Consider the following 115,343-nt stretch of genomic DNA (forward strand, 5'->3'; position numbering starts at 1 on the left):
CCCAGACCCCCGGCCGAATGTGAGCGACCGCACCCGGCCGGTCACCGTTAGTCGCCGTTAACCTGCCTGCATGACCGTGAATCTCGAAGTCGCCGAAGGTGTCGGCACGATTCGTCTCGACCGACCGCCCATGAACGCGCTGGACGTGGCCGTCCAGGACCGGCTGAAGGAGCTCGCCGAGGAGGCGACCCGGCGCGAGGACGTGCGCGCGGTGATCGTGTACGGCGGGGAGAAGGTGTTCGCGGCCGGTGCGGACATCAAGGAGATGCAGGCCATGGACCACACCGCGATGGTCCTGCGCGCCCGCGCCCTGCAGGACTCGTTCACGGCGGTGGCCCGCATCCCCAAGCCGGTTGTCGCGGCCATCACCGGCTACGCCCTGGGCGGCGGCTGCGAGCTCGCGCTGTGCGCCGACTTCCGGATCGCCGCGGAGAACGCCAAGCTGGGGCAGCCGGAGATCCTGCTCGGCCTGATCCCCGGCGCGGGCGGCACCCAGCGCCTCGCCCGGCTGATCGGCCCGTCCAGGGCGAAGGACCTGATCTTCACGGGTCGTATGGTCAAGGCCGGCGAGGCGCTGACGCTCGGCCTCGTGGACCGGGTCGTGCCCGCCGAAGAGGTGTACGCCGAGGCCCACGCCTGGGCGGCGAAGCTCGCGAAGGGACCGGCGATCGCGCTGCGCGCCGCGAAGGAGTCGATCGACATGGGACTCGAGACCGACATCGAGACGGGCCTCGCGGTGGAACGGAACTGGTTCGCGGGTCTGTTCGCCACGGAGGACCGCGAGCGGGGCATGAAGAGCTTCGTCGAGGAGGGCCCCGGCAAGGCCAAATTCCTCTGAACCCCTTGCAATTGACGCGATGTCTGATGCGGGTCCCTCGATGGGGCGGTTTATGGGAGCCTTAACGCAACCTTAAGTCTGCCTTGTCGAGGGAGCCCGTCGATTGCCCCCCAGTGAGCCTCCGCCGCAGGCCAGAGGGGTTGTCAAAGGCGCCGAAGTGCCAATGGCATATGCCGATCACTGCCAACGGAACGAAGCATTCCGGGGGGTGTATTCGTCGGGAACGGCCCCGGAGGGCGCTATGGGCGGCCATGATGGGGGCATGGCGGGGCTGGAGGGTTTCGAACAGCCGCGGGGAGACAGCCGAACGACGGCGGCGCGCTGGTCTCCGGCGGTCGAGGACGAGCACGCACTGAAAGCGCTCGAACTGTTCGGAAATCCCACGGAGGCCGAGGTCCCGCTGCCCTCCCGGCCGGAGTCCGCGGCGGCCGCGCGGCGCTTGACCCAGGTGATCGTCCTCCGTCACTGGGGGCTCACTCCCAAGATGGCCGAGGACGCGGTGTTACTCGTGTCCGAGCTGGTCGGCAACGCGGTACGGCACACGGGTGCGAGGGTGTTCGGTCTTCGGATGCGGCGTCGGCGGGGGTGGATCCGGATAGAGGTCCGTGACCCGTCACGCGGACTGCCCTGTCTGATGCCGGTGCAGGAGACGGATCTCAGCGGGCGCGGACTGTTCCTCGTGGACAAGCTGTCGGACCGATGGGGCGTCGACCTGCTGCCTCGCGGAAAGACGACGTGGTTCGAGATGCGGGTGGCCGACAGGTAGTCGGTGGGTAGCCGGTGGGTCGATCAGCGGCAATCTCCGGCATAACCCCTTAAATGGGGCGAGTGACCGCTACCGATCGTCGGGCCGTGCTCCTCGCCACCGCTGGGCTGGCGCTGGCCGCGGGATGTGCGACCAGGAACGCCGTCGCTCACCCGGCCCACTCCGCCCACTCCGCCGGCACAGCCCCCGCCCTGCCCGCCCAGCTCACCCACGGCCCCCGCGACCGCCCCCGTGTCGCCCTCACCTTCCACGGCAACGGCGATCCCGGCACCGCCCGCGCCCTGCTCACCGAGGCCGAGAAGCATGGCGCCCGTGTCACCGTGCTCGCCGTCGGCACCTGGCTCGACGCGCATCCCGACATCGCCCGGCGCGTCCTCGACGGCGGACACGACCTCGGCAACCACACCCTCCACCACCTCGACATCAACGCCATGTCCGAGACCGAGGCCAGAGCGGAGATCGTCGGCTGCGCCGAACGGATCCGGCGGCTCACCGGGTCGGTCGGGACCTGGTTCCGCCCCTCCCGTACGCCCACCGCCTCCCCGCTCGTCACGCGGCTGGCCCGGGAGGCCGGCTACCCCCACGTCCTGTCCTACGACGTCGACTCCCTCGACTTCACCTCGCCCGGCGCCACCGCCGTCGCCCGCAAGGTACTCGCCGAGATCCGCGAAGGATCCGTGGTGAGCCTGCACTTCGGGTACGCCGACACGGTCGCCGCCCTCCCCGTCGTACTGGAAGAACTCGACCGGCGCGGCCTGGCCGCGGTGACCACCACGGAGTTGTTCAGCTGATGCCCCCCACCCTCCTGAAGCGCCGCCTCGTGCGGAGCACCCTGATCGCGGGTGCCGCGTTCGTCGCCCTCGCCGCCTGCGGTACCGGGACCGAGAGCGGGGTGCATGAGGCCGTCGGCACCAAGGCGGCCGTCCCCGCCCCCGTGAAGCCGGTGGGGCCGGTGAGGAAGCCGGTCCGCGGGCTGCCCGGGATGCCGCCCGTCCTCGACCCGAAGGACGTCTACGCGGCGGACCGGCCGAACAGGCTGTCACCGGTGGTCAAGGACTTCCCGTCGCGGGTCTACGTGCCCAACACCGAGTCCGACACCGTCTCCGTGATCGACCCGAGGACGTACGAGGTCGTCGAGACGATCCGGGTCGGGCGGCAGCCCCAGCACGTCGTGCCCTCGTGGGACATGAAGACCCTCTGGGTCAACAACGACCGCGGGAACACCCTCACCCCGATCGACCCGAGCACCGGGAAGGCGGGCAGGCCGGTCGACGTGCACGACCCGTACAACCTGTACTTCACGCCGAACGGCAAGTACGCGGTCGTGATGGCCTCCCTCGACCGCGAGCTCGTCTTCCGCGACCCGCACACCATGGAGCGCAGGAAGACCGTGCCGGTCAGCTGCTACGGCGTCAACCACGCCGACTTCTCCCTGGACGGGAGGTACTTCATCGTGTCCTGCGAGTTCAGCGGTGAGCTGCTGAAGGTCGACACCGAGAAGATGGAGGTCGTCGGACAGCAAAGGCTCCCCTTCCACGGGGCCATGCCGCAGGACGTCAAGGTCTCACCGGACGGGAAGCGCTTCTACATCGCGGACATGATGGCCGACGGGATGTGGGTCCTGGACGGCGACACCTTCGGCGAGCCGGCCCTGCTGCCCACCGGCAAGGGCGCCCACGGCCTCTACGTCAGCCGCGACTCCCGCGAGATGTACGTCTCCAACCGCGGTGAGGGGACCGTCTCCGTCTTCGACTTCACCGAGAACCGGCTCACCAGGAAGTGGCGCCTCCCCGGCGGCGGCAGCCCCGACATGGGCGGCGTCTCCGCCGACGGCAAGGTCCTGTGGCTGTCCGGCCGCTACAACTCCGAGGTCTACGCCATCGACACCCGCACCGGCGCCCAGCTCGCCCGTATCAGGGTCGGCAGCGGACCGCACGGGCTCGCGGTGTACCCCCAGCCGGGGCGGTACTCACTCGGTCACACCGGCATCTTCCGCTGAGCGGTCGAGGACCCGTGGGGCCGCGGCGAGCAGCACCGCCTCCGCGCCCACCGGACGGTAACCGGCCGCCTGGAACGCCCGCATGCTGCGGGCGTTCCCCGGGGACACCTGGGCCCACAGCGGTTCCTCGACGAGATGCCTCGCCGCGGTCACCAGGGCACGCCCCAGACCCCGGTGCCGTACGTCCTCGTCCACCTCGACCGAGACCTCCAGACGGCCGCCGACCCCGCGCCCCGTCACCAGCACGCCGCCCGGCGCCGTCCAGGCGCGAATGCCGTCACGCCGCCTGCGGGCGTAGACGACACGGGGGTGGTCGGGATCCTCGATCTCCCTCAGTGTGAGCGGCGGTTCGCCCGGGAGCGGGTCGCCGACCAGCATCGCGTCGATGGTCTCGGACCTGCGCCCGGTCCGGTCCAGGAGGGCGGTCAGGAACCGCGGGTTCATGGTCGCGGCCAGCGCGTCGCAGTCCAGGCCGCGCAGGGTGGCGTGCACCCACTCCGGGTCCTCGTCGGTGAAGACGACCGAGTGCGCCGTGAAGGACAGCACCCCCGCGTCCCGGTGGCACGCCTGCGGTACGACCGTCGTGCCGCCGTCCGCGGGCGGGAAGACCCCGCGGGCCGCCGCGTCGAGAATGTCCCGCAAGGTCTCCATCACACCGCTCCTCGAGTCGCCACCCAGTGGATGGCCCACCCTCGCAGACGCGATCGAGGACGGCACCGCGGTTTTCCCCGGTGGTCGCCGTGCTGGAGGTCCGGGCGGGCCGCTAATCTGACCTGCGGCAGCAAGCCAGCAGGACACGACAAAGGCAAGAAAAGGGGCGGACCGGTGGCGCACATCGACATCGAGGAAGCACGCAAGCAGTTCGAGCGGATCGATGCGGACGGTGACGGCTCCATCACCGCCGCCGAGTTCAAGTCCGCCCTGGCCCAGGGCGGTGACTGGAACGTGACCGAGTCGGTCGCCGCGGCGATCATCAAGAGCCGCGACCTGAACGGCGACAAGCTCCTGTCGTTCGACGAGTTCTGGGCCTACCTGAACAAGTAGAGCCGACGGTGAGGGGGGCGCCCCGACGGGCGCCCCCTTCGTCATGCCCGGCCCCGGCCCCGGATCCGTACCGTCCAGCGGCCGTCGTGGCGCTCCAGGACCAGCGGCAGGTCGAAGCACTTGGCGACCTGGTCGCCGGTGAGCACCCGCGCCGCCGGGCCCTGCGCGAGGACCCGGCCCGCACGCAGCAGCATCGCGTGGGTGGTGCCGGGCGGGCCGCCTCCGCGTCCTCCGACCCCGCCTTCGTGCCTGGTCGAGCTGCTGGCACTGACCGGCCTGCGCGACGACGACCCCAACACCGCGGACGAGGCCCACGCGGCGCTGATCCGGGCGGTGGCCGACGGGGACGCGGAGGGGGCGGCGGAGATCCTGCGGGGGGAGCTGGAGGATCCGTTCGCGGGCTAGACGATGTCCAGCGCCCGGTGCGGACCCTCGGGCAGCTCCACCCCCACGGCGTCCCCGGCCCGCACCACACCCCCGCTGACCACGACACTCATGATCCCGGACCGGAACAGCGCCCGGCCGTCGTCACTGCGGCCCACGACCTGCTTCAGCAGCCCCTTCTGGAACCCGTCGATCTGCGCACACGGATTCCGCAGCCCGGTCACCTCCACGACGGCCTCGTCGCCCAGGTGCAGCAGGGTCCCCACCGGCAGCCCCAGCAGATCGACGCCACGCGTCGTGACGTTCTCTCCGAGCTGCCCGGCGCCGACCTCGAACCCGGCTTCCCGGAGCTCCTCGAACAGCTCCTCGTGCATCAGGTGCACCTGCCGGAGGTTCGGCTGCGAGGGGTCCTTCCTCATCCGGAAACGGTGCTTGACCGTCGCCCCGCCGTGGACGTCCCCCTCCACCCCGAACCCGGCGAGCAAGGTGATGCTCTCCCGGTTCGGCTTCGTGAAGGAGTATGTTCCGTTGCTGCTGACCGCAGTGATCGTCCCACCCATACCCGAAGCCTAAGCGTGGCCCCGGCGTCAGGCGTCGGCGGCCCACTCCCGCAGGGCCGCCTTGCTCGCGAAGTCGGCGACGTTCTTGTCCACGGGGTCGTCGGTGTACTGGTGGAAGCGCCACTTGGCCTTGATGCGGGGTTTGCCGGCCGTGACGTAGTCGGCGATCCAGAGGCCGTCGCCGGCGTACGACGTGGTGTCGACCGTCAGCCAGTAGTGCCGGTTGGTGTAGAGAAGGACCCGGTTGTTCGGGCGCAGCTGCTTCACCTTGCGGATGAAGCTGTCCTTCTCCGCGTTGCTCGCGTGGGTGCCGTCGCCGGTGGTCTCCCAGTCGACCGCGAGGATGTCGCCGCCCTTCTCGGGGGCGTGTTTGACGAAGTACTCGGCCTGGGCGGTGAGGTTGCCGGGCCACAGGAAGTGGTAGAAGCCGACGACCAGCCCGGCGTCGCGGGCGTGCTTGGTCTGGGCGGAGAGCTTGGGGTTGGTGTAGGAGCGGCCCTCCGTCGCCTTGATGAAGACGAAGGAGAGGCCCTCCGTGCTGTAGGAGGAGGACTGGTAGGCGCTGACATCGATACCGCGGAGCATGTGGGGGCTCCTTGAAGTGTGGTCGGGGGGACGGAAGTTGATGATGCCCCACCTGCCCGGTGCGGGAACCCCGGTTGCGCGGGCGCCGGTCCGAGCGGTTCCGAGGAGAGGTACGGCACCCTGCGCGACCTCCGCATCCGTGGGAGCGGGGAGGAGATTGCGACGGACACGCCGTATGCGTCTGCCGTGGCGAGGATGCGGGGGATTTGTCGCGACCGCCTCTACGCCCGAACTACGACGCGGAGCCCGACCCGAGGACCGTGACCGTCAGCACTCGATGATGTTCACCGCGAGCCCGCCCCGGGCCGTCTCCTTGTACTTCACGCTCATGTCGGCCCCGGTCTCCTTCATGGTCTTGATGACCTTGTCCAGGGACACCTTGTGCGAGCCGTCGCCCCGCAGCGCCATCTTGGCCGCCGTGACCGCCTTCACCGCGGCCATGCCGTTGCGCTCGATGCAGGGGATCTGGACCAGGCCGCCGACCGGGTCGCAGGTCAGGCCCAGGTTGTGCTCCATGCCGATCTCGGCGGCGTTCTCGACCTGTTCGGGGGAGCCGCCGAGGACCTCGGCGAGGGCGCCCGCGGCCATCGAGCAGGCCGAGCCGACCTCGCCCTGGCAGCCGACCTCGGCGCCGGAGATGGAGGCGTTCTCCTTGAAGAGCATGCCGATGGCGCCGGCCGCCAGCATGAACCGGACGACACCCTCGTCGTCGGCGCCGGGCACGAAGTTCATGTAGTAGTGGAGCACCGCGGGGATGATGCCGGCGGCCCCGTTGGTCGGGGCGGTCACCACCCGTCCGCCCGCCGCGTTCTCCTCGTTCACCGCCATCGCGTACAGCGTGATCCACTCCATGGAGTGCGCCAACGGATCGCCCTCGGCGCGGAGTTGGCGGGCGGTGACGGCGGCCCTGCGGCGGACCTTGAGCCCGCCCGGCAGGATGCCCTCACGGGACATGCCCCGCGACACGCACGCCCGCATGACCTCCCAGATCTCCAGCAGCCCGGCCCGGATCTCGTCCTCGGTGCGCCAGGCCCGCTCGTTCTCCAGCATCAGGGCGGAGATCGACAGACCGGTCTCCTTCGCCAGCCGCAGCAGCTCGTCGCCGGTGCGGAAGGGGTACTTCAGGACCGTGTCGTCCAGCTTGATCCGGTCCGCGCCCATGGCGTCCTCGTCGACGACGAACCCGCCGCCCACCGAGTAGTACGTCTTCGACATGAGCTCGGCGCCCGAGGCGTCGTACGCCCACACCGTCATGCCGTTCGCGTGGTAGGGGAGGGCTTTGCGGCGGTGCAGGACCAGGTCGTCGTCGAAGGAGAACGGGATCTCGCGCTCACCGAGCAGCTTCAGGAGCCCCGTGGCCTTGATCTCCGCCACCCGGTCGTCCGCGCCCTCCACGTCCACCGTGCGCGGGGAGGCCCCCTCCAGGCCGAGCAGTACGGCCTTCGGGGTGCCGTGACCGTGGCCGGTCGCGCCCAGGGAGCCGTAGAGCTCGCAGCGCACCGAGGCGACGGAGGACACCAGGTCCTCGTTGCGCAGGCGGCGGGCGAACATGCGGGCCGCGCGCATCGGGCCGACCGTGTGGGAGCTCGACGGGCCGATGCCGATCGAGAACAGGTCGAAGACCGAGATGGCCACGGGAACTCCTTCACAAAGGGTGGGGGCACACGTCGTCGGGTGCCCCCACCGTGGAACTACTTGTTCAGGCCGGCGTACAGCGGGTGCTTGTCGGCAAGGGCCTTCACCCGGGCCTTGAGCGACTCCACGTCGTACGACGGCTTCAGTGCCGCAGCGATGACGTCCGCGACCTCGGCGAAGTCCTCGGCCGTGAAGCCGCGGGTGGCCAGGGCGGGCGTGCCGATCCGCAGCCCCGAGGTCACCATCGGCGGGCGCGGGTCGTTCGGGACGGCGTTGCGGTTGACCGTGATGCCGACCTCGTGAAGACGGTCCTCGGCCTGCCGGCCGTCCAGCTCGGACTCGCGCAGGTCGACGAGGATGAGGTGGACGTCGGTGCCGCCGGAGAGCACGTCGATCCCGGCCTCCCGGGCGTCGTCGGCCGTCAGACGCTCGGCGAGGATGCGCGCACCGTCCACCGTACGCCGCTGGCGCTCCTTGAACTCCTCCGAGGCCGCGACCTTGAAGGACACGGCCTTCGCCGCGATCACATGCTCCAGGGGGCCGCCCTGGAAGCCCGGGAAGACGGAGGAGTTCAGCTTCTTCGCGAACTCCTTCTTCGCGAGGATGATCCCGCCGCGCGGTCCGCCCAGCGTCTTGTGGGTGGTGGAGGTGACCACGTCCGCGTACTCGACGGGGTTCGGGTGCAGCCCGGCCGCCACCAGGCCGGCGAAGTGGGCCATGTCGACCCACAGGTACGCCTCGACCTCGTCGGCGATCCGGCGGAACTCCGCGAAGTCCAGCTGCCGCGGGTAGGCGGACCAGCCCGCGATGATCACCTTGGGCCGGTGCTCCTTGGCCAGCTTCTCCAGCTCGGCCATGTCGACGAGGCCCGACTCGTCCACGTGGTAGGCGACGACGTTGAACTGCTTGCCGGAGAAGTTCAGCCGCATCCCGTGGGTCAGGTGACCCCCGTGCGCCAGGTCCAGGCCCAGGATCGTGTCGCCGGGCTGGGCCAGCGCGAACAGGGCGGCCTGGTTCGCGGAGGCACCGGAGTGGGGCTGCACGTTGGCGTACTCGGCGCCGAACAGGTCCTTGACCCGGTCGATCGCGATCTGCTCGGCGACGTCGACGTGCTCGCAGCCGCCGTAGTAACGGCGGCCCGGGTAGCCCTCGGCGTACTTGTTGGTGAGGACCGAGCCCTGTGCCTCCATGACCGCGAGCGGAGCGAAGTTCTCCGAGGCGATCATCTCGAGGGTGGACTGCTGACGGTCCAGCTCGGCGTCGACCGCGGCGGCGATCTCCGGGTCGAGTTCGTGCAGGGGGGTGTTCAGTGCGGACATCGGGTGCGGACTCCTCAGCCGGCGGAAAAGGCGGTGTACTCGTCGGCGGAGAGCAGGTCGGCCGGCTCCTCCGAGACGCGTACCTTGAACAGCCAGCCGCCCTCGAAGGGGGCGGAGTTGACCAGTGCCGGGTCGCTGACGACGTCCTCGTTGACCTCGGTGACCTCACCGGAGACGGGGGAGTACAGGTCGCTGACCGACTTGGTCGACTCCAGCTCGCCGCAGGTCTCGCCCGCGGTCACCGTGTCACCGACCTCCGGGAGCTGGACGAAGACGACATCGCCGAGCGCGTTGGCCGCGTGCTCCGTGATGCCGACCGTCGAGACGCCGTCCTCGGCGCCCGACAGCCACTCGTGCTCCTTGCTGTAGCGCAGCTGCTGGGGGTTGCTCATGGCCTGGATTCTCCTGTACGCGGGGGAGTGCTGGTGAAGGGGGGACTGCGGAAGGCGTGCGTGAGCAGCGACTCTGGGCCCAGCATCACCTACGGCGGCTACTTCTGGCGCTTGTAGAACGGCAGCGCCACGACCTCGTACGGCTCGTGGCTGCCCCGGATGTCCACACCGACACCCGTCGTGCCGGGCGTCGCGTGCGCGGCGTCGACGTACGCCATCGCGATCGGTTTGCCCAGCGTGGGGGAGGGGGCGCCGGAGGTGACCTCGCCGATCACCTCGCCGCCCGCGACGACCGCGTACCCGGCCCGCGGGACGCGACGCCCCTCGGCGACGAGCCCGACCAGGACACGCGGGGGGTTCTCGGCGGCGCGGGAGGCGGCTGCCTCGAGCGCCTCGCGCCCCACGAAGTCCCCCTCCTTCTCGAACTTCACGACCCGCCCGAGCCCGGCGTCGAAGGGGGTCAGCTCCCGTGAGAGCTCGTGCCCGTACAGCGGCATGCCCGCTTCCAGGCGCAGCGTGTCCCGGCAGGACAGCCCGCAGGGGACGAGCCCGACGCCCTCGCCGGCCTTGGTCAGCGCCTGCCACAGCTCGACCGCGTGCTCCGGCTTCACGAACAGCTCGAAGCCGTCCTCGCCGGTGTACCCGGTGCGCGCGATCAGCGCCGGCACCCCGGCGACCGTGCCCGGCAGACCGGCGTAGTACTTGAGACCGTCGAGGTCGGCGTCGGTCAGGGACGCGAGGATGCCGGGGGACTCCGGCCCCTGTACGGCGATCAGCGCGTAGGCGTCCCGGTCGTCGCGCACCTCGGCGTCGAAGCCGGCCGCGCGCTCGGTCAGCGCGTCCAGCACGACCTGCGCGTTGGAGGCGTTGGCGACCACCATGTACTCGGTCTCCCCGAGCCGGTAGACGATCAGGTCGTCGAGGATGCCGCCGTCGGCCTGGCAGATCATCGTGTAGCGGGCCCGGCCGACACCGACCGAGGCGATGTTGCCGACCAGGGCGAAGTTCAGCAGCCCGGCCGCCTGCGGCCCGGTCACGGTGATCTCGCCCATGTGGGAGAGGTCGAAGAGCCCGGCTTTCGTGCGTACCGCGGTGTGCTCGTCGCGCTCGGAGCCGTACCGCAGGGGCATGTCCCAGCCGGCGAAGTCGGTCATGGTCGCACCGAGCGAGCGGTGCAGGGCATCGAGCGCGGTGAGACGGAGTTCAGAACTGCTCATCGGACGGTCGTCTCCAAGGATCCCAGGACATGGGTGTGACGGGCGAGGTATTCCTCCCCATCTGTCATCGGAACCTGAGAGGTTCGCCCCGGCCACACGAGTGGCCGGTGGCTTGCACCGTGGGTGGGGCCGCCGTCGAGTCGGCGGCCCGCTTTTCAGATGTGCCTCGCCCGCGCGGTAACGGGGCCTGAGAGATTCAAGGGAGGGACTTGCTCCTTCGGCGCCCGGGTACACGTACCCCGGGACTCTCCCGCGCGGATTCAAGCGGCCGGTATGCAGTTGGCGCCGACATCATTGCACGCATCCGACGCCCACGGCAGGGCCGCCCCGGCCCCTCCCTTCTGTAACCGGCTCGTGACGGTACGCGTACAGAAACACGAGAGATCATCCATTACCTTCTCTTTACGCTCGGTGGGGAGGGGAAGCCCGACCCCGGAGGAGGACGATGACGGTGAACAGGACCACGGCGTACGCGACGACCTCGGGGCTCGCGCTGCCCGAGCAGCCCGCGGCCCCGGCGGTCGAGACCCCGGGGGCCCGCCCGGTCGTCCGTGACCTGCGCGACCGCGCGGGCCACAGTCCCCGCGCCCTGCTCTTCGGCCCGGGGGACGTCGTCGTCATCACCGGCCTGCCCGGCAGCGGCAAGTCCACGCTGATGAGGCGTGCGGTCAGGGGCATCCGGATCGACTCCCAGGACACCCGCGACCGCTGGGACGGCCGGCTGGCCCGCTTACTGCCGTACGCCGCCTACCGCCCCCTGGTCCGGCTCGCGCACTACGCCGCACTGCGCCGCGCCCTGCGCTCCGGCGAGGGAGTGGTGGTGCACGACTGCGGGACGCAGGCCTGGGTGCGGGGCTGGCTGGCCCGCGAGGCGCGGCGCCGGGGCGGCACCCTGCACCTGCTGCTGCTCGACGTCACCGCGGACGCCGCGCTGGAGGGTCAGCGCGAGCGCGGCCGGGGGGTCTCGCGGTACGCCTTCCTGCGGCACCGGGGGGCGGCCGCCCGGCTGATCCGCTCCGTGGAGCGCGGCGACCTGCCCCAGGGCTGCGGTTCGGCGGTGCTGATCGACCGGGACGCGGCGGACGTCCTGCGGCGGATCGGGTTCACGGGCTGAGCCACACATCCTCCGCACCCGCTAGCCTTTCAGCCACATCAGCGGTTCACAGCAGGCGGTCACACAGATGGACTTCCCGGCGGATCTTCCCGCGCACTTCCCGGCACAGTCGGCACACCCCCATCCGCACGGCGGATGGCCCGGCAACGAGCTGGAGGAGGTGCTCTCGGCCTCCCTCGGCATGCCCTCGGCGGGCGCCCGGATCATCGAGGTGCTCGGCCGCAGCTTCGTCTGGATCCCCCTGCCGAACGGCGGCGGCCCGCACAGCGGCCCCCTCGACCTGCCCACCCTGGAGATCGAGGGCCAGGCGTTCGTCCCGGTCTTCAGCTCCGAGGAGCAGTTCCGCCAGGTCGTCGGCAGCCATCTGTCGTACACCATCGCCCCGGCGGTCGAGTTCGCCCGCGGTCTGCCCCCGCACGTGGGCGTCGCGGTGAACCCCGACGGCGTGGTCGGTGTCCCCCTCCCGCCCGCCGCCGTCGCCGACCTGTGCCGGGTGGGCCGCACCCCGCTGGACGGGCCCAACACCGGCGGCCGGGTCAAGCTCTACGAGCCGGACTGGCAGGACGACCCGGTCGACTTCCTGGCAGCCGCGTCCGCCGAGTTCGCGGCCACGGGAGTGGTCCTCACGGCCCGCCGCTGCCTGGCCGTCATCGAGACCGCCGACCCGGTCATGTTCGTGGGCGTGGAACTCTCCCAGTGGGAGGGCGACCTGCGCACCCTGCCGATGGACGCCCTTGGCCGGGCCCTGGGCCGGACCCTGGTGCCCTGGCCGGTCAACCTGGTCCTGCTCGACGTGGCGGACGACCCGGTGGGCCACTGGATGCGCGGGCAGGTACGGCCCTTCTACACGCAGGGCTAGCGCGACAAGCCACGGACGACCCGCACTCGCCGACGACGCACAGGTCCCGAGCTGGTGGGCGCTTAAGCTGGTTTCATACTCGGGGAACTTTCAAGAAGGGGCGATACGACGTGAGCGCCAGCGGCACCGCGACCGGCACGGTCGAGCACATGCTGCGCCAGGTGACGCCCGGGCGCTACGACGCCTACGAGGCATTGCTCAAGGCACTCGCGACCCCCGGATCCGGCCAGATCTGGATGCTCCTGTGGCACGGCCAGTCCGGCTCCCCGGACGCCCAGTACGCGAACATGGAGGTCGACGGCTACGGCTACGCCCCCTGTGTGACCTCGGCCCAGGAGCTGAGCGCCAGCGGCTGGAACCGTTCGTACGAAGTGGTCGACGGCATCGACGTGGCCCGCACGCTCTACCCCGACCACTACGGCCTCTGGCTCAACCCGCACGCCCCCGGCGGCGGGGTCGGCATCCCCTGGCTCGACCTGCGGCGCATCGCGACCGGCCTGGAGCGCCAGCCCGCGGGGCCGCTCAGGCTGTCGGAACCCGGCATCGAGATCCCCCAGTTCTACGCCCTGCTGGTGCAGAACGCCCACCGCACCCCGGCGGTCCGCTCGCTGCGCCGCGCCTGGGTGCAGCCGGCTCTCGGGGCGCCGTATCTGGCCATCGGCCTGGACGTGTACGACACCAGCCCCTCCGCCGTGGACTCGGTGCGCGCGATGATGCAGCAGTCCATCGGCGCCGTCCCGGACGGGCTGCCGGTGTCGACCGTGGCGATGTCCGACGAGTACGACCCGGTGGCGCTGTGGATGCGCGCCGGGGCCCGTCCGTTCTACGACCGTGAGGCCCACGGATCCCCGGCCCAGGCGCCGGCGGCCGGGTACGGCTACCCGCCGGCCCGTGGCGGTTACTGAGAGCGATGACAACCCGTTCGCCTCGTTTACGTAACGGCCACATTTCTTCGCGCGTAGATAGCGGCGGATCATCACGATCGTCGCCTATTGTGCCGTTCTGTCCCAACTGGCATGCGTCCGAGGGGCGTTACCCGCTGTTCGGATAACGGAATCCTTCGTACTGCATCACGGTTACGCATACTTTCTTCGTCAGGCCTGGCGGGTGATCGCAGCGAAGCTGAAGACTCCCCAGGCAGACGCAGGATCAGACGTTCCTGTGCGCTGAGCAAGTCGACAAAGCCGTAATCCACGGCAGGTGTAGGCCGGTCACCACCGGCGAGAGGGGTCGGGTCACTGTGACCGCACCGATCGAGACCACCGGGGCGCAGGCCGAGGCGCAGCCGGAGGCTGTCCTCGTCGGCGTCGACAAGGGGCAGATCGAGGGCCGTTCCCTGGGGCAGATCGCCTGGTCCCGGTTCAAGAAGGACAAGGTGGCGGTCGCCGGTGGCGTGATCGTCATCCTGCTGATCCTGCTCGCGGTGCTCTCCCGTCCCATCCAGGCCATGTTCGGCCTGGACCCGAACGCCCTGCACCAGGACCTGATCGACCCGAACACCTCGCTGCCCAAGGGCGACTTCGGCGGCATGAGCTGGTCGCACCCGCTCGGTGTGGAGCCGAAGTTCGGCCGCGACATCGCCACCCGCATCCTCGAGGGCTCCTGGGTCTCGCTGGTGGTCGCGTTCGGCGCCACGATCCTGTCCAACACGATCGGCGCCGTGCTCGGCGTGGTCGCCGGCTACTACGGCGGACGGGTCGACACGATCATCAGCCGGCTGATGGACACCTTCCTGGCGTTCCCGCTCCTGCTGTTCGCCATCGCCATCTCGGCCACGCTCCAGGGCGGCGCCTTCGGCCTCGAGGGTCTGCCGCTGCACATCAGTGTGCTGATCTTCGTCATCGGCTTCTTCAACTGGCCCTACCTGGGCCGCATCGTGCGCGGCCAGACGCTGGCCCTGCGTGAGCGGGAGTTCGTCGACGCCTCGCGCGGGATGGGGGCCAGGGGGCCGTACATCCTGTTCCGGGAGCTGCTGCCGAACCTCGTCGGCCCGATCATCGTCTACTCGACGCTGCTCATTCCGACCAACATCCTCTTCGAGGCGTCGCTGAGCTTCCTCGGCGTCGGCATCCAGCCTCCCCAGGCCTCCTGGGGCGGCATGCTCAACCAGGCCGTCGACTTCTACCAGGTCGACCCGCAGTTCATGATCGTGCCTGGTCTGGCCATCTTCGTGACCGTGCTGGCGTTCAATCTGCTCGGCGACGGTCTCCGCGACGCTCTCGACCCGCGCAGCCGCTGACCCGCGGCCGCGGTGAGAGTCCACAAGATTTCCGACAATTGAAGGGGAAGCAGACCATCATGCGAAGGTCAGCGCTGGCCGCAGTGGCGGCCATCGGCAGTGCGAGCCTGTTGCTCTCGGCTTGCAGCAAAGCCGATGACAACGGTGGAGACGGGAACAAGTCGGCTGGGGCCAACGCAGCGACCAAGGGCGTCGTCAATGCCTCCACCCAGAAGGGTGGGACGGTCACGTACGAGCTCTCGGACGTGCCGGACTCCTTCGATCCCGGCAACACGTACTACGCCTACATGTACAACCTCAGCCGGCTGTACGCCCGCCCGCTGATGACCTTCCAGCCCGGTCCGGGCGAGGAGGGCAACAAGCTGGTCCCGGACCTCGCCGAGAAGGCGGGCGAGCCGAGCGACGGCGGCAAGACCTGGACGTACAAGATCCGCTCGGGTCTGAAGTACCAGGACGGCACGCCGATCACCTCGAAGGACGTCAAGTACGCCGTCGAGCGCTCCAACTTCGCGCGTGACGTGCTCTCCCTCGGCCCGAACTACTTCCAGCAGTTCATGGAGGGCGGCAAGGCGTACAAGGGTCCCTACAAGGACAAGAGCGCCGAGGGTCTGAAGTCCATCCAGACGCCGGACGACACCACGATCGTCTTCAAGCTCAACCGTCCCTTCCAGGAGTTCGACTACCTGGTCGCGACGCCGCAGACGGCGCCGGTCCCGCAGGCCAAGGACACCGGCATCGACTACGTCAAGAGCATCGTGTCCTCGGGCTCGTACAAGTTCCAGAGCTACGACGAGGGCAAGCAGGCCGTCCTCGTCAAGAACGAGAACTGGGACGCGAAGAGCGACCCGCTGCGCAAGCAGTACCCGGACAAGATCGTCGTCAAGCTGAAGGTCAGCCCGGAGACCATCGACCAGGACGTCCAGGCCGGTGACGCGATCGACCTCGGTGGTACCGGTGTCCAGGCCGCGACCCAGGCGAAGGTCGTCAACAGCGCCGACCTGAAGTCCAACACGGACAACACCTACGGTGGCCGTCTGGTCTACATGGCGATCAACAACCAGGTCGCGCCGTTCGACAAGGTCGAGTGCCGCAAGGCCGTCGAGTACGCCATCGACAAGGTCTCCGTGCAGACCGCCGAGGGCGGCCCGATCCGCGGTGACATCGCCACCACCGTTCTGCCGCCGGACATCACCGGCTACCAGAAGACCAACGTCTACGAGACGACCGGTAACAAGGGTGACGTCGCCAAGGCCAAGGAGCAGCTGAAGGCCTGCGGCAAGACGACGATCAACACCAACCTCTCGGCGCGCAGCGACCGCCCGCAGGAGATCGACGCGGCCACCGCGATCATCGCCTCGCTGAAGAAGGTCGGCATCAACGCCAGCCTGAAGCAGTACCCGTCGGGCAAGTACTTCACCGACTACGCCGGTGTGCCGTCCTTCGACAAGAAGCAGAACATCGGTCTGCACATGATGCAGTGGGGTGCCGACTGGCCCTCCGGCTACGGCTTCCTGCAGCAGATCCTGCACGGTGACGCGATCGGTGCCTCCGGCAACACCAACCTCTCGTATCTGAACGACAAGCAGATCAACGAGATGCTGGAGAAGGCCATCGCCACCGAGGACGACACCGCCCGCAACGCCCTGTACGGGCAGGTCGACAAGCGTGCGATGGACCTGGCCGCGCTCGTTCCGCTGACCTACTTCAAGGTCCTGCTGTACCGCCCGACGGGCTTCACCAACCTGGTGTCCACGGCGGCCTTCAGCGGTCAGTACGACTACCTCAACATCGGCACGACCAAGAAGTAGCCCCGGAAGGCAGGTGAAGGCATTGGTGCCCGTGGGCCTCGCGGCCCGCGGGCACCAGCGCCGATCCCCGTGATCTCGTACATCCTCCGTCGGACGTTCGCGGCAGTGATCCTGCTGCTGGTCGTCACCGCGGTCACCTTCGCGATCTTCTTCCTGCTGCCGCGGATGGCCGGCCAGACCGCCGACCAGCTCGCGCAGCAGTACATCGGAAAGAGTCCGACGAAGGCCGACATCCTCGCGGTCAAGCAGAACCTCGGTCTGGACGAGCCCCTGTATGCCCAGTACTGGCATTTCATCAAGGGGATCGTGACCGGCGCCACCTACAACCTGGGCCCCACGACGGCGCACTGTGACGCGCCCTGCTTCGGCTACTCCTTCAAGAACCACCAGGCGGTCTGGCCACAGCTCACCTCGCGCATCCCGGTGACCGTCTCGCTGGCCGCCGGTGCCGCTGTGATGTGGCTGGTGTCCGGTGTGGTGATCGGTGTGATCTCCGCGCTCAAGCCCCGCAGCTTCTTCGACCGCACCTTCATGGGCGTCGCGCTCGCCGGTGTCTCGCTGCCCATGTTCTTCACGGGCAACCTGGCGCTGCTGCTCTTCACCTACCAGTGGCCGATCTTCGGGCGGACCTACGTACCGTTCACCGAGAATCCGGCCCAGTGGGCCAACACGCTCTTCCCGGCCTGGTGCTCGCTCGCGCTCCTGTACTCCGCCATCTACGCGCGGCTGACCCGCTCGGGCATGCTGGAGACGATGAACGAGGACTTCATCCGCACGGCCCGCGCCAAGGGCCTGCGGGAGCGCAACGTCGTGGCCCGGCACGGGCTGCGGGCCGCACTGACCCCGATCATCACCGTCTTCGGCATGGACCTGGGTCTGCTGCTCGGCGGTGCCGTGATCACCGAGACGGTCTTCTCGCTGCCCGGCATCGGCCAGTACGCGGTGCAGGGCATCACCGACAACGACCTGCCCCCGATCCTCGGTGTCACCCTGCTCGCCGCTCTCTTCGTCGTGATCGCAAATCTCCTGGTGGACCTGTTGTACGCCGCCGCCGACCCGCGGGTGAGGCTCTCGTGACCGAACTCTCCAAGACCGGTGCCGCCCTGGGCGAGCCGGCTCCGGGGAACGCCCCCGACGCCTTCCTCGCGGTCCGCGACCTCAAGGTGCACTTCCCGACCGACGACGGACTGGTCAAGTCCGTGGACGGGCTCAGCTTCCAGGTGGAGAAGGGCAAGACCCTCTGCATCGTGGGCGAGTCGGGCTCCGGCAAGTCCGTCACCTCGCTGGCGATCATGGGACTGCACCGGCTCGGGGCACAGGGCAAGCACGTCCGGATGTCGGGCGAGATCTGGCTGGACGGCAAGGAACTGGTCTCCGCCGACCCGGACGAGGTGCGCAGGCTGCGCGGCCGCGAGATGGCGATGATCTTCCAGGACCCGCTGTCCGCGATGCACCCGTACTACACGATCGGCAACCAGATCGTGGAGGCGTACCGGGTCCACCACAACGTCAGCAAGAAGATCGCGCGCAAGCGTGCGATAGAGATGCTCGACCGGGTCGGCATCCCCGAGCCGGCCAAGCGCGTGGACGGTTACCCGCACGAGTTCTCCGGCGGTATGCGCCAGCGCGCGATGATCGCCATGGCGCTCGTCAACAACCCCGAGCTGCTGATCGCGGACGAGCCGACGACCGCCCTGGACGTCACCGTCCAGGCGCAGATCCTCGACCTGATCCGGGATCTGCAGAAGGAGTTCGGCTCCGCGGTCGTCCTCATCACCCACGACCTGGGTGTGGTCGCCGAGATCGCCGACGACGTGCTGGTGATGTACGGCGGGCGGTGCGTGGAGCGCGGCAGCGTCGACGATGTCTTCGAGCGGCCGCAGCACCCGTACACCTGGGGTCTGCTGGGCTCGATGCCGCGTATCGACCGGGAGACCTCCGAGCGGCTCATCCCCGTCAAGGGCCAGCCGCCGAGCCTCATCAACGTCCCCTCGGGCTGCGCCTTCCACCCCCGCTGCCCGTACGCGGACATCCCCAAGGGCGATGTCACCCGTACCGTGCGCCCGGAGCTCCAGCAGGTCGGCGGCGGGCACTTCTCCGCGTGCCACCTCTCGTTGGAGGACCGCACGCGGATCTGGACCGAAGAGATTGCGCCGAAGCTGTGAGTGAGACCAAGAAAACCGACGTCGCTCCGGAAGAGCGTGAGGTCCTCCTCAAGGTCGAGGGTCTCCAGAAGCACTTCCCGATCCGCAAGGGCGTCCTCCAGCGCCAGGTCGGCGCGGTCAAGGCGGTCGACGGCATCGACTTCGAGGTGCGCAAGGGCGAGACCCTCGGCGTGGTCGGCGAGTCGGGCTGCGGCAAGTCGACCATGGGTCGGGTCATCACCCGCCTCCAGGACCCGACCGGCGGCTCGATCCACTTCGAGGGCCAGGACATCACGCGGCTGAACTCGGCCGGGATGCGTCCGCTGCGGCGGGACATACAGATGATCTTCCAGGACCCGTACGGCTCCCTGAACCCCCGGCACACCATCGGCGGCATCGTCTCGGCGCCGTTCCGGCTTCAGGGCGTGGAGCCCGAGGGCGGGGTGAAGAAGGAGGTCCAGCGCCTGCTGGAGCTGGTGGGCCTCAGCCCCGAGCACTACAACCGCTACCCGCACGAGTTCTCCGGCGGCCAGCGCCAGCGCATCGGCATCGCGCGCGCCCTGGCCCTGAAGCCCAAGCTGGTGGTGGCGGACGAGCCGGTCTCGGCCCTCGACGTGTCGATCCAGGCGCAGGTCGTGAACCTGATGGACGACCTCCAGTCCGAGCTCGGCCTCACCTACGTGATCATCGCGCACGACCTGTCCGTCGTACGCCATGTCTCGGACCGCATCGCGGTGATGTACCTCGGCAAGATCGTCGAACTCGCCGACCGCACCTCGCTGTACGAGGCGCCGATGCACCCGTACACCAAGGCCCTGATGTCGGCGGTCCCGGTGCCGGACCCCAAGCGCCGCGGCGCCAAGTCCGAGCGCATCCTGCTGCGCGGCGACGTCCCGTCCCCGATCTCCCCGCCCTCGGGCTGCCGCTTCCACACGCGGTGCTGGAAGGCGACGGAGATCTGCAAGACGACGGAGCCGCCGCTGATCGAGCTGCGCCCCGGGCAGCGCGTGGCCTGCCACCACCCCGAGAACTTCGAGGACCAGGCCCCGCAGGACACCGTGCTCCTGTCGGTCGCCAAGGAGGCGGCCGGACTGGTCGCCGAGGAGGTCCTGGCGGAGTCGGCCGAGACGTCGGCGGCGGTGGCGGCGGAGGTGAAGGGCTCCAAGGAGGCAGCGCCCTCCGAGGGTGCGGCCGAGAAGCCCGCGGCCGAGAAGCCCGCGGTCGAGGTCACGGCGGATGCCGAGGCCACGACCGGGAAGACCGGCCCGGGAGCGAGGACCACGCCTGCCGCCGGCGCCCAGGTGCCTGCCGCCGCCGAGGTGCCCGTCTCCGACACCCCTGGCTCGCCGGAAGCGGAAGACGACCGTCAGGAGTCAACCGACAAGTAACGCATGACAAGTTGGCAAAGTCATGCACATGCCCGAACGGGAGAGTGAAGAGTCGTCCGTGTCCGACTTATCGGCACAGGCTCGAAAGGGACGACACCCATGACACTCTCCCGTTCGGCACGTTTAGGAGCCGTCGCGACCGCGGCGGCTTCCTTCTTTGTCATCGCCGCCGCCCCCGGCCCGAAACCCGGCGCCCCCGGCATCGGCGACCCCTACTTCCCGAACCTCGGCAACGGCGGCTTCGACGCCCGCCATTACACCCTCGACGTGGCGTACAACCCGGACACCGACCGGCTGGACGGCCGTACGACACTCACCGCCCGCGCCACCCAGAACCTCTCGTCCTTCGACCTGGATCTGCAGAAGTTGCAGGTCACGAAAGTCGAAGTGGACGGCAGACGGGCCCGGTTCACGCGGGACGGCGACGAGATCCGCATCAGCCCCCGCCAATCCCTGCGCAAGGGCCGGGACTTCACGGTCGCCGTCACCTACGGCGGGATCCCCGAACCTCTCAACGGTCCCATCGTCTTCGGCTCCGACTACGGCTGGATGAAGACCCCCGACGGCGTCTTCGTCGCCTGTGAACCCAACGCCGCCTCCACCTGGTTCCCGTCCAGTGACCACCCCGCGGACAAGGCGACCTACGACATCCGCATCAGGACCCCGAAGGGCCTGACCGCGGTCTCCAACGGCCGGCTCGTGTCGACGTACGACAAGGGCGGCTCGACGTACACCCACTGGCGCGAGAAGAAGCCGATGGCGACCTACCTGGCGACCGCCACCATCGGCAAGTTCGACGTGCGCACCGGGAAGACCCCCGGCGGGATCCCCATCTACACGGCCATCGACCCGGTCCTGGAGAACAGCAACAACGTCGACGTGTACGGCATCACCGCCGAGGCCACCGACTACTGGTCGCAGGTCTTCGGGCCGTACCCCTTCGAGGAGACCGGCGCCATCGTCGACGACATGCCGCAGGCGGGGTTCTCGCTGGAGGTGCAGACCAAGCCGGTGTACTCGGCGGTGCGCAACGAGACCACGATCGTGCACGAGCTGGCCCACCAGTGGTTCGGCGACTCGGTCTCCGTCGAGCGCTGGAAGGACATCTGGCTCAACGAGGGCTTCGCCACCTACGCCCAGTGGCTGTGGGCCGAGCACCGGGGCACCCGCAGCGCCCACGACTCCTTCGTCGCCGCCTATGACGCCCGCCCCGCCGACAACCCCTTCTGGCAGATCACCGTCGGCGACCCGCAGCGCGACACGATGTTCGCGTCCGCGGTCTACCAGCGCGGCGCGATGACCCTCCAGGTGCTACGCGAACGGATCGGCGACCAGGCGTTCTTCAAGCTGCTGCCGGCCTGGACGAGGCTGCACCGCTACGGCAACGCCGGCACCGCCGACTTCGTCCGCCTCGCGGAGAGGGTCAGCGGACAGCAGCTGGACGACCTGTTCCACACCTGGCTCTTCACGACGGGCAAACCGGTCCGGTAGGAGCCCTGCGCAAGAATGCGGTGTGCTCCAGCAACTGTTCAGTCCCTCCGTCCAGCACACGCTCGATCTCGTGGGCATCTTCGTGTTCGCCATCTCCGGCGCGCTGCTGGCCGTCCGCAAGAACTTCGACGTCTTCGGCATCGCCGTCCTCGCCGAGGTCACCGCGCTGGGCGGAGGGCTGTTCCGGGACCTGATCATCGGCGCGGTACCGCCCGCCGCCTTCACGGACCTGGGCTACTTCATCACCCCGCTGCTCGCCGCCCTCCTGGTCTTCTTCCTGCACCCGCACGTGGAGCGCATCCAGGCCGGCGTGAACGTCTTCGACGCGGCCGGCCTCGGCCTGTTCTGCGTCGCCGGGACGACGAAGGCGTACGAGTACGGGCTCGGCCTCACCCAGTCGGCGACCCTCGGCCTCGCCACCGCCGTCGGCGGCGGTGTGCTCAGGGACGTGCTCGCCAACGAGGTCCCGTCCCTGCTGCGCTGGGACCGCGACCTGTACGCGGTCCCGGCGATCGTCGGCGCCACCATGGCCGCCCTGTGCATCCGTTACGACGTTCTCTCCCCGTTCACCAGCGGGCTCGCCGCGCTCACCGCCTTCGTGCTGCGCCTGCTCGCGATGCGGTTCCACTGGCGAGCTCCGCGGGCGTGGAACCGCCGGTCGACCGTGCGTGAGGAGTAGCGCCCGCCCGGCCGTGCAACAGCCCCATCTCCTCGGTCAGCCAGCGGAAGGCCGGCACCACCTGCGGCTTCCACAGCGCCATGTTGTGGCCGCCCGCGCTCTTCGGGATGTAGACCACGTGCACGGTCGTCGGTGCCTTCGCGATCTGTTCGAGGCCCATGGCCGCCTCGTACCCGTCGCCCGGCTGACCGGACTGGTAGAGCGCGATCGCGGGCGGGGTGCGGGCGTCGCGCAGCAGCACGTAGGGGTTGTTGGCGCGCCGCAGGGCGGGGGTCTCGGCGGCCAGCGAGTTGCGTTCGCCGATCGGGTCGTTGTAGCCGGACATGCTGACCGCGGCCCGGTAGCGGTCGGGGTGCGCGACGGCGAGCTTCGTCGCGCAGTGCCCTCCCGCCGAGTACCCGGCCGCGGCCCAGCCCGCGGGACCCGACTGGGCGCGGAAGTTGTCCGTGACCATCTTCGGCACGTCGACGCTGAGCCAGGTGTCGGCGTTGACCGTGCCGGTGATGTTGGCGCACCCGGTGTCGACCCCGGCCAGCAGGTTCATGCGCGGGGCGACCAGGATGAACGGCGCCACCCGGCCGTCCCGCATCAGCGGCCGCAGTTGGCCGACCGCGTGCAGTGACCCGAACCAGGCCTTCGCCGAGCCTGGATAGCCCGACAGCAGCTCCACCACGGGGAATTTGTGGTGCCGGTAGGCGGGCTCGGCGTACTGCGGCGGCAGCCAGACGTAGACCTCGGCGTTCACCCCCGAGACCCGGCCCTTGAGCTGGGTGACCCGCACGCCCGTCATGCCGGGTCCCGAGGCGTGGGTGAAGTGCTGCCTCACCCTGGGCAACCGTTTCAGCGAGATCCCGCCGGTGCCGTCGGCGCCCAGGTTCGCGGCCTGCTGGACGTGGTTGCCGGTGCCGAGCAGGTCGGCCCAGTTGTCGTACAGGCTGTTCTCGTTGTTGACCAGCACGAAGACGAGGGCGACGGCCGTGCCCTGGGCGAACAGCACCATCAGTACGCGGGCGGCGGCGCGGGCGATCCGGGGTCCCCGCAGCCGCGACCACAGGGCGAGCGGCAGCACGAGGGTGACGACGGACAGCACGATCAGCGTGTAGAGGAACGCGGTCCCGGTGAGGCTCATGTCCCTGTAGAGGAGGAGGCCCGGACATCGGTCACGGACGAGTACGGACACTTACCGAGAAATAGCGCGGGTCTCACCTGGGACGACAGGTGGAGTCGCCCGACAAAGCTACCGCTTAGTAGGGAGTTGTTGTACCGTTCACCCATGCCAGAAGCAGCCTCCGTCACCCGCGCCAGGATCGGCGACAGCGAGTTCGACCGGGACACCGCGGTCACCCGCCGCGCGCCCGGCGTCTACGACATCGACCTCTCCGCGGGCTGGACGATCATCAGCGCCGTCAACGGCGGCTACCTCCTGGCCGTCCTGGGCCGCGCCCTCGCGGACGCCCTGCCGCACCCCGACCCGTTCACGATCTCGGCGCACTACCTGACCGCGTCCCAGCCCGGACCCGCGGTGATCCGCACGGACGTCGTCCGCACCGGCCGCACCCTCTCCACCGGCCAGGCCTCGCTCTTCCAGTACGACGACGAGGGCAAGGAGGTCGAGCGCATCCGCGTCCTCGCCTCCTACGGCGACCTCGACGCCCTCCCCGACGACGTCCGTACGACGGCGAAGCCGCCGGTGATCCCGCCGATGGACCAGTGCTTCGGTCCCGAGGACGGGCCCGCCCCCGTCGAGGGCAGCTCCGCCATCACCGACCGGCTGATGCTCAAGCTGGACCCCTCCACCCTGGGCTGGGCCCTCGGCGCGCCCTCCGGCAAGGGCGAGATGCGGTCCTGGTTCGGGCTCGCCGACGGCCGGGACGCCGACCCCTTCTCCCTGCTCCTCGCGGTGGACGCGCTGCCGCCCACGGCCTTCGAGATCGGCCTCAAGGGCTGGGTGCCCACGGTCGAACTCACCGTCCACGTCCGCTGCCGCCCGGCCCCCGGCCCGCTGCGCGTCTCCATCACCACCCGCAACCTCGCCGGCGGCTTCCTGGAGGAGGACGCCGAGGTCTGGGACAGCGGGGACCGACTGGTCGCCCAGTCACGGCAGTTGGCACGGGTGAGGCTGGCCTGAGCGAGCCCTGGGGGCCTGGGGCCCTGGTGGCGTGAAGCCCGACCGTCTCCTGTCGGTCCCGCCGTGCAAGGTGATGGCCGCGCTGCCCGCCCGGCGGGGAGCCGGACGACCCCGTCAGACGCAGCCCGGGGTGAACTCGCCGACGCCTGGGAGGTGTTGTGAGGCCCCTTCTGTCACGGGCTTGTACCAGCCAGTAGGTGAGCGATCCGTGCGGAACCCCAGCTCAGAGGGGCTGCTTTAGTCGCGCTTTGCCTGCCGCACAGGCGGGGGACAGGCCGGACTCAACGAAGGCTCAGGGGCCGTTGCGAGAGTTCCCGGCCTCAGGACTTCCTCATCCTCCCTGGAGCTGTCTCTCATGAAGCGTGTGCGTCTCCTCCCCGCCGTGGCCCTGCTGGCGCTCTCGCCCCTCGCCCTGGTGGCCTGCGGCTCGGGCGACTCGTCGTCGACCTCGAACAGCGGCACCTCGGGGCAGCAGAACTGTCAGGCCCCCACCGGAAACGCGTCCGGCATGCCCACCGGCGCCGCCTCGGGTGCCCCCACCGGCAACGCGACCGCGCGGCCGTCGGGCGCGCCCAGCGGCAACCCCTCCGGCATGCCGAGCGGCGGGCCCGGCGGGGGCCAGGGCGGTCAGGGCGGCCCCGGCGGCGGCATGGGCGGCTGCGGCGGCCCCGGCGGCAGCGGGGGCGGCGCGGCTCCGAGCGGTGTGCCCAGCGGTGCGCCCAGCGCGGAGGCGACGAAGAGCTGACAGGGCGCGGGACGTCGTACGGCAGGGGCGGTACTCCCGGTGAACGGGGGTGCCGCCCCTGTGCGTTGCCGGACTCGCCCTAGTCCAGCCAGTGTTCGCGGCCGATGCCGATCAGTCGCAGCTGACGCTCCGCCACCTGGCAGACGCGCTCCCGCTCCTCCGGCGATGCCTCCAGGGCCTCCAGGAACAGTGAGGCCGTGATCAGCATCTGGTCGACGTAGAGGTTCGCCAGCATCAGCAGGTCGTCGTCGCTCCAGCCCTCGGACACCGGGTCCTTGGCCAGCTCGTCCTTCACCTCCTGCCCGAACCGGGCGAGTTGCTCCCGGATGGCCTCCCGGACCGGCTGGACACCGCCATGTCGTTCCCGGGCGATAAAACGGACATGAGCGGGGTACGCGTCTACGTGACCGGCGATCAACTCGATGGCGCGCGTGATGCGTTGAGCGTGGTCGTCGGCCGCGGACACCGTCGTCCGGATCATCGGGTGCAGGCTGCCCAGCGCCTCCTCGACGAGGGCCACGCCGAGGTCGGCGGTGGAGCGGAAGTGCCGGTAGAAGGCAGTGGGCGCGACGCCGACGGCACGCGTGACCTCGCGCAGGCCCAGGCTGCTCAGGCTCTGCTCCTCCAGCAGGGTCAGCGCCGCGTCCAGGAGCGCCTGCCGGGTCTTCTGCTTCTGTGCCTGCCGAAGGCCGAGGGTGTGACTCATGTCATCCAGTTAACAACTGTTCTCCGTAATTGAAAAGCCGTGCGACACGCTAGACTCCAGAGTCAGTGAACAACTGTAACCACAACTGTTCACCCAAACGTAACGACAGTCGTCCCGGAGGGGGATCCGTCCCATGCTGTTCCTCGTCGCCGCACTCATGCTGCTCGGCGTCGTCCTGGGCACCGTCGCCCACGCGCCGCTCACCTTCACCGCCGTCGCCGCCGCCGTGATCGCCGTCTGGCTGGGCGTCTTCGCGCTCCGCGAGCGTCACTCGCGCCGCCGCACCCCGAGCCACTGACCGCCGCCCCACCGTCCCCAGGAGCACTGATCACCATGCAGCTCACCGCGCAGGCCACCAACCGAACCGGCGCCCGTGACGCCGACGGCATGGCCGTGGCGTCCTTCATCCTCGGCCTCATCGGCCTGCTCGTCCTCAACCTCTTCCTCGGCCCGATCGCCATCGTCCTGGCCTCGGTCGCCCTGTGGCGCGGCACCGCCCGCCGCGGCCGCGCCTACCTGGGCCTCGGCCTCGGAGTGGCCGACCTCCTGGTCCTGGTGGCCTTCATGCAGCTGGACAGCACGCCGTCCTGGAGCTTCTGAGGCCGCCGGCACCGGCCGGTCCTGGCCCGAGGGCGCTCACCCGCGACCCGTAGAATCGGCGTCACCATGGCATACCTCGACCACGCCGCGACCACCCCGATGCTCCCCGAGGCGGTCGAGGCACTCACCGCGCACCTCGGCGCCACGGGCAACGCCTCCTCCCTGCACGCCTCCGGCCGCAGGGCCCGCTGCACGGTCGAGGAATCCCGCGAGACCCTCGCGGAGGCGCTCGGCGCCCGGCCCAGCGAGATCGTCTTCACCTCCGGCGGCACGGAGGCCGACAACCTCGCCGTGAAGGGCCTGTACTGGTCCCGGCGCGACGCGGACCCCGCAAGGACGCGGGTCCTCGCCAGCCCCGTCGAACACCACGCCGTCCTCGACGCCGTCCACTGGCTCGGCGACCACGAGGGCGCCACCGTCGAGTACCTCCCCGTCGACAAGCACGGCCGGGTCCACCCCGACGCCCTGCGCGAGGCCATCGCCCAGAACCCCGACGACGTCGCCCTGGCCACGGTCATGTGGGCCAACAACGAGATCGGCACCCTCATGCCGGTCCGCGAACTCGCCGACGCGGCCGCCGAGTTCGGCGTCCCGCTGCACTCCGACGCGGTCCAGGCCTTCGGTCAGACCCCCGTCGACTTCACCGCCTCCGGCCTCGCCGCGATGACGGTGTCGGGCCACAAGATCGGCGGCCCGTACGGCATCGGCGCGCTCGTCCTCGGCCGCGAGTGGACCCCCGTCCCGGTCCTGCACGGCGGCGGCCAGGAGCGCAACGTCCGCTCCGGCACCCTCGACATCCCCGCCATCGCCTCCTTCGCGGTGGCCGGCCGCCTCGCCGCCGAGCAGCGCGAGTGGTTCGAGGCCGAGATCGGCGCCCTGCGCGACGCCCTGATCGAGGCGGTCCGTACGGCGGTCCCGGACGCGATCCTCGGTGGCGACCCGGCGCCGGGCGGCCGCCTTCCGGCCAACGCCCACTTCACCTTCCCCGGCTGCGAGGGCGACTCCCTGCTCCTGCTCCTGGACGCGCAGGGCATCGAGTGCTCCACCGGCTCCGCCTGCACCGCGGGCGTCGCCCAGCCCAGCCACGTCCTGCTCGCCACCGGCACCGACCCCGACCTGGCCCGCGGCACCCTGCGCTTCTCCCTCGGCCACACCTCCACCGAGGCGGACGTCGAGGCGGTCGCGAAGGCCATCGGCCCGGCGGTGGAACGCGCCCGCGCGGCGGGGCTGACGTAACGGCCCCGACGCGGCGTCGTCGCGCTGCACGCCGGTGAGCCCACCGAGGACCGCACGGGTCAGGGAGTGCCCCCGGCCCTGGCCCCGCCTGCGGCCGCGGTTCTCTGCCGCACCAGCTTCATGTACCGGTCCCAGTCCCAGTGTTCGCCCGGGTCGGTGTGATCCGTCCCCGGCACCTCCACATGGCCGATGATGTGCTCGCGGTCGACGGGGATGGCGTACCGCGCGCATATCCGGGCCGTGAGCCGCGCCGAGGCCGCGTACATCGCGTCCGTGAAATCCTCGGGCCGGTCCACGAATCCCTCGTGCTCGATGCCCACACTGCGTTCGTTGTAGGCGCGGTTGCCCGCGTGGTACGCCACGTCCAGCTCGCGGATCATCTGCGTGATGTGCCCGTCCTTGCGGACGATGTAGTGCGCGGCCGCTTTGTGCCCCGGGTCCTGGAACACCTTCACGGCGCTCGCGAAACTGCCCTGGGTGACATGGATGATCACCATGTCTATGCCGTAGTCGTCGGGCCGGTCGGCGCGCCGCCAGTTGGCGTCGGAGGCCGCCACCCACTGCGCCCCGCTGAAGTCGACCGCGCCCTCGACCCGCGGCTTCTCCACCCCCGGCGTCCGCCACCACAGCCGCGCCAGCTCGTCACGGGCCAGCACCGCCGAGCCCACGGCGGCCGCCGTCCCGCCGATGAGCAGGGCCCGCCGGCCGATGCGCCGGTCGGCGTCCTTGGAACCCTCTGTCGCCCCCATGTGGTCGTCAACGGATACCCGGCTGCCCCGGTTCCCGCGCCCCCTTACTCTTGAAGGGTTATGACTGACACCACGCAGCGCCCCCTTCGCGTTCTCGCCGCCATGTCCGGAGGAGTGGACTCCGCCGTCGCCGCCGCCCGCGCGGCCGAAGCCGGCCACGACGTGACCGGCGTCCACCTCGCGCTCTCCGCGAATCCGCAATCGTTCCGCACGGGCGCGCGCGGGTGTTGCACCATCGAGGACTCGCGCGACGCCCGCCGTGCCGCCGACGTCATCGGCATCCCGTTCTACGTCTGGGACCTCGCCGACCGCTTCCGCGAGGACGTCGTCGAGGACTTCGTCGCCGAGTACGAGGCCGGCCGCACCCCCAACCCCTGCCTGCGCTGCAACGAGAAGATCAAGTTCGCGGCCCTGCTCGACAAGGCGCTCGCGCTGGGCTTCGACGCGGTGTGCACCGGCCACTACGCGAAGGTGCTGGTCCGGGAGGACGGCTCCCGTGAGCTGCACCGCGCCTCCGACATGGCCAAGGACCAGTCGTACGTCCTCGGCGTCCTGGACGAGAGGCAGCTGGCGCACGCCCTGTTCCCGCTCGGCGACACCGTCACCACCAAGGACGAGATCCGCGCCGAGGCCGAGCGCCGGGGCCTCGCGGTCGCCAAGAAGCCCGACTCGCACGACATCTGCTTCATCGCCGACGGCGACACCCAGGGCTTCCTCGCCTCGCGCCTGGGCAGGGCCGAGGGCGACATCGTCGACGAGTCGGGCACGAAGGTCGGCACCCACGAGGGCGCGTACGGCTTCACGATCGGCCAGCGCAAGGGGCTGCGCATCGGCACCCCGGCCGCCGACGGCAAGCCGCGCTACGTCCTCGACATCTCGCCGGTCGACAACACGGTGACGGTCGGCCCGGCCGCCGCGCTGGATGTCACCGGTCTGCGGGCCGTCAAGCCGCGCTGGTGCGGGGCTGCCCCGACCGGCCCCGGTACCTACACCGCCCAGCTCCGCGCCCACGGCGGCGAGACCGAGGTCACGGCGGAGCTGGTGGACGGGGAGCTGCGGGTGTCGTTCGCGGAGCCCGTCCGCGGAGTGGCCCCCGGCCAGGCGATCGTCCTGTACGACGACACGCGCGTGGTGGGCTCGGCGACGATCGCCTCCACGATGCGGGTGACGGCAGGCGTGGCCTGACGACCCGCCAGACGCTGACGCTGCCGGACGCACGGCTCGCGACGAATGCCGGGCCTGCGTCCGGCCCGTGACGTTGCGGGCGCGCACGCGAGCGGGCCAGTGGTTGCCGGCGGCTCTTGTGCGCCCGGTGCGGTGTCGGCGCGCACCCCGACCGTCCCGCGCCCGCGCGCATGGACAGGCCTCGCCACGCGCGCGTACCGGGGGGATCGTCAGTCCGTGAAGAACTCCGTCAGGACCGGGGCCAGGGCGCTCGGGTCGACCATGTGGGTCTGGCCCTCCAAGACACGGTACGAGCCCTTGGGGGCCGCCTCCGCGACCGCCCTGGTGCCCTCGCGCATCCACTCGGGACTCGCGCCGCCCGCGACGGCCAGTACCGGGACCGTGACCGAGGTCAGGCGGTCCCGGGGGACCAGGCCGCCGGCCATGACCGCGTTGTCGTAGGCGAGCGTCGGGGCGACCGTCTCCATGCCGGGCCACATGGGGGACTGGCGGGCGCCCTGGATCATCTCCTCGCCCATCCCGGTGAGCCGCAGGAACAGTTCCACCGCGTCCCCGCGCCGCCCCTCGGCGAGCGCCGCTTCGAGGCTCCGGGTGTACTCGGCGTTCTGCTCGGCGCCCCCGTCGAGGAAGTCGGCGAACGGCGTCTCGTACACGGCGACCCGGCGGACCGGCAGGCCGCTCGCCGCGGCCTCCAGGACCAGCGCACCGCCGGAGGAGATACCGCACAGGCACGCCTCGCCGCCCGCCGTCTCGATGAGCGCGGCGAGGTCCTCGACCTCACGGGCCACCGCGTAGGGGGCCGTGTCACCGCTCCGACCGCGGCCCCGGCGGTCGTACACGAGGACGTCGAACCGTTCGGACAGCGGCACGGCCAGGGGCGCGACCGTGCCGCCGGTGGACATCGCGCCGCTGACCAGGATGACCGCCGGGCCCTGCCCGGTGCGGCTGTACGCGATCGGGGTGCCGTCGCGCGAGAGGGTCTTGTTTTCCATGCCTGAGGAGACTGCCGCACGGCACGGAATTCATCGGTCAGGACACGTCGACCTCGTAGAAACAGAGGTGGTCCTTGATCTCGGCGACGGCGGGCTTCGGCTCGGGATAGGACCACACCAGGTCCGGCGCGTCCGGCAGGGACCAGTAGGAGGCGGTGCCCTTGAAGGGGCAGTAGGTGTGGGTGTCGGAGGGGGTCAGAAGGTCGAGTCGTACGTCCTCGGCGGGGAGGTAGTACCGCACGGGAGAGCCCGTCTCGCGCAGCACGAGGGGGCGTTCGCTCTCCGCGAGGACCTGGTCGCCGTGCACCACGCGCACGTGCTGGTCGGTTTGCTCGATGGTGATCGTGTGTCCTTCGGCCATACCGGAAAAGCGCTCGCGGGCCCCCGGTTCTTCCCGCGTACGGTGACCTCATGCGAATCTGCGTCTTCCTCTCCGCCGCCGACCTCGACGACCGCTACACGCGCCCCGCGCGGGAGTTCGCGAAGCTGCTGGGCAAGGGCGGGCACACCCTCGTGTGGGGCGGTTCGGACGTGGGCCTGATGAAGGTCGTCGCGGACGGGGTGCAGGAGGCGGGCGGACGGCTCGTCGGGGTCTCCGTGGAGTTCCTGGCCGCCAAGGTCCGCCCGGGCGTCGACGAGATGGTGATCGCGAAGGACCTCGCCGAACGCAAGAAGCTGCTCCTGGAGAAGGCCGACGCCGTGGTGATCATGGTGGGCGGCACGGGCACGCTCGACGAGGCGACCGAGATCCTGGAGCTGAAGAAGCACGGGCACACCGAGAAGCCGGTCGTCCTGCTGAACACGGCGGGCTTCTACGACGGGTTGAAGGAGCAGTTCCGGCGGATGGAGGACGAGGGCTTCCTGCCCCGTCCGCTCACCGACCTGGTGTTCTTCGCGGAGGAGCCGGTGGGGGCGCTGGCGTACCTGGAGGAGTCGCTCGGTACGCGCTGACGCCGTGATGCGAGCATGGCGGCATGGCTACACATGTGATCACCGGAGCGGGCTCCGGCATCGGCGCGGCGGTGGCCCGGCGTCTGCACGCGCGCGGGGACGAACTCGTGCTGCACGCGCGTGACGCGGGCCGGGCGAAGGAGCTGGCGGCGGAATTTCCCGGGGCGCGCACCCTGGTCGGGGACCTTGCCGACCCCGACAAGCTGAGCTGGGCCTTCTCGCACCAGACGCTGCCGGACCGGGTGGACTCCCTGCTGCACATCGCCGGCGTGGTCGACCTGGGCCCGGTCGGCGACCTGACCCCGAAGTCCTGGCGTCACCAGCTGAACGTCAACCTGATCGCCCCGGCCGAGCTGACCCGCCACTTCCTGCCCCAACTCCGGACGGCCCGGGGCCATGTGGTGTTCGTGAACTCGGGCGCGGGGCTGACCGCGCACGCCGACTGGTCCGCGTACGCCGCCTCCAAGCACGGCCTGAAGGCTTTGGCGGACTCGCTGCGCCACGAGGAGCACGCGAACGGCGTCCGCGTCACCTCGGTCTACCCCGGCCGCACCGCCAGCCCCATGCAGGCCAAGGTCCACCGGCAGGAGGGCAAGGAGTACGACCCCGCACGATGGATCGACCCCGAGTCGGTCGCCACAACGATCGTGACGGCGATCGACCTGCCGCGGGACGCGGAGATCAACGACCTCACGGTCCGCCCCGGTCGCTGACGTTCCGGCGGGGCGAGAACCACGCGGGAACCGCGCGAGAACCACGCCGGTCACCTACGTAGGCTTCACACGTGACCGCAGACATCCGCTTCGCCCCCGCCACCGGCATCGGCTCCCTCCCCGGCGGCGACGCCCGGGAGGCCGCCAGGACCGCCACCGGCTCCTTCGAGGACTTCCCCTTCCTGCCCGAACTGCCCGCCCGCGGCCCCGGCGCCGACATGATCGGCCGCACCGCCGGAATGCTCGTCGAGCTGTACGCGCGCGTGGAGCCCAGCGGGTGGCGGCTCGGGGACCGGCCGGGCCGGGACACCAAGCGGGCGCGGTCCTGGCTCGGGCAGGACCTCGACGCGCTGGAGGAGTTCACCCAGGGGTACGAGGGGCAGCTGAAGGTGCAGGCCGTCGGGCCCTGGACGCTCGCCGCCGCGCTGGAACTGCGGAACGGCGAGGTCGTCCTGTCCGACCCCGGCGCCTGCCGGGACCTCGCCGCCTCGCTCGCTGAGGGGCTGCGGCTGCATCTGGCGGAGGTCCGCAACAGGGTCCCCGGCGCCCGGATCGTGCTCCAGCTCGACGAGCCCTCCCTGATCGCCGTACTGCGGGGGCACGTGAGGTCCGCCAGCGGCTACCGGACCCACCGGGCCGTGGACCGGCAGGTGGTCGAGGCGACCCTGCGCGATGTCGTCGGGGTTCACGCGGGCGGCCCCGTCGTGGTCCACTCGTGCGCACCGGACGTCCCCTTCGCCCTGCTGCGGCGGGCGGGCGCGGCGGCGGTCTCCTTCGACTTCTCGCTCCTCACCGAGCGTGACGACGACGTGATCGGCGAGGCGGTGGAAGGCGGGACGAGGCTCTTCGCCGGTGTCGTGCCCGGCACGGACACGGCATTGTCAGACCCTGCCGGTAGCGTCATGGGTGTCAGGACGCTGTGGCGCAGGCTGGGGCTGCATCCGGGACTTCTCGCGGAGGCGGTCACGGTCACTCCGTCGTGCGGACTCGCGGGCGCGTCCCCCGAGTACGCGCGCCGGGCTCTCGCCCACTGCGCCCAGGCGGCGAGGTCCCTCGCGGACAACCCAGAGTAACGGGAGGACAACACGGTGGCCGGCGACAAGCAAGCGGAGACGACGGTGCCCGCCGAGGCACGGGAGAAGCACGCGCAGCTCGCTGAGCAGATCGAGGAGCACCGCTTCCGGTACTACGTGAACGACGCGCCGGTCATCAGTGACGCCGACTTCGACAAGCTCCTGCGCTCCCTCGAATCCCTCGAGGAGGAGTACCCGGAGCTGCGTACCCCCGACTCGCCGACCCAGAAGGTCGCGGGGGCCTACGAGACCGAGTTCACGTCCGTCCAGCACCGCTCCCGCATGCTCTCTCTGGACAACGCGTTCAGTGACGAGGAGCTGGCGGCCTGGGCGGAGCGGGTGGCCAAGGACGTCGGCACCACCGACTACCACCTGCTGTGCGAGCTCAAGGTCGACGGCCTCGCCGTCAACCTCACCTACGAGCACGGCCGCCTCACCCGCGCGGCGACCCGCGGGGACGGCCGCACCGGCGAGGACATCACACCCAACGTCCGCACGATCGCCGAGATCCCGGACCGTCTCACCGGCGACAAGGTTCCCGACCTCGTGGAGATCCGCGGCGAGGTCTACTTCCCGATGGAGAAGTTCGAGGAGCTCAACGCCCGCCTGGTCGAGGCCGGCGACAAGCCCTTCGCCAACCCGCGCAACGCGGCGGCCGGTTCACTGCGCCAGAAGGACCCGCGCGTCACCGCCACCCGCCCCCTCCACATGGTCGTCCACGGCATCGGCGTCCTGGAGGGCTTCATCGGCATGACCCGCCTCTCCCAGGGCTACGACCTCCTCAAGTCCTGGGGCCTGCCCACCGCCAAGCACAACAAGGTGGTCGAAGGGCTCGACGGCGTAAGGGAGTTCATCGCCTACTTCGGCGAGAACCGGCACTCCGTGGAGCACGAGATCGACGGGGTCGTCGTCAAGCTCGACGAGATCCCCCTCCAGGGCCGTCTCGGCTCCACCTCCAGGGCGCCGCGCTGGGCGATCGCGTACAAGTACGCGCCCGAGGAGGTCAACACCAAGCTCATCAACATCCGCGTGGGCGTGGGCCGTACGGGCCGGATCACGCCGTACGCCCAGGTGGAGCCGGTGACGGTGGCCGGCTCGGAAGTCGAGTTCGCCACCTTGCACAACCAGGACGTCGTCAAGGCGAAGGGCGTCCTCATCGGCGACACCGTGGTGCTGCGCAAGGCCGGTGACGTCATCCCGGAGATCCTCGGCCCCGTCGTGGACCTGCGGGACGGCAGCGAGCGCGAGTTCGTGATGCCGGCCGAGTGCCCCGAGTGCGGCACCGCGCTGCGGCCCATGAAGGAGGGCGACGTCGACCTGCGCTGCCCCAACGCCCGTACCTGCCCCGCCCAGCTGCGCGAACGCCTGTTCTACCTCGCGGGCCGCAAGTCGCTGGACATCGAGCACTTCGGATATGTCGCGGCCACGGCCCTGACCAAGCCGCTGGAGCCCTCGGACCCGCCGCTGACCGACGAGGGCGACCTGTTCGACCTCACCATCGAGCAACTGCTGCCCATCAAGGCGTACGTCCTCGACCAGGACAGCGGTCTGCCCAAGCGGGACCCGAAGACCGGCGAGGAGAAGATCGCCACCGTCTTCGCCAACCAGCAGGGCGAGCCCAAGAAGAACGCCGTCGCCATGCTGGAGAACATCGCCGCGGCCAAGGAGCGCCCGCTCGCCCGCGTCCTGACCGGCCTGTCGATCCGCCATGTCGGCCCGGTCGCCGCCGAGGCGCTGGCGCGCAACTTCCGCTCCATCGACCGCATCGAGCAGGCGAGCGAGGAGGAGCTGGCGAACACCGACGGCGTCGGCTCGATCATCGCGAAGTCCCTCAAGGAGTGGTTCGCGGAGGACTGGCACCAGGAGATCCTGCGCAAGTGGAAGGCCGCGGGCGTGCGCATGGAGGAGGAGGGCTCGGGGGAGGACGAGGGGCCGCGTCCCCTCGAAGGGCTCACCGTCGTGGTCACCGGCACCCTGGAGCGCTTCACCCGCGACGGGGCCAAGGAGGCGCTGCAATCCAGAGGGGCGAAAGTCACCGGTTCGGTTTCGAAGAAGACGTCTTTCGTCGTCGTAGGTGACAATCCTGGGTCCAAGTACGACAAGGCGATGCAAGTCAAGGTGCCTGTTCTGAACGAGGACGGCTTCGACGTCCTGCTGGAACAGGGCCCCGAAGCGGCCGCCGATGTGGCGCTTCCCACGGAGGAGTAGCGAGAAGCGGCGGTTGAAGGCCACCCGATCGGCGCATACCAGAGGCATACGGGTGGCCGGGGCGCATTCGGGCAACCGTCGACGACCGCTGCCCGTGGAAGCCTTCTGCGGCCTACTGTTGAGATGTGCGCCTGCCGTGCCCAGCTGCGGTCGGGGCATTCCCTTGCTCCTGAAGAGCAAGGGGAAGGGTTTTCCAACGCGGCGCCGTCGAGGGTTTTGTCGGGCGAACGAGCCGCGTGGCGTGGGCACCGCCGGCTGTGAGAGGGACGGGAATGGAACCGACCGAGAGCGCCGCCCCGGACTCACGGCTGCGCCGGCTCACCGGCGCGTGGCGGGCGAGCCGGTGGGCCGGGCGGCCTTCGGAGCACCCGGGCGCGGAGACCCGCGCCGCCGGACCCTACTCCCCGGTCGGCGGCCCCCGGGCCGCGCAGCTCACCGCCGAACGCACCCCCGGTATGCCGGACTCCGAGTCCGACCGGCAACTGCCGTGGCCCGCGCTGCCCACAGGGATCGTCTCGGCCGCCGGATTCGTGCTGGGCGCGGGCTTCTACCGGGCCTTCACCGGGGGCCACGCCCTCTTCCCGTCCGGCACCGTCGGCTGGTCGCTGGCCGTGCTGACCGGAGTCATCGTCGGCCATCTGGTCGCCCTCGGCCGGGCCCGCTGGTGGGGCGGCACCGGCTCCGGCGCCGCCCTGACCCTCGCCGTCCTCCTGCTGTACGGCTGGGTGGCCGCCGGCCTGGTCAGCCTCACCGTGGTGCTGCTGGTCGGCATAGCCAGGCGCCACCGCTGGCGGCAGGGCATCCTGCACGGCGCGGTGGACCTCCTCGGCATAGCCGCCGGCGCCCTGGTCCTCGCCGCGTTCGGCCAGTCGCCCTCCGTCGAGACCCCCTGGAACCCCGACACCTGGACCTTCTACACCGGCCCCGAGGTGGTCCTGGTCGCCGTGGCCTACCTCGCGGTCACCCGGACCCTGAGCTGGTATCTGCACTCCTCCCGGCACGCCGGTCTGCCCACCGTGGCCCGCACCGCCCTGGTCAGACAGGGCCTGGTCGCGGTCGCCCTGCTCGGCATCGCCCCGCTGGTCTGCGTGGTCGCCGCCGCCAAGCCCGTACTGCTCCCGCTGTTCGCGATCCCCCTCATCGCCCTCGACTCCACCCTGTGGATGGCCCGGGCCCGCGCCGAGGAGCAGTTGCGCGACCCGCTGACCGGACTGCCCAACCGGCAGTGGCTCCTGGAGCGCATCTGGACCGCCCTGGACGACGCCGAGCGCATCGGCGCCCGGTCCGCACTGATGCTCATCGACCTCGACCGCTTCCGCTCGGTCAACGACACCCTGGGCCACCTCGCCGGTGACCGGCTGCTCCTCCAGATCGCCGACCGGCTGCGGATCGCGCTGCCGCGCGGGGCGGAGGCGGCGCGGCTGGGCGGCGACGAGTTCGCCGTCTTACTGCCGGTCGCCGACTCCACGACTTCCGCGACCCGGGTCGCCCGCAACCTGGTCGCGGCCCTCAGCTCCCCGCTCGACCTCGACGGGCTCACCCTCGTCCTGGAGGCCAGCGCCGGGGTCGCCGTCTACCCCGACCACGCCCTGGACGCCGAGGGGTTGCTGCGGCGGGCGGACGTGGCGATGTACCAGGCCAAGCGGGACCGTACGGGCGTAGAGGTCTACGAGTCCAAACGGGACTCCAACACCCCCGACCGGCTCGGGCTGCTCGGCGATCTGCGCCGGGCCCTGGACGCGCACGACGTACAGCTGCACTACCAGCCCAAAGTGCGCTTCGACGGCCAGGTCGCCGGTCTGGAGGCCCTGGTGCGCTGGGTGCACCCGGAGCGCGGGAAGGTGCCGCCGGACGAGTTCATCGCGATCGCCGAGTCGTCTGGGCTGATGCCCTACCTCACCGAGTACGTGCTGGACACGGCTCTCGCCCAGGTCGCCGAGTGGCGGGCGCAGGGGCTCTACGTCCCGGTGGCGGTCAACGTCTCCCCGCGTGACGTCCACACCCCGGGCTTCGCCGGCTCGGTCGCCGCGCGCCTCGCCCGGCACGGTGTCCCGGCGGGAGCGCTCCAACTGGAGATCACCGAGCACGTCCTGCTGGAGGACCCCTCGCGGGCCGCGGACACTCTCGCCGCCCTGACCGGGCACGGCGTGAAGATGTCCCTGGACGACTTCGGCACCGGCTACTCCTCCCTGGTCCATCTGCGCCGCCTGCCCGTCAGCGAACTGAAGATCGACCGCTCGTTCGTGGCCAAGCTGGCCGTCGACACCGAGGACGCGGAGATCGTCCGCTGCACGGTCGACCTCGCCCACTCCCTGGGTCTCCTGGTGGTGGCGGAGGGCGTCGAGGACGACGAGACCTGGGAGCGGCTGCGCGACATGGGCTGCGACGCCGTACAGGGCTGGCTGGTGGCGGCGGCGATGCCGCCCGAGGAGACGACGGCGTGGCTGCTGGCACGGGGATCGAGGGGCTGGCAGCGGCCCAGGGCGGCGCTGCCGGCGGCGGAGTGACCCGTCCCGGCATCCTTTGGCGCGGTATGGGGACCGTCCGTTGACGTCACCTAGGGGAAACCGTTTAACGGCCATCCGGCCGGGACCCATAGGATTGGCCCCAAACCACACGCACTCACCCCAGAGGATCGCTGCATGCCTGGCATCACGCGCGAGGAGGTCGCCCACCTCGCACGGCTGGCGCGTCTGGAGCTGAAGCCCGAAGAGCTCGAGCACTTCGCGGGACAGCTGGACGACATCATCGGCGCGGTCGCACGCGTCAGTGAGGTCGCCGACCAAGACGTACCGCCGACCTCGCACCCGCTCCCGCTGACGAACGTCATGCGCGCGGACGAGGTCCGTCCGTCGCTCACCCCCGAGCAGGCGCTCTCCGGCGCCCCGGCCCAGGAGCAGCAGCGTTTCAAGGTGCCGCAGATCCTGGGGGAGGACTAACCGCCATGACGGACAACGTCACCATCATCAAGCTCACCGCCGCCGAGACCGCCGAGAAGATCGCTTCCGGTGAGCTCACGGCCGTGCAGGTCACCGAGGCCCACCTGGCCCGGATCGAGGCCGTCGACGAGAAGGTGCACGCCTTCCTGCACGTCGACCGCGAGGGCGCCCTCGCGCAGGCCCGCGCCGTCGACGAGAAGCGGGCCAAGGGCGAGAAGCTCGGCCCGCTGGCCGGTGTCCCGCTCGCGCTGAAGGACATCTTCACCACCGAGGGCATCCCGACGACCGTCGGTTCGAAGATGCTCGAGGGCTGGATCCCGCCGTACGACGCGACCGTCACCCAGCGGCTGAAGGCCGCCGACGTCGTCATCCTCGGCAAGACCAACATGGACGAGTTCGCCATGGGGTCCTCCACCGAGAACAGCGCCTACGGCCCGACCGGCAACCCCTGGGACCTCACCCGGATCCCCGGCGGCTCCGGCGGCGGCTCCTCCGCCGCGCTGGCCGCGCACATGGCGCCCCTCGCCATCGGCACCGACACCGGCGGTTCCATCCGCCAGCCGGCCGCCGTCACCGGCACGGTCGGCGTGAAGCCGACGTACGGCGCGGTCTCCCGCTACGGCATGGTCGCCTTCTCCTCCTCCCTCGACCAGGGCGGCCCCTGCGCCCGCACGGTCCTGGACGCGGCGCTCCTGCACGAGGTCATCGCCGGGCACGACCCGCTCGACTCCACCTCCATCGACGCGCCCGTTCCGCCGGTCGTCGAGGCCGCCCGCAACGGCAGCGTCGCCGGCCTGCGCGTCGGTGTCGTCAAGCAGTTCCGCGGCGAGGGCTACCAGGCCGGTGTCATCCAGCGCTTCGACGAGTCGGTCGCCCTGCTCAAGGACCTGGGCGCCGAGATCGTCGAACTGGACTGCCCGTCCTTCGACCTGGCGCTCTCCGCGTACTACCTGATCGCGCCCTCCGAGTGCTCCTCCAACCTCGCCCGCTTCGACGGCCTGCGCTACGGCCTGCGGACCGGCGACGACGGCACCCACTCGGCGGAGGAGGTCACCTCCCTCACCCGTGAGGCGGGCTTCGGCCCCGAGGTCAAGCGCCGGATCATGCTCGGCACGTACGCCCTGTCGAGCGGGTACTACGACGCCTACTACGGCTCCGCGCAGAAGGTCCGCACGCTCATCACGCGCGACTTCGAGAAGGCCTTCGAGCAGGTCGACGTGATCGTCTCCCCGACGACCCCGACCACCGCCTTCCCGATCGGCGAGCGCGCCGACGACCCGATGGCGATGTACCTGGCCGACCTGTGCACCATCCCCACCAACCTCGCGGGCAACGCGGCCATGTCGCTGCCGTGCGGACTCGCCCCGGAGGACAACCTCCCGGTCGGTCTGCAGATCATCGCCCCGGCCCTGAAGGACGACCGCCTTTACAAGGTCGGCGCCGCCGTCGAGGCCGCCTTCGTGGAAAGGTGGGGGCACCCGCTCCTCGAGGAGGCACCGTCGCTGTGAGCAAGCTGACCAAGGCGAAGGACTTCAAGAAGTCCAAGTCCGGCACGTACCTGTCCATCGCCGGGACCGCGTTCGGCGCGATCGGCGTCGCCAAGCGGCTCAAGAAGGCCCGCGCCGAGAAGGACACGCTCGTCCTGATCGACGCCACCGTGTCCGCCGTCGCGATCATCACCGGTCTCGCGATCCTGTACCGCGAGCTGAAGCGGCTGGGCGACGACGACGTCCTGCTGGGCTGAGAGGGAAGTTTCACCGTGACCACCACGACCGACCTGGTGTCGTACGAGGACGCTCTCGCGTCGTACGACCCCGTCATGGGCCTCGAGGTCCATGTCGAACTCGGCACCAAGACGAAGATGTTCTGCGGCTGTTCGACCGAGCTCGGTCAGGACGCCAACACGCAGACCTGCCCCACCTGCCTCGGCATGCCCGGCGCGCTCCCGGTCGTCAACGCGATCGGCATCGAGTCGGCCATCAAGATCGGTCTCGCGCTGAACTGCGAGATCGCCGAGTGGTGCCGCTTCGCCCGGAAGAACTACTTCTATCCGGACATGCCGAAGAACTTCCAGACCTCCCAGTACGACGAGCCGATCGCCTTCAACGGCTACCTCGACGTCCAGCTGGAGGACGGCGAGACCTTCCGCGTGGAGATCGAGCGCGCCCACATGGAGGAGGACACCGGCAAGTCGACCCACGTGGGCGGCGCGACGGGCCGTATCCACGGCGCCTCGCACTCGCTCCTCGACTACAACCGCGCCGGCATCCCGCTCATCGAGATCGTCACCAAGCCGATCGAGGGCGCGGGCGAGCGGGCTCCCGAGGTCGCACGGGCGTACGTCCGTGAGCTGCGCGAGGTCATCAAGGCGCTCGGTGTGTCGGAAGCCCGCATGGAGATGGGGCAGATGCGCTGCGACGTGAACCTGTCGCTGCGCCCGCACGGCCGCGAGAAGTTCGGCACGCGTTCCGAGACGAAGAACGTCAACTCGCTGCGGTCCGTGGAGCGCGCGGCCCGCTTCGAGATCCAGCGGCACGCGGCCGTACTGAACTCCGGCGGCACGATCATCCAGGAGACCCGGCACTTCCACGAGGACACCGGGTCCACGACCTCGGGCCGCGTGAAGGAGGAGGCCGAGGACTACCGGTACTTCCCCGAGCCGGACCTCGTTCCGGTGGCCCCCTCGCGCGAGTGGGTCGAGGAGATCCGGGCCGCTCTGCCCGAGCTGCCGCTGGTGCGCCGCAACCGCCTCGTCGCGGAGTGGGGGATCACGGCCCTCGACATGCAGGCGATCCTCAACGCCGGTGCCCTGGACCTGATCGTCGCCACGATCGACGCCGGTGCCGACGCGGCCTCCGCCCGCAAGTGGTGGATGGGCGAACTCGCCCGCAGCGCCAACGAGTCCGGCACGGCGCTGGACGAGCTGGCCATCACGCCGGAGCAGGTCGCCCGGGTCACCGAGCTGGTCGCCAAGGGTGACCTGAACGACAAGCTGGCCCGCCAGGTCATCGAAGGCGTCCTCGCGGGCGAAGGCACCCCGGACGAGGTCGTCGACAAGCGCGGTCTGAAGGTCGTCTCCGACGAGGGCGCCCTGGGTGCCGCCGTCGACGAGGCCATCGCCGGCAACCCGGGCATCGCCGACAAGATCCGCTCCGGAAAGGTCGCCGCGGCCGGCGCCCTGGTCGGCGCGGTCATGAAGGCGACCCGCGGTCAGGCCGACGCGGCCCGCGTCAAGGAACTGATCCTGGAGAAGCTGGGCGTCGGCGAGGGCTGAGCGGATCCACGCTACGGCCCCGGAGGGATGCCCTCCGGGGCCGTAGCGCTACCTACTCACGGCGTCCTACGAGCCGTACGAAGCCCAACGTCCGCCCCTGGTCGGCTCGTACCATCTCGCCGACCTCACGGGCCATCGTGCGATGGAACTCCTCCGGGCTCTCCTCGGCGATCACGTCGCACCACAGCAGCCAGTCCTTCCAGCCGTCGGGCTGCCAATCGGCGGTCTCGACCTCGACGGCCCCGCCGCGGGTCCAGTGCCGCCGCCACCAGTCGGCGGAGTGGAACGCCCAGAAACCGGGGTCCCAGAACGGCTTGAGGTGCTCCGGGGGCTCGTCGCCCTCGATCTCCTCCCGCACCGCGGGCACGACGATCCCGATCCGCCCGCCCGGCTTCAACAGCCGGGTCAGCGTGGGCAGATAGAGGTCGGCGGTGCCGAAGTACTGGTACGCGTCGATGCTCACGATCGCGTCGAAGCTGCCCTCGGCGAACGGCAGGTCGTGCGCCTCGGCGTGCACGGGCAGCACCCGGTCGGCGAAACCGGCCTCGGCGATGCGCCGCGCGTTCTCGTCCGGCCTGACCCACAGGTCGGCGGCGGTGACCTGGACGTCGTACTCCCTGGCCAGGAAGACCGAGGTCATCGCCCGGCCGCAGCCCAGGTCGAGCACGCGGGCGCAGGGGCGCAGGGTGTCCAGGCCCAGGGCGGGCGCCAGCCACTCCAGCAGCCACAGCGCGTTCGGGCCCATCTGGTTCTCGATGACCCAGCGGACGTCGTAGCTGTTGCTGCGCGGGTAGCGGGCCTGGGTCAGCCGCCGGGTGAGGTCCTCACTCGAGGGCCCCGTCATGGACGGGGTGATGTCGTCTGGCATCGGTGCACGGGCTCCTTGAGTCCTGAGAGACGGAAAGGGATACGGCGGAGCTCGGCCGGACGCTCAAACAACGCACCTGCTTCGGTCGGGGGCCGGGAGGCCCGGGTTTCTCAGCGGAACACGCTACGCTCGCCCGCCATGAACGGTCCTGCGAATTCCGAGCCATCCGACATACAGGAGGAGTACGACGGCCAGGTGCTGGACGCCCGGCGGGCCCGCTGGATGGCCCTCGGCACCGGCGCCCTGCTGGCCCTCGCCGGTCTCGCCGCGGCGGCGCTCCGCGCGGCCGGCTCCGCCCCCACACTTGTGCCGGCCGCCTACGCCTTCGGCGCCGCGGTGTGCGCGCTCGCGGCGTTCCTGGGCTCCAGGGGGCGCACGCGACGAGCGCTGTGGCTGCTGATCGTCGGCGTGATGGTGATGGCACTGGGCGACCAGTTCGACTGACGTGACAGAGTGACCGTTACTGTCCTGTGATCTGCCTCCCACTCCTGTGAATAACCGCACGATGGACATGAACGATCACTTTTGCCTGCAAGAGTGGTCCACACCTTGCTCATGCGTTCTTTGCGGGCCGTTCACCTCATGAAGTGTCATGAACGACTGTTCCCGGTCAAAGATCCACAATTCGCCATCCTGGGAGCACGTTCGTGGCAGCCCTCGCACGCTGGTGTGTCCGACGACGCATGGTCGTCGTTCTCCTGTGGCTCCTCGCCCTCGGCGGGGTGAGCGCGGGCGCCGCCGTCGCCGGATCCGCCTACTCGAACGACTACGAGGTCCCCGGCACCGAGTCGGGCCGCGCCACCCAGCTGCTCCAGGACGGCTTCCCGGACCTCGGCGGGGACAGCGACACCGTCGTCTGGCACGTCACGTCGGGCTCGGTCCGGGACGCCGACGTCGAGCAGACGATGACCGCCACCCTGGACAGGATCGCGGACCTGCCCGGGGTGGCCGCCGTCGTCAGCCCGTACGACGACGCGGGCACCGGCCGGGTCAGCGCCGACGGGCACACCGCCTACGCCACCGTCACCTTCGCCGACTCGGCCGAGGACATCGACGCCTCCGAGGCGAGGGCCGTCGTGAACACCGCCAAGGACGCCGAGGCCGACGGGCTCCAGGTCGAGCTGGGCGGCAGCGCCGTCGCCCTCACCGAGTCCTCGGGCGGGCATGTCGCCGAGATCGTCGGCGTACTCGTCGCCGCCCTCGTGCTGTTCCTCGCCTTCGGCTCCCTCGCCGCCTCAATGCTGCCCATCGCGACCGCTTTGGTCGGCGTGGGCACCGCCTACGCGGGCATCGTGCTGCTCGGGCACACCATGACCGTCGCCGACTTCGCGCCCATGCTCGGCATGCTGATCGGGCTCGGCGTCGGCATCGACTACGCGCTCTTCATCGTCACCAGACACCGGCGCGGCCTGAAACGCGGGCTCAGTGTCACCGAGTCCGTCGAGAACGCCGTCACCACCACCGGGCGCGCGGTCGTCTTCGCGGGTGCCACGGTGTGCATCGCCCTGCTGGGGATGCTGATCCTGCGGCTCGGCTTCCTCAACGGCGTCGCGATCGCCGCCTCCCTCACCGTGGTCCTCACGGTCGCCGCGTCCGTGACCCTGCTGCCCGCCCTGCTCTCCCTCATCGGCATGCGCGCCCTGAGCCGGCGCGAGCGGCGCCGCCTCGCCGAGCACGGGCCCGAACCGGAACTGCCGACCGGGTTCGCCCACCGCTGGTCCGCGTTCGTCGAACGGCACCCCAAGCTGCTCGGCGCGATCGCCCTGGTGGTCATCACCGTCCTCGCCCTGCCCACGCTGGGCCTGCGGCTCGGCACCTCCGACCAGGGCAACGACCCACGGTCCGCGACCACCCGGCAGGCCTACGACCTCCTCGCGGACGGCTTCGGGCCCGGCGTCAACGGCCCGCTGACGCTGGTGACCCCGGTCGAGGGCGCCGAGGACAAACTCCTCCTGGACAACCTCGACGCCACGATCCGCACCACCGAGGGCATCGCCTCCACCACGCCGGTGACCTACGACTCCGGCGGCGACCTCGCCTACTTCACGATCGTCCCCGAGTCCGCCCCGCAGTCCCGGCAGACCAGCGAGCTCGTGGACCGGCTGCGCACCGAGGTGCTGCCGCGGGCCGAGACCGGCACCTCCCTCGACCTCCACGTCGGCGGGACGACCGCCTCGTACGACGACTTCGCGGACGTCATCGTCGGCAAGCTGCCCCTGTTCGTCGGCGTCGTCATCGGCCTGGGCTGTCTGCTGCTCCTGCTCGCCTTCCGCTCCGTCGGCATCCCGCTGAAGGCCGCCGCGATGAACGTCGCCGCCGTCGCCGCCGCCTTCGGAGTGGTCGTGGCGATCTTCCAGTGGGGCTGGGGGAGCGAGCTGCTGGGGCTGGGCCGCGCCGGGCCCATCGAACCCTTCCTGCCCGTGATCATGGTCTCGGTCCTCTTCGGGCTCTCCATGGACTACCAGGTCTTCCTGGTCAGCCGGATGTACGAGGAGTGGCTGGAGACCGGCGACAACCGGCGGGCCGTTCGCGTCGGCCTCGCCGAGACCAGCCGGGTGATCAACTCCGCCGCGGTCATCATGATCTCCGTCTTCCTCGCCTTCGTCCTCAGCGGCGACCGCGTGATCGCCATGTTCGGCATCGCGCTCGCCGCGGCCGTGGCCCTCGACGCGTTCGTCCTGCGCACCTTGCTGGTGCCGGCCCTCATGCACCTGCTCGGCGGCGCCAACTGGTGGCTGCCCGGCTGGCTGGACCGCCGGATGCCCCGCATCAGCATCGAGCCGCCCGAGTGCCGTGCCGCGCATGAAAGGCTGGACGAGGTCGTGGCGGAGCTGGAGAAGGAGCGGGACGGGGATGTACGCGATATCGCTGGGTGACGACGGGGCGGAACTGCGGCCCCTGGAGCCGTGGCACGCGGAGGAGTTCCTCGCCCACCTGGAACGGGGCCGCGAGTTCATCGGACAGTTCATCCCCTTCGGCTCCCAGGCCGTCGACGTGGCCTCGGCGCGCGAGACGCTCCAGCGGTACGCCCGGATGCGCGCCGACGACACCGGCGGCTACCACGGCATCTGGCTGGACGGAAAGCTCGTCGGCGGGGTGCTCACCCTGAACTTCGACGCCGCGCAGGGCAACTGCGAGGTCGGTTGCTGGCTGGAGCCCGCCGCGACCGGCCGCGGACTGATCGCCCGGGCCATGAGGATGCTGATCGACTCGGTGGTCGACGAACGCGGAATCCACCGGATCGAATGGGTCGCCGCCTCCGGCAACACGGCCAGCATCAACGTCGCCCGGCGCCTGGGAATGACCCGCGACGGAGTCCGCCGTGAGGCCCACCCCTATCGTGGCGTACGGCACGACCTCGAGGTGTGGTCGATTCTCGCCCCCGAGTGGCGTGAGGCACGCGCGCGTGCAGGCCGGAACGATCATTAAGAACCCTCTCAGACAGGATCCGTACCGTGCCCGACATGGGAACGAAGACAGCTGACGAAACCGGCGCCGAGACGGGCGCCGAGGCCACGACCGACGAGCAGAAGGTGAGCGTCGCCAAGACCGACGAGGCGACGGAGGCCGCGCCCGAGTCCCAGGACTCGGCCGAGGACACCGCCGCCGACGAGAACGCCGTCGACGACATCGACGACGAGGACGACCTGTCCGAGGTTGCCCGGGAAGAAGGCCCCACCGGCGTCGGCCAGGGCGCGGGCGCCGTCGTCTCCGCCGCGCTCGCCTTCGTCTCGCTCACCGGCAGCTGGATCGGCACCCTCGCCGCCCAGAAGGAAAGCCTTCTGAGCCAGATGAAGAACTCCCAGACCTCGAGTGTCTCCACGCTGTTGAAGGAGGGCTACGGCGACGTCTGGAACGTCCAGGCACTGTACGACGGGATCTTCGCCCTGGTTGCCCTGATCATCGGCGTCGTCGTCCTGGTCCGGCCTGCTTTCGGGGCGCCCGGCAAGCCGCAGGCCGCCTGGATCAAGTCGGTCTCCTGGGCAGGTGTCACGCTTGCTGTCATCGGACTGCTGATCGCTGTTCTCAAGTACACCGACGTGCTGGTCAGCCTGCCCTCCGCGAGCTGAACAATCGGAGGTCGCGAGGGGTCTCAGGACATCCGTAGGTACCTTACGGAGCGCCTGAGGCCCCTCTCGCGCGTCTAAGGCCCCCGCGGCCCCCGAAGATGCGGAACTCTCCCGATGTGGCGGACCCCCCTCGGAGACGAAGGTAGAGGCATCGCAGAAAGCGAAGCTCGAAACCGACTCCGACAAGGACGACGCCATGTATCCCGAGTACGAGATCTCCCAGTACCGCTCCGCCGAACTCCTCCGCCAGGCCGAGCACGAGCGGCTCGTCCGTGAGACGCTGCGCGGCCGCCGCGCCGCCCGCCGCGAAGCCGTCGAAGGCACCGCGGAGAGCAACTCGCATACCGGCCGCCCCCGGCGGCACCGGTTCCTCCGCACGGCGTGAGAGCCGGGGGGAGGGAGGACGGCCGTACGGCTCTGCCCGTCCCCGCGGCCACCGCCGCGGCCGTCCTCCCTGCAAGCAAAGGCAGTTGGGGAATCGGGCCCGCCGCGAAAACCGGTGCCGTCCTGTCGGACCCGCGTGCGATGCTCGGGCCTGTGGAGACCAGGTCCGTCAGTCCCGTGTTCGTCGGCCGTACCGAAGAGCTGAACAGCCTGAACGAAGCGCTCGCCCGCGCCGCCGCTGGGGGTACCTCCCAGGCTTTTGGCACTGGGGGAGAGCCGCAGGCGTTGCTGCTCGGCGGCGAGGCCGGCGTCGGCAAGACCCGACTCGTCGAGGAGTTCGCCACCGCCGCCTGCCGGCAGGGCGCGGTCGTCGCCCTGGGCGGCTGTGTGGAGATCGGCGCCGACGGACTGCCCTTCGCACCCTTCTCCACCGCCCTGCGCGCCCTGCGCCGCGCCCTGCCCGACGAACTGGCCGCCGCGGCCGCGGGCCAGGAGGAGGAACTGGCCAGGCTGCTCCCCGAGATCGGCGAGGCACACCCCGCCCGGGGCACCGGCCGGCACGACGAGGAGAGCCTGGCCCGCCTCTTCGAACTCACCGCCCGCCTCCTGGAACGCGTCGCCGCCGAACGCACCGTCGTCGTCGCCCTGGAGGACCTGCACTGGGCCGACGCCTCCACCCGCCACCTCCTGGCCTACCTCTTCCGCACCCTGCGCACCGGCCGTCTGGTCGTCCTCGCCACCTACCGCGCCGACGACATCCACCGCCGCCACCCGCTGCGCCCCCTGCTCGCGGAACTCGACCGGCTGCGCACGGTCCGCCGCATCGAACTCGGCCGCTTCAACCGGGACGAGGTGAGCCGCCAGATAGCCGGGATCCTCGCCACCGAACCGAACCCCGCCCAGGTCGACGAGATCTTCGAACGCTCCGACGGCAACGCCTTCTTCGTCGAGGAACTCGCCGTCTGCGCCACCGAGGGCTGCGGCACCGGCCTCACCGACTCGCTCCGCGACCTGCTCCTGGTCCGCGTCGAGGGGCTGCCCGAGAGCACCCAGCGGGTCGCCAGGGTCGCCGCCGAGGGCGGCTCCACCGTGGAGTACCGGCTGCTCGCCGCCGTCACCCGGCTCGCCGAGGACGACCTCATCGAGGCGCTGCGGGTCGCCGTGAACGCCAACATCCTCATCCCGGCACCCGACGGCGACGGCTACCGCTTCCGGCACTCCCTGGTCCGCGAGGCCGTCGCCGACGACCTGCTGCCCGGCGAACGCTCCCGCCTCAACCGCCGCTACGCCGAAGCCCTGGAGGCCGACCCGACCCTCGTCCCCGCCGACGAGCGGGTCATGCGCCTGGCCAGTTACTGGTACCACGCCCACGATGCCGCCAAGGCGCTGCCCGCCGTCCTGGACGCCTCCGTCACCGCCCGCCGCCGGCACGCCTACTCCGAACAACTCCGGCTCCTGGAACGCGCGATGGAGCTGTGGGACACCGCCCCCGAGGACGTCAGGGCCGCCCTGCGCCCCGTCGACTACACCGAGGTCTACCCTCCCTGCGGCTGCGACCCGGCCACCACCGCGCTGCGCTACCTCGACCTGATGGCCGAGGCCGCCGTCGCCGGCCGCCTGGGCGGCGAACGCGAACGCGCCCTGATGATCACCAAGCGGGCGCTGCACCTTCTGGAGGAGGACGGTGACCCCATGCGCGCCGCCTGGTTCTGGGTCCAGCGCTCCCATCTCGTCCAGGCCCTGACCCGCGGCGACGGCTGGGCCGAACTCGCCACCGCCGAGGACCTGGTCCGCGGCCTGCCGCCGTCCGAGGTGCACGCCGAGGTCCTGGCCAACGTCGCGAATTGGTCCATGGTCCATGTCCCCGGCCCCGAAGCCATCACGGCCGCCGAGAGTGCCGTGGAGTACGCGCGCCTGGTCGGCGCCCGCGACATCGAGATGAACGCCCGTCTCACTCACGCAGGCCTCATCGTCGAGTCCGGTGGCGTCGAGACCGGACTCGCCGAGATGTTCGAGATCCTCCGGCAGACAGTCGAGGACGGCATCTCCGCCGTCGCCAGCCGGGTCTACGTGAATCTGCCGAACGCCCTCGAATCCATCGGGCGTTCCCGGGAGGCCGTGCCGATCCTGGAGGAGGGACTCGGTTACGCCCGGAAGTACGGCCTGTCCGACAAGGAGGCCTGGATCTGGGGCAACCTCGCCGAGTCCCTCTACTCGCTGGGCCGCTGGGACCAGGCGGAGGAAGCCGCCGTCAAGGCGGAGCTCGTCGGCCGCAGCGCCCAACCCCGCGGCTTCCACGCGGCCAATCGCGCCGCACTCGCCCTCGCGGGCGGCGACCTGCCCGAGGCCGCTCGCCAACTCGCCGCCGCACGCTCCCACTTCGGGTCCCACGACCGGACCCCTCAGCATGAACTCCCCCTCTCCGCACTCGCCATCGGAATCGCCGCCGGCGAAGGCCGCCTCCTGGACGCCCGCGCCGAACTCGAACGCGTCCTGGACACCGGCTTCCCGCCCGGCACCCAGCGCTACGCCTGGCCCCTGCTGCTCACCGCCGCCACCATGGAGGCAGACAGCCTCGGCCTGCCCGTCGCCGAACAGGGCCGGACGAAGGTCCTCCACCGCATCCGGGAGGCGGCCAGGACCCTCGCCACCAACGCGCCGGTCTGGCTCGCCCACGAACGCTGGCTCCGCGCCGAACTGCTGCGCGCCGAGTGCGCCGACACCCCGGACCACTGGTGGGAGACCCTCACCGCCATCGAGCCCCTCGACCGCCCCTACGACCTTGCCCGCGTCCGCCACCGGCTCGCCCAGGCCCTCCTGTCGGCACCCGGCGGCGCCGAGCAGCCCGAACGCGACCGGGCCACCGAACTCCTGCGCCTCGCCCACGCCGCCGCCGACCACCTGGGCGCCCGGCCCCTGGCCGACGCGGTCACGCTGCTGGCCCAGCGAGCCCGCCTCGCTCTGACCGCGGCCCCCGCGGCCGACTTGGCGGACCCGGTCCGCTCCCTCGGCCTCACCGGCCGCGAACGCGACGTCCTGCGCCTGGTCGCCCTCGGCCGCACCAACCGCCAGATCGCGGAGGAGCTCTTCATCTCCCCGAAGACGGCCAGCGTCCACGTGTCCAACATCCTCGCCAAGCTCGGCGTCTCCGGACGGGGGGAAGCGGCGGCGGTGGCGCACCGGCTGGGTCTGTTCCCTGCGGAGGCTCTCCACGCGCCGATCACCGGCTGAGGCGTACGGTGTAGGGACCGGCAGGGGAGGCTGCATGTTCAACATGTTCGAGGAACTGTTCGCACCCGGCCGCAAGCACACCCACGACGAACAGAAGCGGCTGGAGCTGACCCGCGAGGACGTCGGCGACGGCGACCCCGGACGCGGACCGATAGATCTCACGTCCGGGAAGGTCGTCGTCCGCCGGCCCGAGCCGGACGAGGACGAGTGTCCGGCTAGCTGACCTGTATCTCCAGGATCCTGTCGTCCCCCGCCTTGGGGCTGCCGCGGCCGTCGGTGTTGCTGGTGACGAGCCACAGCTTGTTCCCGCCCGCGGAGACCACCGTGCGCAGCCGGCCGTACTCACCCTTCAGGAACGCCTGCGGGTCGGCCGCGGCCGCCGTGCCCTTCAACGGGACGCGCCACAGACGCTGGCCCTTCAGACCGGCCATCCAGAGGGAGCCCTCGGCGTAGGCGACACCGCTGGGGGAGGCGTCGTCGGTGTGCCACTGGGCTATCGGGTTGTGGAACCTCTTGTCGTCGGACTTGCCTTCGGCGGTGGGCCAGCCGTAGTTGTCACCCGGCTTGATCGCGTTCAGCTCGTCCCAGGTGTCCTGGCCGAACTCCGCTGCGAACAGCCGCTGTTCGGAGTCCCAGGCGAGGCCCTGCACATTGCGGTGGCCGTACGAATACACGGGGGAGTCCGGGAACGGGTTGCCCGGGGCCGGGTCGCCCTCGGGGGTCAGCCGCAGGATCTTGCCGCCCAGGGACTCGCGGTCCTGGGCCAGGCCGGTGTTGCCGCTCTCCCCGGTGCCCGCGTACAGCATGCCGTCCGGGCCGAACCCGATCCGGCCGCCGTTGTGGATGAAGCCCTTCGGGATGCCCTTGAAGACGGTGTCGGGGGCGCCCAGCTGCTCACCGGACGCCTTCTGCTCGTCGTAGACCATCCTGACGACGCGGTTGTCCGAGTCCGAGGTGAAGTAGGCGTAGACCATGTGGTCCGAGGCGTAGTCCGGGGACAGGGCGATGCCCAGGAGACCGCCCTCGCCGGCCGCGGAGACGCCGGAGACCTGACCCAGCTCCGTCTTCTTGCCCGACTGTCCGTCGACCCGGGTGATCGTGCCGTCGTCCCGTGAGGAGACGAGCAGGTCACCGTCCGGGAGCGGGGCCAGGCCCCAGGGGGTCTTGAGGCCCTGGGCGACCGTACGCACCACCTTCACCGAGCCCTTCGCCGGCGGGGTCGCCTCCGCGGCCTGCCGGGTGGGCGAGGACCCGGAGGCCGTACTGCTCGATGCGGTGCTGTCCCCGCCTCCTGGCGAGCCGCCGCCTCCTGAGCTGTCGGAGGAGCAGCCGGCCGTCAGCAGGAGCGTGGTCGCGGCCAGCACGGCCGTCACAGCTCGACGATGCACGATGGTGGTCCCTTCGAAGCGGCGGGTTCTCCTTGTCATACACCGCTCACCCCTCCCAGGTTCCCGATCTCCCGGACCCGATACGCGGACCCGCTCCCGTGAGGGTGGTGGTGGGCGTGCCGGGGACGGGTCTGCGCAGGCGCAGGGCTCACTGATCCGCGGCCGTGCGCAGCCGGCGGACTTACTGTCCGCCGCCCTCGCACAGTCGGCAGGCTCGCCGATCCACGATCCATGCGCCCCCGGCAGGCCCCGCTCCGCCGATGAGCCGCTAGTCCCACGACCCCTGTACCGGCGGCAGTTCCCCCGCCTCCCTGAGGTCCTGCGGGGTCAGGCGCAGTTCGGCCGCCGTCGCGTTCTCCGTCACCCAGCGCTCCTGCTTGGTGCCCGGTACCGGGATCACGTGGCCGCCCTGCGCCAGTACCCACGCCAGGGCCACCTGGGCCGGGGTCACCCCCTCGCCGTGCCGGGCCGCGATGCGGCGCAATCCGACGACGATCGGCTGGTTCGCGGCCATCATCTCGGCGGTGAAGCGGGGATGCCGGGCGCGGACGTCGTCCGGTTCGAAGCCCTCGCCCGGGGTCAGCGTGCCGGTCAGGAAACCGTTGCCGAGGGGCATCGCCGCGAGGAAGCCGACGCCGCGCTCCGCGCACCACGGCACCAGCGTCTCCAGAGCCTCCGGCGACCACACCGACAGCTCCGCCTCCACCGCGCTCACCGGGAACACCTGCTGGATGCGCCGCAACTGCCGGAGCGTCGCGTCGTACAGCCGGGTGCCGGAACGGCGTCCACCCCGCGCCCCCATCGCGCACAGCCCCAACGACCGTACTTTTCCGGCCTGTACGAGCTCCGCCATCGCGCCCCAGGTCTCCTCGACCGGGACCTCGGGGTCCTCACGGTGCAGTTGGTAGAGGTCGATGACGTCGGTCTGAAGCCGCCGCAGGGACGCGTCGCAGGCTCTCTTCACATAGCCGGGGCGGCCGTTGGCCACGATGTGCTGCTCGCCCACCAGCAGACCGACCTTGGTCGACACGAACGCGTCCTCGCGCCGCTCCTTCAACACCCGCCCCAGCAACAGCTCGTTGGTGAACGGGCCGTACATGTCCGCCGTGTCCAGCAGCGTCGAGCCCAGATCGAGCGCCCGGTGCACGGCCCTGACCGACTCGTCGCCCCGCTGCCGCGACCCGTTGTAGGCCCAGCTCATCGGCATGCACCCGAGTCCGACGGCTCCCACCGCGAGCGCCGCCGCGCCGATCGTCCTGCGCTCCACCTGCTCGTGACCCTCCCTCTTCCGGCCCCCAACCTAACCTCTGGGCTCCCGGGGGCCTGACATAGCCTCCAGAGCATGAGTGCTGACGTGTGGCTTCCCATCCCGCCCGACGACATCGAGGGGCTCCCCGAGGGCCTCGACTACCGCTTCTGGAACGGCGAGGAGGACTTCCCGGCTGACCCGGCCGACTGCGCGTACTACGTCGTCCCCTACATGAAGCCGCTGGACGTGGTCCTGCGTCCCCTGCCCCGGTTGAGCTCCGTCGAGGTCGTACAGACGCTGTCGGCGGGCGTCGACAACGTGACCCCCGGTCTGAAGCACCTGCGTCCCGGCGTACGGCTGTGCAACGCGCGCGGTGTCCACGAGGCGAGCACCGCCGAACTCACGCTCACCCTGATCCTCGCCTCGCTGCGCGGGATCCCCGACTTCGTGCGGGCCCAGGACAAGGGGGAGTGGCAGGGCGGATTCCGGCCCGCCCTCGCCGACAGGTCCGTCCTCATCGTCGGCTACGGCTCGATCGGCTCCGCCATCGAGGACCGGCTCGTACCGTTCGAGGTCGCGCGGGTGGCGCGCGTCGCGCGCTCCGCGCGCACCACGGAGCGCGGCCCCGTGCACCCGCTCGCCGAACTGCCCGCCCTGCTCCCCGAGGCGGACGTCGTCATCCTGTCCACGCCCCTCGACGAGACCACACGTCACCTGGCCGACGCCGATTTCCTTGCCCGTATGAAGGACGGCGCGCTCCTGGTGAACGTCGCCCGCGGCCCCGTGGTCGACACCAAGGCGCTGCTCGCCGAGCTGGAGACCGGCCGCATCACCGCCGCCCTCGACGTCACCGACCCCGAGCCGCTGCCCCAGGGGCATCCCTTGTGGCAGGCGCCGGGCGTACTGGTCAGTCCCCATGTCGGAGGACCCACGTCCGCGTTCCTGCCGCGCGCCAAGCGCCTGTTGGTGGATCAGTTGAACCGTTATGTGAACCAGGAGCCGCTGCGCAACGTGATCCTTACAACGGGATCAGACGGCGCGTGACGCGCATGAAACGCGCTGTCGGGCGCGGGCGCGCAACAGGCGCTTAATCCGCTTCCGGTACCCTCCGCAACCTTTCGGACGCGGTCCGTGCCCGCATCTCCGCTGGTCGTCACGGAGCGTAGAGGAACTATGTCCCTGAGTGACGAGACTGGTGTATCGTCCCGACAGGGGCTGCGCCGCGCACCGTTCGGCGCCGGGGATGGACATTGCAGACTGTGAGGGGGGCGACGGGCGATGCACGGCCTATGGACCAACGATCCGACGCGGCGGGGCCGCCGGCTCCGACCCTGGCACACAGCCGCGCGCAGACGCGGCCATCACGGCGGTCACCACAGTCATCACCGCAGGCACAACAGCCGCAGGAGGCATGCGCACCCGGAGCCCCGGGACCCCGGAGCGGCGCGGACCGGGAGGGCCCGGTGAGCTCGCCCTCGTCTCCCACGACCACCCTCGACGGAGCGCTGCGGGCCCGGCCCGCACGGGGGGTGCTGCCCTCCCTGCCGCCGGCCTCCCGTGGCGGGTCGACCCTGGTCCATCAACTCCTTCTCGCCCTGGTGTGCGCGGCATACGCCATCGGTTCCGCGTTCGGCTGGGGTTCGCCCGAAGTGGCCCTGGTCATGGGCGACTTCGGGCTGAGCGCCGCGGCGGGCACGGCAGCCGTGTCGTGCTTCGTCTACGCCCGTAACCGCCGGGTCCGCTTTCGGCCCGCCTGGCTGCTCTTCGGGCTCTCCTCGACCATGGCGTCCCTCGGCAACCTGATCTGGGGGTGGTACGAGGTCGTGCTGGGCCGGGAGGTGCCCGACCCCAGCTACGCCGACCTGTTCTTCCTCTGTTTCGCGCCGCCCGCCATCGTGGGTCTGCTGGTCCTCGCCAAGCGGCCGGTGACGAAGGCGGGCTGGGTCTGCCTCGGCCTCGACGCCTGGCTGATCGGCGGCTCGCTGCTCACGCTCTCGTGGAGCCTCGCCCTCGCCCAGGCGGCGAAGTCCGAGGGGCCGAGCGTCGCGCACACCGCGCTGTCCCTGGCGTACCCGTTGCTGGACATCGCCCTCGTCAGCATGGTCCTCGCACTGCACTTCCGGCGCTCGTCGGTCAACCGCACCGCGGTGAACACCGCGATCGGCGCGCTCGCCCTGACCGTGATGTGCGACGCCCTGTTCACGTCGCCGCTGCTGCACAACAGCTACCGCTCCGGCCAGTTGCTGGACGCCGGCTGGTTCGCCGGCTCCCTGCTTCTCGCCTACGCTCCCTGGGCCGCGCCCCGGCACCCGGACGGTGACCGGCAGCGGCCGGCCGGGCACACGCGCGTGGTGCGCGAGCACCTGCCCAGACAGCGGTTCGGGATCCAGCACCATCCGTCCGCGCAGGGACCGCAGGGCGCGCAGGGCGGTGACCACGGCCGGTATCCGGCCACCCGGCCCATCACCGGGTCGCTGGCCGCCCTCACGCCGTATCTCGCCGCCGCGGTCTGCACGCTGGGCATCCTCTACAACGTCCTCAACGGCCGCAGCGTGGACCGGGTGGTGCTGCTCACCGGCGGCACCGTCGTGCTCGCCCTCGTGATGCGCCAGGGAATCATGCTGCTCGACAACATCACCCTCACCCAGGAACTCGCGCAGAAGGAGAACCACTTCCGCTCCCTGGTGCAGGGCTCCAGCGACGTCATCATGATCGCCGCGCCCAACGGCATCCTCCGGTACGTCTCCCCGGCCGCCGCCGGTGTCTACGGACGCTCCGCCGAGGACCTCGTGGGCACGGAACTGGCCGGTCTCATCCACCCGGAGGATCTGGGCTGCGTGGTGCACGAGGTGCGGCGCTTCCTCGCCGCCAACCCCCTCGAAGAACCCACCACCCGCATCGAGTGCCGTTTCCGGTCCGGCGACGGCGGCTGGCTCAACGTCGAGTCCACCGTCAACCGTCACCACGGCGGCCTCATCTTCAACAGCCGGGACGTGACCGAAAGAGTGCGCCTGCAGGCGCAGCTCCAGCACAACGCCGAGCACGACCCGCTGACCGACCTGCCCAACCGCGCCCTGTTCACCCGGCGCGTCCAGCAGGCCTTGTCCGGCCGCCGCTCCTCCGACCGCGGCACGGCCGTCCTCTTCATCGACCTGGACGGCTTCAAGGCCGTCAACGACACGATCGGGCACCAGGCCGGGGACGAGCTGCTGGTCCAGGCCGCCCGCAGACTTCAGGACGCGGTCCGCTACGGGGACACCGCCTCCCGGCTCGGCGGGGACGAGTTCGCCGCGCTGATCGTCGGGGACGGCACCCGCGACCGCACTGCCCGCGAGGCCAACATCCTGGAGCTCGCCGACCGCCTCAGGGTCACGCTCTCGCAGCCCTACCTCATCGACGGCAACGATGTCCGGGTCGCCGCCTCCATCGGGGTGGCCTTCGCCGAGCCCGGACTCGGCGCGGGCGAGCTCCTGCGTAACGCGGACCTCGCGATGTACCGCGCCAAGGCGGGCGGCAAGGGCCGGGTCGAGCTGTACGCGCCCCAGATGCAGCAGGACGTCGTACGGAAGGCTGAGCTGGCCACGCGTCTGCGTGCCGCGCTGCACGACGGCGAGTTCGCCCTGCTGCACCAGCCCGTCGTCTGTCTGGAGGACGGCCGGATCACGTCGGTCTGCGCCCAGGCGCGCTGGCGCTCCTCCCAGGGAGTGCTGTTCACACCCGCGGAGTTCCTGCGGGTGGCCGAGGACAGCGACAGGACGCAGGAGCTGAGCCGCTGGATCCTGGAGGAGGCCGTCGAAAAAGCCGCCGAGCGGGCCGCGACCGGGCTCACCGTGCCCGTGGCGGTCCGGATGAACGCCCAGCGGCTGCTGGACCGCTCGCTGCCCCTGGGGTCCGTCGAGGCCCTGCTGACCCGGCACGGCCTGCCGTCCGGCTCCCTGGTCATCGAGCTCTCCGACGCCGACCCCCGGGTCTCGCTGGACGAGCTGGAGCGCCGGCTGACCGCGATCCGGCGCGTCGGGGTCCGGATCGCCCTGGACGGCTTCGGCAGCGGCTACGCGGCGATCACCGCCCTGCGCAAACTCCCCGTCGACATACTGAAGCTCGACCGCAGCCTGGTCGAGGGCGTCGTGGAGTCCGCCAGACTGCACAAGATCACCAGCGGGCTGCTCAGGATCGCCGGAGACCTCGGACTGCAGTCCGTGGCCGACGGCGTGGACCTCCCGGAACAGGTCGTCGCCCTGCGTGCGATGGGCTGCACGCACGGGCAGGGCATGGCGTTCTCGGGGCCGCTGGACGAGTACCGGCTGCGCAGGGCGCTGGCCTCGGGGCACTATCCGGTGCCGCACGGCCCCGCGGAGCCCGCGTTCGCGGGAACTTTGGAAAGGGGCGCGGCGGTGTACACCGGAAGCATGTCTGCCGTACTCGGTGGTGGGACGACCCTCCGCTCACATAATGAGACTCCCGTCCCACCCACTTGACAGTCGGTGCGTGCCGGGGGGAGGGTCAGTCTCATGCGCACCCGAATTCTCGTACTTGGAAAGCGCGTCGGCTGACGCTGAGCCACAGACCGCTCAGCGATCCCCACCCGGCGCGCTCCCCTCGCTTGCCTTATGGCACGAGGGGTTTTTTGTTGCCCAGCCTCCCCACTCAGCTTCACACCCTCAGCATCGAGAAGAGAATGACGATGACCGAGCAGGCCACCGGGGCCCATCCGCAGCCGCGGCCCCGATCCGGAGGACAGCAGTCCGCCCCCGAGCACGTCACGGGCGCGCAGTCCCTCATCCGCTCTCTCGAGGAGGTCGGCGCCGAGACGGTATTCGGCATTCCCGGCGGTGCCATCCTCCCGGCGTACGACCCGCTGATGGACTCCACCCGGGTGCGCCACGTCCTGGTCCGTCACGAGCAGGGCGCGGGCCACGCGGCCACCGGTTACGCGCAGGCCACCGGCAAGGTCGGTGTCTGCATGGCGACCTCGGGCCCCGGTGCCACCAACCTGGTCACCCCGATCGCGGACGCCCACATGGACTCGGTGCCGCTCGTGGCGATCACCGGGCAGGTGGCCTCGAAGGCGATCGGCACGGACGCCTTCCAGGAGGCGGACATCGTCGGCATCACCATGCCGATCACCAAGCACAACTTCCTCGTCACCAAGGCCGAGGACATCCCGCGGGTCATCGCGCAGGCCTTCCACATCGCCTCCACCGGCCGCCCCGGTCCGGTCCTCGTGGACATCGCCAAGGACGCGCTCCAGGCGAAGACGACGTTCTCCTGGCCGCCCGTCATGGACCTGCCCGGCTACCGACCGGTGACCAAGCCGCACGCCAAGCAGATCCGCGAGGGCGCCAAGCTGATCACCCAGGCCAAGCGGCCCGTCCTCTATGTCGGCGGCGGTGTCATCAAGGCGGGCGCCACCGCCGAGCTGAAGGTCCTCGCAGAACTCACCGGAGCTCCCGTCACCACCACCCTGATGGGGCTCGGCGCATTCCCCGACAGCCACCCGCTGCACGTGGGAATGCCGGGCATGCACGGTGCGGTCACCGCCGTCACCGCGCTGCAGAAGGCCGACCTGATCGTCGCCCTCGGTACCCGCTTCGACGACCGCGTCACCGGCAAGCTGGACAGCTTCGCCCCGCACGCCAAGATCGTCCACGCCGACATCGACCCGGCCGAGATCGGCAAGAACCGCGCCGCCGACGTGCCGATCGTCGGGGACGCCCGCGAGGTCATCGCCGACCTGGTCCAGGCCGTCCAGAAGGAGCACAGCGAGGGCCACCAGGGCGACTACAGCGCCTGGTGGAAGGACCTGAACCGCTGGCGCGAGACCTACCCGCTCGGCTACGACCTGCCCGACGACGGCTCGCTCTCCCCGCAGCAGGTCATCGAGCGGGTCGGACAGCTCGCCCCCGAGGGCACGATCTTCGCGGCGGGCGTCGGCCAGCACCAGATGTGGTCCGCGCACTTCATCCAGTACGAGAAGCCCGCCACCTGGCTCAACTCCGGCGGCGCCGGAACCATGGGTTACGCGGTCCCGGCCGCGATGGGCGCCAAGGCCGGCATGCCGGGCAACACGGTCTGGGCGATCGACGGCGACGGCTGCTTCCAGATGACCAACCAGGAACTGACCACCTGCGCCCTGAACAACATCCCGATCAAGGTCGCCATCATCAACAACGGCGCCCTCGGGATGGTCCGCCAGTGGCAGACCCTCTTCTACAATCAGCGCTACTCCAACACCGTGCTTCACAGCGGCCCGCAGGACGTCAACCCGGACGCGAAGGGCACGCGCGTGCCGGACTTCGTGAAGCTGTCCGAGGCGATGGGCTGCGTGGGTCTGCGCTGTGAGCGCCCGGAGGACCTGGACAAGGTCATCGCGGAGGCGAACTCCATCAACGACCGTCCCGTCGTCGTCGACTTCATCGTCCACGAGGACGCGATGGTGTGGCCGATGGTCGCCGCCGGCACCTCCAACGACGAGATCATGGCCGCCCGGGACGTCCGCCCCGACTTCGGCGACAACGAAGACGACTGAGCGAGAGAGACGTAAAAGATCATGTCCAAGCACACGCTCTCCGTCCTGGTGGAGAACACCCCCGGCATCCTCGCCCGGATCGCCGCCCTGTTCTCCCGCCGCGGCTTCAACATCGACTCGCTCGCGGTCGGTGTCACCGAGCACCCGGAGATCTCCCGGATCACCATCGTGGTCACCGTGGTCGAGGAACTGCCGCTGGAGCAGGTGACCAAGCAGCTCAACAAGCTCGTCAACGTGCTGAAGATCGTCGAGCTGGAACCCGGCTCGGCCGTTCAGCGCGAACTCGTTCTGGTGAAGGTGCGCGCCGACAACGAGACGCGCTCCCAGATCGTCGAGATCGTCCAGCTGTTCCGCGCCAAGACCGTCGACGTCTCCCCGGAGGCCGTCACGATCGAGGCCACCGGCAGCGGCGAGAAGCTGTCCGCGATGCTGAAGATGCTGGAGCCGTACGGCATCAAGGAGCTTGTCCAGTCCGGCACCATCGCCATCGGCCGCGGCGCCCGTTCGATCACGGACCGCTCGCTGCGCGCCCTCGACCGCAGCGCGTAGGGCCGGCCACGGGCGGCTTCGGCCGCCCGTATACCGAGACCCCGAATCTTCATGTCAGCCCGCCGTCATACGGTGGGACGCAACATCTGCACTCCAAGGAGAGAACCCAAAGTGGCCGAGCTGTTCTACGACGCCGACGCCGACCTGTCCATCATCCAGGGCCGCAAGGTCGCGGTCATCGGTTACGGCAGCCAGGGCCACGCCCACGCGCTGTCGCTCCGTGACTCGGGTGTCGACGTGCGTGTCGGTCTGCACGAGGGCTCCAAGTCCAAGGCCAAGGCCGAGGAGCAGGGTCTGCGCGTGGTGACGCCCTCCGAGGCCGCCGCCGAGGCCGACGTCATCATGATCCTCGTCCCGGACCCGATCCAGGCCCAGGTCTACGAGGAGTCCATCAAGGACAACCTCAACGACGGCGACGCGCTGTTCTTCGGCCACGGCCTGAACATCCGCTTCGACTTCATCAAGCCCCCGGCCGGCGTCGACGTCTGCATGGTCGCCCCCAAGGGCCCGGGTCACCTGGTGCGCCGCCAGTACGAGGAGGGCCGCGGCGTTCCGTGTATCGCGGCCGTCGAGCAGGACGCGACCGGCAGCGCCTTCGCGCTCGCGCTGTCGTACGCCAAGGGCATCGGCGGCACCCGCGCCGGCGTCATCAAGACGACCTTCACCGAGGAGACCGAGACCGACCTGTTCGGTGAGCAGGCCGTTCTCTGCGGTGGTACGGCCGCGCTGGTCAAGGCCGGTTTCGAGACGCTGACCGAGGCCGGCTACCAGCCGGAGATCGCGTACTTCGAGTGCCTGCACGAGCTGAAGCTCATCGTCGACCTCATGTACGAGGGCGGCCTGGAGAAGATGCGCTGGTCGATCTCCGAGACCGCCGAGTGGGGCGACTACGTCACCGGCCCGCGGATCATCACGGACGCCACCAAGGCCGAGATGAAGAAGGTCCTCGCCGAGATCCAGGACGGCACCTTCGCCCGTGAGTGGATGGCCGAGTACCACGGCGGTCTGAAGAAGTACAACGAGTACAAGCAGCAGGACTCCGAGCACCTGCTGGAGACCACCGGCAAGCAGCTCCGCAAGCTGATGAGCTGGGTCGACGAGGAGGCGTAAGCCTCGCGTGACGGGGTCGGAGCGCTGCGCTTCGGCCCCGTTGACCCACCCGTGCCGTCACGGACGGGTGATCCTTCCGCAGAGGCGCAGGACGACCTTGGTAGCGCCACTACACTGCCGTCATACATACGCGTCAGGCCCACAGCGTCGTGCGTCTTCAACGCGGCCAGTACCCTCCACCGCCTGCGGCCGTCGGGACGGCCGTCCGCACGCAATGGACTTGTGAGGACTCACGTGAGCTCGAAACCTGTCGTACTCATCGCTGAAGAGCTGTCGCCCGCGACGGTGGACGCGCTTGGCCCGGACTTCGAGATCCGGCACTGCAACGGAGCGGACCGAGCCGAACTGCTCCCGGCCATCGCCGACGTCGACGCGATCCTGATCCGCTCCGCCACCAAGGTGGACGCCGAGGCCATCGCCGCCGCGCACAAGCTGAAGGTCGTCGCACGAGCCGGCGTCGGCCTGGACAACGTCGACGTCTCCGCCGCCACCAAGGCCGGCGTGATGGTCGTCAACGCCCCCACCTCGAACATCGTGACCGCCGCCGAACTCGCCTGCGGTCTCCTCGTCGCCACCGCCCGCCACATCCCGCAGGCCAACGCCGCGCTGAAGAACGGCGAGTGGAAGCGCAGCAAGTACACGGGCGTGGAGCTGGCCGAAAAGACCCTCGGTGTCGTGGGTCTGGGCCGGATCGGCGCGCTGGTGGCCCAGCGCATGTCCGGCTTCGGCATGAAGGTCGTCGCCTACGACCCCTACATCCAGCCCGCCCGCGCCGCCCAGATGGGCGTCAAGGTGCTGTCCCTGGACGAGCTGCTCGAGGTCTCCGACTTCATCACCGTCCACCTGCCCAAGACCCCCGAGACCGTCGGCCTCATCGGCGACGAGGCGCTGCGCAAGGTCAAGCCGAGCGTGCGGATCGTCAACGCCGCGCGCGGCGGGATCGTCGACGAGGAGGCGCTGTACTCCGCCCTCAAGGAGGGCCGGGTCGCCGGTGCCGGTCTCGACGTGTACGCGAAGGAGCCCTGCACGGACTCCCCGCTGTTCGAGTTCGACCAGGTCGTCGCCACCCCCCACCTCGGCGCCTCCACCGACGAGGCCCAGGAGAAGGCCGGTATCGCCGTCGCCCGCTCGGTGCGCCTCGCCCTCGCCGGTGAGCTGGTGCCCGACGCGGTGAACGTCCAGGGCGGTGTCATCGCCGAGGACGTCAAGCCGGGCCTGCCCCTCGCCGAGCGCCTCGGCCGTATCTTCACCGCGCTCGCCGGTGAGGTCGCGGTCCGCCTCGACGTCGAGGTGTACGGCGAGATCACCCAGCACGACGTGAAGGTGCTGGAGCTGTCCGCCCTCAAGGGTGTCTTCGAGGACGTCGTCGCCGAGACGGTGTCGTATGTCAACGCCCCGCTGTTCGCGCAGGAGCGCGGTGTCGAGGTGCGGCTGACGACCAGCTCGGAGTCGGCCGACCACCGCAATGTCGTCACCGTGCGCGGCACGCTCGGCGACGGCGAGGAGGTGTCGGTCTCCGGCACGCTGGCCGGGCCGAAGCACCTCCAGAAGATCGTCGCGGTCGGCGAGTACGACGTCGACCTGGCCCTCGCCGACCACATGGTCGTCCTCAAGTACGAGGACCGTCCCGGTGTCGTCGGTACGGTGGGCCGGATCTTCGGTGAGGCCGGGATCAACATCGCCGGTATGCAGGTCTCGCGGGCGATCGCCGGTGGCGAGGCGCTCGCGGTCCTGACCGTGGACGACACGGTTCCGGCCGGGGTGCTGACCGAGGTCGCCGAGGAGATCGGGGCGACGTCGGCCCGTGCGGTGAACCTGGTCTGACGCTTCACCACGAACGCCGGGCGGGCCGAGGGTTTCCTCGGCCCGCCCGGCGCTTGTCTGTTACGCGGGCACCTTCTCCGGCTCCGATGCCTCCTGCGGTGTGGGCAGCTCGACCCGGCGCAGTGTCACCGCGGCCAGCACCGCCGCCCCCGCGAGCAGCACTGCCCCCGCGATCGCCGCTCCCTGCATCCCGTTGGTGAACGCCTCCCGGGCCACGGTCGCCAGCCCCGGTACCCGATCGGCGACGGCCAGTGCGCCGCCCAGCGTCTCGCGGGCCACGTCGGGTGCCGAGGCCGGCATGTCGTGGCGGTAGACCGCCGTACCGATGGAGCCGAGGACCGCCATGCCCAGCGCACCGCCGAACTCCGCGCCGGTCTCCATCAGGGAGGACGCGGTACCGGCCCGCTCCACCGGGGCGGTGCCCATCGCGAGGTCCATGATCTGGGACATCACGATGACGCTGCCTACCGCGAGGACACCGCAGGAGGCCAGCACCAGCCACATCGAGTCCGTACCGGCGAAGGCCAGCAGCGCGAAGCCGGCCGCGGCGATCGCGAAGCCCGCGGTGACGACGGAGGCGCGGTTGACGCCCTTCTGGACCAGCGCGGTCGCGACCGGCGCCGCGGCCCCGATCGGCACCGACGGCAGCAGCGCCCACAGGGCCGCCTCCAGCGCGCTCTTGTCGAGCACGGACTGCAGGTACTGCGTGGTGAAGTAGGCCGACCCCATGATCCCGAACGCCGAGACGAGGTTCAGGGCGACGGACGGTGCGAAGCCGCGGCCGCGGAACAGGGCGGGGTCGATCATCGGCGAGGCCGCGGTGCGCTGGCGGTGCACGAAGAGGGCCGCGAAGAGCAGGCCGACGGTGATCGAGACGACGTACCGGACGTTCCAGCCCTCGGACGGGATTTCCTTGAGGCCGTAGACGACGGGCAGTACCGCGGCCATCGACAGGGGGACGCTCAGCCAGTCGAACCGGCCGGTGGAGGAGGCCTTCGACTCGGGCAGCAGGATCGGGCCCAGGACCAGGAGCAGCACCATCGCGGGCAGGTTGACCAGGAAGACCGAGCCCCACCAGAAGTACTCGACCAGCACACCGCTCATCACCGAACCGAGCGCGATCCCGGCCGTCATCACGCCGGACCACATGCCGATCGCCTTCGCGCGCTGTCCGGGGTCGGTGAACATCGTGCGGAGCATGGCCATCGTGGACGGCATCAGGGTCGCGCCGCCGATGCCGAGGACGGCGCGGGCGGCGATCAGGGCCTCGGCGCTGTTCGCGTAGGCCGCCGCCAGCGAGGCCGCGCCGAAGCACGCGGCGCCGATCAGCAGGAGGCGGCGGTGGCCGATGCGGTCGCCCACGGAGCCCATCGTCATCAGCAGGCCGGCCAGGACGAAGGCGTAGATGTCGAAGATCCACAGTTGCTGGGTGCCGCTCGGCTCCAGGTCCGCGCTGATCGCCGGGATGGCGAAGTAGAGGACGGAGACGTCCATCGAGACCAGGAGCAGCGGAAGCATCAGGACGGCGAGGGCGGTCCATTCGCGGCGTCCGGCGCGGGCACCGGCGGAGGCGGTCGTGCACGTCGGGTTCGTCATGCCGGAGACTGTACGGACGTCTTAAACGGTTGTCTAGAACGCTCGTATAAATCAGTCGTCTAGGACGTCTGTATGGATCGGGATACGCTGGCTCGCATGGGACACCGTGAGGATCTGCTCGAAGGCGCCAAGCGCTGCCTGTTGCAGAAGGGGTTCGCGCGGACGACGGCGCGCGACATCGTGAAGGAGTCGGGCACCAACCTGGCGTCCATCGGCTATCACTACGGCTCGAAGGACGCCCTGCTGGCGCAGGCGTACATCGCGCTGGTCGAGGGGCTCGGCGAGGCCTTCGACGGCGGCGGAACCGTCGGCACCGCCACCGAGCCGGGCTCGCTCGAACGGTTCCAGGAGGTGTGGTCGAACATCATCGGCACCATGCGCGAGCCCGGTTCGCCGTGGCATCTGAGCATGGAGATCCTGGTCATGGGCGACCGGATGCCCGAGGTGCGCGACCATCTGGCGCAGGCCCAGCGGGAGGCCGGACGCGGGATCATTCCGCTGCTCATGGGCGGTCGCGAGGAGGACGTGTCCGACGAGACGACGGACACGCTCGGCAAGCTCTACCTGACGCTGATGACCGGGCTCATCGCGCAGTGGACCTTCGATCCGAAAACGGCACCCACAGCCGAACAGCTCACCGAGGGGCTGCGCCGACTGGTGGAGGCCGCCACCCGAGGCTGACGTGCGCCTTTCGTGATCAGTACGGGTGGCGTGCCGGCGCCCGGGCGATGGCGGTCGCCGCGTCCGGGGCCCGCCGTGAGGGGTGCTCTCGGCCCGACATGCCTTACAGCCGCGCCCCCTTGAGCGCCATGTGCAGCAACAGTCGGTCCTCGCCGTCGTCCAGGTCCAGGCCGGTGAGCTGTTCGACGCGGGAGAGGCGGTAGTAGAGGGTCTGGCGGTGGATGCCCAACTCCGCGGCGGTGCGCCCCGCCTGGCCCGCGCAGTCGAGGTAGACCTCGGCGGTGCGGGCCAGTTCGCGGTGGGCGGGGGAGAGGAGCGGGCGTACGGCGGGGTCGTGGGCCGTCTCCGGGGGCAGTGCGGTCAGCAGACGGTACGGGCCGATGCGGGACCACTCCGCGACCGGGCCCAACCGGGGTTCCGCGAGCGCGGCCCGGGCCGCGGCCGACGCCTCCTGCCAGGCGGGGGCCAGCTCGGCGAGGCCCACGCGGGCGGCGGCGACCCCGGCGGCCACGGTGCGTCGGGCGGCGGCGGAGGCTCCTGTGTCGTGTGCCGTGGCTGAAGCTGCTGCACCGGTGTCAGGGACCGCCGGCCCGGGAGCGCTGCCCTGGTTCCCACCGGATCCGCCCGCCCCCGGTTCTCCGCTCCCCGTCTCGCCATGGGCGCCCCCGCCCCCCTCCACACCCCGCGCCCGCTCCAGCAGCCGTACCGCCGTCGTGTTCGCCGGGGTCAGGGTGTCCGTCGCTCGCAGGCGGACCAGGACTGCCAGGGACTGGGCCGAGGTGCTCCACGGCACCGTGCACAGGGCTGTCGCGTGCGGGATCGTACGGGCGGACGGGGCGTCGTCCGGGTCGGCGGACGGCCACGGGGCGACACACACCACGGTGTAGGGGCCGTCGCCGCGGGAGCCCAGTGCCGTGCGCAGGGCCGCCACCGCCATGTCGGACTGCCAGCCGCGCTCGGCGGTCAGTACCGCCCGCAGCTCCCGGCTCAGGTCGGCCCCGTGCTGCGCCTCGTCCGCGAGCAGCGCGCCGATCCGGGCCGTCACCCGCATCGCCGCCTCCAGCTGCCGGTCGGTCGGGCCGGGCTCGGACTCCAGGAGCCAGACGTAACCGAGGACGACCCCGCGATGGCGTACGGGCAGACAGATCCGGCCCCGGTACACCCCCGCCTCCGGAGTGGGCGGAATCCGCACCGGGCCGCTCGCCCGCGTGATGCCGAAGCCCTCGAACCACGTCCGGACCGCGGCCGTGGAGCGCCGGGTCAGGATCGAGCGGGCGCGGACGGGGTCCAGCGCCGACGGATCGAGCTCGCCCTCACTGTCGTACGCACCGAAGGCGATCAGCTCGAAGTCGCGGTTCTCCAGGGTCGCCGGTACGCCCAGGAGCTCCGAGATCTCGTCGACCAGCTCCTGATAGTCACCTTTGTTGTCGCCTGCCACTCGGGCATTCTCGCGCAAAAACACCCCGCTTCATACATCTGTCTGAGATCTGCGGCACGGATGCGTGACAGCTGTCGATGGCCCACGATCGGAGGGATCCTTAGGTTTCACGGTGGTTCTGTCTGCTGGTCTGTGGAGGTGCCCCGTGCTGGGTCCCGTGATTCTTGCCGCGTCGCGCAGCGACCGGATGCGACGCCTGATCTCGGCGGCCCCGGTGACCAAGCAGGTCGTCGACCGCTTCATCCCCGGCGAGACGGTCGACGAGATCGTGCCGATCGTCCGGGAACTCACCTCGCGGGGCCTCGAGCTGACCATGGACGTGGTCGGCGAGGACATCACCACGCCCGAGCAGGCCGAGGCCGCCCGGGACGCCTATCTCGCGCTCGTCGACCGGCTCGGGCCACTCGACCTGGGCACCGGGGCCGAGATGTCCGTGAAGCTGTCGATGTTCGGCCAGGCGCTGGACGGCGGCCACGAGCTCGCACTCGCCAACGTGCGGCCCGTCGTCGAGGCCGCCGCCGCCATCGGCACGACCGTCACGCTCGACGCGGAGGACCACACCACCCTCGACTCGATGTTCGCCATCCACGAGGAACTGCGGAAGGACTTCCCGCAGACCGGCTGTGTGATCCAGGCCTACCTCTTCCGCACCGAGGCCGACGCCCGCCGGCTCGCCGCGGCGGGCAGCCGGGTGCGGCTGGTGAAGGGCGCCTACAAGGAGCCCGCCGAGGTCGCCTACCAGCAGAAGCACGAGATCGACAAGGCGTACGTCCGGGTCCTGCGCATCCTCATGGAGGGCGAGGGATACCCGATGGTCGGCTCCCACGACCCGCGCCTGATCGCCATCGCCCAGGAACTCGCCCGGCAGGCGGGCCGCAAGCCCGACGAGTACGAGTTCCAGATGCTCTACGGCATCCGCGGCGAAGAACACCTGCGCCTGGCCGCCGAGGGCCATCGCATGCGCGTCTACACCGCCTACGGCACCGACTGGTACGGCTACTTCATGCGGCGGCTGGCGGAGAAGCCGGCGAACCTGCGCTTTTTCGTCCGCAGCATGATCACCCGGGGCTGACGGATGAGACACGCACAGAGCTCATTCGGCCGGGGGCCCGGGGGTTGTCCCCCGGGAAGGCGCAGCATGCGGCGGCTCGCGGAGAAGCCGGCGAACCTGCGTTTCTTCGTCCGCAGCATGATCAGCAAGGGCTGAGCCCGAACACCCGCTCAAGTTCAAGGAGTTACGGATCTCATGGACGCTGTGACCCAGGTCCCCACCCCCGTCAACGAGCCGGTGCGCGGCTATGCCCCCGGCTCGCCCGAGCGGGCCCGGCTGGAGGTGAAGCTCAAGGAGCTGGCCGAGAACCCGGTCGACCTGCCGATGACCATCGGCGGCGAGAAGCGGCTCGGTGGCGGCGAGCCCTTCCAGGTCGTGCAGCCGCACAACCACAAGGCCGTCCTCGGCACCCTGCGCAACGCCACCCAGCAGGACGCCCGGGACGCCATCGACGCGGCCCTCGCCGCCGCCCCCGCCTGGCGTGCGATGTCCTTCGACGACCGTGCCGCGATCATCCTGCGCGCCGCCGAACTGCTCGCCGGCCCCTGGCGCGAGACGCTGGCCGCCTCCACCATGCTCGGTCAGTCCAAGACCGCCCAGCAGGCCGAGATCGACACGCCCTGCGAACTCGTCGACTTCTGGCGCTTCAACGTCAAGTACGCCCGTGACCTGCTCGCCGAGCAGCCCCCGGCCAACGCCCCGGGCGTCTGGAACCGTCTCGACCACCGCCCGCTGGAGGGCTTCGTCTACGCGATCACGCCGTTCAACTTCACGGCGATCGCGGGCAACCTGCCGACCGCGCCCGCGCTGATGGGCAACGTCGTGGTCTGGAAGCCGTCGCCGACCCAGACGCACGCCGCCGTGCTGCTCATGCAGCTCCTCGAGGAGGCCGGTCTGCCCAAGGGCGTCATCAACCTCGTCACCGGCGACGGCATCGAGGTCTCCAAGGTCGCCCTGGAGCACCGCGACCTCGCGGGCATCCACTTCACCGGTTCGACGAAGACCTTCCAGCACCTGTGGAAGACGGTCGGCGCCAACATCGAGAAGTACCGCACGTATCCGCGTCTGGTCGGCGAGACCGGCGGCAAGGACTTCGTGGTGGCCCACCCGTCGGCCGACCGCGCCATCCTCAAGACCGCCCTGACCCGCGGCGCCTTCGAGTACCAGGGCCAGAAGTGCTCCGCGACCTCCCGGGCCTACATCCCGGCGTCGATCTGGAACAGCGGTTTCCGCGAGGAGTTCGCCGCCGAGGTCGACGGCATCGCCATGGGTGACGTCACCGACCTGTCCAACTTCATCGGCGCGGTCATCGACGAGCGTGCCTTCGCCAAGAGCAAGGCGGCGATCGACCGCGCGCAGTCGGACCCCACCTGCACGATCGTCGCGGGCGGTTCCTACGACGACTCGGTCGGCTGGTTCGTCCGCCCGACCGTCGTCGAGTGCACGGACCCGGAGAACGAGGTCTTCACCACCGAGTACTTCGGCCCCTTCCTCGCGGTGTACATCTACGAGGACGACCGGTACGAGGAGATGCTGACCCAGATGGAGTCGGCCTCCGACTACGCGCTGACGGGCTCGGTGATCTCGTCCGACCGCGCGGCGGCCGCGTACACGATGGACAAGCTGCGCTACGCGGCCGGTAACTTCTACATCAACGACAAGTCCACCGGCGCCGTCGTCGGCCAGCAGCCCTTCGGTGGCGGCCGCGCCTCCGGCACCAACGACAAGGCCGGCGCCCCGCAGAACCTCCAGCGCTGGACCCTGACCCGCGCCATCAAGGAGACGCTGGTCCCGCCGACCGACTACGGCTACCCGCACATGGGCTGACGGCTCGTCAGTTGCTGGAAGGGGCCGGGCTGTTGCCCGGCCCCTTCGCGTGCGCACAATGCGGGCACTCGGGGCAGGTCGGCGCCCGCACGTCGAGGCTGGGCGCGGAGTCGATCGCGTCCCGGAACGCGGCCGACCGCTCGTCGATCAGGCCGAGCAGTACGGGGAACTCAAGAGTGTGGTCCACGTCGGCTGTCCATCAACGGGATCCGCCCACGGCGCGAGGATTTCCGCCGCGGAGTCGGCCGGGCATGACCCGCACCAGCGCTCCCTTCCTCCGCCTCGCATCTCCCCGCCCGTGCGCCTTCCCCGCCTCCGCGAACGGCACGACCGCCTCCGACGGCCGCGAGCACCAGCCCTCCCGGCCCGCAGGGTCTTCAGCGTGGGGCCGCGCAGGAAGTCGCGCTGGTCCGCGCCGATGGCGTACGCGCCCTCCGCCTTCTCGCCATCGCCCGGGACGGGCGGGGCTGCTCTCCGCTCCTCTCGGTGAAACCGCAGGTCAGCGCAGTGTGATCCACTTCGCCGTCTCAGATAGTAGGAAGTCCGAGTAATTGTGGAGACAGACCGGCTGTCCTCCCTTAGCTTTGTAGGAGCCGAACGTCTCGCTCGATCAAGCGAATGGCGGTCGTGAGCCGGGCCCCGTGCAGGCAACCCCTGCGGCCCGTCGCTCCCCGCCCCTTCCGGCGTCTCGTTGTCCCCTTCCCGGAAATTCGAAGGAGTCGATTTCTCATGGCCGAGACGACCGCCCGCCGTCGAGTCCGTCACACCTCCCGTACCAGCGAGTCCGACCGCAAGAACGCCGCCGCAGCCCTGCAGCGCGCCCTCGACCGCCGTGACAACGGCGGCTCGACCGGTCACTGACCGGTCCCTCACAGCCGGGAGCCGCACCCGAACGAGGTGTGGCGCGGGTCCGTCAGGCCCCGCGCCGCACCTCGAAATGGTCGATGCGCCCCCCGTTCTGCGCGAGCGCCGACACCGTCAGCCGCGGCCGCGCCCCGCTCTCCGCCTCCACCGAGAGCAGCGAGAACCCGCGGTAGCGCACCCGTGACCACTCCACCGTCTCCTTCCGGGACTGCTTGGACTTCGTCCACTGGAAGGTCTCGACGGACTCGTGGTCGTGCACGCGCCCCTCGTAGCTCTCCTTCACGCCCGCGGGGAAGCCGTACAGGTCCCGGCCGCCCCCGCCGGCCGTGACGTACACGATCCCGTCCCGCGTCGGATCCGTGGCGCCGCCGACCGGCACCGACCGGCCGACCGCGCCGCCGCGGATCGCGTCCGTGCGCTCGTACACGTGGTTGTGCCCGTTGATCACCAGGTCCACCTGGTGCTTCTCGAACAGCGGCAGCCACTCGGCGCGCACCCCGCCGTCGGAGGCGTGCGAGGACGTCGAGTACGCGCAGTGGTGGAAGTACACGACGACGAAGTCGATCCCCCTGGCCGCGCGCAGCTCGGCCAGCTTCTTCTCCAGCCACTTCGTCTGCTTCCCGTCCGTATGACCGAAGTTGGCGGGGATCTCGTACGACACGTCGTTCGCGTCCAGCGCCACGACGCCGACGTTGCCGTAGGCGAAGGAGTACGCGCCCGGCGACGAGCGCGGGTCGAAGCCGCTCTCCGGGAGGGACCAGCGGGCGAGCTGGCCGCCGTAGCCGTCGGGGGAGTACCAGGCCTCCATGTCGTGGTTGCCGGTCGTGACCATCCAGGGGACGCTCCGCGCGACTTCCTCGTTCTGCTTGAGGAACAGGTCCCAGAAGCCCGGGTCGTAGCCGTCCGACGTCAGGCCCTGGCCGTTGCCGTCGGCGTAGCAGAGGTCGCCGGCGTGGAGGTGGAAGGCGGGCTTCTGGCGCAGCAGGAGGTTGTCGTTGGCGGCCGCGGCGGTACCGACCCCCTGGTCGCCGAAGGCGGTGAAGACGAACTTCTCCGGGCTCGCCGGGGCCGTACGGAAGGTGCTGATGGTCGAGCGGTGGCGCGCGTCCGCCGGGTCGAAGCCGGCGTGGCCGACGCCGTAGTAGTACGTCGTGCCGGGGCGCAGTCCGTCCAGGGCCGCGTGCAGGTAGTACTGGTCGAGGGCGAGGCGTACGCCGCTCTGCCCCGGGGTGTGCAGGTCGCGCAGCTCGGCCTCGATCCCGCGGCCCAGGTCGTCGGGCCTCAGGCCGACGCGCACGTACGGCCTCTTCACCGCGAGCGGGACCTGCCACGAGATCCGCATCTGTGTCCTCGGATCGGCGCCGAAGGCGAGATGGCGGCCGAAGGGGGAGACGGCCGAGCCGTGCACCGTCGCCGTGGGGGAGGGCGTGGCGGTGGCGGTGGACGATCCCGCGGGGCCGCAGCCGGTCAGCAGACCGCCCGCGACCGCGCCCGCCGTCACCAGCGTGCGGCGCCGGGACAGCTTCGTGCGCAGGTACTCGTGCTGCTCGGCCATGCTCATCCGCTGCGCGAGCCGCGGCGGAATGCCGACGTCGGGAAGGTCCATGGAAGTGAACTTCCCAGCGGACCCCGACAACGGCCACACCTCCGGGTGAACGCACGCCGAACGTCCGTGACGCGGTGTCCGCATCGCGGACATGCGGTGTCATCCCATGGGACGAGGAGTAGGGTTCCCGCATGTCTCGCAGCATCAATCTCGCAGTGATTCCCGGTGACGGCATCGGCCAGGAGGTCGTGGCCGAAGGTCTGAAGGTCCTCTCCGCCGTCCTTCCGCAGGATGTGAAGCTGGAGACCAAGGACTTCGACTTCGGCGCCCGGCGCTACCACGCCACCGGTGAGACCCTCACCGACTCCGACCTCGACGCGCTGAAGAAGCACGACGCGATCCTGCTGGGCGCCATCGGCGACCCGTCGGTCCCCTCGGGCGTGCTGGAGCGCGGCTTCCTCCTCAAGCTCCGTTTCGCCTTCGACCACCACGTGAACCTGCGTCCGTCGAAGCTCCTCCCGGGGGTCGACACGCCCCTCAAGGGCGAGCCGGCCATCGACTTCGTGGTCGTCCGCGAGGGCACCGAGGGCCCGTACACCGGCAACGGCGGCACCATCCGCAAGGGCACCGAGCACGAGGTCGCCACCGAGGTCTCCGTGAACACGGCCTTCGGTGTCGAGCGCGTGGTCCGGGACGCCTTCGCTCGTGCCCAGGCCCGGCCGCGCAAGAAGCTCACGCTGGTCCACAAGAACAACGTGCTGACCTTCGCCGGCCACCTGTGGACGAACACCTTCAACAAGGTGGCCGCGGAGTTCCCCGAGGTCACCACCGACTACATCCACGTCGACGCGGCCACGATCTACCTGGTCACCGACCCGGCCCGGTTCGACGTGATCGTCACCGACAACCTCTTCGGCGACATCATCACCGACCTCGCCGCGGCCGTCTCCGGCGGCATCGGCGTCGCCGCCTCCGGGAACATCAACCCGAGCGGCGAGTTCCCGTCGATGTTCGAGCCCGTCCACGGCTCGGCCCCGGACATCGCCGGCCAGGGCAAGGCCGACCCCACCGCCACGGTCCTGTCCGTCGCCCTGCTGCTGCGCCACCTCGGCTACGAGGCCGAGGCCGCCCGCATCGAGGAGGCGGTCTCCGCCGACCTCGCCGAGCGCACCGGCAAGCCCGCCCGCTCCACGTCGGAGATCGGCGACGCGCTGGCCGTACGAGTAGCCGGCTGACCGGGCGGATCACTCGATAATCTCTTCGAAGCCGCCGGGTCACTCGCACCCGGCGGCTTTCGCATGTCCGCCGCCGGGTGACACCATCATCCCCCGGGTCGCATTTCACGCCGTTTCTTCCCCGGCTCCCCGCTTGCGATAATCGAACGCGGAGCCGCGGAATGAGGGAATGCTCGGACGTCCTAGCACTGGTCACTGACAGTAAAGGGGCGTGAGCGCGGCCCGTCACTACACAACCGGTGAAGGACAACCACTCATGACGACGCCCACGATCGAGCTCAAGCCCTCCGCCAGCCCGCTCTCCGCCGCCGAGCGCGAGGCGATCCTGGCCAATCCCGGGTTCGGCCGCCACTTCACCGACCACATGGTGACGATCAAGTGGACCGAGGGCCGCGGCTGGCACGACGCGCAGCTCGTTCCGTACGGCCCGATCTCCCTCGACCCCTCCACCCACGTCCTGCACTACGGCCAGGAGATCTTCGAGGGCCTCAAGGCGTACCGCCAGTCCGACGGCTCGGTCGCCGTGTTCCGTCCCGAGGCCAACGCGCGCCGCTTCCGCAACTCCGCCCGCCGGATGGCGATGGCCGAGCTGCCCGAGGAGCTGTTCATCGAGGCCCTCGACGCGCTGATCGGCCAGGACGCCGACTGGGTCCCGCCGCACGGCGGCGAGGAGTCCCTCTACCTGCGCCCGTTCATGTTCGCCACGGAGGCCGCGCTCGGCGTCCACCCGGCCAACGAGTACCTCTTCATGCTGATCGCCTCCCCGTCCGGCGCGTACTTCGCCGGGGGCGTCAAGCCGGTCACCATCTGGGTCTCCGAGGACTACGTCCGCGCGGTCCCCGGCGGCACCGGTGACGCCAAGACCGGCGGCAACTACGCGGCCTCCCTCCTCCCGCAGGCCGAGGCCGCCGCGAACGGCTGCGACCAGGTCGTCTACCTCGACGCGGTGACCCGCACCAAGGTCGAGGAGTCCGGCTCCATGAACATCGCCTTCGTCTACGGCGACCGGATCGTCACGCCGTCGCTGACCGGCTCGATCCTGGAGGGCATCACCCGCGACTCCCTTCTCCAGGTCGCCCGCGACCTCGGCTACACCGCCGAGGAGGGTGTCGTCACCCTGGACCAGTGGCGCGCCGACGCCGCGTCCGGTGCCCTCACCGAGGTCTTCGCCTGCGGCACCGCGGCGGTCGTCACGCCGATCGGGCACGTCAAGACGAAGACGGACGCCTGGACCCACGGCGACGGCACCCCCGGCGCGGTCACCCTGAAGCTGCGCGAGGCGCTGCTCGGTATCCAGCGCGGTGTCAGGGACGACAAGCACGGCTGGATGCACAAGCTGGGCTGAGCCCCGCAGACGGCTCCACGGGCCCGCCCGGACATGTTCCGGGCGGGCCCGTCGCATGTCGGCAACGCGGTTAGAGTGGTGCTCAATGTAACTCGACCCACTCTGTCAATCTGCCTTGTGACTGCTTTAGAGTGTTGCTCTAATTCGGGTCAAGGTAGGGAGGTGTCGTGCCGTGAGACTGACTCCCACGGAACGTGACCGGCTGCTGCTGTTCGGGGCCGCCGAGCTGGCTCGGGCGCGCAGAGCCCGCGGGCTGCGGCTGAACGTCCCGGAGGCGACCGCGCTCATCGCGGACACCGTGTGCGAGGCCGCCCGGGACGGGGTGCGGCTGGCCGAGGCCGTCGAGCGGGCCCGGTCGGTGCTCGGGCCCGACGACGTCCTGCCCGGTGTCGCGGACGTCGTCACCGAGGTGCATGTCGAGGCGGTCTTCGACGACGGCTCTCGGCTCGCGGTCGTCAGCGATCCGATCGGCGGGCTGCTCGGCGAGCGGGCGCCCGGCGCGCTGCTGCCGGGGCCCGAACACGCCGAACCCGAGGCGGTCGTACGGCTGACGGTCACCAATACCGCCACCGTCTCCGTCTCCGTCACCTCCCACTTCCACTTCTTCGAGGCCAACCCGCGCCTGGACTTTCCCCGCGCGGAGGCGTACGGCATGCGGCTCGCGGTGCCCGCCGGCTCATCGGTGCGGTTCGGCCCGGGGGAGTCGGCCGACGTCGGCCTGGTACCGATCGGCGGGGCCCGGGTGGCGGTCGGCTTCGCAGGTCTGGTGGACGGTCCGCTGGACGCGCCGGGCGCGCGCGAGGAGGCGCTGCGGCGGGCGACGGCCTGCGGCTACCTGGGTGTGCGGGACGGAGGAGCCTTCCGATGAGCCGCCTCGCTGAGGCCCGTCGCCTCACGTCCTGCGAGTGCGCGGCCATCCGCGGCTGTCCGGGAGTGCGCGATGAGGACGCCGCGCCGGATGAGCGGCCCCGCCTGGGCTCGCCCTCTCACGCCCCACGGGGACGCCCTGGGTGTGCGGGACGATGGGACCGTCCGATGAGCCGTCTCGGAGGGCGCCGGGGCGGGGCCCGTCGGATTACGTGCCGCGGGTGTGTTGCGGTCTGCGGTTGTCCGGGTGTGCGTGATGAGGAGGCCCGTCCGATGAGCCGTCTCGGAGGGCGCCCGGGCGGGGTCCGTCGGCTCACGGGCCGCGGGTGTGCTGCCGCCTGCGGTTGTCGGGGAGTACGCGACGAGAGGACCGTCCGATGAGCCGCCCCGGAGGTCACCCCGCCGAGGCTCGCCGCCTCACTCCCTACGAGTACGCCGCCACTCACGGACCCCGTGCCGGTGACCGCGTGCGTCTCGGTGACTCCGGGCTGGTGATCCGGGTCGAGGAGGACTCCCAGCGCTACGGCGACGAGTTCCTCGCCGGGTTCGGCAAGACCGCCCGTGACGGGCTGCACCTCAAGGCCGCCGCAGTGCGGGACACCTGTGACGTCGTCGTCAGCAACGTCGTCGTGATCGACGCCGTACAGGGCATCCGGAAGGTCTCGATCGGTATCCGCGAGGGGCGCATCTGCTCCATCGGACGGGCCGGGAACCCCGACACCCTGGACGGGGTCGACGTCGTCGTCGGCACCGGTACCTCCATCGTGTCCGGCGAGGGGCTCATCGCCACCGCCGGGGCCGTCGACACCCACGTCCATCTGCTGTCCCCGCGCATCATGGAGGCATCCCTGGCCTCCGGGGTGACCACGATCATCGGGCAGGAGTTCGGGCCCGTGTGGGGCGTCGGGGTCAACTCGCCCTGGGCGCTGAGGCACGCGTTCGGTGCCTTCGACGCCTGGCCGGTCAACATCGGCTTCCTGGCCCGGGGTTCGTCCTCCGCACCGGACCCCCTGACCGAGGCGCTGGCCGAGGGAGGGGCGAGCGGCTTCAAGGTGCACGAGGACATGGGCGCCCACACCCGCGCGCTGGACACCGCGCTGCGGGTCGCCGAGCAGCACGACGTCCAAGTCGCCCTGCACAGCGACGGATTGAACGAGTGCCTGTCCGTCGAGGACACCCTGAAGGTGCTGGACGGCCGCACGATCCACGCCTTCCACATCGAGGGCTGCGGCGGCGGACACGTACCGAACGTGCTGAAGATGGCCGGGGTTGCGAACGTCATCGGCTCCTCCACCAACCCCACCCTGCCCTTCGGCCGGGACGCCGTCGCCGAGCACTACGGCATGATCGTCTCCGTCCACGACCTCAAGACCGACCTGCCCGGCGACGCCGCCATGGCCCGTGACCGCATCCGCGCCGGGACCATGGGCGCCGAGGACGTCCTGCACGACCTGGGCGCGATCGGCATCACCTCCTCCGACGCGCAGGGCATGGGGCGGGCGGGGGAGACGGTCCGCCGTACCTTCGCGATGGCCGGGAAGATGAAGGCCGAGTTCGGTGCCCCGGACGACGGCCACGACAACGAGCGCGTCCTGCGCTACATCGCCAAGCTGACCATCAACCCGGCCATCGCACACGGCCTTTCGCACGAGGTCGGTTCGATCGAGGTGGGCAAGCTGGCCGACCTCGTGCTGTGGCGGCCGGAGTACTTCGGCGCCAAGCCGCAACTCGTCCTGAAGTCCGGCTTCCCGGCCTACGGCGTGGTCGGTGACCCGGGCGCGGCCACCGACACCTGCGAACCCCTCGTCCTGGGACCGCAGTTCGGGGCGCACGGCGCCACCCCCGCCGAGATCTCCGTGGCCTTCGTCGCCCGGGCCGCCCTCGACCAGGGCAACGACCGGCTGCCGACCCGCAGGAGAAGGGTCGCCGTGCACGGCACCCGCGGCATCGGACCGGCCGATCTGCGCCTCAACTCCCGTACCGGAGCGGTGGACGTGGACCAGCGCACCGGCCTGGTGACGTTGGACGGAGAGCCGGTCGTCTCCGCACCGGCCGACTCGGTCTCCCTCAACCGTCTGTACTTCCTCTAGGACTCCCAGGACCTCCGATGACCTACCGCATGCCGCCCGAGTGGGCCCCGCACGAACGCACCTGGATGGCCTGGCCCGGCCCCAACCCGACCTTCACCGACGACGGGGAACTGGCCGCGGCGCGGGCCGCCTGGGCGTGCGTGGCCCGTGCGGTGCGCCGCTTCGAGCCGGTGACGATGGTGCACGGCCCCGGCCACGCCGCGTCCGCGCGCGCACTGCTCGGCCCGGACGTCGAGCTCGTGGAGCGCGAGCTCGACGACGCGTGGATGCGTGACATCGGCCCGACGTTCGTCAAGGACGAAGAGGGCCGACTGGCCGCCGTGGACTGGGTGTTCAACGGCTGGGGCGGCCAGGACTGGGCCCGCTGGGACCACGACGCGAAGATCGCCCGCCAGGTCGCCGACCTCGCCGGGGTGCCGGTGCTGAGCAGCCCGCTGGTCAACGAGGGCGGCGCGATCCACGTCGACGGCGAGGGCACCGTCCTGCTCACCGACACCGTCCAGCTCGGCGTCGGCCGCAACCCGGGCTGGTCGCGCGAGCAGGTCGAGGCGGAGATCCACGCCAGGCTCGGCACCCGCAGGGCCATCTGGCTCCCGCGCGGCCTGACCGGCGACTACGGCACGTACGGCACCCAGGGCCACGTCGACATCGTCGCCGCCTTCGCCCGCCCGGGCGTGGTCGTGGCGCACGTCCAGCCGGACCCGGCGCACCCGGACCACGAGGTGACCAAGGAGGTCGTCGGCCTGCTGAAGTCGGCGACCGACGCCCGCGGCCGCCGCCTGGAGGTCGTCGAGCTGCTCGCCCCGACCGTCCTGGAGGCGGACGGGCACTGGGCCGACTACTCGTACGTCAACCACTACCTCTGCAACGGCGGCGTCGTGCTCTGCGGCTTCGACGACCCGCGCGACGAGCTCGCCGCCGGCGTCTTCCGGCGGCTGTTCCCCGAGCGCACGGTGACACTGGTCGACGCGCGGACGATCTTCGCGGGCGGGGGCGGTATCCACTGCGTCACCCAGCAGCAGCCGCGGGCGACGGCCGGACGGTCGGGTAGAACAGGCGCGTGAACGCCCCACCGCACCGCCTTGCCCGCGGCCATGGCAGCACCGCCCGCGACCTCGGCCGCACTGCCCGCCACCCCGGCCGCACCGTCTGCGGTCACCGCCGAACCGAGCCGCACCAGCGCACCACCCGCGACCACGGCCGCGCCGCCCGCGCCCACGGCCGCACCGACCCGCCGCACCGCACCGCCCGCGACCACCGCCGCACCGAGTCGCCGCCTCGACTCCCGGACGCCGCCGCACGGGTGGCCGCCGTATGACCGCCGCCCGGCGCACGCCCGCGCCTCCGCGTGAACGCGTCCTCGGCGCGGCCATGGAGATGATCGCCGCGGGCGGCCTGGAGAAGCTGACCATGGCCGCGCTCGGCCGCGAGGTCGGTATGAGCAGCGGCCACCTCCTCTACTACTTCCGCTCCAAGGACGAACTGCTGCTCCAGACCCTGGAGTGGAGCGAGGGACGGCTCGGCGCCGAGCGCGCCCGGCTGCTCACCCGTACGGCGACCGCCGGCGAACGACTCGAGGCGTACGTCGACCTGTACGTCCCCGACGGCCACCGCGATCCGCACTGGACCCTGTGGCTGGAGGTCTGGAACCGCTCGCAGAACGCCAACGACGAGGCCCGCGAACGACAGGCCGCGATCGAGGGCGCCTGGCACCGGGACCTGGTCGCACTGCTCGCGGAAGGGGTGTCTCGGGGCGAGTTCCGGGCCGTCGACCCGGACCGCTTCGCGACCCGGCTCAGGGCCCTCCTGGACGGCTTCTCCATCCACGTGGCGATCGGGCTGCGCGGGACGGACCGGGGGACGATTCTCGGCCACGTGAGGGAGTTCCTCGACGAGAGCCTCCTCGCGGACGCGTGACCTTCCGCCCGGGTTGTACGCAATGAGGACGATTGACCCTGTGGCTTGTGGTGCGTTTGCCTCGTGGGACCCTCGGCGCGGGGCCGGGGGTCATGCGCCAACGGGGAACACAGGGGGGAACATGTCCACAGCCGCCGCATGTCTTGTGGGCGCGGCCTTATGCGTCGTGCTCACCGGTACCACCGCATCCGCCGCACCACCCGTCGATCGTGTCGGCACCACCGCCCAGGCCCAGACCCAGTCACAGGCCCAGTCCCAGGCCCGCCCCGACAAGTCCCCCACCCGGCGGGTGAGCACGGCCGCCGACGGCAGTCAGGCCGACGGACCGTCGAGCGGGGCCTCGATCAGCGCCGACGGCCGCCAGGTCGCGTTCACGTCCACCGCGCCGAACCTCGGCTGCGAGCGCCTCTCGCCGTGTCTGTTCCTGAAGGACCTGACCGACGGCCGCCTCACCAGGATCGACCTCGGCAGCGGCCACACCTACGACGCGCCGCTGTCGAGCGCCGACGGGAGCCGCGTCGCCTTCTCCGCCGGCAACCGCCTCCAGGCTCCTTACCTGTACGACAGCGCCACCGGCCGTTCGGAGCGGCTGTGGCCCCAAGACCCGCCCGGCCTGGCCGAGGTGGGGCACGCCCAGTCGATCAGCCCCGACGGCACGCACGTCGCCTACACCGTCGGAGGCCGCAACGGAGGCCAGACCGCGCGGCTGCTGTACGCCCGTGACACGGAGACCGGCACCGAGGAGCTGATCTCGCCCGCCGAGGAGGGCAACAAGAACGGGGCCTCGGTGAGCGGTGACGGCAACCGGGTCGCCTACTCGGTCCAGGGGGGCGCCGAGGGCAACGACCCGAACGAAGTCTTCGTCAAGGACCGGGCGACGGGCCAGCGCATCCGCGTCGGCGCGGACCTCGGTGTCCCCCATCTGATCCGGATCACGGCGGACGGCCGCCGGGTCCTCCTCGACGCCAACACCGGGGTGTACGTCCACGACCTGAGCACGGGCACCTCGCGACGGGTGGCCGACGGAACCGCCTCCTCGGCCACGGCGGACGGCCGGTACGCCGTCGTCTGGGGCACGGACGGCGTGCGGGTGCGTGACCTGCGGACGGGGCTGCGAGGGGCCACCCTCTCGTGGACCGCCACGGTGATGGGCGACTCGCTGGCCGCCAAGGGGCGTGTGGTGGCGTTCAGTTCGACGGAGTCCCACCTGGTGCCGGGCGACACCAACCGGCAGTCGGACGTGTTCGCCTTCTCGGGCCGCCTGGGGAAGAACCCGGCCCCGATGCCGTCCGTCACCGAACGGCTCGGCGGACCGGCCGGGGCGTCCCACGACCCGGAGATGGACGAGAAAAAGCTCGTCACCTTCACCTCGGAGGAAGACGTCTTCATCAACGCGCCCCTCCGCGTCGTCCCGGTCAACTCCGACACGGAGAAGCCGTCGTCGAAGAGCACCCCCTGCTACAGCGGTCGCATGGTGGGCTACCTGGTCCCGTCCGCCGCCGACGGCGCCCCGGAGATCCACATCCGCTACCGCGCAACCGGGAAGGTCACCGTCCTGGACTCGTACCAGGGCGTCCGCTTCACCTGGATGGGGCGGCCCCAGATCAGCCCCACCTGCCAGTGGATCACCTACGCGGCGACCCTGTCCGCCACCGACGCCGACCCGGACCCGCAACCCCGCGTCTACCGCTTCAATATCGACGGCGGCACCACGGACGTGGTCAGCGCGCCCTCGGGCGGTCCGGCGGACAACCCGTCCATCGACCACGACGGCCGGTACATCGCCTTCGAGCAGGGCGGCGACGTCTACGTACGTCACCTGGACACCGGCGACCTGACGAAGGTCGCGGACGGCGCCTCGGCCCCCTCCCTCAGCTCGGTCGGCCGCACGATCGCCTACCAGCAGGGCCGGTACGTCTACGCCCGGGACCTCGACACCGGCACCATCACGGCCCGGGTCAGGGGCACCCAGCCCTCGATCTCAGGGCACGGCACAGAGTTCGCGTACACCTCGGGCCGTTCCGTGTACCTGCTCGAAATCGCCACGGGGGAGAAGCAGTTGGTCAGCGTGGACCGCTGGGGCGGCCGCAACGACCTTCCGGCGGAGCATCCCTCCGTCAACGCCGACGGCTCGGTCGTCGCGTTCGAGTCGGCCTCACCCGATCTGGTGGAAGGGGACACGAACGGGGTGACGGACATCTTCCTGCGGACCGTGCAGTAACAGGCGACAACCCTCGAAGCCATCGGCGCCCTTGATCAGCACAGTGTTCGCATCCTGAGACGGACGGTGAGCGCGGGGGTGGTCTGTGCCAGACTGCCTCCGTGCTCTCGTTCGCCACGATTATTGGCAGCAGGCGCGCCGGTCCGCAGTGACCGCCACGTACGACCAGGTACGGGCGGACACCGTCGTCCTCGACCCGCGCGCAGACCTCTCGCACCCGCGAGGGGTTTTTCGCATTTCTGGCCCACCCGCAGCCGGATGCGAGAGCGCGAGGGAGTATGTGGGGGCGGTGGAGCCGGTCATTCCGGTACGACCGAGACCAAATCCTCAGGAGCCTTGAGACCATGACCGCAACCAGCGAGCTCGACGATCAGTTCCACGTCTTCGACACCACCCTGCGCGACGGCGCCCAGCGGGAGGGCATCAACCTCACCGTCGCGGACAAGCTGGCCATCGCACGGCACCTGGACGACTTCGGCGTGGGCTTCATCGAGGGCGGCTGGCCGGGCGCCAACCCGCGCGACACCGAGTTCTTCGCCCGCGCCCGTCAGGAGATCGACTTCAAGCACGCCCAGCTCGTCGCCTTCGGCGCGACCCGCCGGGCGGGCGCCAAGGCGTCCGAGGACCCGCAGGTCAAGGCCCTCCTGGACTCCGGCGCGGACGTGATCACCCTGGTCGCCAAGTCGCACGACCGCCATGTCGAGCTCGCGCTGCGCACCACGCTCGACGAGAACCTGGAGATGGTCCGCGACACGGTCTCGTACCTGGTGTCGCAGGACCGCCGGGTCTTCGTCGACTGCGAGCACTTCTTCGACGGCTACCGCGCGAACCCGGAGTACGCGAACGCCGTCGTACGGGCGGCCTCGGAGGCCGGCGCCTCCGTCGTCATCCTCTGCGACACCAACGGCGGCATGCTCCCGGCGCAGGTCCAGGCGGTCGTCGCGACCGTCCTCGCGGACACCGGCGCCCGCCTCGGCATCCACGCCCAGGACGACACCGGCTGCGCGGTCGCCAACACCCTCGCCGCCGTGGACGCGGGCGCGACCCACGTGCAGTGCACCGCCAACGGTTACGGCGAGCGCGTCGGCAACGCGAACCTCTTCCCGGTCGTCGCGGCCCTGGAGCTCAAGTACGGCAAGAAGGTCCTCCCCGACGGCAAGCTCCGCGAGATGACGCGGATCTCCCACGCCATCGCCGAGGTCGTCAACCTCACGCCCTCCACCCACCAGCCCTACGTCGGCGTCTCGGCCTTCGCCCACAAGGCCGGCCTGCACGCCTCCGCGATCAAGGTCGACCCGGACCTCTACCAGCACATCGACCCCGAGCAGGTCGGCAACACCATGCGCATGCTGGTCTCCGACATGGCGGGCCGCGCCTCGATCGAGCTCAAGGGCAAGGAACTCGGCATCGACCTCGGCGGCGACCGCGAGCTGGTCGGCCGGGTCGTCGAGCGCGTCAAGGAACGCGAGCTCAGGGGCTACACGTACGAGGCGGCCGACGCCTCCTTCGAACTCCTGCTCCGTGCCGAGGTGCAGGGCAAGCCCCTCAAGTACTTCGGGGTCGAGTCCTGGCGCGCGATCGTGGAGGACCGCCCCGACGGCACCCACGCCAACGAGGCCACGGTCAAGCTCTTCGCCAAGGGCGAGCGCATCGTCGCAACGGCGGAGGGCAACGGCCCGGTCAACGCCCTCGACCGCACCCTGCGCGTGGCCCTGGAGAAGATCTACCCCCAGCTCGCCAAGCTCGACCTCGTCGACTACAAGGTCCGCATCCTGGAGGGCGTCCACGGCACCTCCTCCACGACCCGCGTTTTGATCTCCACGTCGGACGGCACCGGCGAGTGGTCGACGGTGGGCGTCGCGGAGAACGTCATCGCGGCGTCCTGGCAGGCACTGGAGGACGCGTACACCTACGGTCTGCTGCGGGCGGGCGTCGAGCCGGCCGAGTAGGTCCTGACCACTCCCCGCGCGACCGGGCGGATCACCCGGTGGCGCTCGCACTCCGGCCGGCGCGGCGGCGGCACGACCGCCGTCGCGTCCAGCGGCTCCGGTACGACCGGCGACAGCCCCCAGGCCCGCCGGATCCCGTCGATGACGTGCCAGGCGGTGTACGGCGACAGCGACAGCTCCTGGCGGGCCTCGGCGAGCAGGTCCGGGGCCCCGCCGGGCGAGCCCTCGGCCTGCTCCCGGCGCGGGTTGAAGTCGGGCAGTGCGAACACCTCCAGCAGGGTCAGGGAGAGACAGACGTAGGCGGCGGCCTCGTCCACCAGCCGACCCGCCGCCTCGCCCAGCCCGGCGGTGTCGGGCGCCGCCAGCCGCGCCAGCGCCCGCTTCAGTTCCTCCATCGGCCCCGGACAGGGACAGACCGCCCGCAGATGCGCGCTGACGCTCCGGAACAGCCCCAGCACGTCGGGGTCACCCGCCCGCCACGACTGCTTGGCCAGCAGAGTTCTGAAGCCCGCCAGCGTCTCCGACAGCTCCTCCACGATCAACAGAGCCGCCACGTCCGGCAGTTCGGCCTGCCGGGTCGCCGACTTGATCTCGTGCAGGCGGCGCGTGTAACGGATCAAATCCCGCGGCAGGCCCCCGGACAGGGCGTGCGCGAGCAGCACGTACGGCTCGCCGATGCCCGGTGCGCGCCGCGCGAGGATCCGGCCGGCGTCGGCCGCCCCGCACGGCCTCACGTGCAGGACGTCGTCCAGCGAGCTGTCCGTCACGTCCCGGTGCGGCAGCCCCCGCCGCACGAACGCCGCGCCCACGTCCTCCGCGACGGACACCAGGTAGTGAACGTGTGGAACCCCGAGGATCGCCTTGATCTCCCCCAGGAACGCCAGCGCCTGCACATCGGTGCCGAGCCGGTCCAACTCGTCCACGGCGATCACGACCCGATGCCCCCGAAGGCGCTCGTCGAACGCGATCCGGGTCAGCAGCTCCCGGAACTCGCGCACCAGAGCGGGGTAGTTGGGGGGTACGGACGTCAGGGTGCTGGTGTGCGAGGAACCCAGGGTGAGCAGCTGGGCGGCGGCACCGGAGGTCAGCGCGGCACTCGAACTCTGCACGGTCTGGAGCCGGTAGAGGTGATCACGGCACTCGACGACCAGGCGGGGGGCGGGTCGCAGGAACGACCAGGGCCCCCTGCCGAGCCTGTGCAGCAGCGCCCCGAGGAGGAACACCAGGACGCGCACCGAGTGATCGGGGTCGGTGAGCAGGGGCCGAGTGTCCTCGTCCACCGCGGCGAGGACCAGCACCAGCAGCGGGATCAGCTTGGCGGGCGGTCCGTAGAACCGGACCCGGTCCACCCGCCACCACAGCACTCGGGTGAGGAGTCCGGCGTCGGTGTTGTGGTACTGGAAGCTGCACACCATCCAGAGGAAGAACAGTGACACGGACCACCACGTGACCATGGCCGGCGCCCACCGCCGCAACTGGTCGTCCAGGTAGAGCGAGACGACCGGGCCGACCATCAACCCGATCGTGACCACGCGGAAGAGCGTGCGGGTGACCCCCTTCACCCAGCGGGAGAAGGCCTGGGAGTCCCGCAGCACCCACAGCGCGATCCCGGCCACGGCGAGGCCGAGCGCCGCCTCGGGCCTCCGGCCCTCGAAGACGTCCCGGACGAACCCGGTGACCGCCTCCCCCAACTCCTCGCCGTGCCGCTGCGCCCAGGGCCGGTGGTCCTGCTCCAGGGTGCGTTCCGTGGCGTACAGGCCGACCACGACCAGGGCCGCGGCGGGCACGGCGAAGGCCAGCCGGCGCAGCAGGCGACCCAGCGGACGGGAGAGCGCGCGGACGGCCCTGCGCACGTAGGACAGCCGCACGAACTCGGGCGGGTCGTAGCCGGCCCGGCTCATGTAGCTCCGGCAGACCGTGACGAACAGCGAGGTCAGGAAGTCGTGCGGGGCGTAGGTGGCGGGGGCGTGCGCGAACACTGCGAAGTCGTCGGGGCGTACGCAGTTCTCCATGAGTGTGGTCTTGCCGACCCCGCGGGGTCCGCTCACGGCGATCACTCCGCCGTCCAACTGGTTCATCTTGCGGTCCAGTTCGACCGCGGAGCCGTTATAGACGAAGTAGTGCCCGCGGGGTGAGCGCAGTCCCTCGTGGCTGCTGGTGACGAGCAGGGTGCCGCGGTCGTCGCCGAGCAGTTCCTCGACGACCCGGTCCACCGCCCGCCACAGTTGCCCCCGCCGCAGGTCCCGGATCCAGAGAGCGGCGGTCAGCTGCTCCAGCAGCCATATGAAGAAGACGAGCGGGACCAGCGGGACGGCCACGAAGGACGCCTGCCACACGGACGGCGGGTCGGTGTCCGGCAGGCTCCGCAGTACCGCCCGCCGGGCCTGGACGAACGTCAGGACGGTGAGGACCGACAGCAGGGCGAGCGGCGCTGCGACCAGCTTGGAGGCTCCCCAGGAGGCGAGCAGCACCAGAAGGAACAGGAAGGCGCAGCAGCCACCGCAGGCGAAGCTCGCGCAGTCGTCCGTCCCGCCGAGCGCGGAGAGCGTGGGCGACTGGGGAGCGGCCCAGCGATGGCTGTCGTTCAGCCGCCCCGCGCGCAGGTGCAGCCGATGCGTGAACGTCCGGGCGGACGTGCCCACCAGGCGCGTGACGACGGACTCCGCGCACATCGCCGCCACGACGGCGTCCTCGGTGACTGTGGGCCGCCGCTCCAGCAGTTCACGCAGCCGCTGGTCCTTCAGCCGGGCCCTGACGGCCCGTTCGTAGGCGGCCCGCTCCCCACTGCCGCGCCACGCATACCCCCCGTCGGACATGCCCCGCCCTACTCGACCCCGTCTCGCCGCGCCAGCCCGAGAAAGGCGGCCCAAGTCCCGGGCGCCACACGGAGGTTGGGGCCGATGTTCTTGGAGTCACGGATGTGGACAGCGGACGGCTGGGCGGCGACCTCGATGCAGTTGCCGCCCTCGCTGCTGCTGTAGCTGGACTTGATCCACTGAAGTGAGGTGCTCATCGGTCTCCTAGCAATCCGTGCACGAGGCGCACACTCTCGTCCGGTGAGAGGGCCTGCGACCGCAGCATTCCATACTTCAGTTCATAGTCACTGACCTCGGCAGGATCCTCAACGAGGAAGCTGGCACTCTGTACTTCCAGGTAGGCCAGACGCTCGTGCCCCGGCGTCACCAGCAGCACCATGGGTCCGCCGAGCCCAGCATGCGGTGTTACGGACGTGGGCATGATCTGAAAGCTCATGTGGATGGGCTCTGTGTATTCCAGGATCCGGCGGAACTGCTCTCGCATTACCTCCGGACCACCGACGGGCCGCTGGAGGATGCTCTCCTCCAGGACAAAGTGGCACACAGGTGGCCGCTCCCGTTGCAGCACCAACTGCCGTTCCATGCGGGCGCTCACCCATTGCTCGGCCGTCTCGGTGCCGATAGCCGGATACCGGTAGTTGAAGACAGCGCGGCAGTAGTCCTGTGTCTGAAGCAGTCCGGGAATCGCCAGACTCTCGTAGGACAGCAGGCTCAACGCCTCCTGCTCGTGATCCACCAACGACTGCGCGAACTGCACGACCTTGTCCCGCACCGGCAACTTGTCCACGAACACCGCCAACGTGCCGCGGGTATCCAGCAGTTCGTCGAACTGCTCGGCCCGGTCAGGCTGAAGCGTCAGCCTCCCCTGCTCGATCGACCTCACCGTGTCCACGTGAAGGCTGGCCGCCTCGGCCAACTGCTCCTGGGTGAGACGGGCCTGCTTCCGATAGTGCGCGACGAGCGCGCCGACCGCGTACCACGAACCGACCTTCTTCGACATGGCCGTCCCCTTCCCCCGCGCGCACCCCAAGTCCTCGTAGTGAGCTCGTAGCAATCAGAACTACGACCTCACTCACTGCCCCACCATAGTCACTCCCTGTGACAGTCGCCCCGTGAATCCCCAAGCCCAGCTCCTCCACGCCCGCACCGCCTTCTACCCCCGCGACCGCAGGTCAGTGGCCGTGGCCAGAGATCTGACGCGCATCACCCTCACCGACTGGGGCGTGTCCGAGCGGAGCGACGACGTCCTCCTCTGTGTCAGCGAACTCGCCACCAACGCCCTCCTCCACGGCGTCCCGCCCCACCGCTGCTTCCGCCTCGATCTCGCCCTCCTCGCCGACGGAGTCCTCCGTGTGGAGGTCCACGACAGCGGCCCGGGCGAGATCCGCGTCCCGGATCCGGTGTCCGAGTCGGAACACGGCCGTGGGCTGCTGCTCGTGGCCGCGCTGGCCGACGACTGGGGTGTGCGGGAACGGGACCCCGGCAAGATCGTGTGGTGTGACTTCGCGGTCAGGGAGTCACTGGACTGACGTCAGCACGAGTCCTCGGCGAGCTCCTCGAACTCGCCGAGGCTCATCGCCCGGTCGTCGGCCCAGACCTGGCCGGGCTCGAGCGCGGCCAGGTCCGCGGCGGTGAAGGTGACGATGCCGTTGTAGGAGTCGCCGGTCACGTAATGGCCGAAGCTCAGGGTGTAGTGGTCCTTCGGCAGCAGTCGCTGGGCACCGCGGTGCCGGGCGCCCCAGGCGGGCGGAGGTGAGAACAGCGGGAAGTCGGCGTCTCCGCTCAGCTTCGTGCTCTTCACGGACCACCCGGTACTGACGGGTCCGTCCCCGGCCGACCCGTCGAGCCCGGGTGTGCGGTAACTGCCGTCCCCGCACGGCCTGAACAGCCCGTAGGGCGTGCCGTCCGCTCCGGCCCGGACCCCGGCCAGCGGCAGATCGACGGCCGTGCACCCGCTCAACAGCCCCACACCGAAGACGACACCGGCCACCGCCAAGAATCCCCGTTTCATCACCCCAGCACATCAGCCAAAGCGGCGCCGTACGACCACAGTTGCGCACCGATCGCATTGCGGTCGCACCACTCGCGCGGGACGCGATGGCCGGCGCGGTGTCTTGACGGATGTGCGTGCTCTCAGTTCACTCACGCCGTGAGGTAAGTCCTGTGTGACCCCTGAGAGCCGAGGGAAGGTCCATGCGTAGAACCGCCCTGCTCGTCTCCGCCGCCCTGCTCACCTCCTTGCTGCCCCTGGCCGTCGCCCGGGCGGCCGACGACCCGCCCCCGGTCCCCGTCGACCGCTTCGAGGGCGAAGTCCCCTTCGCCAACCCGCCTGCGGGCGGCCTCTTCACCTGGGGCAGCGACACCGACGACCCGCCGACTCTCCAGCTCAGCAGCCGAGTTGACGCGCCGGAAGGAGACCAGGTCCTCTCCGGCACCTACGACATCAGCGGCTACGGAGGCTTCACGCACGACTTCGCCTTCGCCGAACCAGCCCACGACTGGTCCGCCCACAAGGGCATCCGCTTCTGGTGGGAAGGACAGGACAACGGCAAGAAGGTCGCCTTCGAGCTCAAGGACGGCGGCGCCAACGGCGAGGCGTCCGAGCTGTGGACGACGTCCTTCACCGACGACTTCACCGGCTGGAAGCAGATCGAGATCCCCTTCTCCGACTTCGCCTACCGCACCGACTACCAGCCCGTCGGCGGCATCGACCACGTCCTGGGACTGACGGAGATGTGGGGGTACGGCGTCACGCTCCCCGTCGGGGCACCGGGCCGATTCGCCCTGGACGGCGTCGAGTTGTACGGCAGGGCCGACCAGTCACTGCGCGCCTCGGTGCTCACCGACTCCGCGGTGTACCCGGTGCGGGAGGGCGGCACCGCCCAGGTGAAGGTCACCGTCGCCACCACCGGCTCCGCCCCCATCGACGAGCCGGTCACGGTGGCCTACGAGACGGCGGGCGGCACGGCCTCGGGCGCCGACTACACCCCGGTCAAGGGCGAGTTCACCTTCCCCGCGGGCACCGCGTCCGGGACCACCCGCACCCTCAAGGTCGCCACCCTCAAGGACAAGACCGCCTCCGAGACCGCCGAGACCATCCCCCTCAAGCTCACCGTCACCGGCGCCAAGGCCCCCGCCGAGACCCCGCAGGTCGTCATCGACGCGCACGGGCTGCCGTATCTGAACAGCAAGCTCCCTGTGCGCAAGCGCGTCGCCGACCTGCTCTCCCGGATGTCCCTGGAGGAGAAGGCCGGCCAGATGACCCAGGCCGAGCGCGGCGCCGTCGGGGCCGGGGCCGACATCACCGCCGACGACCTCGGCTCGCTGCTCTCCGGCGGCGGCTCGACGCCCACGCCCAACACCCCAGAGGCCTGGGCGAAGATGATCGACTCCTTCCAACTCCGGGCCCAGGCAACCAGGTTCCAGATCCCGCTCATCTACGGGGTCGACGCCGTCCACGGCCGCAACAACCTGGTCGGCGCCACGGTCATGCCGCACAACATCGGCATCGGGGCGAGCCGCGACCCCGCACTCGCCCAGCGGACAGGTGCCGTGACCGCCGCCGAGGTCCGTGCCACCGGCATCCCCTGGGACTTCGCGCCCTGCCTCTGCGTCACCCGTGACGAACGCTGGGGCCGCTCCTACGAGTCCTTCGGCGAGGACCCGGCCCTCGTCGAGTCCATGGAAACCGTCATCCAGGGCCTCCAAGGGGCCAGGAGCGGCAAGGACCTCGACAGGAACGACAAGGTCCTCGCCACCGCCAAGCACTTCGTCGGCGACGGCGGCACCGCGTACGGCTCCTCCACCACCGGCACCTACACCATCGACCAGGGCGTCACCACGGTCACCCGGAAGCAACTGGAGGCGGTTCACCTCGCGCCGTACAAGAACGCCGTGGACCGTGGCGTCGGTACGGTCATGCCGTCGTACTCCTCGCTCGACGTCGTCGGGGACGGTCTCGGCCCGGTCAAGATGCACGCCCGCGCCGACATGATCAATGGAGTCCTTAAGAAAAAGCTCGGCTTCGAGGGCTTCGTCATCAGCGACTGGAACGGCATCGATCAGATCCCCGGGGACTACGCGAGCGACGTCCGCACGTCCGTCAACGCCGGCGTCGACATGATCATGGCTCCGTACGCCTACAAGGACTTCCGCACCGCTCTCGTCCAGGAGGTGCGGGCCGGTCGCGTCAGCGAGAAGCGGATCGACAACGCCGTGGCGCGCATCCTCACCCAGAAGTTCAAGCTCGGGCTCTTCGAGAAGCCGTACGCCGACACGAGCGGCGCCTCGAAGATCGGTTCCGCCGGGCACCGGGCCGTGGCCCGCCAGGCGGCCGCCGAGTCGCAGGTGCTGCTGAAGAACAGCGGCGGGCTCCTGCCGCTGAGGAAGTCGCAGAAGGTGTACGTCGCCGGGTCCAACGCCGACGACATCGGCAACCAGAGCGGCGGCTGGACCGTCACCTGGCAGGGTTCCTCCGGCGACATCACCCCCGGCACGACGATCCTGGAGGCCATGCGCAAGAACTCCGCGGCCCTGACGTACTCGAAGGACGCCTCCGCCCCGACCGGCGGCTACGACGTCGGCGTGGTCGTCGTCGGCGAGACCCCGTACGCCGAGGGGGTCGGGGACGTCGGCAACGGCCACGACCTGGAGCTGTCCGCCGCCGACCGGGCCGCCGTGGACAAGGTGTGCGCGGCCATGAAGTGCGCGGTGCTGGTCGTCTCCGGGCGGCCGCAGCTCATCGGCGACCGGCTCGGCGACATCGACGCCCTGGTCGCCGCCTGGCTGCCGGGGACCGAGGGCGACGGCGTCGCCGACGTCCTCTACGGCAAGCGCCCCTTCACCGGCCGGCTCCCCGTCACCTGGCCCAGGTCGCAGACCCAGCTGCCGATCAACGTCGGCGACCCGACGTACGACCCGCAGTTCCCGTACGGCTGGGGCCTGACCACACTCACCAAGGTCCCGGAGGGCGGGGCGGCCACACTCAAGGCGCTCGGGACGGCGGCCCGGGCGGCCGAGCGGGCCGGTGCCGACGACCGGGGCCGCGCGCTTGTCGAGAAGGCCCGGCTGATCGTCCAGCGGAAGACGGACCGGCGCATGACGGCCGCCGTCGCGGCACCCTTCGCCGACGCCGATCACCTCCTTCTGACCGGCCGCTACGGAGAGGCGGTGCGGAAGCTGACGGAGGCGTACCGGGCGGCCTGAGGGGCGGCCGGAGAGGTCTCTTTCGGGGGGCTTCGGGTAGCGTCGAAGTATGAAGGCCATCGCGCAGGCCGTAGTACGGACCCGAAGCCTTCCGGGGCTGCTGTTCGCCCTGGTGCTCGCGGCCCTGGCCGTCCTGGCGGCGGCCGCCCCGCCCGCCTCCGCGACGACAACCGCGACGACCGCGACGACCGCGACGACCGCGACAAGTGTCTCGGCGATCGGGCAGGCCCTGCGCAAGAGTCCGGTCTACGTCGATCCGGCCGCCGCGGCCCAGCTGTCCGCCGCGGACGCCGACGCCTTGGCGGACCGGATCGCAAAGGCGGACAAGCCGCTGTTCGTCGCGGTGCTGCCCGCGGACTACCCGAAGCAGGACCTGTTCACCAAGCTGCGCACGGCGACCGGCATCACCGGCGTCTACGCGGTCCGCCTCGGCGACGCCTTCGACGCCCGCGCCGACTCCTCGGTCCTGCCGAAGGCGGCCGTACGGAACCTCGTGACGACCGTCCAGGGCGAGGACACCCGCGCCCAGCTCACCGACTTCACCGCCGCCGCGGTCACCAACATGGGTGGCTCGGCCCCGTCGACCTGGCGGTCCGGGGACGACGGCGGCGGGGTGTCGAGCACGGCACTGATCACGGTCGGCGCGGTGCTCGTGGCCGGCGGCGCGGGCGCGTACACGCTGGTGCGCCGCAACCGGCGCCGGCACGCGGAGGAGCAGCGGGCCGCGCTGGAGAAGCTGCGGGTGGTGGTGGACGAGGACATCACGGCGTTCGGCGAGGAACTGGACCGGCTGGACTTCCACCCCGCCGAGGCGGGCGCCGACGACGCGATGCGCGCGGACTACGAGCGGGCACTGGACGCGTACGAGCGGGCGAAGTCGCTCATGGGGGCGGCCACCAGGCCCGAGGACGTGCGGGCGGTCACCCAGGCCCTGGAGGACGGCCGCTTCTCGCTGGCCCAGCTCGCCGCGCGCCGCGAGGGCCGGCCGCTTCCCGAACGCCGGGTCCCCTGCTTCTTCGACCCCCGCCACGGTCCCTCCGTCACCGACGCCACGTGGACGCCGCCGGGCGGTGCCCAGCGCGAGGTCCCGGTCTGCGCCGCGGACGCCACCCGCCTGGCCGCCGGCCGCGACCCGGTGATGCGCGAGGTCGACACCGACCAGGGCCGCCGCCCGTACTGGGACGCGGGCCCGGCCTACGGCCCCTGGGCCGGCGGCTACTTCGGCGGCGGCCTCCTGCCCGGGCTGCTGGTCGGCACGCTCCTCGGCAGCATGATGGCCACACCCGCCTACGCGGCCGACTACGGCTCCGGGTACGGCGACTTCGGCGGCGGTTACGAGGGCGGCGACCTGTCCGGCTCGGACTTCAGCTCCGGGGACTTCGGCGACTTCGGGGGCGGCGGGGACTTCGGCGGCGGAGGCGATTTCGGCGGCGGGGGAGGGGACTTCGGGGGCGGGGGGTTCTGAGCGGTGGGGTCGACGCCGGAGGGGCTGGATGGCAAGCGCCGGTGCCGGTGATTCCAGCCCGTCCGGCGGTGGGAGGCGCGAGGCCCGGGAGAACCGCGGGTCCGGCACTTGACGCCGCACCGGACCCGCAGCACATCGCACCCGCCTCGCCTCACCTCACCTCACAGCGACGCGGCCGCCGAGGCGATGGCCGAGGCGAACGTGGACACCTCGGTGTAGACCCCGGGCGCGTTGGCCCGGGCGCACCCTATGCCCCAGCTCACGATGCCCACCTGCACCCACGCGTTCGCCGAGTCCCGCCGGAACATCGGCCCGCCGGAGTCCCCCTGGCAGGTGTCGACCCCGCCCGCGGCGTACCCCGCGCAGATCTCCTCGTTGGCGATGAGCCCGCTGTACCCGCTGTATCCCCGGCAGGTCGCGTCGCTCACGAACGGCACGGTGGCCTTCAGCAGATACCGCTGCTGAGCCCCGCCCTCGGTGGCCGCACCCCACCCCGCGACCGTGAAGGTCCCGGTGTTGTACTGCGTGGTCGTCGCGATCTTCAGCGTAGGAAGATTGATGGGCGCGGCAAGCTTGATGAGCGCCCAGTCCTTGCCGTCACCGTTGTACCCGGGAGCCCGGTACACGTACGTCGACTTGACCTGCACCCGCCCGCTGCTGGACTGGAGGTCCGCGACACCCGCGGTGGCGGTGATGCCGGTGTTCGCCCCGGTCCCGTTCACACAGTGCGCGGCGGTGAGCACGATCTGCTGGGTGTAGAGCGCCCCGCCGCACCCCATGGACAGCCGCACCATGAACGGGAACTCGCCCTGCGCGGCCCGGCTGCCGCCGACGACGGGCGAGGGCGCGGCCTGCGCGGCCGACACGGGCTGGAGACTGGCGATCGCGAGCGCGGCGGCTCCGACCGCCAGACATCTCTTGACGGCCGTGAGGAGTTTCTTCAAGGGGATGCCTCTTCCAGGTGGGGGTGACTTTGACGAGAGCATGCCAAGTCTGGGCGTCAAAGAAACGCCCAAGTTCTGACATGGGCTGGTCAAATCTGTTGCTGGATTATGGGAATCCTGTGAACCCACGCACAAGGGGTGCGATTCAGCCAGGCGTCAGGCGCGTCTGACGTGTGAGGGCGTACCGCTCCCCGGCGGCATGCCACCACCCCGGCGGCGACGGCCCGTCGACCACGGAGGACGCCTGGCCCGGGTGCAACCCGAGCCGCCACAAGGCCTCCGCGGCCACCTCCACGGTGAACCACCCCCCGCCGCCGCCCGTCCTCCCCGGGGCATCCAGTCGATCCCGCGGTCCCGCAGTCAAGCCCGCACGGCGGCCGACGGGGTCGGGCGGCCGGGGACGTTCTCATACGAGGTGACGGTGATCCAGGCGGGAGCGTCGGTCATACGGTCCATGATGCGGGAGTCCGTCCCCTCGACGCAGGCGTCACTGCGTAGGCAGGCCCGCAGGGCCCGCGGAGGGGGGAAGTCACCGGTTTTCGACGTGCGTCGGCACCGGCCCCGCGAGGACCACGGGCAGAACGAGACGGCCGAAGCGGGTCGCCGGAGCGGACAGCGGCGAGCCCCGGGCCGAGCCGGTCCTTCGCCGCACGGACGGTACGGGGCGGTCGTATCAGCACGCCGCCCTGATCGAGCGGGAACAGCACCACGTGCTCGATCAAGGCGTGCGAGTCGGCCAGGGCGACCGGCATGACAGCGGAGGCTCCACGCACAGCGCGGTGAGAGCCGCCCGCAGCGCCGGGCGGCGCCCCGTCGTGACCGCGAGCAGGACCAGCCCCACCGGCAGCGGCGGCCACGCCGTCCGCTTCAGCGCGGCGCCGCGACCATGGCCACACGCCGCTCCACACCTCCGGCACCCGCGTCCCTGTACAGCGCGCGCCGGCTCGGGGCCGTCCGTAAGACGAAGACGTACCTCCCGGACCTCCCGTACCGGCGCACCTGCTGACGGGGGCGACAAAGTCACGCGTTCTTGATCGCGGAGATGTCGAAGGTCAGCTTGATCTTGTCGGAGATCAGGACGCCGCCGGTCTCCAGGGCCGCGTTCCAGGTCAGGCCCCACTCGGAGCGCTTGATCTCGGCCTTGCCCTCGAAGCCCACGCGCTCGTTGCCGAAGGGGTCCTTCGCGGCGCCGTTGAACTCGAGGTCGATGGTGAGCGGCTTGGTGGTGCCGAGGACCGTCAGGTCGCCGGTGATGCGGTAGTCCTCGTCGCCGAGCGCCTCCGCCTTGGTGGAGCGGAAGGTCATCGTCGGGAACTCGTCGATCTTGAAGAAGTCCGCGCTCTTGAGGTGACCGTCCCGGTCCGCCGACCCGGTGTCGATGCTGTCCATCTTGACGTCGATGGAGGCCGTCGACGCGGACGGGTCGCTGCCGTCCAGGTGCAGCGAGCCGCTGAAGTCGTTGAACTTGCCCTTGACGTTGGTGACCATCGCGTGCCGGACGGTGAAGCCGATCGTGGAGTGCGCGGCGTCGATCGTGTAGTCGCCGGTCAGTGCGGTCAGGTCGGTGTTCGCCATGACAGAACTCCTTGAAGTGAGGATGTTGAACGTTGAACCACTCAACGCGAACGACCGTAGACCTATTCCGTACAAGTTTCAACATCATCCGGGGAGTGTTGGCCTGATCGCCCCGTGGTGGTAGATGCCCCGGTATGAACCCGCAGCGCAGAGCCTCCGCACCCGTACGACCCACCCGCAGAGCCGTCTTACTCACGGCGGCACTCCTGGCCACCGTCACCGCCACCGCCGCCCCACCGGCCCGCGCCCGCTCCCTCTCGGCCGACCCCTACGACACCCTCCGCCGACGCTGGCTCGACATCGCCCTCGGCACCGGTTACGACCCGGCACAGGAGCCCTACGCCGCCCGCCTCGCGGAGACCGGCGAGCGCGCCCGCGGCTTCCGGGCCACCATGGCGCCGGCGCCCACCTCCCTGTGGCCGGGCTCTCCCTACGACCCCCCGGCCGGTATCACCCGCAGCTACAGCCGCCTGTGGACCATGACCCAGGCCTACGTCCAGCAGGGCACCGGCTCGACCGGCGACGAGAGTCTCCTTGCGGACGTCCTGCGCGGCCTCGACCACCTCTCCGCCACCGTCTACAACCCCTCCACCACCCGCTACGGCAACTGGTGGGAATGGCAGATCGGCAGCCCCCGCCTCCTCATGGACATCACGGCCGCCCTGTACGACCACCTCACGGACGCCCAGAAGACCGCGGCCTGCGCCGCCGTCGACCACTTCCTCCCCGACGCGATGCTCACCGACTACTCCGGCACCTCCACCGGCGCCAACCGCGTGGACCTGTGCCGCTCGGTCGCCCTGCGCGGCATCCTCGGCAGGGCCCCGGACCGGATCGCACTCGCCCGTGACGCCCTCTCGTCGGTCTTCCCGTACGTCACGAAGGGAGACGGCCTCTACGCCGACGGCTCCTTCGTCCAGCACACCTGGGTCGCCTACTCCGGCACCTACGGCCAGGTCATGCTCGACGGTCTCGGCCGCCTCTTCGCCCTGCTCGCCGGCTCCGCGTGGGAGGTGACCGACCCGCGCCGGCAGACCGTCCTCGACAGCGTCGAGCGCGCCTACGCCCCCCTCATCCACGACGGGCTGGTGATGGACAGCGTCAACGGCCGCGCCATCAGCCGCGGTCACCTCAAGGGCGACGACCGCCACGTCCTGCGCGGCGACCACTTCCACGGCCAGGGGATCATCGCCGCCGTCGCGCTGCTCGCGGACGCGGCGAGCGAGGCGGAGCGCGGGCGCTGGCACGGCCTGATGAAGGGCTGGATCGAACGGGACACCGTCAGCCCCGTCCTGACAGCGCCCCAGTTCGGGGTCGCCGACCTCGCCCGGCTGCACGCGGTGGCCGCCTCACCCGTCCCGGCCGCCCCCGAACCCGTCGGGCACACCCTCTTCGCCGCCATGGACCGGGCCGTCCACCGCCGCCCCGGATTCGTCGCGAACATCGCCATGGCCAGCGACCGGATCGCCGCCTACGAATGCGGCAACGGCGAGAACCCGCGCGGCTGGCACACCGGCGCCGGAATGCTCTCCTGGTGGGCCGCCGACTCGGGCCAGTACACCGACTGGTACTGGCCCACCGTCGACTGGTACCGCCTCCCCGGCACGACCGTCTCCACGAAACGCCTCCCCGACCGGGCCGGCGGCGAGTGGGGCGAGCCCAAGCCGGACGTCCGCTGGGTCGGCGGCACGACCGACGGCGAGTACGCGGCGATCGGCCAGCACGTGAGGGGGCTGGGGTCCACGCTCCAGGCCCGCAAGTCGTGGTTCTGCGTCGCGGACGCGGTGATCTGCCTGGGCGCGGGCATCACCTGCACCGACGGCGTCCCGGTCGAGACGGTCGTCGACAACCGCAACCTGGGGGAGGGCGGGACACAGTCCTTCGTCCGGGGACGGGGCTGGGCCCATCTGGAGGGGCACGGAGGCTGGCTCGTCCCCGACGGTCTGCGCGCCCTGCGCGAGGACCGCACCGGCGCCTGGTCCGACGTCAACACCTCCAGTACGACCGAACGGCGCACCCGGCGCTGGCAGACCCTCTGGCTCGACCACGGCACCGACCCGGTGGACGCCTCCTACGCCTACGTCCTGATGCCCGGGGCCTCCCGCCGTACCGTCGCCGCCCGCGCCGCCGACCGTCACTGGCTGTCCGTCCTCGCCAACGACAGCGCGTGCCAGGCGGTCCGCGTCGCCGGCCTGGGCCTGACCGCCGCGAACTTCTGGCGGGCCGGCACGGCGGGTCCGCTCACCGCGTCGGCCGGGGCGAGCGTGCTGGTCCGCCGCAAGGGCCGTACCGCTACTCTCTCCGTGGCCGAACCACCCCGTTCGGGCGAACCGCTGGAGATCGTCTGGAACCGGCCCGTGCGCTCGGTCCTGCGGGCCGACGACACGGTCGAGGTGCTTGCCACCGGCCGCCTGCTGCACCTGCGTGTCACTCCGGGGATGGCATGCGCCCCACACGAATGTGAGGTGGCTCTCACGCTCTGACTTTGTACGACCCCTACAAGCGGCGGGCCCCCTGAGCAGTCAGAACGCCTGCATGCTTCCAGGGTTCTGTTCGGTCGCACCAGGAAAACGGTCCGGAGACTGTGAGGAGTCAACGGCTCGCATTCCTCGCGGGTCTTCGTAAGGTCACTACATGACCGTTTTGGATGAGGCGCCGGGTGAGACGACGGGTGAGCCGACGGACGCGCGTGGGCGGGTGCTCGAACTGCACGAGATCCGTGCGGCGGCCCTGGCCGGCCCCAGCGAGAAGGCGACCGAGGCGCAGCACGCCAAGGGCAAGCTGACCGCACGCGAGCGCATCGAGCTGCTCCTCGACGCGGGTTCCTTCCAGGAGGTCGAGCAGCTGCGCCGGCACCGGGCGACCGGGTTCGGCCTGGAGGCCAAGAAGCCGTACACCGACGGTGTCATCACCGGCTGGGGCACGGTGGAGGGCCGTACGGTCTTCGTCTACGCCCACGACTTCCGCATCTTCGGCGGCGCGCTGGGCGAGGCCCACGCCACGAAGATCCACAAGATCATGGACATGGCCATCGCGGCCGGGGCGCCCCTGGTGTCGCTGAACGACGGCGCGGGCGCCCGTATCCAGGAGGGTGTGAGCGCCCTCGCGGGCTACGGCGGCATCTTCCAGCGCAACACCAAGGCCTCGGGCGTCATCCCGCAGATCTCGGTGATGCTGGGCCCGTGCGCGGGCGGCGCGGCCTACAGCCCCGCCCTCACCGACTTCGTCTTCATGGTCCGCGAGACCTCCCAGATGTTCATCACCGGGCCGGACGTGGTGAAGGCGGTCACGGGCGAGGAGATCACCCAGAACGGCCTCGGCGGCGCGGACGTGCACGCCGAGACGTCCGGCGTCTGCCACTTCGCCTACGACGACGAGGAGACGTGCCTCGCCGAGGTGCGCTACCTGCTGTCGATGCTCCCGCAGAACAACCGGGAGAACCCGCCGCGGGCGGAGTCCACCGACGCGGCCGACCGGCGCGGTGACGTGCTGCTCGACCTGGTGCCCGCGGACGGCAACCGGCCGTACGACATGACCAAGGTCATCGAGGAGATCGTCGACGACGGCGACTACCTGGAGGTCCACGAGCGCTGGGCCCGCAACATCATCTGCGCGCTGGCCCGCCTGGACGGCCAGGTCGTCGGCATCGTGGCCAACCAGCCCTCCACGCTCGCCGGTGTCCTGGACATCGAGGCATCGGAGAAGGCTGCGCGCTTTGTCCAGATGTGTGACGCCTTTAACATCCCGATCGTCACCTTCCTGGACGTTCCCGGGTTCCTCCCGGGCGTCGACCAGGAGCACGGCGGAATCATCCGCCACGGCGCCAAGCTGCTGTACGCGTACTGCAACGCCACCGTGCCGAGGATCTCCCTGATCCTGCGCAAGGCGTACGGAGGCGCCTACATCGTCATGGACAGCCAGTCCATCGGCGCCGACCTCACCTACGCCTGGCCGACGAACGAGATCGCGGTGATGGGCGCCGAAGGTGCCGCCAACGTCATCTTCCGGCGCCAGATCGCCGAGGCCGAGGACCCCGAGGCCATGCGGGCCCGCATGGTCAAGGAGTACAAGTCCGAGCTGATGCACCCGTACTACGCGGCGGAGCGCGGCCTGGTGGACGACGTGATCGACCCGACGGAAACCCGCGAGGTCCTGATCCGGTCCCTGGCGATGCTCCAGTCCAAGCACGCCGACCTGCCCTCCCGCAAGCACGGCAACCCTCCGCAGTAACCCCGCGGACCCTCCGCGACACCCTCGCGGAAACCTCTCTCACGGAGACTGTGACCTATGAGCACCCCTGACATCCGCGTCGAGAAGGGCCACGCCGAGCCCGAGGAAGTCGCCGCCATCACGGCGATCCTCCTGGCCCGCGCGGCGGCCGCCCCGTCGTCCACCCCGGCCCACCGAGGCCGCCCCAAGGCCGGCTGGCGCCGCCTGGAGCGCGAGGGCGGCTTCCGAGCCCCGCACAGCTGGCACTGAGCCCGCAGACAACGCCTAGGGCCCCCTCTCTGTCGAGAGGGGGCCCTAGGCGTTGTCAGGGGCGCGAGGCTGTATCGATTTACGGCTCCGCCGCGTGGGCGCGACAAGCCACTGGGCTGCCCGCAGACGGCACACAACCGTCCGTGGCAGCCCAGTAGCCGCAAACCAGAACCACTTACCGCAAGCGAGCCATGAGCGCGTGCTCCACGAGCGTGATGAGCGCCGACTTCGCGTCCGCACGGTGCCGCGCGTCCGTCGTGATGATCGGCGTGTCCGGCCCGATCTGCAGAGCCTCCCGGACCTCGTCCGGGTTGTACGGCTGGTTCCCGTCGAACCCGTTCAGGGCGATCACAAAGGGAAGCCCCGAGTTCTCGAAGTAGTCGACCGCCGGGAAGCAGTCGGCGAGACGCCTCGTGTCCACGAGGACGATCGCGCCGATGGCGCCGCGGACCAGGTCGTCCCACATGAACCAGAAGCGGTCCTGTCCGGGCGTACCGAAGAGGTACAGGATCAGGTCCTGGTCGAGGGTGATGCGGCCGAAGTCCATGGCGACCGTGGTGGTCGTCTTGTCCCCGGTGTGGGTGAGGTCGTCGATGCCGGCCGACGCGGACGTCATGACGGCCTCGGTGCGCAGCGGGTTGATCTCCGAGACGGCGCCGACGAACGTGGTCTTGCCCACGCCGAAGCCGCCAGCCACCACGATCTTCGCGGACGTGGTGGAGCGGGAAGGCCCTCCGCTAGAGCTTGCGAAGTCCACTGAGCACCCTTTCGAGCAGTGTCACGTCTGGCTGGCCGCCGGCGCTCTCGTCGCCGCCGGGCTGATGGATGGCGACCAGGCCCGCCTCCGCCAAGTCGGCGACGAGGATCCTGGCCACGCCGAGAGGGATCGTGAGGAGGGCCGAGATCTCGGCCACCGACTTGATCTCACGGCAGAGGTTGCAGATCCGCTGATGCTCGGGCAACTGGCCCTGCATCTGGTGCGGCTGCGCGGTGGTGTGCACCAGCGCCTCGATGGCGAGCTGGTAGCGCGGCCTGGTACGGCCGCCTGTCATGGCGTACGGGCGCACCAGGGGGTTGCTGGCGCCTCCCGCGGGGGAAGGCTCAGAGGAGCGCCGATGCGGCTGCACGGGCTGGATGCGCGGGGCCGCCGGCTGGTCGTACGGCGACGGGCCGGGGCCCTGCGGCGCGTACGGCTGCTGGCGCCGCTGGCTCGGTGCGGAGGGGAAGTTGTAGCGGTTCGGGTTCTGGGAACCGTCGTTCTGACCCTGACCAGGGCCGTACGACCAATTGCCAGATGAACCACCTGGGGGTGTTGCCACTTTTTCTCCTCCTCCGACTGTGCCGGGCACCCATCACGCTGTGTGGAGCCGCGTCCCGAAACCTTACGGCCCCGGGACGCCAAAACGCACCGTCTGTCTGTCAGTTGAGCAGGCTGCCCTGGAGCTCTGCACGCAGATCGGGCGTCAGGACCGAACCGGCACGGTCCACCAGAAGGGCCATCTCGTACCCGATGAGGCCGATGTCCGCCTCGGGGTGCGCGAGGACCGCGAGCGAGGAACCGTCCGACACGGACATGATGAACAGGAATCCCCGCTCCATCTCCACAACCGTCTGGTTCACCGCGCCGCCCTCGAAGATGCGCGAGGCACCCGCGGTCAGCGAGGTCAGACCTGAGGCGACGGCCGCAAGCTGGTCGGCACGGTCGCGGGGAAAGCCTTCGGACATCGCCAGAAGGAGTCCGTCGGCGGAGACCACCACCGTGTGGGACACACCCGGGGTGTTGTCCACGAAGTTGGTGATCAACCAGTTCAGGTTCTGCGCCGCCTGGCTCATCGGGCTCACACTAACGCTCCTGGTTGTAGGTGCTGTCAGAACCGAAGCCCTGACCGTTCGTTTCACTGCCTGCGCTGCGGCCCCGCTGCACGCCGCGACGCAAATTGCTCAGCCTGCCCCGGACGTCCTCGGGAGCGCGGGAGACCGACGGGCCTCCCTGGGGGCTGGCTTCGGCGGCTCCCTCGACCAGGTTGGCCTTGGGCACCCGCCGCGGCAGACCGGAGGAGGTGACCCCGCCCGCCTTGGGCTTCCGGAGCTGGGAGGCCTGCTGCCACCGCTCGTCGTTGGACGACCGCCAGAGGTCGCCGCCGCCGTTGCTCTCCGGCGCGGAGGCCGGCTGCTCCTGGATCGCTTGCCGCGTGCCGTTCGAGCCGTTCGCGGCGCTCCCGGGGGAGCCACGGCGGGGGAGCCCTGCGTCGGTCAGTTCACGACCCACGGCGGCTGGGGCCGGCCCCGGACGATCGAAGCCTACGCGGTCACGCTCACTTACGTCAGCGGCCTGCGCGGATTCCGCTTCCGGAGCGTACTGGTCCGGGTAGCCGCCCCGGTAACCCTCCGACTGCGGCCAGTCATCCTGGTAGCGCCGCTCCTCGAAGCCCGAGAAGGTCTCCGGGGCAGCCGCGTGCACCGCCGGGGGCTCCTCCTGGACCGGCTCCGCATAGGAGGGCTCCGGGTAGCCGCCGCCCGGGGAGAAGGTGTCGTTCTGCGGCAGGCCGCCGTTCTGCGCGTAGTACGGCTCGTCGTACGCCGGGCGCTTCGGCTCCTCGTACGACGTCTGCCGCTGCTCCTCGTACGGCGCCTGCTGAGCCTCCTCGTACGACGTCTGCTGGTCGTACGAGGCGTGCTGCTGCTCGGGGTAGCCGTTGGGGTTGTTGTCGTAGCCGTTCTGCCCGCCGCTGCGGGTGGCGTCGTACGCGTCGGTGTACGACGACTCCGGACCCTGCAGGGCGGGCGGGCCGTCCTGGCTCTGGGCCTCCAGGGCCGCGCGGCGCTCCTCACGCATCAGGGAGCGGCCGACCGGGTCCAGCTCGCGTATGTCGTCCGGGACCTCGGAGTAGCGGCTGTCGTCGAAGCCGAGCTCCGCGGCCGTACGCATCGGCAGACCGGTGTTGAAGTCCTCACCCTGGTAGTGCTGCTCCGGCATGATCTGCGAGACGGTGAACTCGTCCGCGGCCGGCTGCTGCTCGCCGCCACCGCCGTGGGTGATCGCGTCGGGCAGCATGACCAGCGAGGTGGTACCGGCCTGCTCGCCCGAGGGGCGCAGCTGGACGCGGATGCCGTGCCGGTCGGACAGCCGGCCGACCACGAACAGGCCCATGCGCTGGGAGATCGCGGCGTCCACGGTCGGCGGGTTGGCCAGCTTGTGGTTGATGTCCGCGAAGTCCTCGGCGGTCAGACCGATGCCCTTGTCGTGGATCTCGATCATGATGCGGCCGTCGGGCAGCCGGGTCGCGGTGACGCGGACCTTGGTCTGCGGGGAGGAGAACGTCGTCGCGTTCTCCAGCAGCTCGGCGAGCAGGTGCACGAGGTCGGTGACCGCGCGGCCGTGGATCTCGGCCTCCGGGACGCCGGACAGCTCGACGCGCTCGTACTGCTCCACCTCGGAGGAGGCGGCACGCAGCACGTCGACCAGCGGGACCGGCTGGTCCCAGCGGCGGCCGGGCTCCTCGCCCGCGAGGACCAGGAGGTTCTCGCCGTTGCGGCGCATACGGGTCGCGAGGTGGTCCAGACGGAAGAGGTTCTCCAGCTGGTCCGGGTCGGCCTCGTTGTTCTCCAGGTCGGTGATCAGGGTCAGCTGGCCCTCGATCAGCGACTGGTTGCGCCGGGACAGGTTGGTGAAGATCGCGTTGATGTTGCCCCGCAGCAGGGCCTGCTCGGAGGCGAGTCGTACGGCCTCGCGGTGGACCTGGTCGAAGGCGCGGGCGACCTCGCCGATCTCGTCCTTGGTGTTGATGGGGATCGGCTGGACCCGGGTGTCCACGCGGCCGGGGTCGGTGCGCGAGAGCTGGTCGACGAGCATCGGCAGGCGCTGCTCGGCTATGCCGAAGGCGGCGTTGCGCAGCTGGCGCATCGAGCGGGACATCTGCCGGGCGACGGCGCCGGCCAGGATGAACGCGAGGAGCAGGGCGACCACGACGGCGGCACCCACGATGAACGCGTCCCGCTTGGCCTCGTCGGCGATGCTCGCGGCCTCGTCCACCGCGGTGTCGGCGAGGTCGGTCTCGATCTGGCGGTAGGCGTTGTACTTGAGGGTGTTGACCGCCCACCAGTTCTCGGCGGTGATGCCGTCCTTGCCGAGGGCCTGACGGGCGCTGTCGTCCATCGACGGCAGCTGGGCGATGGCGGAGACCATGTCCACCGGGTTGGACGGCGGCGGGACGTAGTCGGGGTTCTTGGCGGCGGCCTCCTTGGCCAGCGCCGCACCCTCCGCCTGGATCTGCTTCTTCGCGGTGTCGAGCTTCGCCGCGTCGGCCGCGGTGCCACCGCCGACGTACTCCTCGACGGCGATGCCCTCGAGGTACGCGTACGAGGAGAGGGCGACCTTCTGGCTGGCGAAGCTGCTCAGCCCCGGGCCGGGCTTGATCAGCAGGTGCATGCCGATGGAGCGCTGCAGCGACAGGGCCGCCTTGGTCAGCTCGATGGCGTAGACCGTACGGCCGTAGCTGGTGATGTTGCCGGTGCCGAGGCCGAGCTCGTTGGCGAACTCCGTCAGGGGGTGCGCGACCTGGGTGTAGCCCTCTTCGGTCTTCACACCGGTGAGCTTGGAGGAGGTGTAGGCGCCCGCGCGCAGCGTCTGGAGGCCTCCCTCGCCGTCCCGGAACAGCTGGAGGCGGCGATTGAGGCCCGCCTTGTCCGGCATGTTCTGGGCGGCCTCGTTGAAGGCGTCCGCGGCCTCGTCGGTCTTCTTGCGGGCGGCGACGACCGTGGCGTTGTCCTGGCCCTCGCCGCTCAGCAACGGGGCGGCGCTGCTGTCGCGCTCCTGGTACAGGGCGTCGGCGTAGCTGAGGGAGGCGCGCACCAGACGGGCGGTGTTCTCGGCGTCCTCGGCCTCACGCCAGGTGTCGATCGAGCTCTTGACCTGGAATCCGCCCATGACGAGGCCGACGATCACGGGTATGAGCAGGATCGCGTTCAGCCGGGTGGGCACCCGCCAGTTGCGCGGGGAGAACCGGCCACCGCTGGACGGCGGCGCGGCCGTCGGCTCCGGACCGGACACAGGGGCGGACGCCGCTCCGCGCGGCGGCGGGGTGAAGTTGCCCCGGGCCGACGGCTCGGGACCGTTCTTGCTTCGCCTCACTCGACCAACAACCTCTCGGAGGGGTCGGCACCTACGTTGTGCCGCAGTCTCTCAGAGCCCAATACGCCATCGACTAGTGAGTACGTCTTTGACTATTGGGCAGTTCAGGCATTCCAGCACGACGGCCTGCGCACCACCAAACATTGGTACGCGGGGGTTCCGCGTGATGTAAGCCCTAGATAAAACGGTCATAAAGAGCGAGCCCCGTCAAATGACGGGGCTGTTATGAGCGCAGCGAGACCGGTTGGCAACCACGCGTGGCCGTACCATCCGATTCCTCTGCCGAAACGTTATGAACACCGGGGCCGACCGTGTCCAAGGCCACAGCCGGCTCCGGGACATCTACGACAACTGCCGTATGACGCTTTTGATTTGGCAGCCGCTCGTCATGCCCTTGGGGCGTTACCGCAGACGTGCCATGAGGGCGTGCTCGACCAGTGTGATCAGGGCACTCTTGGCATCCGACCGGTGCCGGGCGTCCGTCGTGATGATCGGGGCGTCCGGCCCGATCTGCAGGGCCTCGCGGACCTCCTCGGGGGCGTACGGCTGGTGCCCGTCGAAGCCGTTGAGGGCCACGACGAAGGGCAGGCCGCTGTTCTCGAAGTAGTCCACCGCCGGGAAGCAGTCGGCGAGACGCCTCGTGTCCACCAGCACCACCGCGCCGATGGCGCCGCGGACCAGGTCGTCCCACATGAACCAGAAGCGGTCCTGTCCGGGCGTACCGAAGAGGTACAGGATCAGGTCCTGGTCGAGGGTGATGCGGCCGAAGTCCATGGCGACCGTGGTGGTCGTCTTGTCCCCGGTGTGGGTGAGGTCGTCGATGCCGGCCGACGCGGACGTCATCACGGCCTCGGTGCGCAGCGGGTTGATCTCGGAGACCGCGCCGACGAACGTGGTCTTGCCCACGCCGAAGCCACCCGCCACCACGATCTTCGCGGAGGTGGTGGTCCGCCCCGCGTCAGAGCTTGCGAAGTCCACTGAGCACCCTTTCGAGCAGCGTCACGTCAGGAGCGCCGCCGTTGTTCTCGTCGCCGCCCGGCTGGTGGATGGCCACCAGGCCGGCCTCGGCGAGGTCCGCGACGAGGATCCTGGCCACCCCGAGCGGCATGGCGAGCAGCGCCGAGACCTCGGCGACCGACTTCACCTCTCGGCACAGATGGCAGATGCGCTGATGCTCGGGGAGGAGCCCCATCAGCGCTGCCGGGTCGGCCGTGGTGCTGATCAGAGCCTCGATGGCGAGCTGGTAGCGCGGCCGGGTCCGGCCACCGGTCATCGCGTACGGACGTACCAGCGGCTGGTCGCCCTCATCCTCGTACGGCTCCGCGTACGGATCATGAGAGGCGGTGGGCGGGGTCATGAATCCTCCGGGCGGGACAGCAAGTCGATCTGGCTAGCCGTCTGGTGAGGCCGGTGGGGGGATTGTGGCGGCCGGACGGTGATGTGGTGAGACAGGTGGATCCGGGCGGGTCAGTGGAGCAGACTGCCTTGAAGCTCGGCTCGCAGATCGGGCGTGAGCACGGCGCCCGCGCGGTCGACGAGCAGTGCCATCTCGTAGCCGACGAGGCCGATGTCGCATTCCGGGTGCGCGAGCACCGCGAGCGACGAACCGTCCGAGACGGACATGAGGAAGAGGAAACCCCGCTCCATCTCCACGACGGTCTGGGCCACGCTGCCGCCCTCGAAGATCCGCGAGGCACCCGCCGTGAGCGAGGTCAGCCCGGAGGCGACGGCCGCCAGCTGGTCGGCACGGTCGCGCGGGAAGCCCTCGGACATCGCCAGAAGGAGGCCGTCGGCGGACACGACGACGGTGTGGGACACCCCTGGGGTGTTGTCCACGAAGTTGGTGATCAACCAGTTGAGGTTCTGTGCCGCCTGGCTCATCGGGCTCAACTAACGCTCCTGCTGGTGAGTGGGGTTCGGGAAGCTGCCCGTCTGGCCGTTACCGCCGACCTGACGACCTTGTGCGATACCCCGACGGAGATTGGTCAGCCGGCCGCGAACGTCGTCAGGCGAACGCGAGACCTGCGGACCGGTTTGGTGCTGTTGCTGCTGAGCGGTACCCGGGACGAGGTTCGCCCTGGGCACCCGGCGCGGCAGACCGGAGGTGGTGACACCGCCCGCGGCCGGCTGGCGCACACGCTCCGCCTGCCGGACGAGGTCGTCATTGGGTGAGCTGCGCCAGCCCGCGGAGGCCGCGGGCCGCTGCGGAGCTGCGGCAGAACTCTGTGGGGCCGCTGGAGTCTGCTGCTGCCGCGGAGCCTCGGCCGGGGAGGAGCCGTTGCCGCTGGCCGGCTGCTCCTGTCCCTGCTGCTGGCTGCCGTGGAACCAGTTGGTCTCCAAGGTGTCGTACAGCGGCGTACGGCCGTCACCGGGACCCGCGGGCGGCAACGCCTCCGGCTCCTGGCGGACCGGCCGCTGCTGGGGCCGCGGCGGCATGGGCGGCCGCGGGGCACCGAAGTCGGCGCCGTTGGTCTGGGGACGCTCGAACTGACCCGTGGACGCGGGGTCCTGACGGCCCGGCAGCGAGTGCTGACCGGTGGAGCCGCCGTCGTAGCCCGGCATCGCGAACTGGCCGGTCGAGCCGTTGTCGTAGGCCTGCGGAGTCGCGAACTGCCCGGTCTGGGAGCCGCTGTTCTGCGAGCCGCCGTTCTGTCCGGACTGAGTGCCGAAGACGTCCGGGCGGACGAACCCGCCCGTGTTCTGCGGGTCGTTCATGCCCGGGCGGGGGAACTCGCCCGTGTCCTGGGGGCCGTTGGATCCCTGGCGCGGGTACTGGCCGGTGTTCTGCGGGCCGCTCGTGCCGGGCCTCGCGAACTGGCCGGTGTTCTGGGGGGAGTTGAAGTCCGGGCGGGGGAACTCGGAGGTGCTCGCCGGACCCTGGTGCTGCTCGATCCGCGGCATGCGCGAGGTGGCGGCGGGGTCCTGCTCGTCGTGGCCGCGCGGGACGTCGAGCGAGGCGCGCGGCACCGGCGGCTGCGCGTTCTCGTCGCTCCAGCTCGGGGTGCGGGGCTGCTGGTCGCCGCCGGGCAGCTCGGCCCGCGGACCACCGCGACCCGGCAGCTGCGGCCGCCGACGCCGGCCGCCCGGCTCGGGAGCCTGGCCGGCGTTCGGGGCCTGCGGCTGTGGGGGTACGGCACCCCGGCCGCCGAAGGCGTCCTGTCCGCCGCCGAAAGCGTCCTGACCACTGAAGGCGTCCTGGCCCGGACCGCCCGTGCCCGCGGCCTGGAGGCCCTGCGGGGCACCCGGCGCCTGGCCACCGAACCCGGCGCCGGCTCCGGCCGGAGCCGGCCGGCCCTGCGGAGGCATACCCGGACCCTGCGGTCCGCGCTGTCCGCCGGGACGACCGCCCTGGCCACTGCCGGGCAGCGCGGCCCGCGGTCCCTGACCGGCGTTGAGGCGTCCGCCCGAGGAGGCACCGGCGCCGAGAGCGCCACCGCCCGTGCCGCCGGGAGCACCGCCGAGGGCGCCGCCGCCCTGGCCGTTGCCGCCGCCACGACGGGCCGCGGCCACACCGGCGGCGGCCTGCGCCGCGGCGGGAACACCGGGGGCGCCCTGACTCGACTTGGGCTGCGGCTGGGGCTTCTTGCCGCCCTGGGCGACATCGACGGGCAGCATGACCAGCGCGGTCGTACCACCGGAGTCGGACGGGCGCAGCTGGATACGGATGCCGTGGCGCTGGGACAGCCGGCCGACCACGAACAGGCCCATGCGGCGGGAGACGGAGACGTCCACGGTGGGCGGCGAGGCGAGCCGCTCGTTGATCGCGGCGAGGTCCTCGGGGGAGAGGCCGATGCCGGTGTCGTGGATCTCGATCAGGACTCGGCCGTCGGGCAGCGCGTGACCGGTGACCTTGACCTTGGTCTGCGGCGAGGAGAACGAGGTCGCGTTCTCCAGCAGCTCGGCGAGCAGGTGCACGAGGTCGTTGACCACGCGGCCGGCGACCTCGGTCGTCGGCACGGAGGACAGCTCGATGCGCTCGTACTGCTCCACCTCGGACGCGGCGGCACGCAGCACGTCGACCAGCGGGACCGGACGGGTCCAGCGGCGGCCGGGCTCCTCACCGGCGAGGACGAGGAGGTTCTCACCGTTACGGCGCATACGCGTCGCGAGGTGGTCGAGCTTGAAGAGCGAGGACAGCTGGTCCGGGTCGGCCTCGCGGGACTCCAGTTCGGAGATGAGCGACAGCTGACGCTGGATGAGGCCCTGGGAGCGGCGCGAGAGGTTGGTGAACATCGCGTTGACGTTGCCCCGCAGCAGGGCCTGCTCGGCGGCGAGGCGGACCGCCTCGCGGTGCACGTCGTCGAAGGCCGCGGCCACCCGGCCGATCTCGTCCCGGGAGTGCACACCGACCGACTCCACGGACGTGTCGACGTCCTGCGGGTCGGACTCGGACAGCTGCTTGACCAGCTCGGGCAGCCGGTCCTGGGCGACCTTGGTGGCGGTCTCCTGCAGGCGGCGCAGCGAGCGGATCATGGACCGGGCGACGACGAAGGCGCCGACCAGGGAGACACCCAGCACGAGCAGGATCAGCGCACCGGCGATGATCGCGTCACGCTCGGTGGCGTTGCGCAGCTCGCGGGCCTTCTGCTCCATGTCCTCGAGCAGCGAGTGCTCGATGTTGCCCATCTGCTGGATCTTGGTCGAGCTGTCGTCGACCCAGTCCTTGTAGGAACGCCGGTCCAGGTCGGCAAGGCCCTCCGGCCGGCCGAAAGCACGGCCGGCGTACTGGTCCGAGGCCGCGATGGTGGAGCTGCCGTTCTCGATCGGCTTGAGGAGGGTCTCGGCGCTGTCGTCGCCGTAGATGCTCCGGAAGCTGTTGAGGTCGGACTCCTCGCTCTCCAGGGCGCCCTGGGCGTACAGCCGGTCGTTCTCGGTGAGGTTGCCGAGGCTCGTGTTGTTGGCCGGCAGGGCCGCGGCGAGGACCGCGCGCTGGATGGAGGCGTACTCCTTGGCGGAGGAGAAGGCCGCCAGGGCACGGGTGCGCTGGATCATGTCCGGGTTGCTGGTGGCCTCGGCCATGTCCTGGGAGAGGTCCAGCAGGTGGGTGATCAGACGGTGGTAGGACTCCACCGTCTGGGTGGCGTTGCCCTTGGTCTCGTAGGCGTCGCTGCGGATCTTGCTCAGCGTGTCCAGGTCGCGGACCAGGCCGACGAGGCTGTCGCGGACGCCCTGGAGGTTGCCGTCCTTGCCGGCGGTGTCGATGTCCTCGGCGGCGTTGACGAAGTTGGTCGCGGCGCGGTCCGTCTTGTCCCGGTAGCCCTTGACCGTGATGTTGCTCGCCGTGGAGTTGTGCGCCAGGGGCCCGGCCGACTGGTCGCGCTCGTCCTGGAGGGCGGCGGCCAGCTCGGTGGCCTGCTTGGTCATCTCCGTCAGCAGCTTCATGTTGTCGAGCTGCTGGATGTCGTCCATGGAGTCGTTGATGCGCAGCGCGCCCAGCGAGGTGGCCGCCACGACGGGGAGCGCGAGCAGCGACACCAGGCGCGTGGAGATACGCCAGTTGCGCAGGGCCATGCGCGAGCCCGGGCCGCTCGGACCCTTCGGGGGCTTCACCGGCGGCGTGGCCGCGGGGCCCGAGGACGCCGACGTGCCGGGGCGCCCGGTGCCGGCACCACCGTCGGCCGACTGGCCCGGGTTCTGGGCGTGCTGGGGGGAGGAACTGCCGACATTGGGGCCAGTCCCGCCGTGCCGCTCCGGCTCGGCCGAAGCGCTGCCATCCCTCTTGAAACGTCCCTGCACTAGCGTCGCAACCTCTGGACCAGGCGCTCCTCCGCAGAACGGCGGAGCACGGTGTCGGCGTTGTGGGGAGCGCCCTGAATGCGCACCCCGGGTGGTTCGTGATTGACCGGCGCTGCCTCCCCCTTCTCACCGCCGCTCGGCGCATTCTCTGCGCCCCCTGTGCGCCGGTTCGATCCCGCGGCGGTCCGTGGAATTCCAGCACAGTGCAGGATCTCCAACAAGGTCCATGGGTCAGACCGTGACCTACGTGACACCACGTGAGGACCGTGTCACCGGGTGTGGAATGCGTTCATGTCGATATCGGACATAGGCCCGCGAGTCTCCCTCCGGGGCGAGGTGTCCCAGTCGCCATGATCAGGAGCGGAATGAGGGTTTCAGGGAGTCAATGTCCGTTTCGTTGGGGTGGGTTGTGGCTCGGAATTGTCCGGTTTGCCCACACGTAAGTGAGCAAACTCACATGCCGATCACGGGGTCTTCGCAAGTTCGGGAGGGAAGAGAATGTTTAGCCTGACGCTTTACAAGAAGGCCGCATCTGTCCAACCCACCACATTCGAGGTCGAGTACAACCGTGAAGACGACGATGATGTTCCGCAACATTGCCAACCCGCGGCGCACGACGCTGGCGCACCTCGAGGGCGCCGACGCACTGCAGACGCCGGAGCAGCCGGAGCACCCGCTCGACCTCCCCGCCCAGACCGCCAACCCCCGGCGCACGGTCCTGATGGAGATCCCGGTCTCCGCGGCGAAGTAACCGTAGCGCGCCCGGATCACCGCCCTTGGGGCAGGTGGCCCGGGCGTATCGCGCGAGGCAAGGACCCCTCCCCGCGTTAGCCTGGAGCATCAGACTCCAGCCGGCCGAGTAGAGGGGCGCCCAGATCCCGTGCGCATCGCCAGATTCTCCATCGACGGGAACGTCGCCTTCGGCGCGGTCGAGGGCGACAGGCCGGACGAGCTCGTCCTCGACATCATCAAGGGCATCCCGTTCGCGGACTTCGAGCTCTCCGGTACGAAGGTCCCGCTGAGCAAGGTCAGGCTGCTGCCGCCGGTGCTCCCCAACAAGGTCGTGGCGTACGGCCGCAACTACGCCGACCACGCGAAGGAACTGGGCAACGACGTCCCGGACGTCCCGTTCGCCTTCTTCAAGCCCTCCACCTCGGTGATCGGCCCCGGCGACGACATCCAGTACCCGTCCTTCTCCGCGGACGTCCACCACGAGGCCGAACTGGCCGTCGTCATCGGCCGGATGTGCCGCGAGGTCCCGCGCGAGCGCGTCAAGGACGTCATCTTCGGCTACACCTGCGCGAACGACATCACCGCCCGGGACGTCCAGAAGCGCGAGAAGCAGTGGGCGCGGGCCAAGGGCTTCGACACCTCCTGCCCGCTCGGCCCCTGGGTGGAGACCGGCATGGACCTGCAGACGGCCTCCGACCTGACGGTCCAGCTCACCGTCAACGGCGAGCAACGCCAGCTCGGCCGCACCAGCGAGATGATCCACGGAATCGAGGATCTGATCGTCAACATCTCCGAGGCCATGACGCTGCTCCCCGGCGACGTGATCCTCACGGGCACCCCGGCAGGCGTCGGGCCGCTCACCGTCGGCGACGAGGTCGCCGTCACCATCGAAGGCATCGGCACTCTCACCAACAAGGTTGTCAAGCGTGGCTAGCGCACCCGTCCGCGTACGTTTCTGCCCCTCGCCCACCGGTAACCCCCATGTGGGCCTGGTCCGCACCGCCCTGTTCAACTGGGCGTTCGCCCGGCACCACCAGGGCACGCTCGTCTTCCGCATCGAGGACACCGACGCGGCCCGCGACTCCGAGGAGTCGTACAACCAGCTGCTCGACTCGATGCGCTGGCTGGGCTTCGACTGGGACGAGGGCCCCGAGGTCGGCGGCCCGCACGCGCCGTACCGGCAGTCGCAGCGCATGGACCTCTACAAGGACGTCGCCGCCAAGCTCCTGGACGCCGGTCACGCCTACCACTGCTACTGCTCCCAGCAGGAGCTGGACACCCGTCGCGAGGCCGCCCGCGCCGCCGGCAAGCCCTCCGGCTACGACGGCCACTGCCGCGACCTGACCGACGAGCAGGTCGCGACGTACGTCGCCGAGGGCCGTACGCCCATCGTCCGCTTCCGTATGCCCGACGAGACGATCACCTTCACGGACCTGGTCCGCGGCGAGCTGACGTTCACCCCGGAGAACGTGCCGGACTACGGGATCGTGCGGGCCAACGGGGCGCCCCTCTACACGCTCGTGAACCCGATCGACGACGCGCTGATGGAGATCACGCACGTCCTGCGCGGCGAGGACCTGCTGTCCTCCACCCCGCGCCAGATCGCCCTGTACAAGGCGCTGATCGAGCTGGGCGTCGCGAAGAGCGTGCCCGCCTTCGGCCACCTGCCGTACGTGATGGGCGAGGGCAACAAGAAGCTCTCCAAGCGCGACCCGCAGGCCTCGCTCAACCTCTACCGGGAGCGCGGCTTCCTGCCCGAGGGCCTGCTCAACTACCTGTCGCTGCTGGGCTGGTCGCTCTCGGCGGACAAGGACATCTTCACCACCGACGAGCTGATCGCGGCCTTCGACATCGCGGACGTGAACCCCAACCCGGCCCGCTTCGACCTGAAGAAGTGCGAGGCGATCAACGCCGACCACATCCGTCTCCTGGACGTGAAGGACTTCACGGAGCGCTGCGCCCCGTGGCTGAAGGCTCCCTTCGCCCCGTGGGCCCCGGAGGACTTCGACGAGACGAAGTGGCAGGCGATCGCCCCGCACGCCCAGACCCGCCTCAAGGTGCTCTCCGAGATCACCGACAACGTCGACTTCCTGTTCCTCCCGGAGCCGGTCTTCGATGAGCCCTCCTGGACCAAGGCGATGAAGGAGGGCTCGGACGCCCTCCTGCGCACGGCCCGCGAGAAGCTGGAGTCGGCCGACTGGACCTCGCCGGAGTCCCTCAAGGAGGCCGTCCTGGCCGCCGGCGAGACCCACGGCCTCAAGCTCGGCAAGGCCCAGGCCCCGGTCCGCGTGGCCGTCACCGGCCGCACGGTCGGCCTGCCCCTCTTCGAGTCCCTGGAGATCCTGGGCAAGGAGACGACGCTGGCCCGCATCGACGCGGCGCTGGAGAAGCTGGCCGCCTAGGGCACGCACGCGTGAGGGGCGGCACCCGGACACCGGGTGCCGCCCCTCACGCGTCACTGTCAGTGCTGCGCACTAGTGTTCCGGCTCACCCGCACAAGATCCGGAAAGGCGCGTCCATGCCGATGTCCCCCCGCGACTACACCTGGCTGTTCACACCGGGCAGCACCTTCGCCCACGACTCCGGGACGACCGGCGTGATCCACGTGGCCGGGGGAGGGGAGCTCGACCTGCCCACCGGACGGGTCGTCGCCTGCGACCCGTTCGTCTACCTCGGCTCGGGGGACATCGAGCCGTTCACGGTCTCCGTGACTCCCGGCCGCTACCGCGTGGAGGCGGCCGTCGCGACCCTGGGCCGACCCGACCAGCCCCCGGCTGCCAAGCCCCACCTGAGGGTGGCGGCCGCCCGCCTGGTCATCCGCGACGAGCCCGCCGCCGCCTGGGAGTTGGCCCTGCGCCCCGAGCAGGATCCCGCGGAGCTCAAGGACGACGAGTTCTTCGGCTACGGCGTGGACGCCGGGACCGGCTGCTTCTACGACGCCGCCGCGGAGGAAGCCTTCCCGGAGGCGCAGGAGGACGAGGGCCCGCTGTGGGACGCCTTCGAGAACAGTGACTGGTCCGGTGGCCCGCACCTGGTCACGTCCCCCTCCACCGGTCACACCCTCGCCGCCTTCACCTCCGGCTGGGGCGACGGCTTCTACCCCACCTGGATCGGACGGTCCGCCTCCGGCGAGGTCACGTGCTTCCTCACGGACTTCTTCGTCGCACCCGACCCGTCCTGAGGGCCCCCAACCACCGGACGCGGCCCGGGACGCCGGGTACCGTCGGGTCCATGAGCATCCGCGCCGTTGTCTGGGACGTCGACGACACCTTGTTCGACTACACGGGAGCCGACCGCATCGGAATGCGTCTGCACCTGGCGGCCGAGGGGCTGCTGGAGGCGTACGAGAGCGTCGAGGAGGCCATCGTGCGGTGGCGGGCTGTCACCGACGCGCAGTGGGCGCGGTTCTCGGCGGGGGAGGTCGACTTCCAGGGCCAGCGACGGGACCGGGTGCGGGTGTTCCTGGGGGAG

At 70.5% G+C, this 115,343-nt stretch carries 101 protein-coding genes, 1 pseudogene and 2 riboswitches (1 of these 104 only partly in view); of the genes and pseudogenes, 68 read left to right on the top strand and 34 right to left on the bottom strand.

What is annotated here, in order from left to right:
• Nucleotides 1-70: 70 nt before the first annotated feature.
• From ACZ39I_RS15245 to ACZ39I_RS15260, 4 genes are all read left to right on the top strand, one after another.
• On the top strand, nt 71-838 hold the full coding sequence (locus ACZ39I_RS15245; RefSeq protein WP_467244874.1) for an enoyl-CoA hydratase/isomerase family protein: 768 nt from the start codon (nt 71-73) through the stop codon (nt 836-838).
• A gap of 262 nt (nt 839-1,100) precedes the next feature.
• Nucleotides 1,101-1,604, top strand: a complete 504-nt coding sequence (locus tag ACZ39I_RS15250; protein ID WP_467244875.1) for an ATP-binding protein — start codon at nt 1,101-1,103, stop codon at nt 1,602-1,604.
• A 53-nt stretch (nt 1,605-1,657) separates the two neighbouring features.
• Nucleotides 1,658-2,395 carry a polysaccharide deacetylase family protein gene (locus ACZ39I_RS15255; RefSeq protein WP_467244876.1) on the top strand — a complete coding sequence of 246 codons (738 nt, stop codon included), beginning with the start codon at nt 1,658-1,660 and terminating at the stop codon, nt 2,393-2,395.
• Nucleotides 2,395-3,603, top strand: a complete 1,209-nt coding sequence (locus ACZ39I_RS15260; protein ID WP_467244877.1) for a YVTN family beta-propeller repeat protein — start codon at nt 2,395-2,397, stop codon at nt 3,601-3,603. The genes ACZ39I_RS15255 and ACZ39I_RS15260 overlap by 1 nt, the downstream gene beginning before the upstream one ends.
• Here the strand turns inward: ACZ39I_RS15260 and ACZ39I_RS15265 are convergent.
• Nucleotides 3,574-4,254 (bottom strand): GNAT family N-acetyltransferase, encoded by a 681-nt coding sequence (locus ACZ39I_RS15265; RefSeq protein WP_467244878.1) that lies wholly within the window; start codon nt 4,252-4,254, stop codon nt 3,574-3,576. The genes ACZ39I_RS15260 and ACZ39I_RS15265 overlap by 30 nt on opposite strands.
• A gap of 174 nt (nt 4,255-4,428) precedes the next feature.
• On the opposite strand from ACZ39I_RS15265, the gene ACZ39I_RS15270 reads away from it, so the two are divergent.
• Nucleotides 4,429-4,647, top strand: a complete 219-nt coding sequence (locus tag ACZ39I_RS15270; RefSeq protein WP_467244879.1) for an EF-hand domain-containing protein — start codon at nt 4,429-4,431, stop codon at nt 4,645-4,647.
• A 41-nt stretch (nt 4,648-4,688) separates the two neighbouring features.
• Here the strand turns inward: ACZ39I_RS15270 and ACZ39I_RS15275 are convergent.
• A pseudogene (locus tag ACZ39I_RS15275) lies at nt 4,689-4,862 on the bottom strand (ABC transporter ATP-binding protein); the annotation flags it as partial.
• Between ACZ39I_RS15275 and ACZ39I_RS15280 the strand changes: the two are divergent.
• Nucleotides 4,849-5,052, top strand: coding sequence for a hypothetical protein (locus ACZ39I_RS15280; protein WP_467245127.1), 204 nt, complete (start codon nt 4,849-4,851; stop codon nt 5,050-5,052). The pseudogene ACZ39I_RS15275 and the gene ACZ39I_RS15280 overlap by 14 nt on opposite strands.
• On the opposite strand, the gene ACZ39I_RS15285 is transcribed toward ACZ39I_RS15280, so the two are convergent.
• The 6 genes from ACZ39I_RS15285 to gcvT form a co-directional block, all read right to left on the bottom strand.
• A complete protein-coding gene (locus tag ACZ39I_RS15285) occupies nt 5,049-5,591 on the bottom strand; it encodes an MOSC domain-containing protein (RefSeq protein WP_467244880.1) in 543 nt (180 codons plus the stop codon). The two genes, ACZ39I_RS15280 and ACZ39I_RS15285, sit on opposite strands and share 4 nt — an antisense overlap.
• A 27-nt stretch (nt 5,592-5,618) precedes the next feature.
• On the bottom strand, nt 5,619-6,176 hold the full coding sequence (locus tag ACZ39I_RS15290) for a glycoside hydrolase family 25 protein (protein ID WP_467244881.1): 558 nt from the start codon (nt 6,174-6,176) through the stop codon (nt 5,619-5,621).
• Between the two features lie 267 nt (nt 6,177-6,443).
• A complete protein-coding gene (locus ACZ39I_RS15295; RefSeq protein ID WP_467244882.1) occupies nt 6,444-7,811 on the bottom strand; it encodes an L-serine ammonia-lyase in 1,368 nt (455 codons plus the stop codon).
• Between the two features lie 56 nt (nt 7,812-7,867).
• Nucleotides 7,868-9,130: a serine hydroxymethyltransferase gene (gene glyA / locus ACZ39I_RS15300; protein ID WP_467244883.1), complete on the bottom strand. Its 1,263-nt coding sequence runs from the start codon at nt 9,128-9,130 to the stop codon at nt 7,868-7,870.
• 14 nt (nt 9,131-9,144) lie between these two features.
• Nucleotides 9,145-9,522, bottom strand: coding sequence for a glycine cleavage system protein GcvH (gcvH, locus tag ACZ39I_RS15305; protein ID WP_031058756.1), 378 nt, complete (start codon nt 9,520-9,522; stop codon nt 9,145-9,147).
• A gap of 98 nt (nt 9,523-9,620) precedes the next feature.
• The gene (gcvT, locus tag ACZ39I_RS15310; protein WP_467244884.1) at nt 9,621-10,739 is read right to left on the bottom strand and encodes a glycine cleavage system aminomethyltransferase GcvT; all 1,119 of its coding nucleotides are present in this window, start codon (nt 10,737-10,739) and stop codon (nt 9,621-9,623) included.
• Nucleotides 10,740-10,790: 51 nt separating this feature from the next.
• Nucleotides 10,791-10,904: riboswitch (glycine riboswitch) on the bottom strand.
• Nucleotides 10,905-11,002: riboswitch (glycine riboswitch) on the bottom strand.
• 182 nt (nt 11,003-11,184) lie between these two features.
• On the opposite strand from gcvT, the gene ACZ39I_RS15315 reads away from it, so the two are divergent.
• The 10 genes from ACZ39I_RS15315 to ACZ39I_RS15360 all read left to right on the top strand — a co-directional run bounded on the left by ACZ39I_RS15315 (nt 11,185) and on the right by ACZ39I_RS15360 (nt 22,461).
• Nucleotides 11,185-11,853: an AAA family ATPase gene (locus ACZ39I_RS15315; RefSeq protein ID WP_467244885.1), complete on the top strand. Its 669-nt coding sequence runs from the start codon at nt 11,185-11,187 to the stop codon at nt 11,851-11,853.
• 67 nt (nt 11,854-11,920) lie between these two features.
• On the top strand, nt 11,921-12,712 hold the full coding sequence (locus ACZ39I_RS15320; RefSeq protein WP_467244886.1) for an enhanced serine sensitivity protein SseB: 792 nt from the start codon (nt 11,921-11,923) through the stop codon (nt 12,710-12,712).
• Between the two features lie 110 nt (nt 12,713-12,822).
• Nucleotides 12,823-13,617, top strand: coding sequence for an enhanced serine sensitivity protein SseB C-terminal domain-containing protein (locus tag ACZ39I_RS15325; RefSeq protein WP_467244887.1), 795 nt, complete (start codon nt 12,823-12,825; stop codon nt 13,615-13,617).
• Nucleotides 13,618-13,952: 335 nt separating this feature from the next.
• Nucleotides 13,953-14,951: an ABC transporter permease gene (locus tag ACZ39I_RS15330; RefSeq protein WP_069765645.1), complete on the top strand. Its 999-nt coding sequence runs from the start codon at nt 13,953-13,955 to the stop codon at nt 14,949-14,951.
• 59 nt (nt 14,952-15,010) lie between these two features.
• Nucleotides 15,011-16,759: an ABC transporter substrate-binding protein gene (locus ACZ39I_RS15335; protein ID WP_467244888.1), complete on the top strand. Its 1,749-nt coding sequence runs from the start codon at nt 15,011-15,013 to the stop codon at nt 16,757-16,759.
• A gap of 69 nt (nt 16,760-16,828) precedes the next feature.
• A complete protein-coding gene (locus ACZ39I_RS15340; RefSeq protein WP_352389321.1) occupies nt 16,829-17,836 on the top strand; it encodes an ABC transporter permease in 1,008 nt (335 codons plus the stop codon).
• The gene (locus tag ACZ39I_RS15345) at nt 17,833-18,924 is read left to right on the top strand and encodes an ABC transporter ATP-binding protein (protein WP_467244889.1); all 1,092 of its coding nucleotides are present in this window, start codon (nt 17,833-17,835) and stop codon (nt 18,922-18,924) included. The genes ACZ39I_RS15340 and ACZ39I_RS15345 overlap by 4 nt, the downstream gene beginning before the upstream one ends.
• Nucleotides 18,921-20,291: an ABC transporter ATP-binding protein gene (locus tag ACZ39I_RS15350; protein ID WP_467244891.1), complete on the top strand. Its 1,371-nt coding sequence runs from the start codon at nt 18,921-18,923 to the stop codon at nt 20,289-20,291. The genes ACZ39I_RS15345 and ACZ39I_RS15350 overlap by 4 nt, the downstream gene beginning before the upstream one ends.
• A 99-nt stretch (nt 20,292-20,390) precedes the next feature.
• The gene (locus tag ACZ39I_RS15355; protein WP_467244892.1) at nt 20,391-21,782 is read left to right on the top strand and encodes a M1 family metallopeptidase; all 1,392 of its coding nucleotides are present in this window, start codon (nt 20,391-20,393) and stop codon (nt 21,780-21,782) included.
• A 22-nt stretch (nt 21,783-21,804) separates the two neighbouring features.
• Nucleotides 21,805-22,461 (top strand): trimeric intracellular cation channel family protein, encoded by a 657-nt coding sequence (locus ACZ39I_RS15360; protein ID WP_352389325.1) that lies wholly within the window; start codon nt 21,805-21,807, stop codon nt 22,459-22,461.
• Here ACZ39I_RS15360 and ACZ39I_RS15365 read toward each other — a convergent pair.
• On the bottom strand, nt 22,370-23,590 hold the full coding sequence (locus ACZ39I_RS15365; RefSeq protein ID WP_467244893.1) for an alpha/beta hydrolase: 1,221 nt from the start codon (nt 23,588-23,590) through the stop codon (nt 22,370-22,372). The genes ACZ39I_RS15360 and ACZ39I_RS15365 overlap by 92 nt on opposite strands.
• A gap of 144 nt (nt 23,591-23,734) precedes the next feature.
• On the opposite strand from ACZ39I_RS15365, the gene ACZ39I_RS15370 reads away from it, so the two are divergent.
• Together ACZ39I_RS15370 and ACZ39I_RS15375 are read left to right on the top strand one after the other, a co-directional pair.
• Complete coding sequence (locus ACZ39I_RS15370) at nt 23,735-24,589, top strand: thioesterase family protein (protein ID WP_467244894.1); 855 nt, start codon at nt 23,735-23,737, stop codon at nt 24,587-24,589.
• 355 nt (nt 24,590-24,944) lie between these two features.
• Nucleotides 24,945-25,334 carry a hypothetical protein gene (locus ACZ39I_RS15375; RefSeq protein WP_467244895.1) on the top strand — a complete coding sequence of 130 codons (390 nt, stop codon included), beginning with the start codon at nt 24,945-24,947 and terminating at the stop codon, nt 25,332-25,334.
• A 79-nt stretch (nt 25,335-25,413) separates the two neighbouring features.
• Here ACZ39I_RS15375 and ACZ39I_RS15380 read toward each other — a convergent pair whose 3' ends face one another.
• On the bottom strand, nt 25,414-26,040 hold the full coding sequence (locus ACZ39I_RS15380; protein ID WP_467244897.1) for a TetR family transcriptional regulator: 627 nt from the start codon (nt 26,038-26,040) through the stop codon (nt 25,414-25,416).
• A 133-nt stretch (nt 26,041-26,173) separates the two neighbouring features.
• Between ACZ39I_RS15380 and ACZ39I_RS15385 the strand changes: the two genes are divergently transcribed.
• From ACZ39I_RS15385 to ACZ39I_RS15395, 3 genes are all read left to right on the top strand, one after another.
• The gene (locus ACZ39I_RS15385; RefSeq protein WP_352389330.1) at nt 26,174-26,338 is read left to right on the top strand and encodes a hypothetical protein; all 165 of its coding nucleotides are present in this window, start codon (nt 26,174-26,176) and stop codon (nt 26,336-26,338) included.
• A gap of 35 nt (nt 26,339-26,373) precedes the next feature.
• A complete protein-coding gene (locus tag ACZ39I_RS15390) occupies nt 26,374-26,640 on the top strand; it encodes a DUF4190 domain-containing protein (RefSeq protein WP_467244899.1) in 267 nt (88 codons plus the stop codon).
• Nucleotides 26,641-26,706: 66 nt separating this feature from the next.
• Nucleotides 26,707-27,876 carry a cysteine desulfurase family protein gene (locus ACZ39I_RS15395; RefSeq protein WP_467244901.1) on the top strand — a complete coding sequence of 390 codons (1,170 nt, stop codon included), beginning with the start codon at nt 26,707-26,709 and terminating at the stop codon, nt 27,874-27,876.
• Between the two features lie 59 nt (nt 27,877-27,935).
• Here the strand turns inward: ACZ39I_RS15395 and ACZ39I_RS15400 are convergent, their stop codons facing one another.
• Complete coding sequence (locus ACZ39I_RS15400; RefSeq protein ID WP_467244902.1) at nt 27,936-28,625, bottom strand: N-acetylmuramoyl-L-alanine amidase; 690 nt, start codon at nt 28,623-28,625, stop codon at nt 27,936-27,938.
• 60 nt (nt 28,626-28,685) lie between these two features.
• Here ACZ39I_RS15400 and mnmA point away from each other — a divergent pair, with 60 nt between their 5' ends.
• Nucleotides 28,686-29,810, top strand: coding sequence for a tRNA 2-thiouridine(34) synthase MnmA (gene mnmA, locus ACZ39I_RS15405; protein WP_467244903.1), 1,125 nt, complete (start codon nt 28,686-28,688; stop codon nt 29,808-29,810).
• Nucleotides 29,811-30,019: 209 nt separating this feature from the next.
• On the opposite strand, the gene ACZ39I_RS15410 is transcribed toward mnmA, so the two are convergent.
• Both ACZ39I_RS15410 and ACZ39I_RS15415 read right to left on the bottom strand, forming a co-directional pair.
• Nucleotides 30,020-30,802: an alpha/beta fold hydrolase gene (locus ACZ39I_RS15410; RefSeq protein WP_467244904.1), complete on the bottom strand. Its 783-nt coding sequence runs from the start codon at nt 30,800-30,802 to the stop codon at nt 30,020-30,022.
• Nucleotides 30,803-30,839: 37 nt separating this feature from the next.
• Complete coding sequence (locus tag ACZ39I_RS15415) at nt 30,840-31,163, bottom strand: DUF427 domain-containing protein (RefSeq protein WP_352389336.1); 324 nt, start codon at nt 31,161-31,163, stop codon at nt 30,840-30,842.
• Between the two features lie 50 nt (nt 31,164-31,213).
• On the opposite strand from ACZ39I_RS15415, the gene ACZ39I_RS15420 reads away from it, so the two are divergent.
• From ACZ39I_RS15420 to gatB, 9 genes are all read left to right on the top strand, one after another.
• Nucleotides 31,214-31,753: an LOG family protein gene (locus ACZ39I_RS15420; protein WP_057616347.1), complete on the top strand. Its 540-nt coding sequence runs from the start codon at nt 31,214-31,216 to the stop codon at nt 31,751-31,753.
• Nucleotides 31,754-31,776: 23 nt separating this feature from the next.
• The gene (locus ACZ39I_RS15425) at nt 31,777-32,466 is read left to right on the top strand and encodes an SDR family oxidoreductase (RefSeq protein WP_467244905.1); all 690 of its coding nucleotides are present in this window, start codon (nt 31,777-31,779) and stop codon (nt 32,464-32,466) included.
• Between the two features lie 71 nt (nt 32,467-32,537).
• Nucleotides 32,538-33,539: a methionine synthase gene (locus ACZ39I_RS15430; protein WP_467244906.1), complete on the top strand. Its 1,002-nt coding sequence runs from the start codon at nt 32,538-32,540 to the stop codon at nt 33,537-33,539.
• A 15-nt stretch (nt 33,540-33,554) separates the two neighbouring features.
• Nucleotides 33,555-35,747 (top strand): NAD-dependent DNA ligase LigA, encoded by a 2,193-nt coding sequence (ligA, locus tag ACZ39I_RS15435; protein WP_467244907.1) that lies wholly within the window; start codon nt 33,555-33,557, stop codon nt 35,745-35,747.
• A gap of 272 nt (nt 35,748-36,019) precedes the next feature.
• On the top strand, nt 36,020-38,254 hold the full coding sequence (locus tag ACZ39I_RS15440; RefSeq protein ID WP_467244908.1) for a putative bifunctional diguanylate cyclase/phosphodiesterase: 2,235 nt from the start codon (nt 36,020-36,022) through the stop codon (nt 38,252-38,254).
• Nucleotides 38,255-38,389: 135 nt separating this feature from the next.
• Nucleotides 38,390-38,686, top strand: coding sequence for an Asp-tRNA(Asn)/Glu-tRNA(Gln) amidotransferase subunit GatC (gene gatC / locus ACZ39I_RS15445; RefSeq protein WP_007384860.1), 297 nt, complete (start codon nt 38,390-38,392; stop codon nt 38,684-38,686).
• 5 nt (nt 38,687-38,691) lie between these two features.
• Nucleotides 38,692-40,194: an Asp-tRNA(Asn)/Glu-tRNA(Gln) amidotransferase subunit GatA gene (gene gatA, locus ACZ39I_RS15450; protein WP_467244909.1), complete on the top strand. Its 1,503-nt coding sequence runs from the start codon at nt 38,692-38,694 to the stop codon at nt 40,192-40,194.
• Entirely contained in the window at nt 40,191-40,430 is a 240-nt protein-coding gene (locus ACZ39I_RS15455) for a hypothetical protein (RefSeq protein ID WP_467244910.1), read from the top strand. The genes gatA and ACZ39I_RS15455 overlap by 4 nt, the downstream gene beginning before the upstream one ends.
• A gap of 15 nt (nt 40,431-40,445) precedes the next feature.
• Nucleotides 40,446-41,960: an Asp-tRNA(Asn)/Glu-tRNA(Gln) amidotransferase subunit GatB gene (gatB, locus tag ACZ39I_RS15460; RefSeq protein ID WP_352389342.1), complete on the top strand. Its 1,515-nt coding sequence runs from the start codon at nt 40,446-40,448 to the stop codon at nt 41,958-41,960.
• A gap of 52 nt (nt 41,961-42,012) precedes the next feature.
• On the opposite strand, the gene ACZ39I_RS15465 is transcribed toward gatB, so the two are convergent.
• Nucleotides 42,013-42,828, bottom strand: a complete 816-nt coding sequence (locus tag ACZ39I_RS15465; protein WP_467244911.1) for an SAM-dependent methyltransferase — start codon at nt 42,826-42,828, stop codon at nt 42,013-42,015.
• A 138-nt stretch (nt 42,829-42,966) separates the two neighbouring features.
• Between ACZ39I_RS15465 and ACZ39I_RS15470 the strand changes: the two genes are divergently transcribed.
• The 7 genes from ACZ39I_RS15470 (at nt 42,967) to ACZ39I_RS15500 (ending at nt 50,736) form a co-directional block, all read left to right on the top strand.
• A complete protein-coding gene (locus ACZ39I_RS15470; RefSeq protein WP_467244912.1) occupies nt 42,967-43,272 on the top strand; it encodes a hypothetical protein in 306 nt (101 codons plus the stop codon).
• Nucleotides 43,273-43,475: 203 nt separating this feature from the next.
• Nucleotides 43,476-45,704: an MMPL family transporter gene (locus ACZ39I_RS15475; RefSeq protein ID WP_467244913.1), complete on the top strand. Its 2,229-nt coding sequence runs from the start codon at nt 43,476-43,478 to the stop codon at nt 45,702-45,704.
• Entirely contained in the window at nt 45,682-46,257 is a 576-nt protein-coding gene (locus ACZ39I_RS15480) for a GNAT family N-acetyltransferase (RefSeq protein WP_467244914.1), read from the top strand. The genes ACZ39I_RS15475 and ACZ39I_RS15480 overlap by 23 nt, the downstream gene beginning before the upstream one ends.
• A 35-nt stretch (nt 46,258-46,292) precedes the next feature.
• Nucleotides 46,293-46,898 carry a hypothetical protein gene (locus ACZ39I_RS15485; RefSeq protein WP_467244915.1) on the top strand — a complete coding sequence of 202 codons (606 nt, stop codon included), beginning with the start codon at nt 46,293-46,295 and terminating at the stop codon, nt 46,896-46,898.
• A gap of 196 nt (nt 46,899-47,094) precedes the next feature.
• Nucleotides 47,095-47,283, top strand: a complete 189-nt coding sequence (locus ACZ39I_RS15490; RefSeq protein WP_467244916.1) for a hypothetical protein — start codon at nt 47,095-47,097, stop codon at nt 47,281-47,283.
• 140 nt (nt 47,284-47,423) lie between these two features.
• Complete coding sequence (locus ACZ39I_RS15495; protein WP_467244917.1) at nt 47,424-50,513, top strand: helix-turn-helix transcriptional regulator; 3,090 nt, start codon at nt 47,424-47,426, stop codon at nt 50,511-50,513.
• A gap of 34 nt (nt 50,514-50,547) precedes the next feature.
• Nucleotides 50,548-50,736 carry a DUF6191 domain-containing protein gene (locus ACZ39I_RS15500; protein ID WP_467244918.1) on the top strand — a complete coding sequence of 63 codons (189 nt, stop codon included), beginning with the start codon at nt 50,548-50,550 and terminating at the stop codon, nt 50,734-50,736.
• On the opposite strand, the gene ACZ39I_RS15505 is transcribed toward ACZ39I_RS15500, so the two are convergent.
• Both ACZ39I_RS15505 and ACZ39I_RS15510 read right to left on the bottom strand, forming a co-directional pair.
• The gene (locus ACZ39I_RS15505; protein ID WP_467244919.1) at nt 50,729-51,940 is read right to left on the bottom strand and encodes a PQQ-dependent sugar dehydrogenase; all 1,212 of its coding nucleotides are present in this window, start codon (nt 51,938-51,940) and stop codon (nt 50,729-50,731) included. The genes ACZ39I_RS15500 and ACZ39I_RS15505 overlap by 8 nt on opposite strands.
• A gap of 229 nt (nt 51,941-52,169) precedes the next feature.
• A complete protein-coding gene (locus ACZ39I_RS15510) occupies nt 52,170-53,168 on the bottom strand; it encodes an aldo/keto reductase (protein WP_467244920.1) in 999 nt (332 codons plus the stop codon).
• Between the two features lie 75 nt (nt 53,169-53,243).
• On the opposite strand from ACZ39I_RS15510, the gene ACZ39I_RS15515 reads away from it, so the two are divergent.
• The 6 genes from ACZ39I_RS15515 (at nt 53,244) to serA (ending at nt 63,162) form a co-directional block, all read left to right on the top strand.
• The gene (locus ACZ39I_RS15515; protein WP_467244921.1) at nt 53,244-54,194 is read left to right on the top strand and encodes a 2-hydroxyacid dehydrogenase; all 951 of its coding nucleotides are present in this window, start codon (nt 53,244-53,246) and stop codon (nt 54,192-54,194) included.
• Between the two features lie 419 nt (nt 54,195-54,613).
• Nucleotides 54,614-57,628 (top strand): putative bifunctional diguanylate cyclase/phosphodiesterase, encoded by a 3,015-nt coding sequence (locus ACZ39I_RS15520; protein WP_467244922.1) that lies wholly within the window; start codon nt 54,614-54,616, stop codon nt 57,626-57,628.
• A gap of 206 nt (nt 57,629-57,834) precedes the next feature.
• Complete coding sequence (locus ACZ39I_RS15525; RefSeq protein ID WP_352389355.1) at nt 57,835-59,679, top strand: acetolactate synthase large subunit; 1,845 nt, start codon at nt 57,835-57,837, stop codon at nt 59,677-59,679.
• 21 nt (nt 59,680-59,700) lie between these two features.
• Nucleotides 59,701-60,228 carry an acetolactate synthase small subunit gene (ilvN, locus tag ACZ39I_RS15530; RefSeq protein WP_393605213.1) on the top strand — a complete coding sequence of 176 codons (528 nt, stop codon included), beginning with the start codon at nt 59,701-59,703 and terminating at the stop codon, nt 60,226-60,228.
• 111 nt (nt 60,229-60,339) lie between these two features.
• Nucleotides 60,340-61,338 (top strand): ketol-acid reductoisomerase, encoded by a 999-nt coding sequence (ilvC, locus tag ACZ39I_RS15535; RefSeq protein WP_467244923.1) that lies wholly within the window; start codon nt 60,340-60,342, stop codon nt 61,336-61,338.
• A gap of 234 nt (nt 61,339-61,572) precedes the next feature.
• Nucleotides 61,573-63,162 (top strand): phosphoglycerate dehydrogenase, encoded by a 1,590-nt coding sequence (gene serA / locus ACZ39I_RS15540; protein ID WP_467244924.1) that lies wholly within the window; start codon nt 61,573-61,575, stop codon nt 63,160-63,162.
• Nucleotides 63,163-63,222: 60 nt separating this feature from the next.
• On the opposite strand, the gene ACZ39I_RS15545 is transcribed toward serA, so the two are convergent.
• Nucleotides 63,223-64,758: an MFS transporter gene (locus ACZ39I_RS15545; RefSeq protein ID WP_467244925.1), complete on the bottom strand. Its 1,536-nt coding sequence runs from the start codon at nt 64,756-64,758 to the stop codon at nt 63,223-63,225.
• 96 nt (nt 64,759-64,854) lie between these two features.
• Between ACZ39I_RS15545 and ACZ39I_RS15550 the strand changes: the two genes are divergently transcribed.
• Nucleotides 64,855-65,439, top strand: a complete 585-nt coding sequence (locus ACZ39I_RS15550; protein WP_467244926.1) for a TetR/AcrR family transcriptional regulator — start codon at nt 64,855-64,857, stop codon at nt 65,437-65,439.
• Between the two features lie 103 nt (nt 65,440-65,542).
• Here ACZ39I_RS15550 and ACZ39I_RS15555 read toward each other — a convergent pair whose 3' ends face one another.
• Complete coding sequence (locus tag ACZ39I_RS15555) at nt 65,543-66,877, bottom strand: PucR family transcriptional regulator (protein WP_467244927.1); 1,335 nt, start codon at nt 66,875-66,877, stop codon at nt 65,543-65,545.
• A 145-nt stretch (nt 66,878-67,022) separates the two neighbouring features.
• Here ACZ39I_RS15555 and ACZ39I_RS15560 point away from each other — a divergent pair, with 145 nt between their 5' ends.
• Complete coding sequence (locus ACZ39I_RS15560) at nt 67,023-67,949, top strand: proline dehydrogenase family protein (protein WP_467244928.1); 927 nt, start codon at nt 67,023-67,025, stop codon at nt 67,947-67,949.
• Nucleotides 67,950-68,123: 174 nt separating this feature from the next.
• Nucleotides 68,124-69,755, top strand: a complete 1,632-nt coding sequence (gene pruA / locus ACZ39I_RS15565; RefSeq protein ID WP_467244929.1) for an L-glutamate gamma-semialdehyde dehydrogenase — start codon at nt 68,124-68,126, stop codon at nt 69,753-69,755.
• Nucleotides 69,756-69,762: 7 nt separating this feature from the next.
• On the opposite strand, the gene ACZ39I_RS15570 is transcribed toward pruA, so the two are convergent.
• Nucleotides 69,763-69,942 carry a hypothetical protein gene (locus ACZ39I_RS15570; protein ID WP_467244930.1) on the bottom strand — a complete coding sequence of 60 codons (180 nt, stop codon included), beginning with the start codon at nt 69,940-69,942 and terminating at the stop codon, nt 69,763-69,765.
• A gap of 542 nt (nt 69,943-70,484) precedes the next feature.
• On the opposite strand from ACZ39I_RS15570, the gene ACZ39I_RS15575 reads away from it, so the two are divergent.
• The gene (locus ACZ39I_RS15575; protein WP_020121043.1) at nt 70,485-70,616 is read left to right on the top strand and encodes a hypothetical protein; all 132 of its coding nucleotides are present in this window, start codon (nt 70,485-70,487) and stop codon (nt 70,614-70,616) included.
• 52 nt (nt 70,617-70,668) lie between these two features.
• Here the strand turns inward: ACZ39I_RS15575 and ACZ39I_RS15580 are convergent, their stop codons facing one another.
• A complete protein-coding gene (locus ACZ39I_RS15580; RefSeq protein ID WP_467244931.1) occupies nt 70,669-72,225 on the bottom strand; it encodes a purple acid phosphatase family protein in 1,557 nt (518 codons plus the stop codon).
• 131 nt (nt 72,226-72,356) lie between these two features.
• On the opposite strand from ACZ39I_RS15580, the gene ACZ39I_RS15585 reads away from it, so the two are divergent.
• From ACZ39I_RS15585 to cimA, 9 genes are all read left to right on the top strand, one after another.
• Nucleotides 72,357-73,400: a 3-isopropylmalate dehydrogenase gene (locus ACZ39I_RS15585; protein ID WP_403663902.1), complete on the top strand. Its 1,044-nt coding sequence runs from the start codon at nt 72,357-72,359 to the stop codon at nt 73,398-73,400.
• Between the two features lie 256 nt (nt 73,401-73,656).
• Nucleotides 73,657-74,745 (top strand): branched-chain amino acid aminotransferase, encoded by a 1,089-nt coding sequence (locus tag ACZ39I_RS15590; RefSeq protein ID WP_467244932.1) that lies wholly within the window; start codon nt 73,657-73,659, stop codon nt 74,743-74,745.
• Between the two features lie 172 nt (nt 74,746-74,917).
• Nucleotides 74,918-75,613: an urease subunit gamma gene (gene ureA, locus ACZ39I_RS15595; RefSeq protein ID WP_467244933.1), complete on the top strand. Its 696-nt coding sequence runs from the start codon at nt 74,918-74,920 to the stop codon at nt 75,611-75,613.
• Nucleotides 75,614-75,989: 376 nt separating this feature from the next.
• Nucleotides 75,990-77,702: an urease subunit alpha gene (locus ACZ39I_RS15600; protein ID WP_467244934.1), complete on the top strand. Its 1,713-nt coding sequence runs from the start codon at nt 75,990-75,992 to the stop codon at nt 77,700-77,702.
• A gap of 17 nt (nt 77,703-77,719) precedes the next feature.
• A complete protein-coding gene (locus ACZ39I_RS15605) occupies nt 77,720-78,766 on the top strand; it encodes an agmatine deiminase family protein (protein WP_467244935.1) in 1,047 nt (348 codons plus the stop codon).
• A complete protein-coding gene (locus ACZ39I_RS15610) occupies nt 78,763-79,020 on the top strand; it encodes a hypothetical protein (protein ID WP_467244936.1) in 258 nt (85 codons plus the stop codon). Before ACZ39I_RS15605 ends, ACZ39I_RS15610 begins: the two co-directional genes overlap by 4 nt.
• Nucleotides 79,017-79,619 (top strand): TetR/AcrR family transcriptional regulator, encoded by a 603-nt coding sequence (locus ACZ39I_RS15615; RefSeq protein WP_467244937.1) that lies wholly within the window; start codon nt 79,017-79,019, stop codon nt 79,617-79,619. Before ACZ39I_RS15610 ends, ACZ39I_RS15615 begins: the two co-directional genes overlap by 4 nt.
• A 166-nt stretch (nt 79,620-79,785) precedes the next feature.
• Nucleotides 79,786-81,840 (top strand): hypothetical protein, encoded by a 2,055-nt coding sequence (locus ACZ39I_RS15620; RefSeq protein WP_467244938.1) that lies wholly within the window; start codon nt 79,786-79,788, stop codon nt 81,838-81,840.
• A 344-nt stretch (nt 81,841-82,184) separates the two neighbouring features.
• Nucleotides 82,185-83,789 carry a citramalate synthase gene (cimA, locus tag ACZ39I_RS15625; protein WP_467244939.1) on the top strand — a complete coding sequence of 535 codons (1,605 nt, stop codon included), beginning with the start codon at nt 82,185-82,187 and terminating at the stop codon, nt 83,787-83,789.
• Here the strand turns inward: cimA and ACZ39I_RS15630 are convergent.
• The 3 genes from ACZ39I_RS15630 to ACZ39I_RS15640 are packed head-to-tail and all read right to left on the bottom strand — an operon-like array spanning nt 83,750 to nt 87,605.
• Nucleotides 83,750-86,605 carry a hypothetical protein gene (locus tag ACZ39I_RS15630; RefSeq protein WP_467244940.1) on the bottom strand — a complete coding sequence of 952 codons (2,856 nt, stop codon included), beginning with the start codon at nt 86,603-86,605 and terminating at the stop codon, nt 83,750-83,752. The two genes, cimA and ACZ39I_RS15630, sit on opposite strands and share 40 nt — an antisense overlap.
• An 8-nt stretch (nt 86,606-86,613) precedes the next feature.
• Nucleotides 86,614-86,802, bottom strand: coding sequence for a DUF397 domain-containing protein (locus ACZ39I_RS15635; RefSeq protein WP_467244941.1), 189 nt, complete (start codon nt 86,800-86,802; stop codon nt 86,614-86,616).
• On the bottom strand, nt 86,799-87,605 hold the full coding sequence (locus tag ACZ39I_RS15640) for a helix-turn-helix domain-containing protein (RefSeq protein ID WP_467244942.1): 807 nt from the start codon (nt 87,603-87,605) through the stop codon (nt 86,799-86,801). The genes ACZ39I_RS15635 and ACZ39I_RS15640 overlap by 4 nt, the downstream gene beginning before the upstream one ends.
• Before the next feature lie 112 nt (nt 87,606-87,717).
• Here ACZ39I_RS15640 and ACZ39I_RS15645 point away from each other — a divergent pair, with 112 nt between their 5' ends.
• Nucleotides 87,718-88,134, top strand: a complete 417-nt coding sequence (locus ACZ39I_RS15645) for an ATP-binding protein (RefSeq protein WP_467244943.1) — start codon at nt 87,718-87,720, stop codon at nt 88,132-88,134.
• Between the two features lie 2 nt (nt 88,135-88,136).
• Here ACZ39I_RS15645 and ACZ39I_RS15650 read toward each other — a convergent pair whose 3' ends face one another.
• Complete coding sequence (locus tag ACZ39I_RS15650; RefSeq protein WP_467244944.1) at nt 88,137-88,616, bottom strand: hypothetical protein; 480 nt, start codon at nt 88,614-88,616, stop codon at nt 88,137-88,139.
• A gap of 182 nt (nt 88,617-88,798) precedes the next feature.
• On the opposite strand from ACZ39I_RS15650, the gene ACZ39I_RS15655 reads away from it, so the two are divergent.
• Together ACZ39I_RS15655 and ACZ39I_RS15660 are read left to right on the top strand one after the other, a co-directional pair.
• A complete protein-coding gene (locus tag ACZ39I_RS15655) occupies nt 88,799-91,810 on the top strand; it encodes a glycoside hydrolase family 3 protein (protein ID WP_467244945.1) in 3,012 nt (1,003 codons plus the stop codon).
• A gap of 49 nt (nt 91,811-91,859) precedes the next feature.
• Nucleotides 91,860-93,275, top strand: a complete 1,416-nt coding sequence (locus tag ACZ39I_RS15660) for a hypothetical protein (protein WP_467244946.1) — start codon at nt 91,860-91,862, stop codon at nt 93,273-93,275.
• Nucleotides 93,276-93,436: 161 nt separating this feature from the next.
• Here ACZ39I_RS15660 and ACZ39I_RS15665 read toward each other — a convergent pair whose 3' ends face one another.
• Nucleotides 93,437-94,219 (bottom strand): serine protease, encoded by a 783-nt coding sequence (locus ACZ39I_RS15665; RefSeq protein ID WP_352389377.1) that lies wholly within the window; start codon nt 94,217-94,219, stop codon nt 93,437-93,439.
• 1,020 nt (nt 94,220-95,239) lie between these two features.
• Nucleotides 95,240-95,794, bottom strand: coding sequence for a YceI family protein (locus ACZ39I_RS15670; RefSeq protein ID WP_403663961.1), 555 nt, complete (start codon nt 95,792-95,794; stop codon nt 95,240-95,242).
• Between the two features lie 134 nt (nt 95,795-95,928).
• Between ACZ39I_RS15670 and ACZ39I_RS15675 the strand changes: the two genes are divergently transcribed.
• From ACZ39I_RS15675 to ACZ39I_RS15685, 3 genes are all read left to right on the top strand, one after another.
• Nucleotides 95,929-98,277, top strand: a complete 2,349-nt coding sequence (locus tag ACZ39I_RS15675) for a polysaccharide lyase 8 family protein (protein ID WP_467244947.1) — start codon at nt 95,929-95,931, stop codon at nt 98,275-98,277.
• Between the two features lie 151 nt (nt 98,278-98,428).
• Nucleotides 98,429-100,024 (top strand): acyl-CoA carboxylase subunit beta, encoded by a 1,596-nt coding sequence (locus ACZ39I_RS15680; RefSeq protein ID WP_467244948.1) that lies wholly within the window; start codon nt 98,429-98,431, stop codon nt 100,022-100,024.
• A gap of 57 nt (nt 100,025-100,081) precedes the next feature.
• Nucleotides 100,082-100,273: an acyl-CoA carboxylase subunit epsilon gene (locus tag ACZ39I_RS15685; RefSeq protein ID WP_352389381.1), complete on the top strand. Its 192-nt coding sequence runs from the start codon at nt 100,082-100,084 to the stop codon at nt 100,271-100,273.
• A gap of 175 nt (nt 100,274-100,448) precedes the next feature.
• On the opposite strand, the gene ACZ39I_RS15690 is transcribed toward ACZ39I_RS15685, so the two are convergent.
• The 8 genes from ACZ39I_RS15690 to ACZ39I_RS15725 form a co-directional block, all read right to left on the bottom strand.
• The gene (locus ACZ39I_RS15690) at nt 100,449-101,030 is read right to left on the bottom strand and encodes a GTP-binding protein (protein ID WP_026248371.1); all 582 of its coding nucleotides are present in this window, start codon (nt 101,028-101,030) and stop codon (nt 100,449-100,451) included.
• The gene (locus ACZ39I_RS15695) at nt 101,011-101,592 is read right to left on the bottom strand and encodes a DUF742 domain-containing protein (protein ID WP_390001987.1); all 582 of its coding nucleotides are present in this window, start codon (nt 101,590-101,592) and stop codon (nt 101,011-101,013) included. Before ACZ39I_RS15695 ends, ACZ39I_RS15690 begins: the two co-directional genes overlap by 20 nt.
• Before the next feature lie 100 nt (nt 101,593-101,692).
• Nucleotides 101,693-102,106: a roadblock/LC7 domain-containing protein gene (locus ACZ39I_RS15700; RefSeq protein ID WP_007384910.1), complete on the bottom strand. Its 414-nt coding sequence runs from the start codon at nt 102,104-102,106 to the stop codon at nt 101,693-101,695.
• Between the two features lie 10 nt (nt 102,107-102,116).
• Nucleotides 102,117-105,404: a sensor histidine kinase gene (locus ACZ39I_RS15705; protein WP_467244949.1), complete on the bottom strand. Its 3,288-nt coding sequence runs from the start codon at nt 105,402-105,404 to the stop codon at nt 102,117-102,119.
• A 402-nt stretch (nt 105,405-105,806) separates the two neighbouring features.
• Nucleotides 105,807-106,382: a GTP-binding protein gene (locus ACZ39I_RS15710; protein ID WP_123991819.1), complete on the bottom strand. Its 576-nt coding sequence runs from the start codon at nt 106,380-106,382 to the stop codon at nt 105,807-105,809.
• Nucleotides 106,363-106,761: a DUF742 domain-containing protein gene (locus ACZ39I_RS15715; protein ID WP_003973454.1), complete on the bottom strand. Its 399-nt coding sequence runs from the start codon at nt 106,759-106,761 to the stop codon at nt 106,363-106,365. Before ACZ39I_RS15715 ends, ACZ39I_RS15710 begins: the two co-directional genes overlap by 20 nt.
• A gap of 110 nt (nt 106,762-106,871) precedes the next feature.
• Entirely contained in the window at nt 106,872-107,285 is a 414-nt protein-coding gene (locus ACZ39I_RS15720; RefSeq protein WP_003993189.1) for a roadblock/LC7 domain-containing protein, read from the bottom strand.
• A gap of 9 nt (nt 107,286-107,294) precedes the next feature.
• Entirely contained in the window at nt 107,295-111,140 is a 3,846-nt protein-coding gene (locus tag ACZ39I_RS15725) for a sensor histidine kinase (protein WP_467244950.1), read from the bottom strand.
• 568 nt (nt 111,141-111,708) lie between these two features.
• Between ACZ39I_RS15725 and ACZ39I_RS15730 the strand changes: the two genes are divergently transcribed.
• From ACZ39I_RS15730 to ACZ39I_RS15750, 5 genes are all read left to right on the top strand, one after another.
• A complete protein-coding gene (locus tag ACZ39I_RS15730; protein WP_352389385.1) occupies nt 111,709-111,891 on the top strand; it encodes a hypothetical protein in 183 nt (60 codons plus the stop codon).
• Nucleotides 111,892-112,020: 129 nt separating this feature from the next.
• A complete protein-coding gene (locus ACZ39I_RS15735; RefSeq protein WP_467244951.1) occupies nt 112,021-112,806 on the top strand; it encodes a fumarylacetoacetate hydrolase family protein in 786 nt (261 codons plus the stop codon).
• Nucleotides 112,790-114,274: a glutamate--tRNA ligase gene (gene gltX, locus ACZ39I_RS15740; RefSeq protein WP_467244952.1), complete on the top strand. Its 1,485-nt coding sequence runs from the start codon at nt 112,790-112,792 to the stop codon at nt 114,272-114,274. Before ACZ39I_RS15735 ends, gltX begins: the two co-directional genes overlap by 17 nt.
• A 116-nt stretch (nt 114,275-114,390) precedes the next feature.
• Entirely contained in the window at nt 114,391-115,053 is a 663-nt protein-coding gene (locus tag ACZ39I_RS15745; RefSeq protein WP_467244953.1) for a DUF4241 domain-containing protein, read from the top strand.
• 50 nt (nt 115,054-115,103) lie between these two features.
• A protein-coding gene (locus ACZ39I_RS15750; RefSeq protein ID WP_467244954.1) for an HAD family hydrolase crosses the window boundary here: on the top strand, nt 115,104-115,343 show its beginning. It continues 495 nt past the right edge of the window; only the first 240 of its 735 coding nucleotides appear in the window; the start codon lies at nt 115,104-115,106; the stop codon falls past the right edge of the window.

Source organism: Streptomyces sp. NPDC024687 (genome assembly GCF_055559055.1).

Bases quoted from the DNA above. Each gene is read 5' to 3' on its own strand.
- ACZ39I_RS15425 (WP_467244905.1), top strand. From the start codon at position 31,777: ATGGCTACACATGTGATCACCGGAGCGGGCTCCGGCATCGGCGCGGCG.
- cimA (WP_467244939.1), top strand. From the start codon at position 82,185: ATGACCGCAACCAGCGAGCTCGACGATCAGTTCCACGTCTTCGACACC.
- ACZ39I_RS15655 (WP_467244945.1), top strand. From the start codon at position 88,799: ATGCGTAGAACCGCCCTGCTCGTCTCCGCCGCCCTGCTCACCTCCTTG.
- ACZ39I_RS15550 (WP_467244926.1), top strand. From the start codon at position 64,855: ATGGGACACCGTGAGGATCTGCTCGAAGGCGCCAAGCGCTGCCTGTTG.
- ACZ39I_RS15635 (WP_467244941.1), bottom strand. From the start codon at position 86,802: ATGAGCACCTCACTTCAGTGGATCAAGTCCAGCTACAGCAGCAGCGAG.
- ilvN (WP_393605213.1), top strand. From the start codon at position 59,701: ATGTCCAAGCACACGCTCTCCGTCCTGGTGGAGAACACCCCCGGCATC.
- ACZ39I_RS15245 (WP_467244874.1), top strand. From the start codon at position 71: ATGACCGTGAATCTCGAAGTCGCCGAAGGTGTCGGCACGATTCGTCTC.
- ACZ39I_RS15420 (WP_057616347.1), top strand. From the start codon at position 31,214: ATGCGAATCTGCGTCTTCCTCTCCGCCGCCGACCTCGACGACCGCTAC.
- ACZ39I_RS15320 (WP_467244886.1), top strand. From the start codon at position 11,921: ATGGACTTCCCGGCGGATCTTCCCGCGCACTTCCCGGCACAGTCGGCA.
- ACZ39I_RS15400 (WP_467244902.1), bottom strand. From the start codon at position 28,625: ATGGGGGCGACAGAGGGTTCCAAGGACGCCGACCGGCGCATCGGCCGG.
- ACZ39I_RS15370 (WP_467244894.1), top strand. From the start codon at position 23,735: ATGCCAGAAGCAGCCTCCGTCACCCGCGCCAGGATCGGCGACAGCGAG.
- ACZ39I_RS15630 (WP_467244940.1), bottom strand. From the start codon at position 86,605: ATGTCCGACGGGGGGTATGCGTGGCGCGGCAGTGGGGAGCGGGCCGCC.
- pruA (WP_467244929.1), top strand. From the start codon at position 68,124: ATGGACGCTGTGACCCAGGTCCCCACCCCCGTCAACGAGCCGGTGCGC.
- mnmA (WP_467244903.1), top strand. From the start codon at position 28,686: ATGACTGACACCACGCAGCGCCCCCTTCGCGTTCTCGCCGCCATGTCC.
- ACZ39I_RS15485 (WP_467244915.1), top strand. From the start codon at position 46,293: ATGGGAACGAAGACAGCTGACGAAACCGGCGCCGAGACGGGCGCCGAG.
- gcvH (WP_031058756.1), bottom strand. From the start codon at position 9,522: ATGAGCAACCCCCAGCAGCTGCGCTACAGCAAGGAGCACGAGTGGCTG.
- ACZ39I_RS15285 (WP_467244880.1), bottom strand. From the start codon at position 5,591: ATGGGTGGGACGATCACTGCGGTCAGCAGCAACGGAACATACTCCTTC.
- ACZ39I_RS15585 (WP_403663902.1), top strand. From the start codon at position 72,357: ATGTCTCGCAGCATCAATCTCGCAGTGATTCCCGGTGACGGCATCGGC.
- ACZ39I_RS15495 (WP_467244917.1), top strand. From the start codon at position 47,424: ATGCTCGGGCCTGTGGAGACCAGGTCCGTCAGTCCCGTGTTCGTCGGC.
- ACZ39I_RS15675 (WP_467244947.1), top strand. From the start codon at position 95,929: ATGAACCCGCAGCGCAGAGCCTCCGCACCCGTACGACCCACCCGCAGA.
- ACZ39I_RS15265 (WP_467244878.1), bottom strand. From the start codon at position 4,254: ATGGAGACCTTGCGGGACATTCTCGACGCGGCGGCCCGCGGGGTCTTC.
- ACZ39I_RS15380 (WP_467244897.1), bottom strand. From the start codon at position 26,040: ATGAGTCACACCCTCGGCCTTCGGCAGGCACAGAAGCAGAAGACCCGG.
- gatC (WP_007384860.1), top strand. From the start codon at position 38,390: ATGCCTGGCATCACGCGCGAGGAGGTCGCCCACCTCGCACGGCTGGCG.
- gcvT (WP_467244884.1), bottom strand. From the start codon at position 10,739: ATGAGCAGTTCTGAACTCCGTCTCACCGCGCTCGATGCCCTGCACCGC.
- ACZ39I_RS15615 (WP_467244937.1), top strand. From the start codon at position 79,017: ATGACCGCCGCCCGGCGCACGCCCGCGCCTCCGCGTGAACGCGTCCTC.
- ACZ39I_RS15580 (WP_467244931.1), bottom strand. From the start codon at position 72,225: ATGGACCTTCCCGACGTCGGCATTCCGCCGCGGCTCGCGCAGCGGATG.
- ACZ39I_RS15260 (WP_467244877.1), top strand. From the start codon at position 2,395: ATGCCCCCCACCCTCCTGAAGCGCCGCCTCGTGCGGAGCACCCTGATC.
- ACZ39I_RS15545 (WP_467244925.1), bottom strand. From the start codon at position 64,758: ATGACGAACCCGACGTGCACGACCGCCTCCGCCGGTGCCCGCGCCGGA.
- ACZ39I_RS15500 (WP_467244918.1), top strand. From the start codon at position 50,548: ATGTTCAACATGTTCGAGGAACTGTTCGCACCCGGCCGCAAGCACACC.
- ACZ39I_RS15720 (WP_003993189.1), bottom strand. From the start codon at position 107,285: ATGAGCCAGGCGGCACAGAACCTCAACTGGTTGATCACCAACTTCGTG.
- ACZ39I_RS15505 (WP_467244919.1), bottom strand. From the start codon at position 51,940: ATGACAAGGAGAACCCGCCGCTTCGAAGGGACCACCATCGTGCATCGT.
- ACZ39I_RS15700 (WP_007384910.1), bottom strand. From the start codon at position 102,106: ATGAGCCAGGCGGCGCAGAACCTGAACTGGTTGATCACCAACTTCGTG.
- ACZ39I_RS15335 (WP_467244888.1), top strand. From the start codon at position 15,011: ATGCGAAGGTCAGCGCTGGCCGCAGTGGCGGCCATCGGCAGTGCGAGC.
- ACZ39I_RS15525 (WP_352389355.1), top strand. From the start codon at position 57,835: ATGACCGAGCAGGCCACCGGGGCCCATCCGCAGCCGCGGCCCCGATCC.
- ACZ39I_RS15575 (WP_020121043.1), top strand. From the start codon at position 70,485: ATGGCCGAGACGACCGCCCGCCGTCGAGTCCGTCACACCTCCCGTACC.
- ACZ39I_RS15255 (WP_467244876.1), top strand. From the start codon at position 1,658: ATGGGGCGAGTGACCGCTACCGATCGTCGGGCCGTGCTCCTCGCCACC.
- ACZ39I_RS15290 (WP_467244881.1), bottom strand. From the start codon at position 6,176: ATGCTCCGCGGTATCGATGTCAGCGCCTACCAGTCCTCCTCCTACAGC.
- ACZ39I_RS15590 (WP_467244932.1), top strand. From the start codon at position 73,657: ATGACGACGCCCACGATCGAGCTCAAGCCCTCCGCCAGCCCGCTCTCC.
- ACZ39I_RS15480 (WP_467244914.1), top strand. From the start codon at position 45,682: ATGTACGCGATATCGCTGGGTGACGACGGGGCGGAACTGCGGCCCCTG.
- ACZ39I_RS15410 (WP_467244904.1), bottom strand. From the start codon at position 30,802: ATGGAAAACAAGACCCTCTCGCGCGACGGCACCCCGATCGCGTACAGC.
- ACZ39I_RS15365 (WP_467244893.1), bottom strand. From the start codon at position 23,590: ATGAGCCTCACCGGGACCGCGTTCCTCTACACGCTGATCGTGCTGTCC.
- ACZ39I_RS15515 (WP_467244921.1), top strand. From the start codon at position 53,244: ATGAGTGCTGACGTGTGGCTTCCCATCCCGCCCGACGACATCGAGGGG.
- ACZ39I_RS15715 (WP_003973454.1), bottom strand. From the start codon at position 106,761: ATGACCCCGCCCACCGCCTCTCATGATCCGTACGCGGAGCCGTACGAG.
- ACZ39I_RS15385 (WP_352389330.1), top strand. From the start codon at position 26,174: ATGCTGTTCCTCGTCGCCGCACTCATGCTGCTCGGCGTCGTCCTGGGC.
- ACZ39I_RS15490 (WP_467244916.1), top strand. From the start codon at position 47,095: ATGTATCCCGAGTACGAGATCTCCCAGTACCGCTCCGCCGAACTCCTC.
- ACZ39I_RS15440 (WP_467244908.1), top strand. From the start codon at position 36,020: ATGGAACCGACCGAGAGCGCCGCCCCGGACTCACGGCTGCGCCGGCTC.
- gatA (WP_467244909.1), top strand. From the start codon at position 38,692: ATGACGGACAACGTCACCATCATCAAGCTCACCGCCGCCGAGACCGCC.
- ACZ39I_RS15355 (WP_467244892.1), top strand. From the start codon at position 20,391: ATGACACTCTCCCGTTCGGCACGTTTAGGAGCCGTCGCGACCGCGGCG.
- ACZ39I_RS15660 (WP_467244946.1), top strand. From the start codon at position 91,860: ATGAAGGCCATCGCGCAGGCCGTAGTACGGACCCGAAGCCTTCCGGGG.
- ACZ39I_RS15395 (WP_467244901.1), top strand. From the start codon at position 26,707: ATGGCATACCTCGACCACGCCGCGACCACCCCGATGCTCCCCGAGGCG.
- ACZ39I_RS15605 (WP_467244935.1), top strand. From the start codon at position 77,720: ATGACCTACCGCATGCCGCCCGAGTGGGCCCCGCACGAACGCACCTGG.
- ACZ39I_RS15680 (WP_467244948.1), top strand. From the start codon at position 98,429: ATGACCGTTTTGGATGAGGCGCCGGGTGAGACGACGGGTGAGCCGACG.
- glyA (WP_467244883.1), bottom strand. From the start codon at position 9,130: ATGTCCGCACTGAACACCCCCCTGCACGAACTCGACCCGGAGATCGCC.
- ACZ39I_RS15375 (WP_467244895.1), top strand. From the start codon at position 24,945: ATGAAGCGTGTGCGTCTCCTCCCCGCCGTGGCCCTGCTGGCGCTCTCG.
- ACZ39I_RS15685 (WP_352389381.1), top strand. From the start codon at position 100,082: ATGAGCACCCCTGACATCCGCGTCGAGAAGGGCCACGCCGAGCCCGAG.
- ACZ39I_RS15745 (WP_467244953.1), top strand. From the start codon at position 114,391: ATGCCGATGTCCCCCCGCGACTACACCTGGCTGTTCACACCGGGCAGC.
- ACZ39I_RS15640 (WP_467244942.1), bottom strand. From the start codon at position 87,605: ATGTCGAAGAAGGTCGGTTCGTGGTACGCGGTCGGCGCGCTCGTCGCG.
- ACZ39I_RS15465 (WP_467244911.1), bottom strand. From the start codon at position 42,828: ATGCCAGACGACATCACCCCGTCCATGACGGGGCCCTCGAGTGAGGAC.
- ACZ39I_RS15470 (WP_467244912.1), top strand. From the start codon at position 42,967: ATGAACGGTCCTGCGAATTCCGAGCCATCCGACATACAGGAGGAGTAC.
- ACZ39I_RS15600 (WP_467244934.1), top strand. From the start codon at position 75,990: ATGAGCCGCCCCGGAGGTCACCCCGCCGAGGCTCGCCGCCTCACTCCC.
- ACZ39I_RS15670 (WP_403663961.1), bottom strand. From the start codon at position 95,794: ATGGCGAACACCGACCTGACCGCACTGACCGGCGACTACACGATCGAC.
- ACZ39I_RS15415 (WP_352389336.1), bottom strand. From the start codon at position 31,163: ATGGCCGAAGGACACACGATCACCATCGAGCAAACCGACCAGCACGTG.
- ACZ39I_RS15315 (WP_467244885.1), top strand. From the start codon at position 11,185: ATGACGGTGAACAGGACCACGGCGTACGCGACGACCTCGGGGCTCGCG.
- ACZ39I_RS15250 (WP_467244875.1), top strand. From the start codon at position 1,101: ATGGCGGGGCTGGAGGGTTTCGAACAGCCGCGGGGAGACAGCCGAACG.
- ACZ39I_RS15650 (WP_467244944.1), bottom strand. From the start codon at position 88,616: ATGAAACGGGGATTCTTGGCGGTGGCCGGTGTCGTCTTCGGTGTGGGG.
- ACZ39I_RS15390 (WP_467244899.1), top strand. From the start codon at position 26,374: ATGCAGCTCACCGCGCAGGCCACCAACCGAACCGGCGCCCGTGACGCC.